The sequence below is a fragment of the Sphaerimonospora cavernae genome (genome assembly GCF_042435035.1).
Taxonomy (GTDB): Bacteria; Actinomycetota; Actinomycetes; order Streptosporangiales; family Streptosporangiaceae; genus Sphaerimonospora; species Sphaerimonospora cavernae.
This window is the reverse complement of sequence record NZ_JBHMQT010000003.1, coordinates 111669-225797: the sequence shown is the minus strand read 5'-3', so window position 1 is coordinate 225797 and position 114129 is coordinate 111669. Positions and strand designations below refer to the sequence as shown.

Annotated in this window: 104 protein-coding genes, 1 tRNA gene, 2 pseudogenes and 2 riboswitches (2 of these 109 running past the window's edge); of the genes and pseudogenes, 55 read left to right on the top strand and 52 right to left on the bottom strand. The window is 67.0% G+C overall.

Features of this window, described 5'->3' with window-relative positions; translation table 11 throughout:
• On the bottom strand, nt 1–958 hold the 5' end (the start) of the coding sequence (gene ileS, locus ACFHYQ_RS01530; protein ID WP_394299222.1) for an isoleucine--tRNA ligase. It extends 2204 nt beyond the left edge of the window; 958 of the gene's 3162 nt are visible here — the first part of the coding sequence; it begins with the start codon at nt 956–958; its stop codon lies off the left edge, out of view.
• Nucleotides 959–1328: 370 nt separating this feature from the next.
• The gene (locus ACFHYQ_RS01525) at nt 1329–1598 is read right to left on the bottom strand and encodes an SHOCT domain-containing protein (RefSeq protein WP_394299221.1); all 270 of its coding nucleotides are present in this window, start codon (nt 1596–1598) and stop codon (nt 1329–1331) included.
• Between the two features lie 120 nt (nt 1599–1718).
• Here ACFHYQ_RS01525 and ACFHYQ_RS01520 point away from each other — a divergent pair, with 120 nt between their 5' ends.
• Nucleotides 1719–2141, top strand: a complete 423-nt coding sequence (locus tag ACFHYQ_RS01520; protein WP_394299220.1) for a CBS domain-containing protein — start codon at nt 1719–1721, stop codon at nt 2139–2141.
• A 75-nt stretch (nt 2142–2216) separates the two neighbouring features.
• Nucleotides 2217–2627 (top strand): DUF2267 domain-containing protein, encoded by a 411-nt coding sequence (locus ACFHYQ_RS01515; protein WP_394299219.1) that lies wholly within the window; start codon nt 2217–2219, stop codon nt 2625–2627.
• Nucleotides 2628–2735: 108 nt separating this feature from the next.
• Here ACFHYQ_RS01515 and ACFHYQ_RS01510 read toward each other — a convergent pair whose 3' ends face one another.
• Nucleotides 2736–3059, bottom strand: coding sequence for a DUF6343 family protein (locus tag ACFHYQ_RS01510; RefSeq protein ID WP_394299218.1), 324 nt, complete (start codon nt 3057–3059; stop codon nt 2736–2738).
• A gap of 178 nt (nt 3060–3237) precedes the next feature.
• Here ACFHYQ_RS01510 and ACFHYQ_RS01505 point away from each other — a divergent pair, with 178 nt between their 5' ends.
• Nucleotides 3238–3816: a histidine phosphatase family protein gene (locus tag ACFHYQ_RS01505; protein ID WP_394299217.1), complete on the top strand. Its 579-nt coding sequence runs from the start codon at nt 3238–3240 to the stop codon at nt 3814–3816.
• Nucleotides 3817–3937: 121 nt separating this feature from the next.
• Here the strand turns inward: ACFHYQ_RS01505 and ACFHYQ_RS01500 are convergent, their stop codons facing one another.
• From ACFHYQ_RS01500 to ACFHYQ_RS01485, 4 genes are all read right to left on the bottom strand, one after another.
• Nucleotides 3938–4681, bottom strand: coding sequence for a CbtA family protein (locus ACFHYQ_RS01500; RefSeq protein WP_394299216.1), 744 nt, complete (start codon nt 4679–4681; stop codon nt 3938–3940).
• A gap of 16 nt (nt 4682–4697) precedes the next feature.
• On the bottom strand, nt 4698–4871 hold the full coding sequence (locus ACFHYQ_RS01495; protein ID WP_394299215.1) for a CbtB domain-containing protein: 174 nt from the start codon (nt 4869–4871) through the stop codon (nt 4698–4700).
• 67 nt (nt 4872–4938) lie between these two features.
• A riboswitch (cobalamin riboswitch) is annotated at nt 4939–5140 on the bottom strand.
• A 57-nt stretch (nt 5141–5197) separates the two neighbouring features.
• The gene (locus tag ACFHYQ_RS01490) at nt 5198–6217 is read right to left on the bottom strand and encodes a ribonucleotide-diphosphate reductase subunit beta (RefSeq protein WP_394299214.1); all 1020 of its coding nucleotides are present in this window, start codon (nt 6215–6217) and stop codon (nt 5198–5200) included.
• A 64-nt stretch (nt 6218–6281) separates the two neighbouring features.
• Nucleotides 6282–8708, bottom strand: coding sequence for a ribonucleoside-diphosphate reductase subunit alpha (locus ACFHYQ_RS01485; protein ID WP_394299213.1), 2427 nt, complete (start codon nt 8706–8708; stop codon nt 6282–6284).
• Between the two features lie 133 nt (nt 8709–8841).
• Nucleotides 8842–9067: riboswitch (cobalamin riboswitch) on the bottom strand.
• 465 nt (nt 9068–9532) lie between these two features.
• Here ACFHYQ_RS01485 and ACFHYQ_RS01480 point away from each other — a divergent pair.
• The gene (locus ACFHYQ_RS01480) at nt 9533–10882 is read left to right on the top strand and encodes a tyrosine-type recombinase/integrase (RefSeq protein WP_394299212.1); all 1350 of its coding nucleotides are present in this window, start codon (nt 9533–9535) and stop codon (nt 10880–10882) included.
• 146 nt (nt 10883–11028) lie between these two features.
• Here the strand turns inward: ACFHYQ_RS01480 and ACFHYQ_RS01475 are convergent, their stop codons facing one another.
• The 4 genes from ACFHYQ_RS01475 to ACFHYQ_RS01460 all read right to left on the bottom strand — a co-directional run bounded on the left by ACFHYQ_RS01475 (nt 11029) and on the right by ACFHYQ_RS01460 (nt 18973).
• Entirely contained in the window at nt 11029–12465 is a 1437-nt protein-coding gene (locus ACFHYQ_RS01475; RefSeq protein ID WP_394299211.1) for an ApeA N-terminal domain 1-containing protein, read from the bottom strand.
• 63 nt (nt 12466–12528) lie between these two features.
• On the bottom strand, nt 12529–14073 hold the full coding sequence (locus tag ACFHYQ_RS01470; protein WP_394299210.1) for a class I SAM-dependent DNA methyltransferase: 1545 nt from the start codon (nt 14071–14073) through the stop codon (nt 12529–12531).
• Nucleotides 14070–15539 carry a restriction endonuclease subunit S gene (locus tag ACFHYQ_RS01465; RefSeq protein WP_394299209.1) on the bottom strand — a complete coding sequence of 490 codons (1470 nt, stop codon included), beginning with the start codon at nt 15537–15539 and terminating at the stop codon, nt 14070–14072. Before ACFHYQ_RS01465 ends, ACFHYQ_RS01470 begins: the two co-directional genes overlap by 4 nt.
• On the bottom strand, nt 15536–18973 hold the full coding sequence (locus ACFHYQ_RS01460) for a DEAD/DEAH box helicase family protein (RefSeq protein ID WP_394299208.1): 3438 nt from the start codon (nt 18971–18973) through the stop codon (nt 15536–15538). The genes ACFHYQ_RS01465 and ACFHYQ_RS01460 overlap by 4 nt, the downstream gene beginning before the upstream one ends.
• A gap of 782 nt (nt 18974–19755) precedes the next feature.
• Here ACFHYQ_RS01460 and ACFHYQ_RS01455 point away from each other — a divergent pair.
• From ACFHYQ_RS01455 to ACFHYQ_RS01410, 10 genes are all read left to right on the top strand, one after another.
• The gene (locus ACFHYQ_RS01455; RefSeq protein WP_394299207.1) at nt 19756–22401 is read left to right on the top strand and encodes a hypothetical protein; all 2646 of its coding nucleotides are present in this window, start codon (nt 19756–19758) and stop codon (nt 22399–22401) included.
• A gap of 409 nt (nt 22402–22810) precedes the next feature.
• Nucleotides 22811–23140 (top strand): hypothetical protein, encoded by a 330-nt coding sequence (locus ACFHYQ_RS01450; RefSeq protein WP_394299206.1) that lies wholly within the window; start codon nt 22811–22813, stop codon nt 23138–23140.
• Nucleotides 23119–23916 carry a hypothetical protein gene (locus ACFHYQ_RS01445; RefSeq protein ID WP_394299205.1) on the top strand — a complete coding sequence of 266 codons (798 nt, stop codon included), beginning with the start codon at nt 23119–23121 and terminating at the stop codon, nt 23914–23916. Before ACFHYQ_RS01450 ends, ACFHYQ_RS01445 begins: the two co-directional genes overlap by 22 nt.
• On the top strand, nt 23913–24599 hold the full coding sequence (locus ACFHYQ_RS01440) for an SAF domain-containing protein (protein ID WP_394299204.1): 687 nt from the start codon (nt 23913–23915) through the stop codon (nt 24597–24599). The genes ACFHYQ_RS01445 and ACFHYQ_RS01440 overlap by 4 nt, the downstream gene beginning before the upstream one ends.
• Entirely contained in the window at nt 24600–25379 is a 780-nt protein-coding gene (locus ACFHYQ_RS01435) for a CpaE/TadZ family protein (protein WP_394299203.1), read from the top strand.
• Nucleotides 25376–26779, top strand: coding sequence for a TadA family conjugal transfer-associated ATPase (locus ACFHYQ_RS01430; protein ID WP_394299202.1), 1404 nt, complete (start codon nt 25376–25378; stop codon nt 26777–26779). Before ACFHYQ_RS01435 ends, ACFHYQ_RS01430 begins: the two co-directional genes overlap by 4 nt.
• Nucleotides 26776–27642, top strand: coding sequence for a type II secretion system F family protein (locus ACFHYQ_RS01425; protein WP_394299201.1), 867 nt, complete (start codon nt 26776–26778; stop codon nt 27640–27642). Before ACFHYQ_RS01430 ends, ACFHYQ_RS01425 begins: the two co-directional genes overlap by 4 nt.
• Nucleotides 27639–28478, top strand: coding sequence for a type II secretion system F family protein (locus ACFHYQ_RS01420; RefSeq protein WP_394299200.1), 840 nt, complete (start codon nt 27639–27641; stop codon nt 28476–28478). Before ACFHYQ_RS01425 ends, ACFHYQ_RS01420 begins: the two co-directional genes overlap by 4 nt.
• 10 nt (nt 28479–28488) lie before the next feature.
• Entirely contained in the window at nt 28489–28701 is a 213-nt protein-coding gene (locus tag ACFHYQ_RS01415) for a hypothetical protein (RefSeq protein WP_394299199.1), read from the top strand.
• On the top strand, nt 28698–29108 hold the full coding sequence (locus ACFHYQ_RS01410; protein WP_394299198.1) for a TadE/TadG family type IV pilus assembly protein: 411 nt from the start codon (nt 28698–28700) through the stop codon (nt 29106–29108). Before ACFHYQ_RS01415 ends, ACFHYQ_RS01410 begins: the two co-directional genes overlap by 4 nt.
• Here ACFHYQ_RS01410 and ACFHYQ_RS01405 read toward each other — a convergent pair.
• Nucleotides 29083–29208 carry a hypothetical protein gene (locus tag ACFHYQ_RS01405; RefSeq protein ID WP_394299666.1) on the bottom strand — a complete coding sequence of 42 codons (126 nt, stop codon included), beginning with the start codon at nt 29206–29208 and terminating at the stop codon, nt 29083–29085. The genes ACFHYQ_RS01410 and ACFHYQ_RS01405 overlap by 26 nt on opposite strands.
• On the opposite strand from ACFHYQ_RS01405, the gene ACFHYQ_RS01400 reads away from it, so the two are divergent.
• From ACFHYQ_RS01400 to ACFHYQ_RS01375, 6 genes are all read left to right on the top strand, one after another.
• Nucleotides 29162–29611: a hypothetical protein gene (locus ACFHYQ_RS01400; protein WP_394299628.1), complete on the top strand. Its 450-nt coding sequence runs from the start codon at nt 29162–29164 to the stop codon at nt 29609–29611. The two genes, ACFHYQ_RS01405 and ACFHYQ_RS01400, sit on opposite strands and share 47 nt — an antisense overlap.
• Nucleotides 29611–30042, top strand: a complete 432-nt coding sequence (locus ACFHYQ_RS01395) for a pilus assembly protein TadG-related protein (protein WP_394299197.1) — start codon at nt 29611–29613, stop codon at nt 30040–30042. Before ACFHYQ_RS01400 ends, ACFHYQ_RS01395 begins: the two co-directional genes overlap by 1 nt.
• Entirely contained in the window at nt 30039–32513 is a 2475-nt protein-coding gene (locus ACFHYQ_RS01390; protein WP_394299196.1) for an AfsR/SARP family transcriptional regulator, read from the top strand. Before ACFHYQ_RS01395 ends, ACFHYQ_RS01390 begins: the two co-directional genes overlap by 4 nt.
• Nucleotides 32514–32545: 32 nt before the next feature.
• Nucleotides 32546–33178 (top strand): PIN domain-containing protein, encoded by a 633-nt coding sequence (locus ACFHYQ_RS01385; RefSeq protein ID WP_394299195.1) that lies wholly within the window; start codon nt 32546–32548, stop codon nt 33176–33178.
• Nucleotides 33179–33454: 276 nt separating this feature from the next.
• A complete protein-coding gene (locus ACFHYQ_RS01380) occupies nt 33455–34096 on the top strand; it encodes a carbonic anhydrase (RefSeq protein ID WP_394299194.1) in 642 nt (213 codons plus the stop codon).
• Nucleotides 34097–34229: 133 nt separating this feature from the next.
• Complete coding sequence (locus ACFHYQ_RS01375) at nt 34230–34361, top strand: hypothetical protein (RefSeq protein WP_394299193.1); 132 nt, start codon at nt 34230–34232, stop codon at nt 34359–34361.
• A gap of 84 nt (nt 34362–34445) precedes the next feature.
• Here the strand turns inward: ACFHYQ_RS01375 and ACFHYQ_RS01370 are convergent, their stop codons facing one another.
• The 10 genes from ACFHYQ_RS01370 to ACFHYQ_RS01325 form a co-directional block, all read right to left on the bottom strand.
• Nucleotides 34446–35423, bottom strand: coding sequence for an L-threonylcarbamoyladenylate synthase (locus ACFHYQ_RS01370; protein ID WP_394299192.1), 978 nt, complete (start codon nt 35421–35423; stop codon nt 34446–34448).
• Between the two features lie 227 nt (nt 35424–35650).
• Nucleotides 35651–36772, bottom strand: a complete 1122-nt coding sequence (locus tag ACFHYQ_RS01365; protein WP_394299191.1) for a hypothetical protein — start codon at nt 36770–36772, stop codon at nt 35651–35653.
• Nucleotides 36773–36775: 3 nt separating this feature from the next.
• Nucleotides 36776–38839, bottom strand: a complete 2064-nt coding sequence (fxlM, locus tag ACFHYQ_RS01360; protein WP_394299190.1) for a methyltransferase, FxLD system — start codon at nt 38837–38839, stop codon at nt 36776–36778.
• 16 nt (nt 38840–38855) lie between these two features.
• On the bottom strand, nt 38856–40115 hold the full coding sequence (locus ACFHYQ_RS01355) for a lanthionine synthetase C family protein (protein ID WP_394299189.1): 1260 nt from the start codon (nt 40113–40115) through the stop codon (nt 38856–38858).
• Entirely contained in the window at nt 40112–43225 is a 3114-nt protein-coding gene (locus ACFHYQ_RS01350; RefSeq protein ID WP_394299188.1) for a lantibiotic dehydratase, read from the bottom strand. The genes ACFHYQ_RS01355 and ACFHYQ_RS01350 overlap by 4 nt, the downstream gene beginning before the upstream one ends.
• A gap of 76 nt (nt 43226–43301) precedes the next feature.
• On the bottom strand, nt 43302–43520 hold the full coding sequence (locus ACFHYQ_RS01345; protein WP_394299187.1) for an FxLD family lanthipeptide: 219 nt from the start codon (nt 43518–43520) through the stop codon (nt 43302–43304).
• Between the two features lie 101 nt (nt 43521–43621).
• Entirely contained in the window at nt 43622–43870 is a 249-nt protein-coding gene (locus tag ACFHYQ_RS01340) for a DUF397 domain-containing protein (protein WP_394299186.1), read from the bottom strand.
• A 94-nt stretch (nt 43871–43964) separates the two neighbouring features.
• Nucleotides 43965–45020 carry a Gfo/Idh/MocA family protein gene (locus tag ACFHYQ_RS01335; RefSeq protein WP_394299185.1) on the bottom strand — a complete coding sequence of 352 codons (1056 nt, stop codon included), beginning with the start codon at nt 45018–45020 and terminating at the stop codon, nt 43965–43967.
• A 107-nt stretch (nt 45021–45127) separates the two neighbouring features.
• Nucleotides 45128–45412: a hypothetical protein gene (locus ACFHYQ_RS01330; protein WP_394299184.1), complete on the bottom strand. Its 285-nt coding sequence runs from the start codon at nt 45410–45412 to the stop codon at nt 45128–45130.
• The gene (locus ACFHYQ_RS01325) at nt 45409–45873 is read right to left on the bottom strand and encodes an ATP-binding protein (RefSeq protein WP_394299183.1); all 465 of its coding nucleotides are present in this window, start codon (nt 45871–45873) and stop codon (nt 45409–45411) included. The genes ACFHYQ_RS01330 and ACFHYQ_RS01325 overlap by 4 nt, the downstream gene beginning before the upstream one ends.
• A 172-nt stretch (nt 45874–46045) precedes the next feature.
• On the opposite strand from ACFHYQ_RS01325, the gene ACFHYQ_RS01320 reads away from it, so the two are divergent.
• From ACFHYQ_RS01320 to ACFHYQ_RS01310, 3 genes are read left to right on the top strand one after another with little or no spacing between them, the layout of a single operon-like run.
• On the top strand, nt 46046–47413 hold the full coding sequence (locus ACFHYQ_RS01320) for an NsdA family TPR-like regulatory protein (protein ID WP_394299182.1): 1368 nt from the start codon (nt 46046–46048) through the stop codon (nt 47411–47413).
• Nucleotides 47410–48285, top strand: a complete 876-nt coding sequence (locus ACFHYQ_RS01315) for a phosphotransferase (protein ID WP_394299181.1) — start codon at nt 47410–47412, stop codon at nt 48283–48285. The genes ACFHYQ_RS01320 and ACFHYQ_RS01315 overlap by 4 nt, the downstream gene beginning before the upstream one ends.
• A 58-nt stretch (nt 48286–48343) precedes the next feature.
• Nucleotides 48344–49735 (top strand): NsdA family TPR-like regulatory protein, encoded by a 1392-nt coding sequence (locus ACFHYQ_RS01310; RefSeq protein ID WP_394299180.1) that lies wholly within the window; start codon nt 48344–48346, stop codon nt 49733–49735.
• On the opposite strand, the gene ACFHYQ_RS01305 is transcribed toward ACFHYQ_RS01310, so the two are convergent.
• From ACFHYQ_RS01305 to ACFHYQ_RS01295, 3 genes are all read right to left on the bottom strand, one after another.
• Nucleotides 49732–50748, bottom strand: a complete 1017-nt coding sequence (locus ACFHYQ_RS01305; protein WP_394299179.1) for an NAD-dependent epimerase/dehydratase family protein — start codon at nt 50746–50748, stop codon at nt 49732–49734. The two genes, ACFHYQ_RS01310 and ACFHYQ_RS01305, sit on opposite strands and share 4 nt — an antisense overlap.
• A gap of 142 nt (nt 50749–50890) precedes the next feature.
• The gene (locus ACFHYQ_RS01300; RefSeq protein ID WP_394299178.1) at nt 50891–51322 is read right to left on the bottom strand and encodes an ASCH domain-containing protein; all 432 of its coding nucleotides are present in this window, start codon (nt 51320–51322) and stop codon (nt 50891–50893) included.
• Nucleotides 51319–53397, bottom strand: a complete 2079-nt coding sequence (locus ACFHYQ_RS01295) for a GNAT family N-acetyltransferase (protein WP_394299177.1) — start codon at nt 53395–53397, stop codon at nt 51319–51321. Before ACFHYQ_RS01295 ends, ACFHYQ_RS01300 begins: the two co-directional genes overlap by 4 nt.
• Before the next feature lie 639 nt (nt 53398–54036).
• On the opposite strand from ACFHYQ_RS01295, the gene ACFHYQ_RS01290 reads away from it, so the two are divergent.
• From ACFHYQ_RS01290 to ACFHYQ_RS01250, 9 genes are all read left to right on the top strand, one after another.
• Complete coding sequence (locus ACFHYQ_RS01290; protein ID WP_394299176.1) at nt 54037–54849, top strand: hypothetical protein; 813 nt, start codon at nt 54037–54039, stop codon at nt 54847–54849.
• 872 nt (nt 54850–55721) lie between these two features.
• A complete protein-coding gene (locus ACFHYQ_RS01285; RefSeq protein WP_394299175.1) occupies nt 55722–56120 on the top strand; it encodes a hypothetical protein in 399 nt (132 codons plus the stop codon).
• Between the two features lie 45 nt (nt 56121–56165).
• The gene (locus tag ACFHYQ_RS01280) at nt 56166–56612 is read left to right on the top strand and encodes a hypothetical protein (protein ID WP_394299174.1); all 447 of its coding nucleotides are present in this window, start codon (nt 56166–56168) and stop codon (nt 56610–56612) included.
• A 64-nt stretch (nt 56613–56676) separates the two neighbouring features.
• The gene (locus ACFHYQ_RS01275) at nt 56677–56985 is read left to right on the top strand and encodes a hypothetical protein (protein WP_394299173.1); all 309 of its coding nucleotides are present in this window, start codon (nt 56677–56679) and stop codon (nt 56983–56985) included.
• A gap of 93 nt (nt 56986–57078) precedes the next feature.
• The gene (locus tag ACFHYQ_RS01270) at nt 57079–58161 is read left to right on the top strand and encodes a DUF4192 domain-containing protein (RefSeq protein ID WP_394299172.1); all 1083 of its coding nucleotides are present in this window, start codon (nt 57079–57081) and stop codon (nt 58159–58161) included.
• 6 nt (nt 58162–58167) lie between these two features.
• A complete protein-coding gene (locus ACFHYQ_RS01265; RefSeq protein ID WP_394299171.1) occupies nt 58168–59742 on the top strand; it encodes an ATP-binding protein in 1575 nt (524 codons plus the stop codon).
• A complete protein-coding gene (locus tag ACFHYQ_RS01260) occupies nt 59729–60040 on the top strand; it encodes a hypothetical protein (RefSeq protein WP_394299170.1) in 312 nt (103 codons plus the stop codon). The genes ACFHYQ_RS01265 and ACFHYQ_RS01260 overlap by 14 nt, the downstream gene beginning before the upstream one ends.
• Nucleotides 60041–60376: 336 nt before the next feature.
• On the top strand, nt 60377–60940 hold the full coding sequence (locus tag ACFHYQ_RS01255) for a hypothetical protein (RefSeq protein WP_394299169.1): 564 nt from the start codon (nt 60377–60379) through the stop codon (nt 60938–60940).
• Between the two features lie 169 nt (nt 60941–61109).
• On the top strand, nt 61110–62135 hold the full coding sequence (locus tag ACFHYQ_RS01250) for a TIGR03299 family phage/plasmid-derived protein (RefSeq protein WP_394299168.1): 1026 nt from the start codon (nt 61110–61112) through the stop codon (nt 62133–62135).
• Nucleotides 62136–62279: 144 nt separating this feature from the next.
• Here the strand turns inward: ACFHYQ_RS01250 and ACFHYQ_RS01245 are convergent, their stop codons facing one another.
• Both ACFHYQ_RS01245 and ACFHYQ_RS01240 read right to left on the bottom strand, forming a co-directional pair.
• Entirely contained in the window at nt 62280–63182 is a 903-nt protein-coding gene (locus tag ACFHYQ_RS01245) for an S-4TM family putative pore-forming effector (protein WP_394299167.1), read from the bottom strand.
• 12 nt (nt 63183–63194) lie between these two features.
• On the bottom strand, nt 63195–64079 hold the full coding sequence (locus ACFHYQ_RS01240) for a nucleotidyltransferase domain-containing protein (protein WP_394299166.1): 885 nt from the start codon (nt 64077–64079) through the stop codon (nt 63195–63197).
• Nucleotides 64080–64720: 641 nt separating this feature from the next.
• On the opposite strand from ACFHYQ_RS01240, the gene ACFHYQ_RS01235 reads away from it, so the two are divergent.
• Nucleotides 64721–65218 carry a hypothetical protein gene (locus ACFHYQ_RS01235; RefSeq protein ID WP_394299165.1) on the top strand — a complete coding sequence of 166 codons (498 nt, stop codon included), beginning with the start codon at nt 64721–64723 and terminating at the stop codon, nt 65216–65218.
• Between the two features lie 626 nt (nt 65219–65844).
• Here the strand turns inward: ACFHYQ_RS01235 and ACFHYQ_RS01230 are convergent.
• The 7 genes from ACFHYQ_RS01230 to ACFHYQ_RS01200 are packed head-to-tail and all read right to left on the bottom strand — an operon-like array spanning nt 65845 to nt 76219.
• Complete coding sequence (locus ACFHYQ_RS01230) at nt 65845–67278, bottom strand: C40 family peptidase (protein ID WP_394299164.1); 1434 nt, start codon at nt 67276–67278, stop codon at nt 65845–65847.
• Nucleotides 67275–68180: a replication-relaxation family protein gene (locus tag ACFHYQ_RS01225; protein WP_394299163.1), complete on the bottom strand. Its 906-nt coding sequence runs from the start codon at nt 68178–68180 to the stop codon at nt 67275–67277. The genes ACFHYQ_RS01230 and ACFHYQ_RS01225 overlap by 4 nt, the downstream gene beginning before the upstream one ends.
• Before the next feature lie 11 nt (nt 68181–68191).
• Nucleotides 68192–70585 carry a type IV secretory system conjugative DNA transfer family protein gene (locus ACFHYQ_RS01220; protein WP_394299162.1) on the bottom strand — a complete coding sequence of 798 codons (2394 nt, stop codon included), beginning with the start codon at nt 70583–70585 and terminating at the stop codon, nt 68192–68194.
• Nucleotides 70582–72342 carry a VirB4 family type IV secretion system protein gene (locus tag ACFHYQ_RS01215; protein ID WP_394299161.1) on the bottom strand — a complete coding sequence of 587 codons (1761 nt, stop codon included), beginning with the start codon at nt 72340–72342 and terminating at the stop codon, nt 70582–70584. The genes ACFHYQ_RS01220 and ACFHYQ_RS01215 overlap by 4 nt, the downstream gene beginning before the upstream one ends.
• The gene (locus tag ACFHYQ_RS01210) at nt 72339–73277 is read right to left on the bottom strand and encodes a PrgI family protein (protein WP_394299160.1); all 939 of its coding nucleotides are present in this window, start codon (nt 73275–73277) and stop codon (nt 72339–72341) included. Before ACFHYQ_RS01210 ends, ACFHYQ_RS01215 begins: the two co-directional genes overlap by 4 nt.
• Nucleotides 73274–74803, bottom strand: a complete 1530-nt coding sequence (locus ACFHYQ_RS01205) for a TrbL/VirB6 family protein (protein ID WP_394299159.1) — start codon at nt 74801–74803, stop codon at nt 73274–73276. The genes ACFHYQ_RS01210 and ACFHYQ_RS01205 overlap by 4 nt, the downstream gene beginning before the upstream one ends.
• A gap of 48 nt (nt 74804–74851) precedes the next feature.
• Nucleotides 74852–76219: a hypothetical protein gene (locus ACFHYQ_RS01200; protein WP_394299158.1), complete on the bottom strand. Its 1368-nt coding sequence runs from the start codon at nt 76217–76219 to the stop codon at nt 74852–74854.
• Nucleotides 76220–76590: 371 nt separating this feature from the next.
• On the opposite strand from ACFHYQ_RS01200, the gene ACFHYQ_RS01195 reads away from it, so the two are divergent.
• From ACFHYQ_RS01195 to ACFHYQ_RS01185, 3 genes are all read left to right on the top strand, one after another.
• Nucleotides 76591–77601, top strand: a complete 1011-nt coding sequence (locus ACFHYQ_RS01195) for a DNA-methyltransferase (RefSeq protein ID WP_394299157.1) — start codon at nt 76591–76593, stop codon at nt 77599–77601.
• A 5-nt stretch (nt 77602–77606) separates the two neighbouring features.
• On the top strand, nt 77607–77825 hold the full coding sequence (locus ACFHYQ_RS01190; protein ID WP_394299627.1) for a helix-turn-helix domain-containing protein: 219 nt from the start codon (nt 77607–77609) through the stop codon (nt 77823–77825).
• 904 nt (nt 77826–78729) lie between these two features.
• Nucleotides 78730–79470 carry a cysteine--tRNA ligase gene (locus tag ACFHYQ_RS01185; protein WP_394299156.1) on the top strand — a complete coding sequence of 247 codons (741 nt, stop codon included), beginning with the start codon at nt 78730–78732 and terminating at the stop codon, nt 79468–79470.
• A gap of 103 nt (nt 79471–79573) precedes the next feature.
• On the opposite strand, the gene meaB is transcribed toward ACFHYQ_RS01185, so the two are convergent.
• From meaB to ACFHYQ_RS01155, 6 genes are all read right to left on the bottom strand, one after another.
• On the bottom strand, nt 79574–80521 hold the full coding sequence (meaB, locus tag ACFHYQ_RS01180; protein WP_394299155.1) for a methylmalonyl Co-A mutase-associated GTPase MeaB: 948 nt from the start codon (nt 80519–80521) through the stop codon (nt 79574–79576).
• Between the two features lie 183 nt (nt 80522–80704).
• Nucleotides 80705–81190, bottom strand: coding sequence for an inorganic diphosphatase (locus tag ACFHYQ_RS01175; RefSeq protein WP_394299154.1), 486 nt, complete (start codon nt 81188–81190; stop codon nt 80705–80707).
• 181 nt (nt 81191–81371) lie between these two features.
• On the bottom strand, nt 81372–81743 hold the full coding sequence (gene crcB / locus ACFHYQ_RS01170) for a fluoride efflux transporter CrcB (RefSeq protein ID WP_394299153.1): 372 nt from the start codon (nt 81741–81743) through the stop codon (nt 81372–81374).
• Nucleotides 81740–82150: a fluoride efflux transporter FluC gene (locus ACFHYQ_RS01165; RefSeq protein WP_394299152.1), complete on the bottom strand. Its 411-nt coding sequence runs from the start codon at nt 82148–82150 to the stop codon at nt 81740–81742. Before ACFHYQ_RS01165 ends, crcB begins: the two co-directional genes overlap by 4 nt.
• 298 nt (nt 82151–82448) lie before the next feature.
• A complete protein-coding gene (locus ACFHYQ_RS01160; RefSeq protein WP_394299151.1) occupies nt 82449–82871 on the bottom strand; it encodes a universal stress protein in 423 nt (140 codons plus the stop codon).
• A 134-nt stretch (nt 82872–83005) separates the two neighbouring features.
• Nucleotides 83006–84190: a cation:proton antiporter gene (locus tag ACFHYQ_RS01155; protein ID WP_394299150.1), complete on the bottom strand. Its 1185-nt coding sequence runs from the start codon at nt 84188–84190 to the stop codon at nt 83006–83008.
• 359 nt (nt 84191–84549) lie between these two features.
• On the opposite strand from ACFHYQ_RS01155, the gene ACFHYQ_RS01150 reads away from it, so the two are divergent.
• Genes ACFHYQ_RS01150 through ACFHYQ_RS01140 form a run of 3 tightly spaced genes read left to right on the top strand, consistent with a single transcriptional unit; the run spans nt 84550 to nt 87252 of the window.
• Nucleotides 84550–86286, top strand: a complete 1737-nt coding sequence (locus ACFHYQ_RS01150; RefSeq protein ID WP_394299149.1) for a dynamin family protein — start codon at nt 84550–84552, stop codon at nt 86284–86286.
• A 26-nt stretch (nt 86287–86312) separates the two neighbouring features.
• Complete coding sequence (locus ACFHYQ_RS01145) at nt 86313–86666, top strand: DUF190 domain-containing protein (protein ID WP_394299148.1); 354 nt, start codon at nt 86313–86315, stop codon at nt 86664–86666.
• A gap of 13 nt (nt 86667–86679) precedes the next feature.
• Nucleotides 86680–87252, top strand: a complete 573-nt coding sequence (locus tag ACFHYQ_RS01140; protein WP_394299147.1) for a phosphatase PAP2 family protein — start codon at nt 86680–86682, stop codon at nt 87250–87252.
• A gap of 30 nt (nt 87253–87282) precedes the next feature.
• Here the strand turns inward: ACFHYQ_RS01140 and ACFHYQ_RS01135 are convergent, their stop codons facing one another.
• Nucleotides 87283–88638: a hypothetical protein gene (locus ACFHYQ_RS01135; protein ID WP_394299146.1), complete on the bottom strand. Its 1356-nt coding sequence runs from the start codon at nt 88636–88638 to the stop codon at nt 87283–87285.
• Nucleotides 88639–89418: 780 nt separating this feature from the next.
• Between ACFHYQ_RS01135 and ACFHYQ_RS01130 the strand changes: the two genes are divergently transcribed.
• The 3 genes from ACFHYQ_RS01130 to ACFHYQ_RS01120 all read left to right on the top strand — a co-directional run bounded on the left by ACFHYQ_RS01130 (nt 89419) and on the right by ACFHYQ_RS01120 (nt 91872).
• A complete protein-coding gene (locus ACFHYQ_RS01130) occupies nt 89419–89733 on the top strand; it encodes a hypothetical protein (RefSeq protein ID WP_394299145.1) in 315 nt (104 codons plus the stop codon).
• A gap of 119 nt (nt 89734–89852) precedes the next feature.
• Nucleotides 89853–91526 (top strand): energy-dependent translational throttle protein EttA, encoded by a 1674-nt coding sequence (gene ettA, locus ACFHYQ_RS01125; RefSeq protein ID WP_394299144.1) that lies wholly within the window; start codon nt 89853–89855, stop codon nt 91524–91526.
• Between the two features lie 10 nt (nt 91527–91536).
• On the top strand, nt 91537–91872 hold the full coding sequence (locus tag ACFHYQ_RS01120; protein ID WP_394299143.1) for a hypothetical protein: 336 nt from the start codon (nt 91537–91539) through the stop codon (nt 91870–91872).
• 33 nt (nt 91873–91905) lie between these two features.
• Here the strand turns inward: ACFHYQ_RS01120 and ACFHYQ_RS01115 are convergent, their stop codons facing one another.
• From ACFHYQ_RS01115 to ACFHYQ_RS01100, 4 genes are all read right to left on the bottom strand, one after another.
• Nucleotides 91906–92448: a hypothetical protein gene (locus tag ACFHYQ_RS01115; protein ID WP_394299142.1), complete on the bottom strand. Its 543-nt coding sequence runs from the start codon at nt 92446–92448 to the stop codon at nt 91906–91908.
• A complete protein-coding gene (locus tag ACFHYQ_RS01110; RefSeq protein WP_394299141.1) occupies nt 92445–92729 on the bottom strand; it encodes a DUF211 domain-containing protein in 285 nt (94 codons plus the stop codon). The genes ACFHYQ_RS01115 and ACFHYQ_RS01110 overlap by 4 nt, the downstream gene beginning before the upstream one ends.
• 54 nt (nt 92730–92783) lie before the next feature.
• Nucleotides 92784–93041, bottom strand: a complete 258-nt coding sequence (locus ACFHYQ_RS01105; RefSeq protein ID WP_394299140.1) for a Chromate resistance protein ChrB — start codon at nt 93039–93041, stop codon at nt 92784–92786.
• A gap of 94 nt (nt 93042–93135) precedes the next feature.
• Entirely contained in the window at nt 93136–93447 is a 312-nt protein-coding gene (locus ACFHYQ_RS01100) for a hypothetical protein (protein ID WP_394299139.1), read from the bottom strand.
• A 202-nt stretch (nt 93448–93649) separates the two neighbouring features.
• Between ACFHYQ_RS01100 and ACFHYQ_RS01095 the strand changes: the two genes are divergently transcribed.
• From ACFHYQ_RS01095 to ACFHYQ_RS01075, 5 genes are all read left to right on the top strand, one after another.
• Nucleotides 93650–93787 (top strand): hypothetical protein, encoded by a 138-nt coding sequence (locus ACFHYQ_RS01095; RefSeq protein WP_394299138.1) that lies wholly within the window; start codon nt 93650–93652, stop codon nt 93785–93787.
• Nucleotides 93788–93975: 188 nt separating this feature from the next.
• A complete protein-coding gene (locus ACFHYQ_RS01090; RefSeq protein WP_394299137.1) occupies nt 93976–94518 on the top strand; it encodes an NUDIX domain-containing protein in 543 nt (180 codons plus the stop codon).
• 110 nt (nt 94519–94628) lie between these two features.
• The gene (locus ACFHYQ_RS01085; RefSeq protein ID WP_394299136.1) at nt 94629–94838 is read left to right on the top strand and encodes a hypothetical protein; all 210 of its coding nucleotides are present in this window, start codon (nt 94629–94631) and stop codon (nt 94836–94838) included.
• A gap of 221 nt (nt 94839–95059) precedes the next feature.
• A complete protein-coding gene (locus ACFHYQ_RS01080; protein ID WP_394299135.1) occupies nt 95060–95791 on the top strand; it encodes a sulfite exporter TauE/SafE family protein in 732 nt (243 codons plus the stop codon).
• Nucleotides 95792–95873: 82 nt separating this feature from the next.
• The gene (locus ACFHYQ_RS01075) at nt 95874–96197 is read left to right on the top strand and encodes a PepSY domain-containing protein (RefSeq protein ID WP_394299134.1); all 324 of its coding nucleotides are present in this window, start codon (nt 95874–95876) and stop codon (nt 96195–96197) included.
• A 196-nt stretch (nt 96198–96393) separates the two neighbouring features.
• Here ACFHYQ_RS01075 and ACFHYQ_RS01070 read toward each other — a convergent pair.
• Nucleotides 96394–96705 (bottom strand): annotated as a pseudogene (locus ACFHYQ_RS01070) (hypothetical protein); the annotation flags it as partial.
• Between the two features lie 536 nt (nt 96706–97241).
• Nucleotides 97242–97874, bottom strand: coding sequence for a DedA family protein (locus tag ACFHYQ_RS01065; RefSeq protein WP_394299133.1), 633 nt, complete (start codon nt 97872–97874; stop codon nt 97242–97244).
• A gap of 322 nt (nt 97875–98196) precedes the next feature.
• Here ACFHYQ_RS01065 and eno point away from each other — a divergent pair, with 322 nt between their 5' ends.
• Together eno and ACFHYQ_RS01055 are read left to right on the top strand one after the other, a co-directional pair.
• Nucleotides 98197–99495, top strand: a complete 1299-nt coding sequence (gene eno / locus ACFHYQ_RS01060; protein WP_394299132.1) for a phosphopyruvate hydratase — start codon at nt 98197–98199, stop codon at nt 99493–99495.
• 663 nt (nt 99496–100158) lie between these two features.
• Nucleotides 100159–101502 carry a PP2C family protein-serine/threonine phosphatase gene (locus ACFHYQ_RS01055; RefSeq protein ID WP_394299131.1) on the top strand — a complete coding sequence of 448 codons (1344 nt, stop codon included), beginning with the start codon at nt 100159–100161 and terminating at the stop codon, nt 101500–101502.
• A 197-nt stretch (nt 101503–101699) separates the two neighbouring features.
• On the opposite strand, the gene ACFHYQ_RS01050 is transcribed toward ACFHYQ_RS01055, so the two are convergent.
• A tRNA-Ile gene (locus tag ACFHYQ_RS01050) sits at nt 101700–101776 on the bottom strand.
• Between the two features lie 286 nt (nt 101777–102062).
• Between ACFHYQ_RS01050 and ACFHYQ_RS01045 the strand changes: the two genes are divergently transcribed.
• From ACFHYQ_RS01045 to ACFHYQ_RS01035, 3 genes are read left to right on the top strand one after another with little or no spacing between them, the layout of a single operon-like run.
• Nucleotides 102063–102458 (top strand): TraR/DksA family transcriptional regulator, encoded by a 396-nt coding sequence (locus ACFHYQ_RS01045; protein ID WP_204010476.1) that lies wholly within the window; start codon nt 102063–102065, stop codon nt 102456–102458.
• Nucleotides 102422–103003 carry a signal peptidase II gene (lspA, locus tag ACFHYQ_RS01040; RefSeq protein WP_394299130.1) on the top strand — a complete coding sequence of 194 codons (582 nt, stop codon included), beginning with the start codon at nt 102422–102424 and terminating at the stop codon, nt 103001–103003. Before ACFHYQ_RS01045 ends, lspA begins: the two co-directional genes overlap by 37 nt.
• On the top strand, nt 102996–103925 hold the full coding sequence (locus ACFHYQ_RS01035) for an RluA family pseudouridine synthase (protein WP_394299129.1): 930 nt from the start codon (nt 102996–102998) through the stop codon (nt 103923–103925). Before lspA ends, ACFHYQ_RS01035 begins: the two co-directional genes overlap by 8 nt.
• On the opposite strand, the gene ACFHYQ_RS01030 is transcribed toward ACFHYQ_RS01035, so the two are convergent.
• The 3 genes from ACFHYQ_RS01030 to ACFHYQ_RS01020 form a co-directional block, all read right to left on the bottom strand.
• A complete protein-coding gene (locus tag ACFHYQ_RS01030) occupies nt 103909–105165 on the bottom strand; it encodes a serine/threonine-protein kinase (protein WP_394299128.1) in 1257 nt (418 codons plus the stop codon). The two genes, ACFHYQ_RS01035 and ACFHYQ_RS01030, sit on opposite strands and share 17 nt — an antisense overlap.
• 52 nt (nt 105166–105217) lie before the next feature.
• Nucleotides 105218–106864 (bottom strand): serine/threonine-protein kinase, encoded by a 1647-nt coding sequence (locus tag ACFHYQ_RS01025; RefSeq protein ID WP_394299127.1) that lies wholly within the window; start codon nt 106862–106864, stop codon nt 105218–105220.
• Between the two features lie 131 nt (nt 106865–106995).
• Nucleotides 106996–109476 carry a serine/threonine-protein kinase gene (locus ACFHYQ_RS01020; RefSeq protein WP_394299126.1) on the bottom strand — a complete coding sequence of 827 codons (2481 nt, stop codon included), beginning with the start codon at nt 109474–109476 and terminating at the stop codon, nt 106996–106998.
• 297 nt (nt 109477–109773) lie between these two features.
• Here ACFHYQ_RS01020 and ACFHYQ_RS01015 point away from each other — a divergent pair, with 297 nt between their 5' ends.
• The 3 genes and pseudogenes from ACFHYQ_RS01015 (at nt 109774) to ACFHYQ_RS01005 (ending at nt 112170) form a co-directional block, all read left to right on the top strand.
• Complete coding sequence (locus tag ACFHYQ_RS01015; protein ID WP_394299125.1) at nt 109774–110760, top strand: chorismate mutase; 987 nt, start codon at nt 109774–109776, stop codon at nt 110758–110760.
• A 69-nt stretch (nt 110761–110829) separates the two neighbouring features.
• Nucleotides 110830–111596: pseudogene (locus tag ACFHYQ_RS01010) on the top strand (PHP domain-containing protein); the annotation flags it as partial.
• Nucleotides 111505–112170 (top strand): hypothetical protein, encoded by a 666-nt coding sequence (locus tag ACFHYQ_RS01005; RefSeq protein ID WP_394299665.1) that lies wholly within the window; start codon nt 111505–111507, stop codon nt 112168–112170. The pseudogene ACFHYQ_RS01010 and the gene ACFHYQ_RS01005, both read left to right, overlap by 92 nt.
• Here ACFHYQ_RS01005 and ACFHYQ_RS01000 read toward each other — a convergent pair.
• Nucleotides 112133–114129 carry the 3' portion of a transglycosylase domain-containing protein gene (locus tag ACFHYQ_RS01000; RefSeq protein WP_394299124.1) on the bottom strand. It continues 652 nt past the right edge of the window, so the window shows 1997 of its 2649 coding nt (coding positions 653–2649); the start codon falls outside the window, past its right edge — the gene reads right to left on this strand; its stop codon occupies nt 112133–112135. The genes ACFHYQ_RS01005 and ACFHYQ_RS01000 overlap by 38 nt on opposite strands.

Here is a 114129-nt window from a genome sequence, read left to right as displayed (position 1 = left end):
TGACGTACGTGCCGAGCACGACGTAGTGGGCGTCCTCGATGTCGACCAGGTCGAACGGCCGGGAGTAGGTCGTGTGCTCCAGTTCGGCGCCGGAGAAGGTCGCCAGCACCTCGGCGTCCTCGCCGAGGACCCGCGTGAGCAGCGGCTCGGCCACCACCAGCACCTCGTCGCCGTGCCTGGCCGCGACGTAGGCGACGTCGGGGTGTACGGCGACGGCGGTGTTGGACACCAGGGTCCAGGGGGTGGTGGTCCAGATCAGCAGCGACGCGCCCAGCTCGGCCAGCGGGCCGGACGTGGCCGGCATGCGGACGAACACCGAGGGACTGGACACGGTCTCGTACCCGCCCGGCTGGCCCAGCTCGTGGTCGGACAGTCCGGTGCCGCAGCGCGGGCAGTAGGGCGTGATCCGGTGGTCGCGGAACAGCAGCCCCTTGTCCCAGATGACCTTGAGCGACCACCAGACGGCCTCCACGTACCGGGGGTCCATGGTGCGGTAGGCCTGGGACATGTCGACCCAGTAGCCCATCCGCTCGGTCATCTCCTCGAACGCGTCCACGTGCCGCAGCACCGACTCGCGGCACTTCGCGTTGAACTCGGCGATGCCGTACGCCTCGATCTCGGGCTTGCCGGACAGGCCCAGTTCCTTTTCGACGGCGACCTCGACCGGCAGGCCGTGGCAGTCCCACCCCGCCTTGCGGGGGACGTGGTAGCCGCGCATCGACTTGTAGCGGGGGAAGACGTCCTTGAAGACGCGGGCCTCGATGTGGTGGACGCCCGGCATGCCGTTGGCGGTGGGCGGGCCCTCGTAGAACACCCAGGACGGGCCGTCGGCGTTCTGCTCCAGCGAGCGCTCGAACACCTTCCCGTCCCGCCAGCGGTCGAGCACCTCGCGTTCCAGGGCCGGCAGGTCCACCTGCGCGGGCAGCGAGCGGAAACGAGGGGAAGAGTGGGAAGACATCGTCGGGCGGAACCTCCACGCGTGGTGATGACATGGCGCGAAGGGACGAAGCCGTCAGCGGCTCCGCGGTACCACCCTTCTTGACGCCCTGACACCCCTGAAGTTTCCGGCACTCCTGAAGTTTCCGGACGTCCTCTCGTTTCGGTCCTGCTGCCGGTTCTACTCGGCCGCCGTGTCAGCGGCCTTTCTTCCGGCGGCTCCGGGGTGATGTTCCCACCGCGACCCGCCCCGGGCTCACACCGTCCCCGGGTCGCTCGAGCGAGTGGATGCGGAGGTACTCGTCCCCATCGACGCCGTGCAGACTATGACGATAACGCAGACCGGGCGCCAGGACTTCCTGATATCGGCCCCGAGGATCTGTGGGGGCCGCCTACTGGAGGCGGCGGAGCAGCGCCTGCTTGGCCGTACTGAACTCCTCGTCGGTGAGCACGCCTGATCGGTGCAGCTCGCCGAGGTCGGACAGGCGCCGGATGAGAACGTCGTGATCGTCATGATCGTCGGCGGCGATCGCCTCGAGCGGCACCATCAGCTCTCCCAGAACCTTACGCAGCTCGTGGACGTCCTTCCCGCTGCCCGGCACGATCCGCAGGTGCTCACCGTCGAACGTCCAAGATCCGTCCGAGACGAAGATCTCCGCCATGCCGCCAGCCTAAGTCATGACGGCTCCGTCGAAGTTTCTCGCCCAGGCACGAAACAACCGGTGGGCAGCGTTAGGGCCGCTTGTAGGTGGGTAAGCGGCAACGGGGCAGGAGATAAGAAAATGGCACAAAAGGTACGCGAAGTGATGACCCCTGCGCCGGTCACCGTTCCCAGAGATGCCAGCATCGTGCAAGCGGCGAGGCTCATGCGCGAGCACAACATCGGTGACGTGCTGGTGACCGAAGACGACAGACTCTGCGGCGTGATCACCGATCGGGACATCGTGGTGCGCGCCGTCGCCGACTCCCGCGACCTGACCGCGACATCGGTGGCGGCGGTCTGCAGCAGTTCCGGCCTGGCCACGGTGACACCCGACCAGGACACCACCCAGGCATTGGGGCTCATGCGTGACAAGGCCATCCGCCGGGTCCCCGTCGTCGAGGAGGGACGGCCTGTGGGCGTCATCTCACTCGGCGATGTCGCACTGGAGCGAGATCCGTCTTCGGCGCTGTCGGACATCAGCGCCGCCCGGCCCAATACCTGAGTCCCCCTCCAGGCATGGCCACCCGCCGGTGTTCGCTCCGGCAGCCGTGGAAGGCGCAGCGAAAAGGAGGAGACGATGCGACACGACGAGTTCATCGGACAGGTTCAGTCACGGGCCAAGCTGGCCGGCCGGGGTCAGGCCGAGCGGGCCAGCCGGGCCACCTTGGAGACGCTCGGCGAGCGTGTGCCCGAAGGGCTCGCGGGCAACCTCGCCGCGCAACTGCCCACCGAGATCGGCGAGCATCTGCGGCGTACGGAGATCGAGGGAGGCCTCGGCACGGGAGAGCCCTTCGGACGGGACGAGTTCATCCACCGAGTGGCCGACCGAGCGGGTGTCGAGGAGCCTCAGGCGGTCTACCTGGCACGCGTGGTGCTCGAGGTCACGGGCGAGGCGACGCAGGGAGCCCTGATGGACAAGGTGCGCGACAGTCTCCCGGAGGACCTCAGGCCGCTCGTCACCTCCGGTAGCCGGGGTTCCATGGGGTGATGCCCAGGTCGGCGGCGGAACGCCGCCGGCCTGAAGGCGGGGCGTCGCGGTCAGCGGTAGGAGGCCTGCTTCGCATCGGCCTTGGCCTCCCGACCCCGGAGGCGGTGGTCATTCGAAGAGGGAATGCCCGTCGCCTCGCCGGGCGCGGCGGCGGATCACCACCACCAGGTCGACGACAGCGATGAGCGCGAGTCCGGCCAGGCCGATCGCGAGTACGGTCAGTCCGGCCGCTACCGCCAGTGCCGCGAAGAGTACGCACACGACCAACCCGAAGGCCGCCAGTGCGATCCGCAGATTGAGCGCGCTGCGCGGCGGTTCGCTCGTGGGTGAGAACACCGACCAGAACCTGTCACGGGCAGACCCGCGGTCCTGGTGAACGTCCCGCGGCCTGGCGCCGCTCCCGAGTCGGCTGCCTCCATGCGTTTTTCCCATGTCGTCCTCCCTTCCTTCCTCGCCCCCTACCCCGAACCGTTCGATGACGGACACGTGACCCTCACCGGTGGCGCGCCCGAGACGACCGGCTACTCTGCCCGCGTCGCTGATCGCACGGCTGGCCGGTCATCGCTTCCTCCGCCATGATCGGACTTGACGGAAGGGAGGTTCTGCTTTCGTGACCGCCAGAGTCATTCTCATCACGCACGCGGAGACCGCCGCCATGCTCACGGCCCGGTTTCCCGATGACGATTCCCTGACCACGCGGGGACGCGAAGCCGCGATCGCCGCATCCCGGGCGCTGCCGGCCATCGATGGCGGCTGTGCGGGCCCCGAGAGAAGCTGCATGCAAACGGCGACGGCCCTCGGCCTCGAGGTTGTCCCGGAACCGGAGCTGCGAGACCTCGACGTGGGGGATTGGCGCGGCCGACGACTCGAAGAGATCGAGGCCGAGCAACCGGCGGAGCTACTCAGTTGGTTGACCGACTCCCGGGCCGCGCCGCACGGCGGCGAGTCGATCTGTCAACTCATCGACCGGGTGGCCGAGTGGCTCGAGTCAGGTGCGGAAGGACGCTCTCGCATCGTGGTGGTCACACACCAGGCCGTCGTACGGGCCGCGGTCCTTCATGCGCTCGGCGCGCCGCCGTCCGTGTTCTGGCGGATCGACGCCCGCCCCCTCTCGCACACCCGGCTCTCCCGGCACGGTGGGCGCTGGCGGCTGACCGAGACGGGGCACCTCCTGGGCGTCGACGCCTGAACCGGTAGGGGCTCGACCGCGGCACCCGTCCGGGTCTGACGCCACCCCGCAGGGGGCGCCAGACCCGGAACGGCAGGACCGGGCTCATCGAACCAGCCGGGGCCTCATCACGCCGGCATGGTCAGACGGCTGCGGGAGCCGGACGTCTGGCCGCACCCGTGCCGGTGAACAACCGCTCGGCGAGGGGCCCGAACAGCAACCCCAGCGTTGCCCACGTGGTGGCCTGGATGGCCAGGGACGCCAACCGGAACCGCCACAGCACGTCGGCGGAGAAGTCCGCGGGGACCTCATCGATCGATGGCATCACCAGGTAGATGACCATGACGATGACGACGAAGACTCCGACTGCGGTGAGACCGGCGTTCCATCCGCCCAGCCGGGCTACCAGCCGCCGCCCGGCGTACCCGGCCAGGCCGGCCGCGAGCAGACTCAAAACGATCAGCGTGAAGTAGAGCCCCGTGCGAGCACCGATGGTGTCGGGGTCGCCCACCGCCGGTGGACTGGGAGGGTACTTGAGGAACGGGACGACGTACACGGTCACGAACCCGGCCAGTGCCACGAGGGCCGAGGTCACATAGGGTCGGTGGGAACCGATCCGGCCATGGGCGAGGGCGAAGGCGATCGAGAACAGACCGCCGAATGCCACGCCGAATACGGCGAGGGCAGTGATCAGGCCGAAGGTCTCCTGAACGGTGCGGGAGACGAGTTCCGGCTCGGATGCCTCGCCGGCGGCCGCGGCCTTGGCCTCCTCGAACGAAATGGCCAGGGCCACCTGGGGTTCACCGAGGAACCACGCGACGACATAGGCCAGTGCGGCGGCGGCCAGGCCGACGAGCATGCCGCGGATCAACAACGATCGCATCATCAGTGGCTCTCGATCGTCAGTGGCAGGGGAACCCGAGCAGGTGCCGCCCGTCGTGGACGAACTCGTGCACTGCTTCACCGCTGATGATGGAGACGGCCCCCTGCTCGGCCCCGACGAAGTAGATCAGGATGAGACCGAGCACCGCGGTGAACACCGCCCAGGGAACGATCTCACGCATCGGGATGCGCAACGAAACAGGCTGGGCTGAAGGAACGGCTACATTGGCCACGGTTTCTCCTCTCGGGGTCGCACGCCCCGACGATGGAGGACAACGGGTCAGTTTCCTGACTCCCGGGTCGACGCGCCTTCCGACCTTCCCGCTACTCAGCCGTGATCATTCTGAAAGGCGCTTACCGGTTACAGTGGCGGGACCGTCCTGGAATCACACCAGGTTCCTGCACACCGTTGCCTCTGTCTTGACTTGTCTCAATGAGATTCCCCTGTCCCGCCCGTCACGTCAAGCGGGACATAAGGGGCAGGGTGTCTGTTCGTTCCGCTGGACGGCGACGACCTGGGTCAGAAGTCGGCGTCGAAGCTGACCGTGCCGGTCACGCCTACCTGATATGCCGACACCCGCCGCTCGAAGAAGTTCGACAGCTCCTGGACGTCCTGCAACTCCATGAAGGCGAAGGGGTTCTTCGCCCCGTACAGCGGTGCGATGTCCAACTGGGCCAGCCGGCGATCGGCGACGTGCTCCAGGTAGGCCCGCATGTCGGCGATCGGCATGCCGGGCACTCCGCCGCCGAGCAGGTCCTCGGCGAACTGGACCTCGCATTCCACCGCCTCGGCGAGCATCTCGCGGACCTGGTCGGCCATTTCCTCGTCGAACAGCCCAGGCTCCTCCTGGCGGACCGTTTCCACCACGTCGAACGCGAAGGCCATGTGTACGGACTCGTCGCGGAACACCCAGTTGGTCCCCGAGGCGAGACCGTTGAGCAGGCCACGCGAGCGCAGGAAGTACACGTAGGCGAACGCCCCGTAGAAGAACAGGCCTTCGATGCACGCGGCGAAGCAGATCAGGTTGAGCAGGAAGGCCCGCCGGTCCTCCCGGGTGCGCAGCTCGCGCAGCTCGAAGATCGAGTCGATCCAGCGGAAACAGAAATCGGCCTTGCGCCGGATGGACGGGATGGTCTCGAACGCCGCGAACGCCGCGAACCGCTCATCCTCGTCGGGCACGTACGTGTCCAGCAGGTTCAGGTAGAACTGGACGTGGACAGCCTCCTCGAACAGCTGCCGGGACAGGTAGAGGCGGGCCTCGGGGGCGTTGATGTGCTGGTAGAGGTTGAGCACCAGATTGTTGGCCACGATCGTGTCACCGGTGGCGAAGAAGGCGACCAGGCGACTGACCAGGTGTCGTTCGGCGGGGGAGAGCCGATCCAGGTCCTTGAGGTCGGAGTGCAGGTCCACCTCCTCCACCGTCCAGGTGTTCTTGATCGCGTCCCGGAACCGGTCGAAGAAGTGCGGGTAGCGCATCGGCCGCAGGGTGAGGCTCATTCCCGGGTCGAGCAGCATCAGCGTCTCAGGGGCAGTGGTCATGACTCTCGCCTTTCGAGTAGTGCTTGGGGGTTCGGGGAGACGCGCGGCTTTCCTGTGGGCCTGCTCACTGACATGCTTCGCACGACTCCGGGTTCTCCAGCGAGCAGGCGAGCGCCTCCTCGGCCGTCGCCGTCTTCTTCCCGGAGACCGTCTGCGTCTTCTGCGCGGTGAGGGACACCGTGGCCTGCTGGATCCGGGTAGCGGGACGGGACCGCAGGTAGTAGGTGGTCTTCAGGCCGCTCTTCCATGCGTACAGGTACATCGAGGAGAGCTTGTCGATGGTCGGCGCGCTCATGAACAGGTTGAGCGACTGGCTCTGGTCGATGTACGGCGCCCGCGCGGCGGCCATGTCGATCAGTGCTCGCTGCGGCAGCTCCCAGGCTGTGCGGAACAGCTCGCGCAGCTCCGCCGGGAGTTCCCCGATGCCCTGGACCGAGCCCTCGGCCCGCTTGATGGCGGATCTGATGTCCTCGTTCCACAGGCCGCGCGCCTTCAACTCCGCTACCAGCGCGCTGTTGATCTGGAGGAACTCACCGCTGAGGGTCTCGCGCTTGAAGAGGTTGGACACCTGCGGCTCGACGCACTCGTAGCACCCGGCGATGGACGCGATGGTCGCGGTGGGCGCGATCGCGATGAGCAGTGAGTTGCGCAGCCCGTGCTCGGCGATCCGCTCGCGTAGCGTCGTCCAGCGCTCGTTCTGACTGCCGGTGACCTTCCACAGGTCAGGCTGCAGGAGTCCGCCGGCGGCCCGGGTCTGCCGGTAGGCCGGATGAGGGCCGGACCTCGCGGCCAGGTCGGCCGAGGTCTCCAACGCCGTCAGGTAGATCTCCTCGGCGATGAGGGCGGAAAGCTCCTTCGCCCGGGGGGAGTCGAACGGCATCCGAAACGCGAAGAAGACGTCCTGCAGGCCCATGACGCCGAGGCCGACCGGACGCCATCGGGGATTGCCGGCCGCAGCTTGCGGGCTCGGGTAGTAGTTGACGTCGATGACGCGGTCCAGGAAGGTGACCGCGGTGCGCACGGTGGCGCGCAACCGCTCCCAGTCCATCTCGCTTCCGGTCAGGTGCGCGGCGAGGTTGACCGAGCCGAGGTTGCACACGGCGGTCTCGGCGTCACTGGACACCTCGAGGATCTCGGTGCACAGGTTGGACAGATGTACCACGTTGCCGGGCTCGGCGGTCTGGTTGCACAGCCGGTTGGACGCGTCTTTGAAGGCCATCCAGCCGTTGCCGGTCTGGGCCAGCGTGCGCATCATCCTGGCGTACAGGTCCCTGGCCCTGACCTGACGGACGTATCGGCCGGCGTCCTCGGCGGCGCGGTAGACGGCGTCGAAGTCCTCTCCCCACAGGTCGGGCAGCTCCGGGACCTCGTTCGGGTCGAACAGCGACCACATCGCGTCGGCTTCGACCCGGTGCATGAACTCGTCCGGGATCCAGTTGGCGAGGTTGAGGTTGTGGGTGCGGCGGGCGTCCTCGCCGGTGTTGTCGCGCAGTTCGAGGAACTCCTCGATGTCGGGGTGCCAGGTCTCCAGGTAGACGCAGGCCGCACCCTTGCGGCGGCCGCCCTGGTTGACGGCGGCCACCGACGCGTCGAGGGTGCGCAGCCACGGCACGATGCCGTTGGAGTGCCCATTGGTGCCCCGGATGAGCGCCCCCCGTGAACGCACCCGCGACCAGGAGATGCCGATCCCCCCGGCGAACTTCGACAGCTGCGCCACCTGGGCGTACCGCTCGTAGATCGAGCCCAGCTCGTCGCGGGGGGAGTCGACCAGATAGCAGGAGGACATCTGGGTGTGCCGGGTCCCGGAATTGAACAGCGTCGGCGAGCTGGGAAGGTAGGCCAGCGAGGACATCAGCCGGTAGAACCCGATGGCCTCGGCCGGCGTGGTCGCCAGGCCGCACGCGACGCGCAGCAGCCAGTACTGCGGGGTCTCCAGTACCAGCCGGGTGGAGGGATGCCGCAGCAGGTAACGGTCGTACACCGTGCGCAGGCCGAAATATTCGAACCGCAGGTCGCCCCCGGGGTCGATCGCATCGTCGAGCTTGCGGGCGTTCGCGGTCACGAATTCGGCTGTGGCGTCGCCGATCAGTCCCTGCGCGTGCCCGAGCCGGATCGCCTGGCTGAACGAGGCCACTCCCTGGCCGCGGACCTCCTTGTCGATGTACCCGGCCAGTAGCCTGGCGGCCAGGCGCGAGTACTGCGGCTCCTCGCCGATCATCTCCGCCGCGGTCTGGATCGACAGCCGATCCAGCTCGGCGGTCGTGGCCCCGTCGTACAGGCCGCTGATCGTCTTGGTCGCCACGCGGAGCGGATCCACGTCAGACAGATCGTCGGCCCAGCGCTCCACAGCCCGGACGATCTTGTTGACGTCGACCGGCTCGCTCGTCCCGTTGCGCTTGCGTACGTGCATTTGCACTCGTCGCGGCATCGGCACCTGCCGCTCGGCATCCGCTGACGAAATCCCGCCCGGCGGCACCCCGGTGACCGTCACAGCTCTCTCCTCGCGAACTCGATCCAACAGGACCGAGACAGCGCGGGGAGGCATGCCGGCGAGCTCGCGAAAACGGCTGCGCCAGAGCCATCGGCCGTCCCGCGCGGCCTCCGACCAGCCGCACACCCACTCATCGGTGCGCGGCACGCTGGCAGGTCTTCGGACTCGTGGGCGGTGCGGCCGGGTTGCCGCGTGTGCCTACTGGTTGTCGCTTCCCAGATCGCTCGTAGGCCGGATCCAGTGCGTGTGACAACGGTCGTTCCCACTCACCGCTGCGGGGCAGTCCCGGACTCGCACCGGGTTCCCTCTTGCCTCGGCCGTCCTGGATGGACGGACGAACCAGCTGCACCAGCCACCATATATAGGGGACTGGGAAAAGTCACACCCAACATGTCGGGGCACAGTGGTCACATGCCCTTTGCGTGCCAGGCAAGAACGGCCTTTCCCAGAGAGAGCCGGGGCGTAGGGCGAGAAGTGGGTGCAGCCCGCGATCAAGAGCACCGAGAAGACTCTCTCGAACTCGTCGGCGCCCGCTGCCGCCGGTGAGCGCGACGGTCAACTCACGGTCAAAAGATCAAGAAGCCGTTCGGATCCGGGCACTGAACTGATGCTTCACGGTGGGGCTACCTGGACTCGAACCAGGGACCTCTTCCTTATCAGGGACCAGGACGCGTGTATTCGCACCCGTGGTGAGGACGCAATCAGTGGGTAAACTTCCAGGTGAGAGGCATGATCGGATGCCCTGGAGTGACCATCCGTCACCGGGGCTGACGCTCAGTCTCACGGTCAAATGACGGTCAAACGATCAAGGAGGTGATCGCCGGTTGGGCTACTCCCGTAAGCGGGTCGGCCGCAACGGCAAGCCGAGGTACACCGCCTACTACTTCGACATCAAGGGGATGGAGAAGTCCGCGGGTACCTTCTCGAACAAGAAGGACGCCGACGCGGCCTGGCAGAAGGCCGAGGCCAGGGTGTCCGAGGGCCGAGTGGGTGATCCGAAGCGAGGGCGCCAGCCGTTCGAGCGCTACGTGCTCGACGTATGGCTGCCGAACCACGAGATGGAGGCGACCACCCGTCAGAAGTACACCTACGCCGTCCACAGACACCTGGTCCCGGAGTTCGGCAACCTCAGGATGATCGACATCCTTCCTGAGCACGTACGCCAGTGGGTGGCCACCATGAAGAGGAACGGCATCTCCCCGGTGACCATCAAGAGCAACATGGTCATCCTCAGCGCCATCTTCACGACCGCACTTCACGACCAGGTGACCTACCTGCACCCCTGCAAGGGTGTGAAGACGCCGCCCGTCGTTCCGAAGCCGCTGACCATCATCACGCCGGAACAGTTCAACACCCTGTACATGGGGCTCCCGGACAGCGACAGCCAGTTGCTGGTGGAGACCGCGATCGAGACCGGCCTGCGCTGGGGCGAGCTGACCGAGCTACGCGTCAAAGACCTCGACGTCCCCTCCCGGATCCTCACCGTCAGCCGCGCAGTCGTCGAGGTCAACCCGAAGTTCCACCCGCAGGGCGAACGGTTCCTGGTGAAGCCGTACCCGAAGGACAAGGAGTTCCGCCGCTTCAAGCTGACGGCCCAGATCGTCATGAAGCTGCAAGCTCACGCCAAGGCCGAGAAGTTGGGCCGCAACGACCTGTTCTTCAGGTGGCATCACGACCCCACGCCGAGGAAGCGCGTGCGTGTGGTCCCCGACCCTGACAAGCTCGGATACACCGAGCCGAACGCCGCCGGCCGGTCCTACAAGCATGGAACCTGCACCGCCTACACCAACGGCAGGTGCCGCTGCGAGCACTGCCGTGCCGCGTACGCCATCTATCGGGCCGAACGACGGGCGCTTGGCAAGGACGACCCGCGGCAGCCCCGGAACCGCGACACTGACGGCCACATCCCTGCCGACTGGTTCCGACGCCAGGTCTGGCAGAAAGCTCTCGCTGAAGCGGAGCTGGAGAGCAGAGTACGGATCCACGACCTCCGCCACGCCCATGCCTCATGGCTGCTATCCGGCGGGGCGGACCTTCAGGTCGTAAAGGAACGACTCGGCCACGCGTCCATCAAGACCACCGAGAAGTACCTGCATACCCTTGACGACGCGGACGAGACAGCACTGGACGCGTTCACCAAGATCCGCAACCGCAGCGGACGCCGATCGTCCTGATACGACATGCGGCTCGCTCCGGTACCGCCACACCGGAGCGAGCCCGGCTCACCATCGGTAATGGATCAACCGAATCGTCTCGCCGCATCCGCCGGATCTCCCCGGCCAGGCATAACCCCGCCGGCTCATCGACGGACTATCTGTTCCTAGCGCCCGCGCGGCAAGCTTTCAAATCCGCGAGTAATGGTTGACGTGCGCCAACCGAATCGAAGCCGCCTTTCCATTACAGTCCTTAGTTCTTCCGAATTAAATCCTAGTTCATATAGAAATAGGGATTCCAGAAGATGCAGGAGAATCGCCTCGCCGACTTGGGCAGCTCTATGATCTGTGGCAAGATCATGTACTTCCGGTAGGCCATGACTTACTTGATTGCGCAGCTTGGCGACTCGGCTTGCCCAATCTTCTGGAAGATCCAGTCCTGTCATGCCAGCTTCAACGCGCTCCGACAGCCTAGCGAGACGATCTTCAAGAGAAGGCTCATAGGACGTGGCGATCAGCTTCTTGATTCGCGCCCGTCGTTTTGCGTTCAAGCATGCAATGCCGCGGAGTGCATTGTCTACATCCTCGGATATTTCTTGATATTCAACGGCGCGCTCGGATTGGGCGTCGGGGTGGAGTAGGCGATCTACTGCCTCGATAATAGTGACGGCGGTAAGGAACCTCGGCACCGGCCACCGATACTGTCTATTAATCAAGGCGATCCACTGATCAATAATATACCTCCAACGAGTAACGACGGAAAAAGCCTGCCCACCAAGCTCTTCCCAACGATAATCGCCAAGCTGAAACAACAGCTGCTCGGCGGTTATTTCACTTGAATCTTCGCGAGACTTCAGGTTTCCGAACCATAAGCGAAGCCAATTGGGGCGCCCTTGCTCGCGCGCAGCAGCTTCCCAGCGATCATCACTGACAAAGAAACTCTCGATTGGCGCGATGGATGTGATCGCTAGCGACATTAATATTTCGAGAGGAAGGGTGTACTCCCTCAAGAAATCCCTGATGTCTACAGAAGAGCTCAGCTTCACTACGAACTTGCACTGAGTCGTTAGAGTCGCATCACCGTTTTGTGGCCAAAGAATCGAATCGTCTGAGATGGTCAGTGTCCCGCCCGGGATCGAGGTAGTTCGCGAAGGCGGTTCGGTATATGTGAGCGACTTTGGGTGGAGCCGCTTCTCTTCGAATTCATATGAAAATGCAGACCAATTCGCCCATTCGCGTTGACCTCGCAGCCTAACTTCGGCATTGGAAACCACGAGGTCCTCGCCATCTAGCAATAGCCCTTCGAGGGCAAACCATGGGCGAAGCGTTATGTCGGCATGAGGAGTAAATCCCGACTTAGCCTTGCCGACCCTGCAATCAATAAGAGTAACTTCTGTGCCGAAGACATTCCCATGCAATATTGGGATGTCTTCGAGTGGTTCGAGCATTAGCGATGCGCGATCAGCGGGCTGAAATGGGTTTCGATGCAGGCGTGCTACTATACGGCCGTCGTCTGTAATTTCGCAGGTTCCGGGAACCTTGTCCGCCTTTGCTCCGGGCATCCACCACTCGGCAGGGGCCACTTCACCTTCTTTGAGGCTCATAGAGCTCCTCCATCACACTCTAAATTAAGCAGCATAAACTTCTTCGAAACGACCCTGCGCACTCTAATTATCTGCGCTTAACTCGTTGATGACAGCTTCGATCTGTGCTAGCGCGGATTGCAAGTCTTGGGCAATCGAGCGTGCGATCTCTTGCGCCGAGAGCTGCGCGGTTGCATTCTCATCGCTAGCCGGTGACCATGTGATGTCGAGATTGACTTTCTCTCGCTCGACTAGCTCCTCGTATGAGAACGGCTTGAAACGCTCGGTCTGTGTCCGCTCGTCTCGCGGCTTCCCGGGCATGTAGCAGTCGACGAAGTCCTGCAGGTGCTCGCGGCGCAGTGGCCGTTGCTTAAGTGTGAAGTTCTCGCCGGTTCGGAAGTCGTACACCCACAGTTTGGACGTCCATGGCGTTTCTGATGGACGCTTGCGGTCGAAGAAGAGGACGTTAGCCTTAACCCCGCCGGCATAAAAGATGCCGGTTGGCAGACGGAGTAGCGTGTGGACGTCGTACTCCTTCAGGAGTCTGCGCCGGATCGTTTCGCCGGCACCCCCCTCAAAGAGCACATTGTCGGGGAGGACGACGGCAGCGCGACCGTCAATCTTCATCAGCTTGGCGATGTGCTGCAAGAAGTTGAGTTGCTTGTTCTTCGTCGTGACCCAGAAGTCGCGGCCGGAGTAGACAGCCTCGTCCTTGACCACCTTCCCGTCCTCGCCCAGGACTGTGATCGCCGATTTTTGGCCGAACGGCGGATTGGCCAGTACGAGTGATGCCCGGACCTTTGGCTCGCTGAGTAGAGCGTCACCGACCTCGATGATCTCCTCGTTGCCGCTCGGAACCACCCCGTGGGTGAGCATGTTCATGGCCGCGAGGCGCGCCGTGCCCCGCACCAACTCCACTCCGTGGAACGCCTGGCCATGGATGATCCGGTTGCGTTGGTCGGGGTTGAGCGACTCCATCGGATATTCACGGCGCAGGTACTCGTTGGCCAGCAGCAGGAAGCCGCCAGTGCCACAGGCCGGATCGACGATGGTGTCCTCCGGCGTGGGCTGCACACAATCGATCATGGCGCGGATCAGCGGACGCGGCGTGAAGTACTGCCCCGCGCCCGACTTGACGTCACTCGCGCTGCGCGACAGTAGCTCTTCGTAGGCGTCACCCTTGACGTCCACGCCTTCCTTGGACCACTGAGTCTTGCCGATCAGGTCCTTGATGAGCCGCTCCAGTAGCCCGGTCGCCTGGATCTTATTCTGGGCGCCGAGGAAGATGAGCTTGAACGTGCCAGGGCGCTTGCCGAGGTCCTCCAGCACGTGCTCGTAGTACTTCTTGAGCTCCTCACCCTTCTTGCTCGCGAGAGTGTCCCAATCGATGCCGACAGGCAGGACCCGATTCGGCTTGCCCTTGCGCGCAAGCTTCTTCTCCTGCTCGTCCATCATCTTCAGGAACAGCAGGTACGTGAGCTGCTCGACGTAGTCGATCGCAGGCACGCCCGCGTCCCGGAGCACGTCGCAGTAGCTCCACAGCTTGTCCACAAGCGAACGTGTGAGCGCTGCCGTCTCGCGCGACTCGGTGTCCGGCATCTCCGCCGGCTCTTCGGTGAGCGTAGTCACGCGGTCAACCCCTCTTGCTGGAACAAGTCTTCCTGTTTACCTGTATGGCTGGCGCCCACCGTAGTCGACGGCACCGACAGGGGCTCGGCGCCTGTAAAGCCGTCTCCTCCGGCATCCTTCTGTGCCAGATCACCCGCCCCCCTACGGCTTGCGCGAGCCGTACGGCGTGGCCGTTTGGCTCGGAGAGCTTCACGTTGAGTCTGGATTCGCTTCAACAGCTCCGCCACGGGCTCTTCGGTCGGGTCCCGATGCACCAGTCGGCCGCTGAACGCGTCGGCGAGCAGTCTGCTCCGAAGCGCTTTAGCGCGTTCCTCTACACGTCGGATTTGCGAGGCAAGGAGACCAACATCAGCGAGCTTCCTTGCGACTTGCTTCACGATCTCGCGCTGCTCTTCGAGTGGTGGTACAGGGAACTCCACGGACTTGAATCGACTGGCTGACAGGTGGGCGATGTTGGTCGTGATCCGGGTCTCCTGCATGAAGCGACCCGCGTGCATGTGGCGCCGGAAGACGAGCAGCGCCCATTCCGGATCGACTTCGGGCCCTGCTCGGAACCGTAGAAGACTGTTGGTAAAGGCGACATCCTTAGGCTCGCCTCGGTACATCGCGGGACGGCCCAGATATTCAGGGCTCTGCCCCTCGTTAAGGAGGATGTCTCCTTCGGTAAGCCGGAAACGATCGAAGATGTCTGGGGGGAAGTCCATCTCCATCAGGTCCGACGTGTCGATGCGGTCTTCGAAGACGTTGGCGACCCGCAAGTAGGGGCGCATGTTGGGGCCCGAGTGCCAGTCAGGATGACGTTGACGCCCGAGATCTACCTCGCCGGCTTCACCAACAGTGATCCATTTCCAATCTAGATCTCCCGCAACGGAAACCGCATCGATAATGATCTTTTTGGCGAGCTCTCTGATCTTCTTCTGGCTGGATTTGATGGCCTGGGCCAAGACATCGAGGCGTGAGAAGTGATCTTTTAAGTTGGCAACTATTCGCTGCTGCTCGGCTAACGGTGGAAGCGGAACAGGAAGACGCCGCAGTCGCTCTTGAGGGAGGTGCTTGATCGTAGTGCCTGTCGCAAAGTCAAGCAGTACCCCCTCGTCGCTCAGCCATTCTAGAAGAAACCTCAGATAATCAGGAGAGATTCCACCGAGGGGTCGAACCTGGTGTAGCGCCTTTTGGAAGAACATCTCTGTGCCATCATCAGTCCAGATCGCGCAGCGTCCGATCTCCCCACCCTCGCAGACAAGGAGATCACCTGATCTCAACCGGAATATCTCCTCCTCTTCTGGAGGGATGTCCATCATGAGGACATTGTCGAGATCGATATTGCCCCATTGGACGTTCAAGTTGCGCAGGTATGGCTTGAGATGCTTGCCGGTACCCTTTTTTCGATCAAGCATCTTGCCCAGGGTGGTGTCGGCAATATCGCCGAGAGTTGCATGTGCCCAGCCAGGGGGAAGGTTGGTCATGCAGTGAGTTCCCTTGTCAGCTCGCCGAGGATGGTCGCAGCGCGGGCGCCGAAGGCATCGTAGAAGCCATCCTCGCCTCCGCGCAGGTCGAACGGTGCGTATTCGAGGACGTCATCGGCGATCTCGGCGCTGTTCACGACGATCTCGCACAGCCGGTCCAGGAACCAGCGCTGGATTGGGGAGAAGGGGCCTTCTGCGGCCTCGTGCCTGGCGAGCCAGGTGGCGTACCGCTCCTCGACGATACTCCGGAACGGGCGCAACTCGGAGTCGAGTTGCAGTTCGTACCGGAGGATGGAGACAAGATCGGTGGGCTTGGCCTCGTGCTTCGGCGCCGTGACACGCACGCCGGATTCCTCGTAGCACTGCCATAGGTGGACGATGTTTCCAACGAGCGGGATCCGCTCAACTCGACGCGCCAGCTCGCTCACTTCGGCCCAGGAGATCCGCGCCGTGCCGCTCCCCTGTAGCGCCTGCATCAGTGCGATGGAGTCGCGATGCTGGTGAAGGTGGGTACGGAAAGACTCCACCGCCAGGTGCGCGATCTGCTCGCGAGGTACCTCCTCCGCGTGCGTGGTCTCGTCGCGGCTGAGGTCGTCGATCAGTTGGTCGTGCTGGTGACGGATATCGATGATCCGGTCGCGAAGCTCAGGATTCTCTGCCAGTGGCCGGGCGGCATCCCGAAGTCGCTCGGCCACCGCTTCCTCTCCACCCTGATCTGCGGCCTGGGTCAGCCCCTGGGTGTCCACAGCGGCGGCGAGACGCCGTACGAGGTCCCGCAGGCTCGTGCCCTGGCCGACGTGGGCGAGCTCGTCTCGCTCGGCATCGGTGATCTGGCGGTCGAGGGCGTCCAGTCGAGAGGCCAGCGTCGCGGTCTGGTCCTCGTCCAGGGAGAGCTTGGCCGCCCGTGAGAGCAACTGCCGGAGGCTGAGCCGGTTCTGTGGGTCGCGGTTGAGCGGGGTGGCCTGGCACAGGGGGTGGTCGGTGACCCCGACCGCATCTACGATGACGAAGCGATCCTTGGCCCGGACACCTTTATCAGGGGTGACGGCCTGGAAGTCGTCGGCATCGATGGTGCGGCAGCCGCGGCCCTTCATCTGCTCGAAGTAGACGGCGCTCTTCACGCTGCGCATGAAGAACACGCACTCCAGGGGCTTGACGTCGGTCCCAGTGGCGATCATGTCGACGGTCACCGCGATCCGCAGCTCCGGACTGGTCCGTAAGCGCTGCAGCAGGTCCTTCGGATTGTCACCGGCCAGCTTCGACTTGTAGGTGATCTTCGCACAGAAGTCGTTGCCCTTGCCGAACACGTCGCGCACGATCTGCACGATGTCGTCGGCATGGGAGTCGTCCTGGGCGAAGATGAGCGTCTTGGGGACCGACTCGGTGTAGTTCGGGAACATCTGGGCCAGGACCCGGTCCCGGTAGGTCTCGATCACTGTACGGATCTGGTCCTTGGCGACCACCGAACGGCCGATTTCCTGGGCCGTGTAGGTGTAGTCCTCCTCCAGTTCCTCGTACCACTGCATGCGAGTGCGGCGGTCGCGCTTGGGAACGACGGTCCGGCTGCCATCCTCGTCGAGCGCGGGGATCGTCGAGCCGCTCTCTCCGATCTTCGTCTTGATCCGGAACACCGCGAAGTCGACATTGACACGGTCGGCGACCGACTGCTCGTAGGTGTACTCGCTGACCGGTTCACCGAAGAAGGCGAGAGACTGCGCGGTGGGGGTAGCGGTCAGGCCGACGATGGGAGCGTCGAAGTACTGGAGAACCGCCCGCCACCGGCCGAAGATCGACCGGTGGCATTCGTCGACGACGATCAGATCGAAGGTCTCGGGCGGCAGGTCCTTGTTGTAGACGGCGTCCATCGGGCGCGGTGGCTCGAAGTCGTCCACATCGTGATCGTCGGCATCCCCGGCCGGCAGCGGCTGGCCGGTCAGCGCGCGGTAGAGCCGCTGAATCGTGGTCACCACCACGCTGGCCGATGACAGCACGGTGCCGCCCGACAGCCGCTGGACGTTGTAGTCCTCACCGAGGGTCTGTCCGCTGGCGGTGACGTAGCGGGCGAACTCGGCAGCCGCTTGGTCGCCCAGGTTGTTCCGGTCCACCAGGAACAGGACCCGCTTGGCTTCGCCGTACTTGAAGAGCCGGTAGGCGAGTGTGACCGCGGTGAAGGTCTTCCCCGCGCCGGTTGCCATCTGGACCTGGGCCCGCTGGCGGTTCTGCTTGAGGTGACGTTCGATCCCCTTGATCGCGTCGGTCTGAGCAGGGCGTAGGCCATCGGTGTCAAGGTCGGGCATGGCGCGGAGCCGGGCCCGGAAAGTGGGGGCTTCGGGCTTCTCCTCGGCCTCGGTCATCCACCGCGCAATGGTCTCGGGGCGGTGGAAGGAGAACACCTCCCGCGACCGTGCCTCTGGATCGAGAGTGCACGTGAAGCGCGTCTCGATGCCGGTGCTCTCGTAGCGGAACGGCAACGGCTCATCTCGCCGCCAGACCGCCATCCGGTAATCGCCGGGAATAGCGGCAGCGTAGTCGCCGGACTGCCACTCGACACCGGTCAGCGGCGTTCCTTCGCGCTTGGCTTCGATGACGCCCACGATCTTGTGATCGACGTACAGAACGTAGTCGGCACGCTTACGACCGATGGGGAACTCCCGGACAGCCACACCGCGTCCAGCACCAAGGTCGAGAGACGCCAGGTCCTGTACGACCCAGCCAGCCTCAGTGAGCATCTGGTCGATGTTGCGCCGGGTCTGGGCCTCGGTGAGCGGCGCACCCTGGCGAGCCCGTTGCGCGATGGCCTCTCGTGTCGTCGGGCGAACCCTCACCGGCGTGGCGGTCTTGCGCTCGAACTCCGACTTGAGGGTGCCGAGCTGCGCTTCCAGAGCTTGGACCTGGGCCGCGACTGCATCCCGCTCGGCCCGGGCGCGGGCGAGTTCCTCCTCGGCCGCTCGCTTGGCTACCGCCTCGGCCTGTTCCCGGGTTCGGGTGCCGTCCAGCACAAGCTTGGCCTCGACCAGGTCGGTCTTGAGGCGTTCCAGCTCTGCCAGGAGGTCAGCGTTGGTGATGGACGTCGGAGGCGTGGGGGGCACGAAGGCGGCGAGCTCTCGCTGCCCTGTGATTGCTCGATGCAGCAGCAGACCGAGCTGGAAGCAGCGTTCGAGACACCGCAGGGCTGTGGGTACGTGAGCGGCGTGAGCATGCACGGCCGCGTTGCCCGACCGTCGGATCTCATGGAAGGCGTTCGCCACGTTGGGCGTGATGACATCAGCGCGGCTCAGGGCGTTGATGCGATCCACCAAGTCGTGGCCGGCCACCGGGATCCCCGTGGCCCGGACCATGACGGCTGTGAGCACTTCGATGAACTGGCGGCACTTGACGAGAGCGCCGTTGGGATCGGTGAAGACGATTGCTTCCGCGCCCGCTCCATAGACCACCAGGAGCGGTTCGTGTTGAAGCAGGAAGCCGAAGTTCGCTGAGTGGTCTGCAAGACCGCGGACGCGTGGATCGTCTCCCACCCTCGGTCCTTCCGTCCCTTACCTCGATCGCCACTGATCAGTCTGCACGATGACGTGGGCGACTTTCGTGACATACGGGTCATCTCAGGCCGTCCGCTTCGGGCACAATCTGATCACGAATTCCCTGCGAAGCCCAACCCCGGTCGGGCATGCCAAAACCTCGATGCGATCGGCGTTACGTCCTTCGATGGGGAAACGTTCTACTCGGGAACACGCGGCCAGAACGCCACCGCAACAGAGAGTGCAGCGGACCTCGAGGGAACCGAAGAGCCCGGTACGGCAGAGAACCTGCTGGCGGACGAACGTGCGAGATCGCCGGCATCTGCATCGGATGCAAGCGGATGGCCAGACTGATGCGCGCTGCGGGCCTGTCCGGGGTGAGCAGGCGCACCGGCTGCCGCACCACGGTCTTTGATCGGCTGTAGCGGACGACGGGACCCAAGCAGCTGTCGTCCTCTTCGGCCGATGATCGGATCTTCCTTCTAAGCGCGCCGGGCATACGGCCTGTGGCAACCGACGCCCTGACGGGCCATCCATTAGGCCGACGAGAACCAGCGCGGCCGTCGAGACGGCAGACTGGGTGGGTGAGCGATGTTCCCGCGCGCCGACGGCCGATTAATCATCCCAAACCTGCGCTCAGGACGGTCCGTGAGCTGTACGGGAGTGCTCTTTGGTGCGGCTTCGACGGGTGCCGTGAGCCGTTGTACCGGCCAAGTGAACAGGCGGGCTGCCGCATCCTGAACAGCGAGATCGCGCACGTTCACGCGCGCAGCGAGGGCGGCCCGCGGTGGGATCCGCACATGTCGGCCAAGGAGAACGCGAGCGTCGACAACCTGATCGTAATGTGTCAGGCACACGCCAAGGAGATCGACGACGCCCCCGAGTCTTACCCGGCCGACCTGCTACGGGAATGGAAACGCCGCCAGGTGCAGCAGTGCGATGCGGCGGCTGCGGCCCCGGCCGCATTGAACGATGCCGAGGCTGCGGAGGTCATCAATGTGTCGTTCGGTCTCGACCAGATGGTTGAGGCGGTCGCCACCGTGGTGCCGTTCTCGGCCCGGTCCCGGACGCGAGGCGACGCACTGGAGCTCGCTGCTCGCCAGTCCCTTGCGCGGCGTCGGATTCGGCTGGCGCCTGTGCCTGAGCTCCGGAAGGACGCGCTGCTCGGGTGGATGGCCGAGCACCCGCCGCCGGCGGTGGTCGTCCCGGAGGGCCAGGTGCGGGTGCTCGTCGCGCCTATGGGGGCAGGGAAGAGCGAGCAGGCGTCCCGCTGGTGGGACGAGGGCCTTGAGGTCGCCGCCGATGACGAACAGGTGGAGATCCCGGTGTGGCTGGAAGCCCGCACCCTCGGCTCCAGCCTAGAATCGGTGGTCACCAACGCGATCGGCGGGGATCCGTGGCGGCCGTGCCGGGTGGTCCTTGATGACCTGACCTGGCTGCCGCCCGCAACCGCGACCCGCCTGTTGGATGAGGCGCGGCAACTCGTCGTGGTTTGGCCGCGGATGCGGATCCTGGCTACCTGTCGGCCCGGCCTGCAAATCGACCAGAGCGAGCGCGTCGACGTCGCCCCCTGGCCGACCGATCACGGAGCGGAGCTGATTCGGCAGATCCTCCAAGACGAGGTTCCTCCTGGATTGTGGACGCGGGAGGTTGATGATCTGCTGACCAGTCCGCTGCTCACGCTCGCCCTGGCGGCCCGCCTGGCCAGCGGTCGCTCAGCGAGGGTGTCGCCGACCCGGTTGCTGTCGGAGATGGCCGCGACCATCATCGACCGGGAACGGCCACAGATCAGTGCGGAGACTTGGAACCTGTTCGCGTTGCTGGCCGCTCGTGTTATCGCCACACAGGCCGGGATCCCGGTCAGTGCTCTGGGCGTCGCCACGCCTCAAATCTGGCCGCTCACCGATAGCGGCCTGGTCGTGGCCGATGACAATGGCCTGCGGTTCGCGCTGCCGGTCTTCGAACAGCATTTCGGTGCCGAAGCCCTGCGTAAAGGCATCGTCGCGGTGGAGGAGGCGGCGTCCGCAGCGTCCTTCCCGCTGTGGAGGTACGCGATCGCTTACACCGTCACGACCAGCGATCGGCAGGCCGCCGACGCCTGGATGCTCAAGCTGGCGCGCATCAACCCCGCCGCCGCGTCCTGGGTCCTCGACGAGACCGTCCGCACCGCCAGTCCGGCGCGGGCGTGGGACGCCGCCTCAACAACCTGGGTGCCCGCCCCCGGGCGGCAGGACGAGACGGATCCGGCAGTGCGTGTCGGCCGGTGGCTGCGTGACGCTCTCGAAGCCTTTCTGGACGGGTTTGGTGCTTGTCGTCCCCAACTCGCTCGCCACCATGACGGCCAATTGGTCCAGTGGGGGGCGCGGCTTATTGGTGACGGCATGATCCTCACCGAGGCGCGCAACACGGTCACGCCCGACCTCGTTCCCGTAGCCCTCGAACCGTATGAGAGCGCGCGAGCCGACGGCTGGTACAGGTCGACACAGTTCGAGGTCCCGGCGGGGGATCTCGGCCGTTGGCAGTGGGCCCGCGACCGCATCCGACACCCGCTCGCTCCCCTGTTGCGTCAGCGGCGCCTGCCCCTCCCCGATGGCTCCCCGCTGGAGGCCGAGCGCCTATGGCTCCTCGCCCAGCACATAATGCGGCTCCAGCATCACCGCCGCCCGCCCACCGTCATTTCCGCCGCCGACCTCCGGAACGCCACGGACAAGATGATGGAACGGGTGAACCTCTCCGTCCGCTCCACGTGGATGAGCGGAAGCGTTCGCTTGGACTCCGATGACATCCGTTGGATCCACGCCCGCCTCGACACCATCACCACCGACCACTTGGAATCCCCGCGACCTCTGCCGGATCGGGCGGGCTTTGGTAAGTGGCGGTGGCGCGAGTACTCACCCGAACTGACCCTCACCATCCTCACCGACGTGTTCCGCGATGCCCTCGTCGGCTACCGTGACCTTGTCGACGCCAACTTCCCGCAGTTCGGTGCAGCACTCGGCCGGTACAGCACCCTCCCCCTCCGTGTCGAAGGCCACGTCATCATGGAGGACGAGGGCGGGCCCGGCGACCACGACTCGCTCTACTACACACTCAAGCCCGACCCTGGCGCTTCGACCGCGACACCCCGCGTCGACCTCACCCTCGCCTCCGCACCCCAGTCGTTGCGCGATGAAGCCTCTGCCGCCCTGTTCCGGCACCGCCGCGCGGCGTTCTACCAGCCCACCGACCAGCTAGCCTCGCTTCCGACCGGATTGGACCAGCCCGCCACCGCCATCGCATACCGGTGGCTCATCGACGACCTAACCAACGTTGGATGGTGGACCGGTCCTATACCCGCCTACGGCTGAACTCCCCACAGCAGTTGGGGTAGGTGCCGTAGGCAACCTGGCGCTCCATATTCTTCGTTGGCCCTGCATCAGGTCGCACCCACAGAACCTTGATATCTCCTTTGCCGCATGCTTAAGCTACTGTACGCAATCATTTAATTGCGAAGAGTAAAGGCGCGAGTTCATGGTGATGCGCTCGCCGGGCAGCCGGCTATGGGGAGGCGCTGCCTGTCTGGCGGTGGCTCTCGCCGTCGCAGCCTGCCAGGCAGGGGATGGCTCCGTCCTGCCGCCTCGCCCCGCTTCAGGGACTCCAACTCCGGTTGTTGTCCAGCCGTCAGCCGTCAGGCCTCACGACGCCGTTGTAAATACCTACGTTGAGTACTGGAAGGTTCTTTCCGCCGCTGGCAGATCTTCTCCGGAAGAGGCCCGCGTGTTGCTCAAGCCGTATGTCCAGGGCACCTATCTTGATCATCTCGTTGGCGGCATTCGCCAGATGACCGAACAGGGCCAGGAGCCGTACGGCGAGGTAGTCCCACGGGTGAAGGAGGTGCGTATCGGTGAAAAGCGTGCGGAGGTCACCGACTGCCAGGACACGTCCGGGGCGGGGATGGCCGATCGGCGCACTCATCAGCTCATCCCCGGTACGACCAAGCAGGCGACGGCGAACGTCACGGCCGCGCTGGAGCAGTCGTCAGATGGGCGGTGGCGTCTCACGGGTCTGAGCATCGGGGAGGCGGCATGCACGCCGCCCTCACGCTGAGCCCGCTGCTCGTGGCCTTCGTCGTCGGAGGCCACACGCCTTCCGACGACGACCACGGCGCCCACCCGTGGGGAGACAGCTGGGTTGTCTATAGCCGCTATCAGCAAGAGCGGCCCAGTCAGCCTTCGGACGACAACAGCAGCAGTGATGGAAGCCTGACCAACTGCCATACGATCGGCGGCGCGAACGGGATCAGCTATCTCCAGTGCGACAAGGGGCCCGACGGTCAGCGGAACGTTTTCCAGGGAGTCACTCCTGCGGATCCGGCCACCCCTGCCGTAACCCCTGAGATGCTGCTCCAGGAGGCGCTCCGGCAACTCAAGCCCCCTGCCCCGCGGGTTGCCACCGCCCCGCCGCTTGGCAAGGACGGCCTGGTCGGTCTCCCGCACTTCTTCTGGCTGGAAAGAGACCAGTGGCACCCGATCAGCAAGAGGGTCACCGCCGGGCCGGTCTGGGCCGAGGCCGTCGCGACCCCGACGAAACTGGTCGTCCGTCCAGGCGCCGGCCAAGCCACGCTCGCCTGTGAAGGTCCGGGGACCCCGTACGACCCGTCGAAGCCTGCAAGCGGACAGAAGAGCGACTGCTCATACCTGTTCACCCGCTCCAGCGCGGGTATGCGCGGCTCGCACTACCGGGTGAGCGTCACCGTCGTCTGGACGGCCACCTGGACCGGGTCCGGCGGCGCGGGCGGAACGCTCACCCCCAGAACGACCTCCATGACCTTCCCGCTGAGGATCGCCGAAGGCCAGGCGTTGATCAAGAGGAGTCATCGATGATCCGCAAGTCCGTGCCTGCCCCTCCTCAGCGCGCCGGCGACGGCGTGGTTCCGCCGGCCCAGCTGCCGAATCTTCCGGCACAACCGAGACAGCGTCGCCGAGGTTGGTTGCTCCTTGGCGTGCTCGTCGTCGCCGGCGGCGGAGTGCTCGGCTACCACACGGTCAACGGCCTCACTGATCGCGTACCGGTCCTCGTGGTCACCCGCGATGTGCCACTCGGCCAGGAACTGACGGCGCACGACGTCACCACAACGTTGGTGGGCGTCGACGACCTCGTCGCGACTGTCCCCGCTCGCGAGCTTCGGCGCGTGATCGGGATGCGAGCAGCCGTCGACCTCGTGGGGGGCATGCTCGTGCAGCCCAAGCTGCTCACCGACCGCCTCACCCCGCTGGGCGGTCAGCAGCTTGTCCCCGTGGCGGTGAAGCCGAGCCGGTTGCCGGCCCGTGGACTACGCCCGGGAGACTCGGTTCTCGTCGTCGCCGCTCCGGACGGCCAGGCCGTACCGACGACCAAAGCGGCTGCCACACCGCGGATCGAAGCCGTCGTCGATCAGGTGAAAGGGCCAGACACCGACGGCTTGATGGTGGTCGATCTCATCGTCAACGGCACGGAGGGCGCCGACCTCGCGGCCCGGGCCGCCGAGGGTCCGGTCGCCATGGTTCTCAACCCGAGGAGGACCTGAATGGCGATCTACACGCTGATGAGCCCGGGCGGCTCGCCGGGCATCACCACCACCGCTCTGGCCATCACCTACGCCTGGGGAGGCCGAACTCTCCTCGCGGAGTGTGACCCGAAGGGCGGCAGCGTCATTCAGGGGTTCCTCACGGGCCAAATCGAAGGCATGCCGGGCAACCTGCTGGATTTCGCGCTGGCGATCGCCCACGATCCTGACCCCGGAGTGCTGTGGAAGTACGTCGTCTCGCTTGACCAGGACGTTCTGGCGTGGCTTCTGCTGCCTGGCATCAGGGATCCACGTCACTCGGTCCAACTGGAGGCCGCATGGGACGCGATCGCGAGTGTGCTCAAGACAGCGACCAACGGCGTCGTCGACGTGGTGCTCGATGTGGGCCGGATCGGCGGTCCCGACGCCCCGATGCGGCTGATCGCAGCCTCGGACCTGGCCCTGATGTTGATACGTCCTTCTCTGCGCCAGGTTGCGGACGCTCGGCCCCGACTCGACGCGCTCGGCCGTCACGTGGGCGCCGAAGTTCCGGTCGCGATCTGTCTCATCGGTGAGGGGGACTACACCGCCAAGCAGATCAGCGAGGCACTGTACGGCTTGCCCGTCATCGGGGCGATCCCGTGGGATCCGAAGTCGGCCGCGGTTCTGTCCGATGGCAAGCGGGCCGGGCCCTCCTTCAACCGAGCACCGCTGATACGCGGAGCCACTGACCTTGCACTGACGATGCGCAGCCATCTCGGCAAGCTGCAGGAGGCTGGCGACGAGGCGGTGTCGCGATGAGCGCATGGCCACCGAGCGGCGCCTGGCCTCCCCGCCCTACCAATGACTCGGGCGATCCCGTGTTGCTCCCTCGTACGGCAGGTCCCGTCGACGAGCTCGACGACAAAGCGTTTCGGAAAGCGGTGGTCGACGTCACCGCGTCAATCGCCGACGATCTGAAGGACACGGAGGATCGGGATGCGGCACGGCAGGTGATCCAGGCTCGGGTGCATCAGTGGACCCACGATCGGCTGTCCGAGGGCGACGCCGTAAGCTTCGCGACCCAACGCCGGCTCGTGCAGGCTGTCCTGGACGAACGATTCGAACTCGGCGTGCTCACGACGTACGTCAGAGACAGCCGGGTCGAAAGCATCGACATCAACGGCTGCGACGAGGTCTGGGTCACCTACAGCGACGGCACATGTGAGCGTGGGCCGGCCGTGGCCAGCACCGACGACGAGCTGATCAAGATGATCCAGATGTGGGCGCTGCACAAGAGCTACAACCCCCGCGAATTCTCCGCCGCCAATCCCTTGCTCAACACCGCGCTGAAACCGGGGGACGGAGACGACGGCGTGGGCGTACGGCTCAGCGCCACCATGACCGTCACTCCCCGGCCGTGTGCGAGCATCCGCTGCCACCGCCTGGTCGACGTCACCCTCGACGACCTGTTCAAGCTCGGCACGATCAACCGTAGCCTGCGTGCCTTCCTGCGCGCCGCCGTGCTGGCACGGCTGAACATCGTGATCACGGGCGGCACGGCCGCCGGCAAAACGACCATGCTGCGGGCCCTCGCCTCCGTCATCGATCCGGCCGAGCGCCTCGCCACCCTCGAGTCCGACTACGAACTGTTCCTGGACAAGCTCAAGCATCGCCACCAGAACGTGATCGCCTTCCAGGCCCGCCAGGCCAACTCCGAAGGCGCCGGGGCGGTCACCCTCAACGACCTGATCCCGCACTCCCTGCGCAAGAACATCAAGCGGATCTTCATCGGCGAGGTGCGCTCTGACGAGATCATCCCGATGTTCGAGGCGATGAATACGGGTCATCCCGGTTCCATGTGCACGATCCACGCCGACGGCACCGAGGAGATCTTCAACCGGATCGTCATGCTGTGGACCCGTGGCGTGGGTGCCCAGACCCCACCCGCCGTCATCCATTTGAACACTGGGGAGACCATCGACCTGGTCGTACACCTGCGCATGGATCCGTCGACGAACAGCCGCTTCGTCTCCGAGGTCCTTGAGGTCATGCCGCCGGCCGACAGCGAGACGCCCAGTCGCAACCACGTTTTCAGCCCCACCGGGCCAGGAGGTCGCGCCATCCCGAACGTCACGCCCCAGTGCCTGCCCAGGTTGAAAGCCGCAGGGTTCGACCCTGCGCTCCTCGACCCCTATGCCGCGATATGGGAGGTCCGGTGAACACGCCTGCCCTGCTCATCGGACTGAGTGTCTCGGCCGTGCAGGCCGGAGCCGTCTGCATCGCCATCGGTGTCGGCGGCCGGGGAGCGAGTGATCCAGTACGCCCGCCTGCCCGGTGGTTGACCGTGCGCATGTTCCTGATCTCACGGCAGCGGCTCATCCTGGGCTCCATCGCCGCTGCGGTCGCCGTCCTCGGAGTGACCGGGTGGCCCGTCGCCGCATGTGCCACAGCGGCTGCCGTACTCGCCCTGCCGCGCGTGCTGACCGGACGCATCGCCGCGCAGCAGATCCGCAAGCTTGAGGCACTGGAGCTGTGGACTCGTCGTCTCGCCGATCTGCTCGTGGCTGGACGGGCACTGGAGCAGGCCTTGGAGCAGAGTGCCGCCCGCAACGTCCCGCCCGCGATCGCAGGCCCGGTGTCGTCGCTCGTGCGTCGGCTCCGCGTGGCCCGCATGCCCACGGAGGAGGCACTCCGGCTTTTCGCAGACGAACTGGACGATCCCGTCGGGGACCGAATCGCCGCCGCCCTCATCCTGGTGGCACGGAGACGGGGCAAGGGAGCCAGCGCCGTACTGCACCAGCTGGCCGAGTTGGTCGCCAGGGATGTGGCCGATCGCCGGGAGGTAGAAGCCGCTCGGGCCGAGCACCGAACGACCGTGCGTTGGATCATCGGCATCGTCGTCGCCTTCACCGCGGTAGCGGTCATCCAGGGGTCCTACGCCGCCCCCTTCGGGACGCCGGTCGGGCAGGCCGTGCTGGCGGCCGTGGCCACCTTCTACGGGGCGGCGCTGTGCTGGTTGCACCGCCTCGGCCGCGTCGCTGTCGGCCACCGTTTTCTCGCAGATCACGGGAGTGGGCGATGAATCTTCCGGCTGTGACGGCAGGAGCGCTGGTCGGCCTCGGGCTGATCATTGTCGCGGCAGAGCTCTTCCCTGCTCCTCCGCGCCTGGACGCCGCTCTCGCACGACTCGACGGAGTTCGCCGTCCTGGGCTCAGCCGTCGGCTCACCGCGCGCATGGCGCGTTTTCCCGTACCGTGCGACGACCTCGCGCTCCTCGGGATCAGCGTTGAGCGCTTCACCGTTCAGCGCGTCGCTTTTCTGCTGTTCGGACTGCTCCTGCCGCTCCCGCTGAGCCTGCTGTGCGCGGTGGCCGGCCTTCCCCTGCCCTGGGCGGTGCCAACCGGGGCAGGCGTGCTGTTCGGAGTGTTGTTCGCTCTGCTGCCCGACTACGCCGCTCGCAGGCAGGCGCGTGAACGCCGCCAGGAGTTCCGCACCGCCCTGGCCACCTATCTCGACATGGTCGCGCTGGAGCGGGCCGCCGGGGCGGGCCCTACCCAGGCGCTCCAGACGCCGGCAGAGGTGTGCACGGGCTGGGTGTTCGGCCGGATCGCCCAGGTCCTGGAGCACGCCAGGCGCGCGGGCGAGCAACCCTGGCGGGGCCTCGCCGTACTGGGGGAGCAGGTGGGCATCCCGGACCTCTCCGAGCTTGCGGACATCGCCGAGGACGCCGGTACCGAGGGGGTCCAGGTGCTGTCCACGCTGCTGGCCAAGGCCCAGTCCATGCGCACCACCGCACTGACCGATGCCAGGGCGCGGGCCAACAGCCGCACCGGCGAGATGCCCATCGCCATCGGCATCTCGGTGTTCGGATTCCTGGTGCTCGTCTGCTTTCCTGCCGTCTACCGGATCATGAGCTGAGGAGATCGACATGTCCAAGCTGCTGCCGCCGGAGGTTGCTCCCTGGCTCGCCCTCAGCGGACTCCTCCGAAACAGGCTCGACCAACTGCGCAAGGATCCGGAGAAGGGCGCGATGTCCGCCGAGGCGATGATCATAATTGCCGCGCTCGTCCTCGTAGCAATCACGGTCATGGGCATCGTGACAGCGAAGATCATCGACAAGGCCAACTCGATCAAACTGTGAGTCGATGCGGCGTGCCCAGAGTCAACGATGAGCGAGGAATCATCAGCGCAGAAGTCGTGATCGCACTGCCCGTCGTCATGGTCACGATCCTCGCCTGCATGCAGCTGTGCCTGCTGTTCTTCGCCCAGTCGGTCGCGCTCGCCGCTGCTCAGGAAGGCGTCCGCGCCGCCCGGGCTGACGGCGCTTCCCGTACGGCAGGCGCGGCCGTCGCCAGGAGATACGCGGAGCGGACCGCCGGAGGCTTCCTCCACGCCATCAGCGCCTCCAGCGGAGGGGATGCGACGACCGTCCGGGTGACCGTACGGGGCCGCTCGCTCTCCCTGGTCCCTTTCCTCCCGTCGATTCAGGTGACCGAGGAAGCCGCAGGAGCGGTTGAGCGCTTCACGAGCCCTGGACGGACCTCATGACGGAACGCGGCAGTGCCACCGTGGAGGCGATGCTCGCCATCACGGCCATCGTCTTGGTCGTCCTGCTCGCCATCGCCGGTGGCAGGATCACGGTCGCCACAGCGGCAGTGGAGGCCGCGGCACGTGACGCGGCTCGCCAGGCATCCATCGCACGATCTGCCGCCGAAGCCGAAGCGAGAGCCACTGCGAGCGCGCGCGATTCCCTGAGCAGCCGAGGCGTCAGGTGCACCTCTGTGAGCGTCCAGGTGAACACCGCAGGCTTCGGCCGGTTGGTAGGAAGGCCAGCCGCGGTCACGGCGACCGTCTCGTGCTCCGTGCCTCTCGATGACGTGGCATTCCCCGGTCTCCCCGGAAGCGTCGTGAGGCGGGCCTCCTTCACCAGCCCCCTGGACCCTTACCGAGGAAGAACTCTCGGGTTCGCGAATTCTGAAGGCCCTTCGACGGTGACCCGGAGCACGAGGTTGGGGCTCGACCCCACGACACTGATGGCAAGGGAGGCGTGATGCGCCCTCTCCTCTCCGGCGATGCCGAGCGCGGATCAATAACGCCGTACGCCCTCATCTTCATCACAGTCCTCATGCTCTTCGTCGGCCTGGCTGTGGATGGTGGAGCCAAGCTGCGGGCGGGTTGGGAAGCCGTGGGCATCGCCGAGGAAGCGGCCCGCGCCGGTGCAGGGCAGATCGATCGAGCTGCCGCATACGAGGGTCAAGATTTCGTCGTCGATCGCGGCGCAGCCGTACGAGCAGCTCGGGCATACCTGTCGGCTACTGGCCAGAACGGAACCGTAGGGATCGACGGCCCGAACTCGATCCGAGTGCGGGTCACGGTCACCAAGCCGACGTGGCTGCTCTCCCTCGTTGGAATCTCCTCGGTGTCGATGACCGCCACCGCCACCGCTGATCTTGTCTCCGGCGTCGAAAGGCCCAGCCGATGACACTTTCCCGTCTGCCACGCGCACTCGCTGCCACGATTGTGCTCATCGGCACTGTTGCCGGCTTCCCCGTCGTCTTCTATCGGTTCGCTGGCTCACCTCTTCCCGATCACATTCCCAACCTGCAAGAAGTCCTCGACAGGCTGACCGCTCGTGATGACGGCACACTGTTCATCGCCGTTCTGGAGTTCCTCGCCTGGGGAGCATGGGCGCTCTTCTCAACCTCGGTGATTGTCGAGATCGGAGCGCGGGTCGCTGGCCGGCGATTCGAGCCCCGGCTACCCGGTCTGCGTACGCTGCAACGCCTGGCGGCCTACCTCGTGGCTTCTGCCTCACTCGTTGCCGTTGCGCCGGCCGCGATGGCCGCCGTGGACGCTGCTCCACCTCCCGTGATCGCTATGGCGCCGGTGCACGCTCTCGGCGAAGTCGTAGCTGACAAACCAGTGCCAGCCCATGAGCAGGTCTACAGCGTGCGGCAGGGAGACAGCCTCTGGAAAATCGCCGACCGTAAGCTGGGCAGCCCAGGCCGGTGGCAGAAGATCTGGAAGCTCAATGCCGGATCCGCCCAGCCGGGAGGACACAGGTTCACCAACCCGGGCGTTATCCGCCCAGGTTGGAAGCTTCGACTCCCAGAGCAGGCCAGGAAGGCCGAGCGGGAAGAGCCTCCCGCCGTCAGGAGCACTGCCGAGCCCGTCAGGAACGCGGCTCCCGCGGCCGCTTCGCCCGCACAGACACCAGTCGCCGAGCGGGAGCACCACAGCGTAGTTGAGTTGAGCTCGGGATCCTTGGTTGCGCTGGGTTATGCGGCAGGCATCAGCACGGCCTACCTCTCCAATCGGCTGCGCCGCCGCCGTCGTCATGTCCCGCCGTCGATAGCGGAACCCGTGGAGATCACGCCCGAGCCGAAGCCGGACCCGGCGGTTGAGGAGTTGCGACGTGCTCATCTACGGAGCTTCACAGAGCGGGGAGAAAAGCCTCCCTCGGATGCTGAACTGCTTCAGGAGGCGCAGTCGATTGATGCGCCAGAAGATCTCGCCGTCGGGAGACGCGCTGACGGATCGGCGGTAGAGATCAGACTCGCCAGTCCAGGCCTTGGCTTGATCGGCGATGGCGCTCACGATGTCGCCCGCTACCTCATCCTCGAAGTGCTCCGTCAATCGAGCAACTTCCGGGCCGAGGTCGTGGTGTGTGGCGAACTGGCGGAAAGCCTGCTCGGAGTTCCGGCCGACGAACTTTGTCGGCTTGCGGCCTCTTTCCCAGGGCTGGTCATCACAAGCACGGCGGACGGCGCTCTCAAGCACTTCGAGCAGACTTTCTTCACCCGGACGCGGATGCTACTCGAACGCGAGGCATCGGACATCGAGGAACTGCGAGAGCAGGACCCTGGAGAGGTTCTACCGACCGTTGTCCTGGTCGCAGAGGTCGACGACGAGGTCTTCGACCGGGTGTCAGCGCCCCTGGTCTCTCGCACGACAGCGGGAGTCGGAGCGCTGCTCTTGGGCGAGTGGCCCAGCGGCACGACCTGCGAGCTCAGTGGCGATCACCATGTCGTCCACGTCACGGGCCGCCTCGCCGCAGCGATGGCCGGCGCCCAGCTCTTCCACGTCACCGAATGCGAGGCCGCGGCCCACCTGAAAGAGCTGCTGCCAGCAGAGGACGTGGGCGTTACGGAGGAGCCTTCGTCCAGCAAGCCAGCGCCGGCCTCCTGGGATGGTCCGCAGTTGGTTCGCCTGTCTATCCTCGGCCCACTCACCGTTCACGTAAGCGGCCGGTCCGAACCGCTCGAACTGGGCTGGCTGCAGCTCAACGCGCTCGTCTACCTTGCGCTCCATGACGACGGCGTGACACGCGAGCGGCTCACGACCGCCCTGTGGCCCGACGACACGGGCAAGGACGTGCACAACACCCTGCGCCACCTTCGTAATGCTCTGGTCACCGCATCCGGCTACGAGAATCGCGATCGGAAGAGAGCACCCTTCATCAACGCATCCACGACCCAGGAGGGCGCAACCTACCGCATCGACCCAGCGCTGGTAAGCATCGATCTATGGGATTACCAGGCCGCTCTGGATGAGGTCAGAGCGGTGTCCGAGCCCACAGCCAAACTGGCAGCTCTCACGAAGGCCGCCGAGTTGTGCGGAGGGGAGCTCGCGCAAGGTTTGGAGACCGAGTGGATCGAGGAACACCGCTACCCGCTGACCCGGTCGCAAGCCGATCTTCTGACCCAGCTCGCTGAGCATCACGCCGAGGAGGACCCCGAACAGGCATTGGAGGCCCTCGAAAGGGCCCGCGCGCTGGACCCCGATGCTGAGGAGACATACCTCCGAATCGCCCGCCTTCAGCTACGCCTCAAACGCAGGGATGAGGCTCGCCGCACGGTAGAGCTGCTCCGGCAGCGCCTCAGCGGATTGGGAGCTCCTTTGAGCGCGAGGACCGAGAAGCTCCTCAGCACGCTGTTCACTCAGGAAGCTTAGACGTCGTCAGACCGACATGGAAAGATCAGGGCATGCCGGTCAAGTTACCGCCCGGCGGGAACCGGGAGAACGCGCTCAAAGCGCTGCAGGACGTGTATTCGCGTGTGAGTGAAGTACGCAGGTCAGGCACCTTGGACTTGCACTCTCAGCAGTTCCACGCTGCTTATCTCAACTGGGTGGACAACGCGGTCTACATCCTGCGGCACCACATCAGTGCCGAAGATCTGGACCAGCTTGTTCTGACCAGGCGGTATTGGACCTTGCAAGCGATGAACGGCTCCTCGCTGCCCCCCGACCGGATGAGGGAGCTCATCGCCACAGAACTGGAGGATCGAGAGATTGGTCTTGGCTTAGCTGCTCAGCGCCTCGCCGAGCAGATCGAGCGCTGGTCGCGTTCAGGCGTCTTCGTGGTGCCTGATACCAGCTTCTTCATCCACCATGACGACAAGGTTGAAGACCTCGACCTCGCCGGCCTCCTTCAGCTCCGAGACGAGCCAATTCACCTGCTGGTGCCCATGGTCGTGGTTGACGAGCTGGACGATCTCAAACAGTCCAAAGACAGGCATACGCGGTGGAGAGCACGGCACACCTTGGCTGTGCTCGACCGGCTACTGTCCAACCGACACAGGCCGCGGAACTCCGGCCCGAGGACTATTCACCCCTGAACACCGGCGGTATTCCACGGGGACAGGTCACCGTCGAAGTCGTCGTCGATTCGCGAGGTCATGTACGTCTTCCCATCAACGATGACGAAATCGTCGACCAGGCCGTCTCCATCAAAGTGCTGGCAGGCCGTCCCGTTACCCTGATCACCTTCGACACCGGCCAGTCGATGCGGGCCCGGGCTGCAGGACTTCGCTGTAAGAAGATCGAACAGCTGCCAGACAGCTGAGCGAGGCCCGGCAGCGCGACTGCCGGGGGGCTTGGCCTAGGCTGCGGTCGTGACCGAGATCAAGTCCCTGACTCCCACGGAAGCCTTCGAACTGCTGCTCGCCGGTAACCAGCGCTTCGTTACGGGCGCCCCGCAGCACCCGAACCAGAACGCGACACGCCGCGCCGAGATCGCACCGCGCCAGCGCCCGTTCGCCGTCCTGTTCGGGTGCTCCGACTCCCGGTTGGCCGCAGAGATCATCTTCGATCGTGGCCTGGGTGACCTGTTCGTGGTGCGCACCGCGGGCCATGTGATGGGCATGGAGGTGCTGGGGAGCATCGAGTACGGGGTGGACCTGCTGGACTGCCCGCTGGTGGTGGTCCTCGGCCATGACTCGTGCGGCGCGGTGAGCGCCGCGCGCGCCGCGCTGGAGGACGGGATGGTGCCGGCCGGGTACGTCCGGGACGTAGTCGAGCGGGTGACGCCCAGCGTGCTCGCGGCGCGGGCCGCAGGTCGCGTGAAGGCCGACGAGATCCTGGCTGAGCACATAAGGCACACGGTTGACCTGCTATTGGACCGCTCTCGGGTGCTCGCCGAACGGGTCGACGCCGGTCAGGTCGCCGTCGTGGGCCTGTGCTACCGCCTGGCCGACGGCAGCGCCCAGGTGGTAGCAGCCCGCGGCCTCGAAGTCACCGCCGACTCCGCAGCGTGACCGAAGCTCCGCCAGCCGTTGCACAGCCCATGTCACACCGCGCATGGCCCCCGGAGCCGGTCACGCTCCCTATCCCGTACCTCACGCCGGCCTGGCCCTCGCCGCAGACTGCGAGAGGTGCCACGGGGCAACCATGATCACTGACGAACTGCGCCTGGTCTGCCAGACCGGTGAGCGCCCAGCCGAACCCGTCACGAATCCACCCGGCACCCGCGTCCGGGAGCAGCCAGGGCACGCCACCAATCCCTGGCAGACCCGGTCATGACGGTTATTCAGGGCGGGCACGACCTTCGTGCATTTGGGACCCGGTGGGCGCTCCGGCAGGAACATCGAACGGCGTCGGTGCCGGTCACTCGGAGGCCCGGGGCCCCGCAGCGCGGCGGAGCCGGTTGGCGATCGCGAGTCCCAGCCCCTCCTCCACCGGCAAGGACGCGACGATGAGGTCGCACCCCCGCTGGTCGAGCTCGCGCAGGAACCCGTACAGCCCGCGCGCGTAGGCGGCCATCGAGCCGGGCACCGCCACCACGGCGTGCGCCTTCACCGGAGCGTCGGCGAAGGAGGGGGGAAGAAAGACGCCCACCTGGTGCCCTAGCTCCTGCGCGAGCTCCGCTTCGGCGACGACCTTCTCGGGCTCGACGAGGACGACCCGCGCACGCGGCGCGTAGTGTGATGGATGCTGGCCCGGCACCCGAACGCGGCTCGTCGCGTGGACCGCAAGCGGGCACCCCAGCACCGCTTCGAGGTCCTCGCGCGTCACCCCGCCGGGCCGAAGGACGCTCGGGATCTCGCCCGTGACGTCGACGATGGTCGACTCGACGCCGACCTCGCAGGGGCCGCCGTCCAGCACGAAGTCGACGGCGTCGCCGAGCTCCGCACGGACGTGGTTCGCCGTTGTGGGGCTGACCGAGCCGAAGCGGTTGGCGGACGGGGCCGTGATGCCGCCGCCGAAGGCCGACAGCAGCGCGAGTGCGAAAGGGTGGTCGGGCACGCGCACGGCCACCGTCTCCAGGCCACCGGTCGCCTCGAGGGGCACCCGGCGACCGCGACGCAGGACCAGCGTGAGCGGCCCCGGCCAGAAGCGTTCGGCCAGCAGGCGTGCCGTCGCGGGCACGTCCTCGACCCAGTCGCCCAGGTGCTCCGCACCGCCGATGTGGACGATCAGGGGGTGGGAGGGCGGGCGCCCCTTGACCTGGAAGATGCGCGTGACGGCGGCGGGGTCCTCGGCGTTGGCGCCCAGGCCGTAGACGGTTTCGGTTGGGAAGGCCACCAGGCCTCCGGCGCGCAGCACCCCGGCCGCCTTCTCGATGTCACTGGTTCTTGCCGTCACCCTCGCAATCCTCTCACTGTTCCGCTCTCCACATTCCGTGGTCTGCTCGGCGCATGACGAGGAACCAGGGCCGACGACACCGCGTGAGCCCGGACGCACGAAAGCCGCGGAGAAGCGAAGTCGGGGAAGGGGTAGCACGGCAGGTCAAGGGGCCGTGCGGGCGGAGAAGGTGCGACAGTCGTGGTTTCGTGCCGTCCGGCAGGTCGTCTTCGCCGTGCACCGCCGCGTCAGGCTCTCTCAGCCCCCTTGGGGGCCGCCCCCAGCGTACGAGTGATCACCGTGTCGCTCATATCCAGTGCAGCCGACAGCTTCGCCATCAGACGCTCCGGGAGTCGCCGCCGGCCGAGCGCGCTGGCTTGAAGCACGCGCGTGAGGGCGGTCGCCTGCTCCGATTCCAGTAAGGCCGCGCACCCGGGATGGTCGAGCAGCTCCCGTGCGGCGTAGCCGTCCGCGGACGCTACAGCCCCCGTGATCAAGGTGACGGCTACGGCGCGCCCTTCCGATCGCCCGACTCCCCCAGCGGCGTCGATAACCGATAGGCCCAGCCGGGTTCGGAACACGACCAGGCCGGACGTGGTCTGGTCAATCCGTCGGTAGCGGTTGAGCATCACGTCCAGGGCCTCGCCCTGGGTCCGTCTGGGCTCGCAGAGCGCGGCCAGGCAAGCGGTGACTGCGTCCTCCCAGGGCTCGCCAGGCTCGGTGCCCGCCAGCAGGGCGCGGGCGGTGCCTACGTCATCGGCGGTTGCGTGCGCAATGACGGCGACCTGGCGGCCGTCGAGCATACGCTGTCCGATGCCGTTTCGGTGGCGGAGGTGGTTGAGGGCGTCCTGCCAGCGGCCTGCGGTCGTCAAGGCGCGGGTGCCGTCGGCGAGGTGGACGGTCCACAGCCACCGCAGGACTTCTCGGTGATCACCGTCGGTGGGGGTGAGCTCGGAGGCGGGCACCTGTATCCCCTCGATCACGGTGTCGGTGCGCGCGGCGAGGGCCTCGTACAAGCTGTCGAGGAGGCGGAACGCCGTGTCGCCGTCGCCGGCGCGGATGTGCAGGCGGGCGAGGTTGACGAGGGGTTCGAGGGCGTGCTGGGCGGCCCGCCCCGTCAGGGGGCGGGCGCGCAGGTAGAGGTCGGCGTGCCGGTGACACCACTCCCGTGCCAGGTCGGGCAGGTCGAGGTCGCTGGCCAGCAGCGCGGCCTGGTTGAACACGGCCGACGCGGTGGTCTGGTCGTCGTCCCGGTCGGCGGTGCGGGCCAGTTCGCACAGGCGGCTCACCCGGGCGTCGAGCGGGGCGCAGGCGGGGCGGGGCCGGGCGACGACGGGGAACCGCGCGAACGACGCCGGGGTGGGCTCCACCGGTTACTCCCAGATCACGAGGATCGGGTGGTGGGAACGGGGCAGGACGAACCGTCCGTTGCCGGGGTCCGCATCGGGCGGGGCGTCGGGCAGCTCGAACCGCGCCGTGCGGTCGCGGTGTTCCTGGTCCCAGGTGCGGATCTCGGCTGCGACGTTCTCGGCGAGGTCGTGCCCTCCGGGGCCATGGCCGACCACGCCGACCTCGTAGAGCTTCCCGCCGTCTTGTGCTGCGGGGCGTACGGTGAGGTAGGCCAGGTCACCGCCGCTGGTGGTCGCCATGGAACCCCAGGGGAACATGGCCGTCACCTTGCGGGTCTCAGCATCGGCTTGGACGTTCATCCGCATGAGCGGGTTGTCCAGACGCAGGCACAGCCACAGCTCCATCCATTCGAACGGCACGTTCGGCGGGAAGAGCACTCCGGTCCATGCCTCGTGACGCTCGGTGTCGAGCACCCCGGCCAGCGCGGAGGGGTCGACCGCCTGGTCCTTGTGGACCTGCAGAGTCACGTCCTGCTCCGGGGTCAGGGTGACGACGCGGCGGGCGTCGTCACCGATGCCGCGTAGCGGCATGAACACGGCGAGCTTGCTGTCGATGCCGCGCCAGCCGTTGTCGTCGCGTTCGAAGGCGATGCTGCGGGAGTTCGTGCCGCGCAGGCGCAGTGGTACGACCAGGCGACCGCCGGGGGCGAGTTGCTCCAGCCAGGCAGTGGGGGTCTCCCAAGCCCCGACGGTCGCGATGATCCGATCGTAGGGAGCGCCGTCTGCGTGGCCGAGGGCACCGTCGCCGAGGAGCACGCCGACGTTGCCGACGCCGGCGGCGGCCAGGTGCTCGCGCGCCCCGTCGACCAGGTCGTCGTCGACGTCGATCGTGGTGACGTGCCCGGTCGGCCCGACGATCGTGCCCATCAGTGCGGCGTTGTATCCGGTGCCCGCCCCGGCTTCGAGGATCCGCTGGCCGGGCAGCGGGTCAAGTTGCTCAAGCATCGCCGCGACCATCCACGGCTGGGAGGCCGCGCTGATCGACGCGCCGGAGACGTCGTGCTTGGTGTAGACGGGGGTGTCGGCGTACGCCGACGCGATTGAGACGCCAGGAACGAACAGGTGCCGGGGCACCGTCCGGAACGCGGTCTCGACAGCGGAGCTGCGGATGACACCGCCGTCACGGAGTCGGTCCGTCATGGCGTCGCGCAGTTTCTCGGGAGAGGCGGCGGGCTGATCGGTGATTGTCATGGGCGGGACCTTAGTCGTCGTGGACGGGTTTTGACCTGGGAAAACGCGATTACGTGCGGGGGTGAACACGGTCTGGACGGCGAGCGTGGCGATGGCCGACTGGTCGGGCACCGGCAGGCCCGCCCGGTTGGCGTGGAAGATCACGTGGTGGGCGAGGATCGCGCGCAGGCCGCGCTGTAGCCGCCCGTGCTGGGCAAGGTCGGCCAGGGATTGTCCGGCCTTCTCGAACGCGGCCACCCACCCAGCGGAGAGTGGAGGCAGGGAGCGAGCATCGGCGGTCAGCAGACGGCGCATCGCCGCCTGCAGGCCTGCATCCCGCTCCGGAGGCCAGGCGGGGTTGGCAGGGTCGGCAGGACGGTGCTCGGCGACCTGCGCCCACACGTCCCCGGCCTCGTACCAGTCGAGTCCGGCGGCGCGCATCATCGCGGCGCACAGCAGGATGCTGGTCTCCCGCTGACCGGGCGCGGCCGTACCGGGCTGGGTGGCATGGCTCTGGACGGCACGGTTCAGCAGGTGGCGACTGTCGTGGTGGAACAGCTCGTGCGCGATGTCCATGCTCTGCGGGCCGCCGAAGGCGCGCGTCTCGGGTTCGTAGATGCCGGGAACCCAACCGACGATGCGACCCTCGGTGGCCAGCTTGTCCAGGAGATCGCCGATCACGCTCGTGTCGCCGCTCATGGCGTACCGCAGCCGCCACACGCCCTTCTTCCGGATGTACCACCAGGAGCGCAGGAGGCCGCTGCCGTGGGCGGCGGTCAGGGCGGGAAGGAGTTCCGCAGCCGCGACTTCGTAGGCGGTGGCGGGGTCGGTGAACTCGATGTTGCACTGACACCACATGCGTTGTGGTCCCCTTTCAGGTAATGAGCAGGCAGGTGTCCCAACCGGTGACGGGGCCTGTCACTGACGCTGCGGACGCGGTCGCGAGGGCGATCCCGGTGGCGCCTTCGAGCAGGGCGGGGCCGGCCGATGCCAGGAGCCGGTCGGCAGCCTTCGCAGGGTCGGTGCCGGGCGGGTGGATGACCTCCAGCAGGTGCAGGGCGGCGGCGCGCAGCCGTACGGCCATGCACGGGGCGGCGTCAGCCGCCGCGCGGATGGCGATGTGAGCGAACCCGGCGTGGCCGTGGCACAGCGAGGCGTCGGTGGCCGTGGCGAGGTGGGCGCGATCGGTGACCGCGTGGACGAGGGCGTCTTCGGCGGCATGACGGCGTGCGGTGTCGCCGAGCGCGAGGGCGGCGAGCTGCTGGGTGCGGGCCAATCCCGCCGTGCCGTAGCACCACGACGGTCGGCGGGGCGAGGTCGCCTTGATCTGCCCGGCGTTCAGCTGAGGGCGGGTGACGAAGTAGGGCCAGCCGTTGCGGGTGCGCCACTGGTCGAGCCAGGCGAGGATTCGGCCGATCGCCTCATGGTGGCCGTTCACGGTGACGCCGTGCAGTACGGCGAGCGCCAGCAGGGCCAGGGGGCCGCCGATACCGTGGGCCATCCCGTTGTTGGCATGACCGCCCGGCATGCGGGATTCGGCGAGACCGGAGGGCCCGCAGGCCGCCCACCAGCCGGGCAACGTCTCCCCGTCCAGGGCCAGCGGTTCGGTCAGGCGTACCAGGTAGGTCAGGACGGCGCGGACCGCCTGCCCGTCCGGGTCGCGGCGCAGCAGGTAGGAGCCGAGTCCGGCCAGGCCGCGGATCGTGTCGAACTCGGCCAGCGCGGGCTGGCTGCCCGTGTCGATGCGGGCGTTCGCCGCTTCCACTCGGGCCAGTGTGTCGGCGGTGATCTGACGGTCCAGGGCGTCCAGCGCCCGGCGATAGGAGCCGGCCTGGTGATCGGCGGCACACGCCACGGCGTGGGCGATGGCGGGTGCCCCGTAGTACAGGTGGCTGTCCGGGCCGCCCGTGACTTTCGCCCAGGTCGCCGAGCACAGCCAGGCGTGGGCGTGGTCCCAGGGTGCCGCCCCGCGGGCGGCGAGCTCGATGTGCAGCAGGGCGATGCCCGGCGCGCCGTGGGCGAGGGATTGCGTCCACCACGGTTTCGAGGCGGGCAGGCCGGGGGCGTCGGGGTGGGCGAGCCGGTCGGCGACCGCCACGGCCAGTTTCACGGCGTCATCCTCGAGTGTGCTCACGGTCGTCCCCCGGAGGTGCGGGCCTTCCACGCCAGCGCGGCGGATCGGGCGAGGTACAGGCCGATGGCTTCGTCGTCGAAGTCGATGCCGCACGCACGGACGAAGTTGACGTGCATGAGGGAGCCGAGGACGTCATCCACGGCGACGCCCTGGGTGTCGGGGCCGGGCAGGTGGGTCCGGTACGCGGCCAAGGCCCGGGCGCGAGGTTCCCATGCCTCGGCGATCTGCGTGCCGCCGGGGGCGGCACGCAGGGCCGCCCAGTCGTCACGGGGGTCAGCGATGTCGACGGCTTCGGTGAACACCGGGCGGGGAACCCGCGCGGGGGCCTTCGCGGGAATGTGGTCGATGAGCCAGTGCATGCCCGCCGCGGTGCTGCCGGTGAACGCCTCCGCGATCGCGACGGTGTGGGCGGCCACGAGCGCCTGCCGGTGCGGGCGCGCCGGCAGCCGGAGTTGGGTGAGCACAGCACGGGAGTCGGTGGCGAACACGCGCTCGGCGGCGGCCATCGCCTCCCCCGCCCCCCACCGGCCGATCTCGGGGTAGGAGCTGGGGTAGATCAATTCGCGCAGCAGGCCGTCCCGGCGCAGTTGCTCGGCCCAGGTGCTCACCGTGCGCGCGACCGGACCGAAGGTGTCGGCGTCGGGCAGGGCGATGCGCAGACGCAGGTGCTGGGCGGGATCGCGGTAACGGACGAACCACCAGAAGGGGCCGCCGAGCTGATCAAGCAGGCCGGGCAGGTAGTCCGCGAGGATGACGTCCTGGCGGTGAATGTCGCCGTACAGGCTGGCGAGCAGCACCCGTGAGGCGGCAGGAGCCAGGCCACCCGAGCGGCCGACGACCCGCGCCGGGGTAGGTGTGGGCAAGCGCGGCCAGGGCGGTGGTGCCGTCGCCGTCAGCGGCACGATGACCTCGTGCGCTCGGCCGTCGCACCAGCCGGCCGTCTCGGGTGCCGGGGCTTCGGTCAGGACAGCATGCGGGGCCCCGCCCAGGTGGGCGCGCAGCAGCACCCGGTGCCCGCTCTGGTCCAGATCCAGGGGCAGCCGCCGGTCTCCGTCCACCAGATGCACGAGGCGCGGCAGCCGCCGACGCTCCCGCCAGGCCGTGAAGGCAGCGTCCCACACGGTCCAGGGCTCGGTCCGGCCGGGCAAGTCGGCCGCCGTCAGCCGCCAGCGGGCCGCAGCCAAGATCGTACGGCCGTAGCGCACCCGTGGGAGGTACGGCAGGCGCACGGCGGCGCCCCAGTTGAACACGCTGACCTGGGCGTACTGGGCTCGGCTGAGTTCGGTCAGGAACCGGGCCAGCGGCGGTGTGTGGGTACGGAGATTCAGCGCATGAGTCGCCGCCGCTTCCAGACGTTTCCCATGAGCCGGGGCCGCGAGGTACAGGCGGCGGCCGTCGCAGCCCACCGCCAGGTCCTCGACCGTCAGGACCTGCCCTCCCGTAACGCGGTGCTCGGCCAGGCTGATCACGATCGGAAGGGTCTGCACAGCGCGAGTCACGTGCGAGGTCGCCGGGTCCAACGGCGGGAAGGACAACTGCGCCGCCACAGTGTCGCTGTCGCCATCCGGCACCCGCGCCAGGGCCTCCGCCAGTGCGGCCCGCTCCCCTGGGGGCAGGACACTCAGGAAACGACCGGTCAGCACGCCAGCGGCACGCGAGACGGTCAGGACCTCCAGGCGGAACTCGCCGCGGTGCAGCGCGTCCAGGTCAGTGGCGTGGATACGTACGCCGAGCTCCAGATGTGACGGTGGCCGCATCTGCTCGGGTCCCAGCTGCAAGGCCGTGATCAGCGCCTCGTCGATGACGATCTCGTCGCGGCCATCCAGCGCCGCGCCTTGGGCCAGCGCCAGCAGCACCTCGTCGCGTGCGGACATCGCCGATCGCCGCTCGGGGGTCACGGTGCCCGGGTACCCGTCCGGCCAGCCGACGCCGCTGTCGTCGACCACGTCCAGCAGCGGCACCAGCGAGCCGATGCCGTACCGCTCGTAGAACCGCTGGTGGTAGGACTTCCAGGCGGGGGAGCCCACCGGGTAGGCGCTCAGCCGGGTCAGGGCCAGCGCGGCACGCTCGACCTCGCGGGCGACCTCATCGGGCAGCATGGCGGACGCGTCCAGCCTCAGATCCACCGCGAGCGGGTGCTGCCGGGTTCGGGCCAGGCGACGCATCCGCTGAGCCAGGTCCGCGCGAACGGTACGGCCCTCACTCGCCGGTGACCGGTTGTGCTGCTGCAGCAGTGCATGGATGTCCTTCAGCGCTTGGACCAGGCTCGTCTGCTCGTACGCCGACGTGCCCGCCGCCTCCAGTTGCTCCACCAGGTGTCCGAGGGCGTCGGGTTCGGTGCTGGGCGCGTGCACGCTGGTGATCAACGCACCGCGTGCGATCAGCCCGGTGAGCATCCCGGTGACCGCCGCCGGTGCGGCGTCGGGAAATTCGGCGTGGAGTTTCGCGGCCAGGTCCTCCAGACGGATCGGAGCTCGGGCCGCGTTCACGGCGGCAGCCACGGCCGGCGTGTGGCGCAGCGAGATCTCCGCCGCACCCATCCCGCGGTCATGTGGCTGTGGCTGGTAGGGCACGATCAGGCGATCGCCTCGCACGATGAGCGTGTTGTTGGCCACCACGGGCAGCCGGGCCAGCAGGTCGGGACAGTCCTCCACCTGGGCGATCACAGCGGCAAGCCACTCCGCGCCCGCCCGGGCAACAGCCTGATGCCGCACTCCCCAGCGAAGCTGCGGACCGGCTCCGAACGATGCGGTGGTGACCCCGGCGAGCAGCCCGAACGGGGTGGCGCGTCCCGCCATACGTTGCAGGTATCGGGCCACAGACAGAACCGCACGCCGGGTCTCGCGGACCTCCGGGTTCGCAGCCGTGCAGAGTACCCGCACCTGCTGGGACAGCACCGGGCTGGCGTGGTCCAGGGCCTCCGCGATGTCGTCGTTCGCCCAGACTCGCCGCAGCCAGTCCACCCAGGACGCGACATGGGCGGAGGTGGACTCGGCCAGATCGGGCCACGGCAACACAGTAGGCGGGGGGTGCGCGGCGGCGCGGATGAGCGCGGTGCCGCAGGACCGGAACCCGGCTGGCAGGACAGGCGAGCGCACGTGCACCTCCATGATGAGACGGTGAGGATGGCGGCCGGCGCCACCGCAGGTCGCCCTGCGGCGGCGCCGACCGTGGGGACGTGAATGGTCAGGCAGCGCCGGTGACGCACGCGCCGCAGGTGCTGGTGCAGCCGTCGTCGGTCACGTTGACCAGTCCGGCCGGATCGGCGACCTCCGCCACGGTGACGTCGAGGTCGAACGGGCTACGGGTGGCCGAACCCTGGTACGGGCTCAGGGTGGGGGACTGCCCCGGGAAGAAGGGGCTGAGCGTGGGTGCCCCAACAGGCACTCCGTTGATGATGGACATGATGTCCTCCCTGTAGAGACTCCCCGAACCGCCCCGGCCCGGGGTCGTGCCAGTGGCCGGCATCCGGAGTCGGAGCCCGCCACACCCGTCCTCACCAGCAACTACACCGGCAGGGACGGAGTCTCAGCGTTCGCAGCCAGCCGCTCACGGGTGAACTCGCCGCCCTGGGCGCCGACGATGAAGGCATCCCACTCGACGGGTGTGAACACCAGGGCGGGACCGTCAGGGTTCTTGCTGTCCCGCACAGCCACACGGCCGTCATTGAGCACTGCAGCTTCAACGCAGGCGCAGTTGTTGGCACTGCGGCTGCTCTTCCGCCATGTGGCCCCGGGGAAGTCGGTCGCGAGCACGTTCCTCTCCTTGTCTTCGTAGGGGTTCTCTTTCGGAGTAGCCCGAGGGGGCATTCGGGTCCGGTCGTCACAACCCGCCCCATGACGGTCAAGTTCACGTCGGCCTGAAAGCCACTGGCTGCGCCGAACGCAGGCTGGCCGAAGGAAGAACGTGGTCGGTCGGCGTCACGCAGGCGCCGGTGCGAGCCGCGGTGATGACGGCCTCGGTCACTGCGATGGTGGCAGCGCCTTGGCGCAGGGTGGCGATGTCACTCGACAGGCCGAGCAGGGCGCCTCGGAAGGCTTCGTGCTGGCCACGGAACGGATCGGCAACCGGCACCTCGTAGCTCGTCACCTTCTCTGGGAGATACGAGGTGGGATCGGCGGTCCGGGCGACGTCGTCCAACCCATCGTGGGCGTAGTGAATGATCGTATGCGTCAACGCATCGGCTACCACGCAGCCCCGGTCAGTGTGTGCGATGACGACCCGTTCCTTGCGCGGAGAGATCCGGTTGACCTGGATGTCGGCGTTCTCACCCCCGCTGAGACGCAGGAGAGCCACGGCATGGTCCTCGTGACCGCCCCCGCTCACACGAGCGACGTTGGCGGCGACGGAGGTGACATGGCTACCCGTAAGCCACATGGCCAGGTCGACGTCGTGAATGGCCATCTGGGCGACCACGCCGACGCCTGGGGAGTGATCACCAAGGCGGTCGTAGCGACGGGTCGCCACCTGATAGACGCTGCCGAAGCCCCCGCCCCGTAGACGTAGGCCAAGCTCCTTTACCACCGGGTTGTGCCGCTCGCTCTGTGCGACGGCCCCGAGCAGTCCGGCGTTGTCGAAGGCTTCGGCAAGCCGCATGGCCGCCGGCAGCGACGGCGCGATAGGCCCTTCGATGAGAGCGGGTACTCCTGCCACCGCCAATGCGCGCCCCACCTGCTCGCGTTCGGGGATCGGAGTGGCGACGACGCAGTAGTCCAGCTCCAGTTCCAGGAGATCCTCTGCACTGGCTGCCACGTGAACGCTGTCGAAGGCGGCACGCCGTACCGGATCAGGGTCGGCTACCGCGACCAGGGCGACACCGTCGAGTGAACGCAGGACAGCCGTATGAATGTGTCCCGCCCGTCCGAGGCCGATGACCGCTGCTCTGAGTGGTTTTGTCACTGCCATACCGCCGACTCCTGGAGTTGAAGTGCTGGTCTTGAACCACAAGGGGACCGATGGGCGCGACGACGTGGAGCGCCACGGGGGAAGCGGCTCCACGTCGTCGCGCCGGCCTACCGGCCGATCTCAGCGAGGACACGCTCGACACGATCGGCCGCAGCGGCGAGATCACCCACGGGAGCGATCCGCTGGGGCCAAGGGAAGAAGAAGCACCACTCGCCGTCCCCGTCGATCGCAGTGATCACGCTCTCGGTAAGGACCGGTGCAGCAAGGTTGACCACGTGCAGGCAGGGTGTGCGATTCTCCCCGGTGCGTACCCGAGCGGAGAACCGACGGTTCTTCAGTTCAGCGGCCAGCTCCTGGAGCCATGAGGCCGCTTTTTCCGGGTCTGTCGTCATATCGAATCTCCTGAGGTTTCTGGGGCAGGAGCCTGACGATTCAGGGGGATCGCGAACCAGACGGCCTTCCCGTACCTGTCCCGCCTGGTCGAATAGGCAACGTTGTGCCGGTAGCCGCAGCGGCCTCCCGACAGTTCGAAGACGATGCTCAGCCCCCGGCCATGCTCTTCTTCGGCGCTGGCCACGCGCATGACCGGATTTATGGTGCCGCCGTCGATGACCTCCACGTAAAGCTCGTCCTGCTCGGACCGCAGCACGAGCTCGAAGGGCGTCTCCCCGTAGAGGACCGCGTTGCCGGTCAGTTCGCTCACCATGAGAACGGCGTCGCTCACGAGTTCTGGGTGGACGCCCAGCGCCGTCAGCGCTCCGCTGGTCAGCTGTCGTGCCTGGGCCGCCGCCCGAGCGTCCTTACGCAAAGGCCAGGCGGCAATGTTGGCCGACCGCTGACGGACTAAAGTCACCACAACCGCCTCCCTCGCTGCTTCGTGGCGGTCTCCAACGTTGTCGCGGATCGACTACCTCCGGTAGCGAGAGGGCGCCGCGTCGCAGTGCGGCGGATTCGCACCGGAAGTGCGGCAAGTTCACACCCATGAGGCACCACTCTGACCGCGCTTTCTGTCCTACCGTCGGTATATGCCTGGTCACGACGTGGAATGCGCGAGGAGGATCCAAACGGAAAATTCGGGCAGAACCCCGAACCTGATTGCAGAGGAGATCCGCGCCTGCTGTGGCTACTCGCCCCTCAAAGCACACCGGCTGGCCAGAGGGTGGACCCTTGCGAAGGCCATCGAGACGTTTCACGACATGTGCACACGTGAAGGTTTGGGCGCACGCGGCCTGACCGTTCGATCATGGATCGAGTGGGAGGGCGAGCATCTCCCCAGCCCCGACTACCAGGACCTCCTCTGCCGGCTGTTTCTCACCGGCCCGGTTCAGTTGGGATTCGCACGCGCATACGGGCCGACCGAGGAGCCCGTCCGTCGCCGGACCGGCGACCAGGCCCTCATCATGGAGGTGGCCCGCGAATCGCTCACGCACGCGGCTTCAGCACAGTTGAGCGATGTCAGCACTGTGACGTTGGAACACCTCGACGCCGAGATCCGCCGAGTCGCAAGCGAATACGTCTACGCCGATCCTCTGCCGCTCTTCCACCGGATGCTCTGGTTACGCGGCGAGATCTTCAGGCTCCTTGATGGGCGCGTTCGCCCTGCTCAAGCCGCTCAACTCATGCTGCTGGCCGGTCAGGTCTGCGGCCTGCTCGCCAACGCGAGCCTGGACATGGGAAACCAGACCGCGGCGACGACGCAGGCGAGAGCGGCGTGGACCTATGCGTCGATTATCGATCATCATGCGCTACGGGCCTGGGTTCGCGGCCTGCAGGCAATGATCGCCTACTGGAACGGCGCCCCCGAAGCTGCCGTTGACCTTGCCCGCGATGGCCAGCGCTTCGCGCGGAGCCGTACGGCGTTTGCCCGTCTCGCCAGCATCGAGGCACTGGCCTCTGCGGCGATGGGTGCGGAGGCTGAAACCCTTCGGGCCATCGGCAGTGCCTGGGATCGCAAGAACGACTACGACGAGATCCACGACGACATCGGGGGCGAATTCCGCTTCGACATGGCCAAGCATTCTTATCTGGCCGCCGGTGCGCATGTGCATCTACGCCGCCCTGACGCCGCGATCACCTACGCCGATCAGGCGATCTCCCTTTATCGATCAGGGGAGCCGCACCTCCGCGCCTACGGGAATGAGGCGATCGCCTACTCGGACCTGACCGTGGGGCATCTGCTGAAGGGGGATCTAGAAGCTGCTACCACCGTGGTGACCAACATCGTCAGCCTTCCTGAGCGCCAGCGCATCGACGGCCTCGTCCAGCGCCTGCTCAGCGTGCGTCGCTGGGTGGCGTCCGAGCCGCGCTTCCGGGGGTGCCCCCAGGCACGGGCACTCGTCGAGCGCATCGAGGAGTTCCGCGCCCTGAGCCCCGTGCAGGAGCTGCTGCGGTGAACACCGTCGTACCGTTGGGGGACGGCATCCTGCTCGAACTCTGCCGCATGGCGGGGATGGACTGCCGTGATGCCCGACTCATTCGTGTATGTGCCAACGCCGTCTTCCATCTCCCACGTGCCACTGCTGTCGTTCGCGTCGCCTCGGCGGAGATGGCGGCCAAGGCGCGCCGGGCAGTCCGCATGGCTCACTGGCTGGAAAGCATCGGTTTTCCGGCGGTGCGCGTTCATCCGGCTACCCCGGAGGCTGTCGTAGTGGAGGGTGTGGTAGCCACGTTCTGGGAGTACCTTCCGCAGCCGCGCCACGCACCACCCGTCGTCCGGCTCGCGTCACTCCTGCGGCGCCTGCACGAGGAGTCGCCGCCCTTCCCGCTGCCACCATGGGATCCGGTTGCGGATGCCCGCAGCAATCTCCTGTTGGCCACCGGAACGCTGCAGGACAGCGATCGGGAATTCTTACTGGACTGGTGCGACCGCCTGGATGGAGAGCTGCCCGCGAACCAGTACAGCCTGCCGTACGGACTCATTCACGGCGACGCGTGGGCGGGCAACCTGCTCTGGAGCGGCAGGGAGGTCGTACTTTGTGACCTCGATCAGATGTGCCATGGCCCTCTCGAATGGGACCTGGTTCCGACGGTGGTGAACGGACTGCGCTTCGGTCATCCCACGGCGGAGGAGTTCCTCGGGGCGTACGGCTTCGACGCCAGGGCCGCGGAAGGGTTCCCGCTCCTCCGCCAGGTCAGGGAGCTGACCATGCTGACCGGGGCTCTGCCCGCCCTGTCGAGCCGACCGTCCATCGCGCGTGAGATCAGCAGGAGGATCAGCAACCTGCGTGATTCGAGTGGTTCGGGCGAGTGGACCCCCTACGAGTAGCTGCGGCTTCGCAATCCGTGACGTACCGTTGGAGTGGACCTTGCTTGGGAGGCCCGAAATGGCCAAGCCTGGACACCATGTGGAGTGCGCCCAGCGCATTCGCATGCGTCGGCTCCTGGAGGAAGCCGATCCTCCACCGATAGGCGTGATCAACGCGATCGCAGCCGAGATCAGGCAGTGTTGTGGACACCACCCGCTCAAATGCTTCCGGCTGGCGAACGGGTGGAGCAGCGCGGAGAAGGCCGTTCAGGCGCTGCACCAGATGTGTCAAGAGCAGGGGCTTGGCGCCAGGGGGCTGACCAAGAGATCATGGCTTGACTGGGAGAGCGGCCATCGGCCTGGCGTGGACTACCTCGACCTGCTGTGCCGCCTCTTCCGGACCGGCCCGGTGGAGCTCGGCTTCGCCACCGATTACTCGCCGGGCGTGAAGACTCCGGTCCCCACGACGGAACGGGAACTGATCATGAGCGCCGCCGGCGAATCCAGCGATCACGTCGCCGAAATCGAGGCCGCGTCCATCGGTCCGAACGCTCTGGACCAGCTCAGCGACGACGTCATCCGGCTCGCCCGTGCCTACGTGCATGCCGCACCGCTTCCCCTCTTCGGAGAGCTGACCCGGACCCGCAACCGCGCGTACCGCCTCTTGGACCGCACCCGAAATCCCGGGCAGCAGCGTGATCTGTACCTGGCTGCCGGGCAGATCTGCGGGCTACTGGGCAGTGCCAGCTTCGATCTGGGCTACCCGTACGCCGCAGCGGAGCAGGCGAGGGCGGCTCGCGTGTACGGAGAGGTCATCGGCCACAACGAGCTGTCGGCATGGGCCGACGGCTTGCTGGCGTGCGTGGAGTTCTGGGCAGGCCGTCCCGCACAGGCGCTTCGGCTGGTCGAACGAGGGCTGGAGATCGCTCCTCCCGGTACGACGCGGGTACGACTGCTCAGCATCGGCAGCCGGGCATCCGCCCTTCTCGGCGATGTCGACGGCACTCGCAATGCGATCCTCGCGGCACACGACGCAAGGGGACCTAGAGGGGAGCTCCACGACGAGGTGGGTGGGGAGTTCGGCTTCGACGAGGCCCGGCAGGCCTTCTGCGCCGGATCCGCCTACCTGAGTGCGGGTATGGCGCCGGAAGCGGAGACAGAGTGCGAACGGGCACTCACCCTTTATCGAGCCGTTCCTGCTGACCAGCGGTGGTACGCCGCGGAGGCGAGCGCGTCCGTCGACCTGGCCGCTGCCCGCCTCCTTGCCGGCGACATCGACGGCGCTGCCGATGCGCTGTCTCCTGTGTTCGCGCTCCGGCCGGACAGACGCGTCGAAGGCCTGGTGAAGCGCGTGGGACAGGTCCGCTCGTCATTGGCCTCGATCCCATCCAGGCAGGCAGGCGTTCTCATGGAGAAGATCGAGGACTTCACGACGGAGACGGCGACTCGGGCTCTACCGGCCACCTTCTAACGGCGATCCCATAGTTCGAGAAGTTCGCGTTCCCTCTCGGGAGACAGCCCGTGATGGGCTTGACGGTCGTAGGCGAGTGGCCCTCCGCTCTCCCTGAGCCAGGCGTATGTGTCCCGAACCGTCTCTTCGATCGGCCGGCAGGTCAAGCCTGCTGCCGTCGCCTTCGCGGAGTCGACCGCCCATGTCCCCGCAGGAGTGCGCCACAGCGGGATCGCCGTCCACTGTCGCTCTTTCTGCTCGACCAGGAACTCATCGTTTACCCAGGTCAACTCGGCGTCGGAACCGGTGACGGCTCGGCACGCATTGAGCAGCCCACCAAAGGTGGTGTGCTCCTTCGGCGTGGTGAGGTTGAAGGTGCCCGTGATTCCCTTTTCGAGGCAGTTCAGCGTGAAGGCCGTGAGGTCACGGATGTCGATGGGCTGGATCGGCTTCCCGGCATCACCAGGAGCAAGGACTCTGCCGCCCCGGGTGATCCGCGTCAGCCACCATGTCAATCGGCCGACGTTCTCCATCGGTCCCAGGATCACCCCCGGACGAAGGATCGTGACCTGCCCTTCGAACGCCTCCTGAACGGCACGCTCACAGCCGGCCTTGTAGGCGCCGTACTGCGCGGCAGTCCAGTTCGCCTCGTCCTCCGCGGTACCAGGCGTGTCCGGCGCACACTCGTAGGTCTCGCTGTCTTCGCTGACGGGCTCGGCCGGCCAACCTGGATAGACGGAGACGGTGGAGAGGAAGACGTACGCCCTCGCTCTGCTGGACAGGAGCCGCACGGAGTTGCCCACGATCTGGGGAACGTAGCCGCTGGTGTCCACCACCCAGTCCCACTCGCGACCGTCGACGAGCGAGAGAAGATCAGCGGCGTTCTCCCGGTCTCCCCGAACGGCCTCGACGCCAGGCACGTCCTGACCCGTCCGGCCGCGGTTGAACGTCGTCACCTGGTGCCCGAGCGCGGCGGCCTGCTCGACAAGCGCCCTGCCCACGAACCGCGTCCCACCGAGCACCAGCAGTCTCATGCCTCTGATCATCGCTCAAGCACATCGCGACGTCGACCGTCTCGGCCCTGCCTGCTGCCATCCAATCAGGTCAAAGCCCCCTTCTAGCTTCACCAAGAGAAATCATCTTCAGGGTGAACCGATGTGTTTGGTGGACTGGAATTCAGACCGGAACCAAATCTCGAATACTGGCTGGGTCAGTTGCGGCCACGTAGCGAAAACTCTGCGGCGGGTGGAAAGGACCGTCTTGACGCAGGTGATGCAGTGGCAGCGGCGCGTCAAGGGAACCCACCTGGGTCAAGGTGAGTAGATATGCCCAGCTACTTCCATCCAGGTAGGCATCAAATTCGGTGCGCGAAAGACCGAAGGTCTGGTGGTGGGTCTGCCATGCTTCGTCAGGATCACAGATGTGAACCGCGCGCAATCGGGCGGTGCCGACGATGGCCATGGTGGGAGCGCTGGCATAGAGGATGATTGGTGTCCCCGGTTTCGCGTTGACCGGGCGACGGCGAATCTCCGTGGTCTTGCCACCTGACAGGATTGCGTTCGCAAAGCGTGGTCGCAGGGATAGGAGTAGAGTTCGTTGGGTTGTCACTGCGCTCGACCTTCCTTATAGACTGCGGCGAATAATTCAGCAGGGATTAGGAGCGGTCCTCGTGGGGGTATCGCGCGAACGCCATGTAGGTCGGCGAGTTGCCGAAGGTGGTCACGTGATACCCGATGCGGGAAGATTTCCGTGTTGGTGAAACGCAAAGCCTGAGCACGGCCATCATGCGCCGCTCGTTCGATAGTCTTCTTATCCCATACGCCCAAGTGGCGGAATCGCGTATGCAGCTCGTCGGGAGTTCCGCTGACCACTGAGTCGAGTTGTGAGCACGCGATAACGGCTGCAGGGTAGGGGCTGCTGCCACCCCCTTGACTCATGTACCACAGCAGGCGTGCCGGCGCTTCGATCTGGGGGCCGCGGGGGCTCCGGTAGTAGACGTGTTCCCTGTTCAGTCCCAAAGCGTCGTTACGTGGGAGGAGGCTGGTGGGCACGCCCAGCAGGTCGATGGAGAAGACCTGCTTGATGGGGATTAGGTAGGTGGGGAGCTCGCTATCGGTGATCTTCGTTGGCCACCAGATGCGTTCGAGTTCAGCAGCGGCAACGGCAGGCATACTGGATCTTAACGAGGCCGGTTCCGGAAGTCCTGCACGCCTCGCCGCAAGGACAGCACGATGCTCGACATCTGGAGCGGGGCCGCAGACATCCAGAGCATATGCATAGAGATCGGCGTCGACGTTGCGGAAGCCATCGTTGACCGCTGCCAGGCGGGTATGCGGCTGTAGGTAAGGGTCGGTGATCCGGACGATCGCGGCGCCGACGAAGCGGGCTTGTTGGCGAAGCCGGAACAGCAACTGATGTGCCAGGGTATCTGCCAGCGGATCGTTGACAACACGTAGCACGGGCACGCGTAGCACGCCGTTCGAATGCACCGTGGCGAAGGTCGCCACGAGATTTCCTGTCGGACCGTAGATCCCAATGCGATCCTGCCCGGCTACTGCGAGATCCCGGGACATCTTCAAGAAGTCCCGGGGACGCTCACCTTCCGTCTTGTTGGCGAGCGGGGCAAGGTCCTCCTCTTGTCCACTACCGACGAGTCGTTCGGCGAAGCTCGTGTCGAGCAAGGCAGCGGGGCGGTAGGCATGGGCTCGGACGAGCTCGTCCAGATGAAGCAGGACGTCTACTGGGCGCAGTACTCGTAGCCCGAGCTTTTCGGCCGCCGGTCCCAGGATCCGAGCCAGGTCGGCATCCCGGGTCACGAGTACATTCAGGTCTGCGGCTATGGCTTCGGCCACGTGCTTCAGATCCAGCTGGTCCTGGTCGGTGGTGGGATATGTGGAGTGTTTCTGCTGGGCTTCTGCCACCAGATAACGGGCCACCTCCCTGACACGCTTGCCATTTGTTCGGACAGAAGTAAAGGGCTGGGCTTGCCTCGTGCACTCGCCCCGAAGTTTCCCTTCCATGTTATCAATCTCTTGGTCGAGGGCTGCGGTGCGAACCAGTTCCAGCCGGTCAACGACATGATTTGCGACGAGCGCCAAGGACTCCGTGCGGTCGGCGCGACTGGTCTCAACGAAGTCGCGCAGCACATTGATGTCGATCGCGGCGCGTACAAGAACCGTTTCGGCGTCGCGGGTGAACAGATTCGGATGGTGGTGATCGCGCCACCAGTTGACCAGGATGTGCCCTTCATGACTGCGCCCGGGTCGCTCAGAGACCTGGGTGAATCCCAGCTTGATCCACATTTCACCTAGGCGGTAGTCGTGCCGGCAACGTGCAGAGATACCGAGGTGGTCGGCATGCCGCTCGCTGATCCACTCCACGAGCATCCGGGCAATGCCTCGTTTCCTTAGCTGGGGATGCACGCAGAGATGGTTGAGCCGCACTCGTCTTCGCGCTAGGTCATACAAGGCATAGCCGACAACCTCCTCGCCCAAGCAGGCGAGCAGCAGAGTGCCCTTTGACGCCGCTTGGTGATACCCAGCGAAGGGCATATGTCCGAGCGTCGCTCGAGCACGGTTCCCGAGTTGGATGGCAGCCTCGATGAGAGCGGTATCGTGCGGCATCGCGAGTGTGAGATGGATCGGGGCTTCTGCTTGTGCGGGCGTGGCACGGTCCAGGGGCATGGTCGCAGTGTGCCCGAATAAGTGTGACCTTGAAACAAGTCGCACGCACCGATGCACGATCTCATACGGCCGACCTGAGCGCGGTGACTCGCGTCTCTGGATGCGAGGATCCATAACTGCCACCGAGAAGCCACTTGTCCCATAGTGACCGTTTTGTTCCCCTTCGTCAATTTTGACAAAGATCAACTCCACCAGGAGCCGATACCCTTCCCGGTAGCTCTCCAAGTATCCCTCCGTTTTCCCCTCCCGATTAATTGGGCCCCCCAGGCAAGACATATCCGCTGGTGAGGGCGTCGAGGCGGGCCCGCAACTGGCCCCGACTCGATAGCAAGCTAGGACTCTCATAAAGGGAGGGTGTGAAGGCTGAGCCTATCAAGTTCACTGTCGTACCTGATAAATAGGCGGCCTATGAATTAAGTGCCAGCAGATAACCAGTTGCTACTCGAATCTCCCCGTCGACATTTCCAAGGTTGTACCAGCCGCCCCGGCTCTTCCCTTCTTTGAATGTTATCCGCAGGTCGGTAAAGTTGATAAGAATAGAGCCAACTTCATTGAATCGATCTTCGTTTCGCGGTTCAATTGGATTGACCAAGAAAACGGCGGCACACATCGTGTGCCGTAGAGCATCGGAGAGCGATCATGCAGAACGGGGTTCCGGGTAAGTGCGTTCCTTCGAACGTTCCGGGTGAGAAGCTCACGCCTGAGGACATGGCGCGTGTGACGCCGGACGATTGGGCGGAGATTCAGCGGCTCGCACGGGGCTACTGCCGTACGGTGGACGCCACGAGGTCACGGAAGCGTATGGACGGAAGCGCGACCATCGTTAAGCAGGGGCACGCTCCTTATGGCACGGATGACGTGTCTGACGACGTCATGCAGGATGCCGTTCTTCTGTTCGCGCAGCGTTTGCGGGACATCATCGCGTCGTGTGCGAGGGCATCTGAAAGCACGGTCGACACGCCCGCGTGGGTCTATGTTCGGCGCGACGGTGGCGAGATGACCATTACGCGGGCAACGCTTCAGCGGTGGGCGGTTCGGGATGCTGCCGCACGCAACGGCTACCGGATCGACGTTCCGGCGGATCAGATAGACGCCACGCCCGGGGCTCAGCTCATGCGCGGTGTTCCGCGCGCGGAGACGGTCACGGGGGCCGCTGTGGCGTTCTGTGTCGCCCAGAACAGCGCTGAGATGTTCCGTGCCGCATTCGGTGACGGGAGGGACTTCCCCATCCTGCGCAACGCTCTCCGTATCGCGGCTGAGGCTGAAGACCTCGGACGCGCGGGCGTTCTGGCCAAGACTGCCCAAGCCCGGCATGGAGGCGCGTACGGCTCTCGCCGGAACGTGATTCGGGTGCGTGACGCTGGACGGGCGGAGTGGCGGGAACTGTCGGAGCGTCTTGACGACGTCAGGGGCACGATGGCTCACGTTGGTACCCACAGCGCGGAGGACTGACGAAAGCTCGGGAGAGGGCCCTAGAGAGCGTTCTAGGGCCCTTTCTCATGCCCGCGAGAATGCGCCTGTCACCCCACCTGAGAAGCTAAAGAATCTTGCGAGGTGCGGACGTTTGGACCGCTACGTGTCCCGTATTTAGGTGAGAGCGGAATCCGCCGGTACGCGTCTGACGCGTACCGGCGCGTTACCCGCTCTCGCATGCCGTTCAGCAGCGTTATCGCTGCGCTATGGAACGGCTACGGTGACCGGAACGATCGGCCGTCGGCGCGACGCGGAAACGCTGAAAGAACGTTGCCGCGTGCGGACGGTCGGGCGGTTCCGGTCACCGTATTTAAGTGAGAGCGGAAATCGCCGGTACGCGTGTCACGCGTCCGGTGCGATATCCGCTCTGACGTGCTGTTTCGCGACGGGTGTTGCCGTGTCGCGGACGGCTATGGGGCTGGAACGGTCGACTGTCCGCATGTCGCGCGGTGACGTTGAAAAATGTTGCCGCGTGCGGACGGTCGGGCGGTTCCGGTCACCGTATTTAAGTGAGAGCGAAATCCGCCGGTACGCGCCTGACGAGTCCGGCGCGATGCCCGCTCTCGCATGCCGTTCTACGGGGTGAATCGTCACGCCGCAGAACGGCAACCGGTGGTCGGAACGGTCAAACCGTCGAAGTGCGGCGCGCGCGGCAATGCTGCGGAAATTGTTGCCGCGTGCGGACGGTCGGGCCGTTCCGGCCACCGTATTTAAGTGAGAGCGATTCGCGCCGCGAGAGCGTCGGTTAAACCACGCTCCGCCGGACGCGCGGAACGCCGCTGTCCTGATTCCCGCACATCCGTACGGACGCAGGTCGCCCGAACGGGCATCCGTACGAAGGGGGAAATCTTGTGGAGGTGAATGCCGCCGGCCCGCCCGGCTGGGCTGTGGGGGACCTGACGGTCTCCAGCGGTGGCCGGGTGATGCAGGTGATCGCGTTGGGTGAGGTCCGCCCGGATGCCGCGACTCTGGTATGCGCCGTCGATCCCGGCGGCGTACGTGAGTACGTGACGATGCTGGCACTCACCCCGATGCCGGAGTGCGCCGAGGTGATCACCTGTCTCGGCTGCCTGGCCAGCACCCATCTGTGGATCGACGCCACGCACACCAACCGGACATCCGGGGCGCGCGTGCGGTTGATCCGCTGCTCACGCTGCTTCATCTCGGCCCTGGATTTCCGGGACTGCGAGATCCACACGGTCAGCCCGACCGTGCGACCGCATCATCTGGCCCGCCGTCGCCCCTGGTGACGGCCGCCATTCCATTCCATCTTTCCGAGTCTCTTTGGAGTCGCCATGGCGATGACGCATGCCCCGACGCATGCCCTGACCCTGCCGCCGGGGTGGATCATCAGCTCCCGGCTGGTGCCCGCGTGGCAGATCGACCATGATCACCTTTTGGAGGTGGAGGCCGCGGGGCGAACCGATGAGGGCCGGATCCGCTGGCGGTACCGGCTGTCGCGCCGCCGCCGCACGATCTTCACCGCCTCCGACGTCTGCTCGGGCGTCGGCGCGGTCCTCACGCCCGATGAGCTGATCGACGCCGCCCGGACGGTCCTGCGCTTCCTGACGGTGCAACCGGGTGACACCGACGCCGACTATTTCGACTCCTACACGGCGACCCAGGCCGATTGGCGTGACCAGTACGCCGAGGAACTGTCGATCTACGCCATGGACGAGTGGTGCGGCTACTGCGGCGGCGACCACGCCTCACCCGGGTGTCTGACGCGTGACGCGGCGTGATCCCGGCTCCGGCCTTGGGGGTGGCCGGTATTCGGTATGCCGCGCTGACCGGCTTTGAGAAGGGGTGATCACTGTGGGGCGCTGGTTCGGGTTCTGGCACGGCGGTAGCGGGTACGGCCCGCCGGAGCCGGATGATCTGGAGGAGTTCTCTTCCCTGGCCGAGGCCCGCAGCAAGCTGCTCGACCGGTACCACTACGGGCACTGGCAGCGTTCGCGGTTCGCGTTCACCGGCCGTGAGGTCGCCGAGGTGCTCACCCCGTGCGTGGGGGAGGACTGCGAGATCATGCTGTACGGCGCCCGCGACGGGCTGGACTACCCCGATCGGCGGATCTTCCTGGGACCGCGCGGCGGCGTCCGCGTTGAGCGCTGCTGACCCGTACTTCCTTTACAGCTTTTCGTTCTGTTCTTGTTCGTTCGCCCCCGGCGGCAGATCCGCCGGGGGCTTTGTCATGTCTGGAGGACATCCATGACCGCTCGCCTGGATCACACCGTACGGCTGAGCCGCCCGGCGGACTTCATCGCGATCGTGCCCTACATGCTGGGATTCCATCCGGAGCGCAGCATCGTCGCCCTGGCCTTCGAACCCGACCGAGACCCAGGCTCCGGGGTGCGGGGGCTGCGCGTCAGCGTGCGGTTCGACCTGCCGGAGGATTCGGAGGACAGCCCGGAGATGGCCCAGCATGTCGCCGAGTTGCTCACCCGCAACGACATCGGGCGCGTGCTGCTGATCGGGTACGGGCCCGGGTGGCACGTCACACCGGTGATGGACGCCGTGCGCGGCACGCTGACCGATTCCGACATCGAGGTGATCGACGCGCTACGCGTCGAGGAGGGGCGCTACTGGTCGTACCTGTGCCCCGATCCCGAATGCTGCCCGCCGTACGGCATGGCCTATGACCCGACGAACAACCCGGCCGCCGCGGCGGCGGTGTTCGCCGGATACGTCGCCCGGCCCGACCGCGCGGCGCTGGTGGCCACACTCACCCCAGCGGGCGGGCAAGACCGCCAGCAGGTGACGGCCGCGACCCGGGCCGCCTGCACACAAGTCCGTGCCACGCTCGCCCGGGGTGGGGGCCAGGGCTGGTATCAGGAGGGCCTCACGCAGGTCGACGCCGCGCTCGACACGGTCAAGCAGGGGCAGGACCTGCCCCCGGACATGGTCGCGTGGCTGGGCGTGCTGCTGACCTCGATTATCGTCCGGGACGGGGCGTTGACCTTCGTCGGCCGGTACGACGACGACACGCACATCAGGCTGTGGACGGAGGTGACCTGCCGGGTTGAGCCGGAGTTCGCCGCCGCCCCGGCCGCGCTGCTGGCGTTCGTCGCCATGCGCACCGGTGACGGGCCGCTGGCCCGCGTCGCGGTCGAGCGCTCGTTGTCTGCGGACGGTGACTATCGGCTCGCCCGGCTGGTCCAGCTCGCCCTGAACCATGGGCTACCGCCGGAGGTGACCTCCGGCATCGACTACGCAGGGATGGCCGAGGAGATCGGCGCTCAGGCAGCGCAGTATCCGGCGGGGACGCGGCCGGTGCTGCCGGAGGGGTGGTGACCGGGGTTGACGACGGGGTACGCGTCCACCCGGTCGACGGCGCTGGTCGGCATCGATGCCCGCGTGGTGGACATCGAGGCCGACGCCGTACCCGGCGGGGCGGAACTGCATCTGGTCGGCCTGCCCGAACTGTCGGTCTGGCCGGCCCGTGCCCGGATCCGCTCAGCGATCTTCAACAGCGGTGCGGCATGGCCGGAGGCCAAGGTCACCGTCAGCGTGAGCCCGGCGATCCCGCCGGTCTACGACGCGGCGGCTGATCTCGCGCTGGCCCTGGCCACGCTGGCCGCCTCAGGGGTGGTCCCGCCCGAGCGGATCGCCGGACGGGTGTTCCTCGGGGAACTGGCGCTGGACGGCGGGATCTGCCCCATCAGGGGCGTCCTGCCCGCCGTCCGCGCCGCCGTGACGGCAGGAATCAGAACGGTGGTGGTGCCCGCCGGTTGCGCGCCGGAAGCGGCGCAGGTGCCCGGGGCGGTGGTGATCCCCGTGACCAGGCTGGGCGAGGTGATCGACCGGCTGCGGAGCGGGACGCTCGACGCCTACCGCTACCGGCCGCCAGAACTGCCTGACCTGGCCGAACCGCCTGACCTGTCCGGGTCGCCCGAGCTGCCCGGGACGTCGGGACTGGCAGCCCTGCCGCCATCTCCGCCGTCAGCACCCGGAGTGGACCTGGCTGACGTTCCCGGCAACGAGGCCGCCCGCCGCGCGCTGGAGGTGTGCGCGGCGGGCGGGCACCACCTGTTCCTGATCGGCGACGGCCCGGCCACGATGCTCGCCGAACGCCTGCCCGGCATCCTCCCGCCCCTGAGCGTGGAGGCCGCCCGGGAGGTCGCCGAGATCTACTCACTGGCCGGACGATCCGACAGCGCGCCGGGAGCCAGGGCGCCGATCTTTTCGCCGCACCACACGTCCACACCCGCGGCGATCTTCGGCAGCGTGGCCGCGAACCGCCCAGGCGCGGTCACGCTCGCCCACCGCGGCGTGCTCCACCTGGCCGACGCGCCCGAGTTCGCCCGCCCAACGCTGGACGGGCTGAGCCGGCCCATGGACACCGGAGAGGTACGCGTCACCGGACTCGGCCGCACCGTCCGGTATCCGGCGCGGTTCACCCTCGTGCTCGACGCCCGCCGCTGCCCCTGCCCGCAAGCACAGGCGTGCACGTGCAGACCCGTGGACAGACGCCGCTACCTGGCGCGTCTGGCCCTGCTCCTGCCACGCGTCGCCGTACGCGCCCCGGTCGAGTGGGAGAACCGCGATGGGGGAGCTGGCGAGTCGAGCGCGGCGGTAGCCGCCCGGGTGGTCGCGGCCCGGGTACGGGCGGCGCACCGGCTGGCGGAAACGCCTTGGCGGACGAACACCGAGGTTCCCGCGCTGGAACTGCGCACCAGCTTCGCCGCCGAGCCGGAGGCCGTCGAACTGCTCCGGTCCGCTGTGAACACCGGGCTGCTGACGGTCGAGGGGTTTCCCCGGCTGCTGCGAGTGGCCTGGACGCTGGCGGACCTGCGCGGAGCGAACCGACCCGACGTCGACGACGCGGCGGGCGCCCTGGAGCTGTGGAAGGGGGCCGACGGTGAAGGCCGGTGACCGTGTCCTGGTCCGGCCCTCCTTCCACATTCCGGTACGGCCCTGGTGGTCAGAGCCGCACACGTCGCCGTTCTACTACCCGGGAACGGTCGCCGAGGTCAACGAGCAGCGCGGATACGCTCGCGTGGAACTGGACGAATCGCTCTACCCAGCACCCTGGGAAAGCCGCGTCCAGATGTTCCGCATCGGCGACATTCACGGTCACGCATGCGGCTGCCCGGAATGCTCAAAACCCGGCCGGGACATCTACCGTTTCCGCGCCGACCAAGAACGGATGCTCAACGAAGAGCAGTCATAAAGCCAGCTGTTTCCGATAACGGTTCGGCAGGTTCCGCGCCGCACCGCGGTACCTGCCGAACCCGATGCCACGCACGCTGCCGTTCGGGCTGTCCATGCTGCTCACGAACATGCGCGGTTTCGTGGACTTGGACGTTCGGGCCTTCCTGCCTCCCGTATTTAGATGTGAGCGGCAAACGACGGCAGACAGCGTGATCGCGACCTGCCCGCAATTCACGTCACCTTTTCTCCGGTCAATCATCGCGGCGCGTCCAGCACGGGAGGATGCGGTATCCGCGAGCGAGACCGGCCCGATTTTGAACTAATCAATCAACTCAATGTGAAAGGAGATCTGCCTATGAATGAATGGGAGGTCGACGAGCTGGTGTTCGAAGTCGCCGAGCACCTGGAGGGCTTCACGCCGCTGGTGCGGCCCGGCCATCCGGCCTACCTGATGGGACCGGCCGGCGTCCGGCTCGTCGTGCACCCGATCTGGAACCAGCAGGGCCGCATCAGGGTGCTCGGCGTCTACCCCGACGGAAGCCGGGGCATGCTCCTCAACCTGCGGCGGCACGAGATCACCGTGACGGCCGCCCGCGGAGCCAAGTTCGTCGCCAAAAGGATCGAGCGCCGCCTGTTGCCCGACTACCGGCGAGACCTGGTCGCCTGCTGTGAACGGCTGGCCGCCCGGTCGGCCGAGAACGGCACCCGGGCCGAGTTCGCCGAAACCCTGATGACCCTGCTGCCAGACGCGACGCTCACCGAGAAAGAACGCGAAACCGTCATCCGCTGGCGACTCGGCAACACCATCGGCACGTTCACCCTGCGCGGCGACACCACCACCAGCACGATCGAGATCCGCGACGCCGACCGCGAACTCACCGAACGCATGGCCTACGCCGTACAGCACCGCGCCACCTGACCAGCACCCGAAACACCGGGACCGGCACCCGAACTCCCGGGGCGGAACGCTGCGAGACCGGAACAGATCCGGCCACGTTCCGCCCAGCATGCGACACCCACGTAACGACACCGACGGCACCGGCCTACGGCCGGTGCCTTTCCCATTTCCACCGAATCGGAGAAGGACCATGTCCAAGGAAACTCTGGAGTGGCTGAACGCCAACACGCTGATCGGATTCACCGACAGGCGGGGCACGGCCTGGCACTACCGCGCGAGCATGCAGGGGGAGGAGCCGAACCACTACTCCGGCCCGATCCCGGTTGATGACGTCAAGCGGCGGCTGTTCAACTGGGAGGCGCTGTCCAGCCCGGTCTATGTCGAGGACCCGCGCGGCGGGCTCGCCCAGGTGCCCGGCAGGCAGGCGATCGTGCGGAGCGACAACGGCCACGTCATGGGCATCTTCTCCGACGGGTACGAGCCGCATCCCTACGTCGAGTGGCTGATCAACACCATCTCCCGACTCCTGGACTCCGACCTGTCGATCGGCTCGGCCGGGCTGCTGAAGAACGGGGCGGTCGCCTGGGTGTCGGTCGAGGTCCCCGAGAACGTGGTCACGCCCGAGGGCGTCGAGTTCCGCCCCCACCTGTTCGGCGCGACGTCCTTCGACGGATCATTGGCCACCACGTTCAAACGGGCGGTGACCAGCATCGTGTGCGACAACACGATGGCCGCCGGCCTCGCCGAACGCGGACAACAGGTCAAGATCAAGCACTCACGGCACTCACGGCTGCGCCTCGCCGAAGCCCGCGACGCGCTGAACATCGTCTACGCGCTGGCCGATGAGTTCTCCACGGCCGTACGCGAGCTGTGCCGGGTTGAGGTCTCTCGGCGGCAGTGGAACAAGTTCCTGGACGCCCACGTCCCGATGCCCGACGAGCGAGGCCGTAGCCGCACCATGGCCGAGCACAAGCGCGACACCCTGACCAAACTCTGGGACCACGACCACCGGGTGGCTCCCTGGAGCGGCACGGCCTGGGGCGTCGTCCAAGCGGTGAACACCTTCACCCATCACGAGCAGAACGTACGCGGCGCCGAACGAGCCGAACGCAACATGCTCCGCGCCGTCACCGGAGCCATCGACGACCTCGACCAAGGCACCCTGATCACCCTGTCCAAGATCTTGGACCGACCACTCAGCGTCGCCGCAGCCTGATCTCGCACGTTGGAACCGTACGGCTCCCGCTGACTAAAGCAGCGGGAGCCGTACCTTGAGCGGTTCATGAAGGACCTGCGCCCACCAGACCATCAGGAACCCGAGTCAGGGTCAGCAATAGGTACGACAATAGCCGAACCGAGGTCAACACACCCGACCATGTCGGACAGCCTCCTCAATCATGTGCTCAGCGCTTTCCTGCATCAGGGCCTCATTGTGGCTGCGGCGTATGTTGTCGAGCCAGTCCGGAACGTGCGCATTGCTCTGCCGGATGCTCAAGATGCGGTCCTGCACCGCACGGCAATCGTCGACTGTTACGGCAGTTGCGTCCTTCAACCCTCGACTCCATAGATCGAGCACCTTCGCCTCCGTCTTGGCCTTCATGTCTCCGCTGTCTCGGTTTGCTTGAACCATCTCGACGAGTTCGCGCACTGGCCCAAGGAAAGGGATCAGGACTGCGGTCAGAGCATCGGCTGCCGAGAGTCGGGCTACCAGAGCAACGGTCACGCCAGCCACGACCAGAAAGACCACGGAACCGGTCAGGCCTGCGGCGTAGAGTCGGTGCATTGACGAACCCCACCCCAGGTTGCTCCGCTGACAGATCAGAACATCCAACGGACGGACCACATTGCGGGTGTCCGGGTACCAGTCCTTCGTTCGGTTCCCGCGATACCGGGCAGCGGACTCGGCGATGACAGACGGTGACGGGTGGTCGGCGGCGAAGTTGTTCCACGGGAGGCCGAAGACGTGGGTGTCGAACTCCTCCTGCACATAAGCCGCCTCACGACGGCGACGCTTCTCTCTACCGCTAGCCATGATCGACCAGAGGAAAGTTATCGCACCACCAATTGTCCCAACCACCAGACGAAGGTCCGGGAGCGTAAGGGCAAGGGCGACGGTTGCGATGGCAAGCACAACCACGGTTGCGACCCGGGCATCATGGATACGCTTCGCATCGGTGTAGAGGCGGGACTGCGCCGCGAGGAGTCGCCGTGAGTAGTCCGTGTTCTGTGCGATCGCGATAGGCGTCGGCTGACCACTTGCCATGTATTCCTCTACTTAAGAGCTGGGGTCACAGTACGGGAATCCGGTGCCCCAGATAGCGCGCAGGGCCTGGTTCATGTCCCACCTCTTCGACTCGCCGGCCAGCCAGGCCTCGTAGGCTGCATCGAGGTGCTTCTTCAAGGAGCGCAGTCGGGTTATTGCCATAAGCCGGTTCGACTCGCCAGAGCAGGCGGTGATGCGGGAAACCAACTTTGTCGGATCGTTCATGGCTGCGAGGCCGGTACTGATCATGCTCCCGACGATGGTTCGAAGCGCGCTGAGTGCCCAGATGCTGGCGTTGTTCTTGCCGTACTCCGCGCACCGCATCTCAAGGTAGAAGGACGAGATCGGTACTGCGTGTTCGTACTTCCACGCCTTGAGCAGCCGGGCGATCTCCCGGACGTCGCCAGTGTGCTTACGGTCCATCTCGGCCACGAACTTGTTGTGCGCTTGAGGTGCGGCCTCCCGCCATTCGCCGCCGGAAGCCGGAATTAGCACCACTCGGTTCTCATCGCTGTCTCCATGCAGCAGATACGCCGGGGTGATCTCGTAGTTCGTCACGAATCCCGTAAACTGCAAGGTCACCGTGGGTCGTGCCAAAAACACCTTGTTGGCTTCCCACAGTTCGCGCTTCAGTACGTCGCGCAACTTGTCGAGGATTGTGTTCGACGAGTTCGGCTTGTCTTCGAAGTGGATGCGGGCCATGTAGTCGACGTCGCTATACGGAGTGACCGCGGTGCCGTGCTGGAATGACCCGCTCTGGAAGAACGACATCAGGCGGAACTCTGAGCTCAAGATGTCGTGAATCCGCTGCCGGTAACGGCGAACCTCGGCCTTCTCCCAGTCCTTCGGAGCGCGGTCGGCCAGATACTGGTCGACCGCTTCCCACAGTGCAGTCAACGCCTCACCTCCCCTGTCGCAAGAACTCTAAGGGTCCCAGCCGACAAAGCCGACGCAACCGACATCTCCGACCATGAGTCAGGAGGGGCGAACGGCGCCGATGAACTGGAGTTCTCGGCAGGGGACACTGGATCAGGCCTCAACCCGTACAGCGGCGCTGCCGGTGGCGGAGCGTGGATCAGGCCCCGCCGACGTGGTGGATCGTGTGGGGGTTCGTGGGGCTGCCAGCGGAGAAGATCAGGTCACCGGACATGATCTGTGACCTGGGGAGCATGAATGAGTCCCGGTGTTCCGCTGCACGGACGTGGCCGTCTATCAGGCTCCGCTGCCACCTACCGTGGCTTGCTGGCGGCCGTTCCCGGACCCCCAGGCACCAGCACACATTGCGCTTACAGTAGCCGCGCACAGCGCTAATCCCCTCGTAGTGGATCCCTCTCACGTGCTGGGAGATGCGGCGAGCTTGGCGTCTGTCGAGGACGATGACTTCGAGCTCCCCACACGCCAGGCCCTACCCGCAGACATATGGGCATGAAAGCATATGCGGTGCAGGGACCGGCAACGGAATGCCGAGGCGTGGAAGCCCCTGACCTGACGCCTCATACGGCAGTATCAGGCACGTTGGCGGACGCTCGGAGGGCGCGATGAACGACGAGACGGAAAGCTTGCTCTACGAGGTTGTTGAGCGGCTGGAAAAGAGCATCATCGCGCGCGACTGCCCCGCCATCGTCGTCTTGAGCGGTGCGCGCAAGCTCGTGCTCAGCGACTATGACTACCTCCGTGACGAGCCGACCGCCGCCGCCTTCGAGACGCGGGCTGCCGCCAAAGCCCACGAGATCGACGCGGCCCGCTGGGTGCTTGCCGTACCGCAGGTATGGGTGTTCATGCCGCCAAGCACCGTGGCCATGCGAGCAGTGTCGAACCATCCCCTGAGGGAAGGCGAGCAGGAGGCCATCGCCTGGATGAGCTGCGACCGGGACGACGGCGTGGACTACGGGCGGGTTCCGTACGCGCGCCGCCCAAGCGGGGAGCCGGTTTTCGATGACCCGGAAGTGTTCACCGTGGGAGTCCTGCCGCATGAGGCGATGCCGGGTTTCACCCTGCTTCAGGCATATCTCGCGAATGAGGAGAGCCCTAAGTAAGTAAGTAAGGAGGGCCGGCTCGCGAACGAACCGACCCCCGACCTACCTCATCGAAATCGACCAAGAAAACGGTGAGAGCGGTCATCAGAGAGCCTACGCTCACGCGGGGCCAGACAACAACGAAACCGGGACGCTCGGCGTATCAGCTGGTGGATCTCATCATCCACCTACTCGCTCGTTGCTTGGATGTTGGCTTCCTGATCCGGCTCACGGGCAGAGGCGGCCCAGGCGGTAAGGGCCGCAGACAGCGCATCGCAGTCGTCGGGTGTGAGGGGCGCACGCGGGAGAAGGTAGAGCAGGCCTCTGAGCCCGCCGACAAGATCGACTGGCAAGGGCCGTGCGCGCACCTTCGGCGTGTTCGTGTTCACGATTAAGGTCACTCTCCGGGCTTGGCTGGCATGCCGTGGTCCTACGACGGCGGCCAGGGCTCCTCTGAATGGGTTTCAACCTTGGGGCGATACGTCCGCTATGTCGGATTCAACTGGGGCTCGCCAGCCTGTGCCGATGGGTCCAAGCGGACGACGTTGTGAGCCGATGTCGGCAGTGAGGAAGAAGGGAAGACTCAGCCGGGACGGATAGCTCCGATGAGCTCTCGTTCTCGGCTGGGGTTACTGGCCCATGCGCCGTCACGTCCTCGACGCGGTTGCCCGTGGCCGGGTGAACCCAACCACCGGCCGCCCGCTCCGGTAGGACGCGACCGTGATCGGCCCGCATCGAGTGCACCGGGCCTCGACCATCTTGCCGTCGCCCACGACGATCCCGACATGGCCCGGCCGGCCCGACGAACTACCCGGTCCGCTGTTGAAGAACACCAGATCGCCGGGCTGCTCCTGGCCAACCGGAACGCGGACGCCGAACGGCCACTGCTCGAACGTGGTCCGGGGGATCCGCACCCCCGCGGCGGCGTACGCCTTCATCACCAGACCCGAACAGTCGAAGGAACCCGGGCCCGTCGCGCCCCACCGGTACGGCTTGCCCGTCTGAGCCAGTGCGAACCCCACCGCGTTCGCCACCACTCGGCAGCGCGACGATACGACACGCCCATGTACTCCTCGGACTGCCTCTGTTGCAGAAGTACCTTGCTCAGCATCAGCCGCTTGATCTGCGCAAACGTGGAGAATGAACTCAGCGCCCCCGGCTGGGACGCCGGAGAAGGAGTAGGGCACTCCGCGCATCCCGAGTGCGGCCTGTACGGCTATCGCTCCTCGGCCAGATCCCACGGCGACGCTGGCAGGAGGCGCACCCTTCCTGCCTCCCAACTCGCTGCATAGTTGCTCTTCGGCAGCAGTGACGATCTCCTCGGATTTCCTCCTGACTCCCGAGGAGTCCATGCCACTCCCGTGGGAGCCAAGGTGAGCACCGACGTCTGCGATGATCACCTCCCGAGGAATGTCGAGAGCGACAGCAGCCTGGATGCTCGTACGTACCTCCTCCAGTACTTGCGGGGAGACATCGAGAGGTTGACTGTTCTCATCGTGATCCTGCGATCCCCACAGCAGGCCGACGATCTTCTTGGCCGCAGGTTCATGCTTGGCGTACTCGTCGCGCAGGTCCTCCCTCGGCCGTTGCACGATCGCCGCCGCTTTCGTCAGCGGCATGGTGTCCCAGCCGCGCACTTTGATCAGCCGAGTGAAGAACGCTCGGGCCGCGTATCGGGGGTCGGTCACCTCGGTCCTGGTCCCCCACCCGCTTGCCGGGCGCTGCTGAAAAATCCCGAAGGACGTGCCGCGGCCTCCCACCGCGTCGTTCCTCAGATCGGACTCCTGCAATGCTGTGGCAACGCCGATGACGGCGGCACGCGGCGGAAGCCGCAGGACCTTTGCCGCATCCACCACGGCGCGCGCGTTCGTAGCCTGCTCGCGGTCCAGGCCGACCACGGTGGTCGTTCCTTCCGATGGCCGGCCTCGGGACGAACAAACCGCCGCGACGAGCTTGGTGATGTCAGCCGAGGTCTCCGCCATTTTGGCGCCACCGGTCAAACCGGCGATCAGCGCGATGCTCGACACGATGCCCCCTCCAGCGATCACTGCCTTGGTCCCCAGCCCGGTTTCGAGGATCATTCGCCGTCCTCCATGGGCGGGGTGACCGGCGGGGTGGTGGCCTCCTGGGGCCCGAGGCTGGGCCAATGCGAAGCGAGGACGGCCAGGCGGAGCCGAGGGCCTGCGGTGTCGGAGGGAAGCCACTTCTCTCCGGCGGGCCCGTCGTCCACCGGGCCGACCAGCGCCGACGGGTTGCCGGTGGCGACCGGAACGAAAGCCTGTGCCGGGTGCTGCACGAGCTTGCGCCGGAGGTTGGCCTCACGCCGCTCGCCCTGAACCCAGAAGAGCACGGGGGTGACCACTCGGCTGACCCGGGTGAGGGCCGCATACCCATCGAGTTTCCGTACGACGCGATCGAGGGGTTCGCTGCCGGTGTCGTACTCAAGGAAGAAGTCGATCGTCTGCTCGTCCTGGTGCCAGCGGCCGTACGCATCTGGGCGGACCGTGTCGCCCCACACGGAGGCGCAGCGACTCTCCGCCCACCAGGTGACCAGCTCGGCATTCGCGTATCGCCGAGCGAAGCCCCGAAGTGCGGCACCGAAACCGTTGGTGCCGACGGTGTGGGCGAGCCGCTGGCTGTAGGCGATCGACAGGACGCGGTCCCGGCGGTAGCCGTACGCGCTGAGGTCCACGCCATCCTCGGAGGCGAGCACGGCCGCGCCCGCGGGGCCGACCACGTAGTGGTAGGGCGCGGTTCCCATGCCCGGGGGCAGGTTGGGTCGGAAGCGGTCCAGTACGCCCATGCGGTGCAGGGTGAACAGGCGCCTCCGGGCGGTGTCGTCCGTGTCGAACGCGATCTCAGCGATCTGGGCCGAGGTCAGAACGCGCTGTTCCTGGATCAGTCGCAGGAGCCGACGGTCGCGCATGGTGAGCCTGGCGGCGAGCTGGGCCAGGACCGCAGGGGTGAATCGGACGTTGGGCATCTGGTTCTCCTTCAGTTGCGGAGCCGGGGGTCGTCCCGGCGGGCTTCGGGCGCGGCTGCGGTGGTACGGCCGTGCGCTTTGGCGGCTGCGGCCCTGATGTTCCGCGCGACGTCGTCTGAGGGTTCGGGAAGCGGCCTGGTGCGCATCGTGAATGGAGGGGCTTCGGTGGATCGCGACATGAGCCGGACGGCGGCCTGGAAGGCGCTCAGATTGGCCAGGTCGTGAGCACGCAGGTAAGGGGTGAAGTGGTGCTCGGCCTCTCGGGCGTCTTGCGGCGACAGCGAGAAGTAGATCTTGTTGCGCGCGTCCGAAGAGACGGCCTGGCGAAGATCCCGAGGGAGTTGGGCCAGGTGCTGGTGGGCGATCACCAGGGACAGCCGGTACGCCCGGGCTTCCGCGAGCATGTCGCCGAGCGCGTGCGGCAGGGTGAGGAAGTTGTGCGCCTCGTCAACGTAGAGGGCCGCCGGAGGTCGGGGACGGCCGACCTTGGCCCGGTGGGAGGCGGCCTGCCAGACCTGCGCGAGGACCATGGAGCCGAGCAGGCGGGCGCTGTCCTCGCCGAGCACGCCCTTGGGGAGCCGGACGAGCAGGATCCCACCGTCGAGCACAGCACCGAGATCGAAGGTCGACCGAGCAGAACCGAGCACATCACGGACGAACGGGCGGAGCAGGAAGGCGCGCAGCTTGTTCATGATCGGGCTGGTGACGTGTGCCCGGGCCGAGTCGGACAGGCTCTCGTACCACTGCCAGAAGCCGAGCAGCAGCGGATCCCGCACGCCGGCCACGAGACGACGCCGGTATTCGGCGTCGATGAGCAGGGTGGGAACGTCCGCGAGGGTCCCGCCGTGGGCGGCGAGCGTCAGCGCACAGCCGCGAAGGATGTCATCGGTACGCGGTCCCCAATAGTCCGCGTAGATCTTGTGGAAGATGCCGACGAGGTTGTCCACGCCGCTTTCGAGGTCGGCACCGCCGAGGACGTTGAGCGACGGGCGGGCGTGGCGGTCGTCGGGATCGATCAGGACGACCTTGTCGGCGACGGACTCGGGGATCAGACCCAACAGGTCGCTGATCAGGTCGCCCTTGGCCTCGATCACGACCGTTCCGCGTCCTGCCTGAATATCAGACAGGATCATCTGCGCGAGCAGGGTCGACTTGCCGGTGCCGTTGGGGCCCAGGACGTGTACGTGGTGGAAGGAGTCGGCCACGCGGAGGGCGACCGGTCGTTCATGCCCGGAATCTGAGAAGCCGAGGGTCTTGACGTGTGCTCCGCCGTACGCGATCTGCGGCGAGGGCGGGACGGTGTTGGCTCCGGCGCGCTGGAGGCCGGGAACCGCCACATCGAGCGGAAGGTGAGCGAGTGCCGCGAGCTCCGGTACTGATAGCAGGAAGCCTCTTCCCATGCGCCGTCCGGCGAGATGGGCAGCGGGCATGACCAGGAGCTGCCGTTCCAGCCGGTTGTGCCCGGAGTAGAGTGCGAATGCCGACGCGATGGCGTGCGCCCGTCCTCGAATCGCGTTACGGCGCGCCGCGTTGGCGACCTTCATCGCCTTGGCGTCGGCCCTGGTGGGGTCATCGGCCTGTACGGCGTACCGGACCGCCACGACATAGCGCGGCTGGAGGGCCTTGTCCCTGACAGCGCGTGCCTCCGCGGATTCCTCCAGATAGGCAGCCCGATCCGCTGCGTGCTGAAGGCGCTGAGGAGGGATGCGTGAGTGCGATGGTCCTGGGGTCAGGACGTCAAGAGCGGCTCGTACCAGCCACGCCGGTCCACTCTTGAGCTTGAGTGCGAGGCGTCGGCCGGTCGCCGGCCGGGCGAGGATCTGTACGGCGGCGTGCTGCCAGGTCGGCATCCCGATAGCCGCTCCCACCAGCGCCCGGATCGGGTCCATCCCGTGGTCGTGCCGGATAGGGAGTTGCTCACTGCGGGCGACCCTGAACTGTCCACCATGCGAACGGCCGGTGAGCGGCACGGGCGGCGCAGCCTCCTGGACCGAGGTGCGAGCGGACGGCCAGGCGGCTTCGATGGCGTGCTCCACCAGATGCTGAGGGATCACACCGGGTACCCAGAGCCGGATCTTCAGGCCGTCAGAGCTGAAGACGTATTCGAAGACCAGGTGGGGCTGCCCGAAAAGGAGCCGCTTCCAGGACGGCCGGAGCAGGCCGATGAGGTTGCCCCAGAGGGCCTCGGCACCGGGCATGTCCGCGACCGGTGGGGCGAGGATCTCCACGCAGCGAGCACCGCGGGCCAGTTTCTGGTGGCGCAGTCGCACCAGGGCCTGTCCGAGCACCAGTTGCGCCACGTCCAGGCTGACGAAGAGCGCGATCAGGTGCCACACGTGGGCCTCGATCCAGGCGTACGCCATGTCCAGTACGGCGGACGGGTCGGAGATGAGGTCGTCGATCACAGGTAGGTCTCCTCGTCGTTGTCGATCTGGGCCAGCTCGTGAGGTGAGGAAGTGACGAGGTCGTGCTCGCGCTGACTCGCGATCACCTGCAGAGGCACCCGCTGCGCGCCCGCACCGCCCATGAGAAGGCCGGTCCCGCGTTCCGCCGACAGGAGGAGCTGCCGTTCACCATCCGAGAGCTGGAATGCGTCGACGACCTTGTCGATCGCCTGAGGTGCCTGCTTCAGCAGGATCTGGGTCGTGGAGTTGGCGATGATGGCCTGGCCCGTCTCCGAGCTGAGCAGGTCGCCGGTGTCCTGTGTGACGACGGACAGCCCGGCCCAGTGCTTGCGCGCCGCCTTGGCCATGCGCAGGAGGAATCTTGCGCCTTCGGGATCGCGCATGAGCAGCCACGCCTCGTCGACCACGACCAGACGCGGGCGGCGGTCACGGGGATCGGAGACACGGCGCCAGATGGCGTCCAACGTCAGCAGCGTGCCGACCGCCTTCAGTTCCTCGGGCAGGTCACGAAGCGAGAAGACGATCAGGTGAGAGTCGGGCCGGGTGCTGGTGTGGCCGTCGAAGAGCTGGCGGTGGCTTCCGGTGACGTACGGAGCGAGCCCGGCGGCCAGCTCCTTCGCCTTCGGATCGGCGTCATTGGTAAGCACGATTACCAGATCCCGCAAGAGGGGCGGGCGACGGTTCCACGTGCGCGGTTCCAGGGTGATCCCGGCCTTGCGATAGGCAGCCATGATGCCGCGGTCGAGCGCGGCCTTGCTCGCCTTGTCGAGCGGCTCGCCGAGCATGAGGCTGATCAGGGTGTGCAGGAACAGCGCGCGCCGGGTGAGCGGGTCGCTGTCGCGGCGGCTTCTCGGCGGAAGGTCGAAGGGGTTCAGCCGCACCTTGGGCGCGCCGAGATGGATGTAGGCGCCCCCCACAGCTGAGCAGAGCCGGGCGTACTCGTCCTCGGGATCGATGATGGCGACTTCGACCCCCGTGTAGAGGGAGCGAAGGGCCTCGAGCTTCGCGAGATAGGACTTGCCGGCGCCCGACCGGGCGAGGATCACCGAGTTGTGGTTGTCCTGAGCGAAGCGGTCCCAGGCGACCAGAGAGGAACTGGCGGGGTTGGCGCCGTAGAGGACCGCGGTGGGACCGAGTTCGGTGGTGAGGTCTGGGCTGGTGAAGGGGAACGCGGCAGCGAGCGCGGGCGTGTCGAGTGTCCGGCGCTGTGCCACGTTGTCGTAGGCGAGCGGCAGCGTGCTGATCCAGCCCTGTAGCTGCCGGAACGTGAGCTGCCGGGCGTCCAGCAGCAACGAGGCGGCCAGTGCGCGGACATGGGCGCAGGCATCGTCGAGCTCCTGCTCGCTGCCGGCATGAACGGTCAGGTAGATGGCGACACGGAAGAGCTTGGCCTGGCCACGAGCGATCTTCGACATCAACTCCTGGGCGTCCTCGGCAGCGGCCTCCGCTCCTGGGTCCAGGAGCCGCCCGTGCTCCTGATTGGCCCTGAGTCCGGATTCCAGGCGAGCGAGTTGCTTGCGGAGTCGGTCGGCAGCGAGCAGAGAGGGGACGGGCTCGATGTGCACCGAGACGTCGAGTCGGCCGGCGTAGGCCAGCAGCGGCTCAAGCCAGCCCGGGCCGACCTCGCGGGGGAACCCGGTGATGACGAGCGTCGCGCACAGCCCGTCGCCGACGTGCAGGTGACGAGGGCGGACTTCGACCGAGTCGGGGCCGATGCCCGAAGGGGCGGCAGCCGTACGGCGGAGGCGGAACTTCATCGACGGCCTCCCCTGGTGATGACCTCGTTGGGAAGGGCGAGCTCATCCGCCGGCAGGGGCGGCGCCATCGGATCGAAGCAGGAGGCCAGCAGCGCGGTAACCGCCGTCCCGTCCAGGAGGCGTACGGTGAGCCCGCATGCGCCCAGGAGCCGGGCCGCCTCGTCCAGACGTCGGTAAGCTCGGGCCTTGGCCGCGGAGGATCCGCTTGCACCAACGCGTGGCTCGCGGATGACCAGCAGGACTTGCCGCCGGAGGAGCTCGTGACGGGTGGCCAGTTCGGTCAGGAAGGTCGCGTGCTCGCGGGCGGCGTAGGCCAGCGCGGGATGGGGAAGCTGGGGTGCGCTCTCCTTGAGGGTGGCGATCGTTGTGGTGAGGTCGACGCGCTCGGCGCGCACGAGGATCTGCACCGGTCCGGACAGTGAGTTGAGCCAGCGCCCGAAGGCCGCGACCAACCCGTCCTGCTCGTCAGGGGTCCTCAGCGCGAAGCTGACCGTGGAGACTTCGGCCACGGCGACGACTCCGTCCGGGCCGAGGTCGACCAGGCCGTCCCCTGCCACTGAGCGTGTGGGGAGTTTGAGTGGTGCGGGGAGCTGGCCGGGATCGGCTGCCATCCACGCGGGCGGAGGTGGCACATTGTCCAGCGCGGATACCAGGTACTTCGGGGATCGCGTGTGCCGGAGCGCGGCGAGCAGGAAGCGGTCCAGGCTGACGCCGTCGTGGGTGCCGACGGCCAGCAGGATTCCCAGCACCGTGACCGGCAGGGCGATCACCGCGAACGCCGTGAGCGGAATGCGCTCACCGAGGTAGGAGTAGCCCAGATAGAGGATGGCTCCGGTGGCGGCGAGAATGGCCGCCTGCCGAGCGGTGAACCCCCAGACGATCTTGTCGGGCTGCTCGACGTCGGCGGGGATGCGAACGACCTCCGTCCAGCTCATCGTCCGTCACCTCCCCGGTCGCCGCGCGTACGGCGGCGCGATGGAGGTGGGGATGTGCGACAACGCCCTGGGTTCTCCGGCCAGTCGATAGAGCCAGGGACCGGTTTGGTGGGCGGCACGATCGGCCGTACAGCACGGTTGGGGGTCGGCGGAGGTTCGCTCGCCTGGCCCGAGGTCGTTCCGGCGTTCCGCAGCCGGTACATCTGACTCAGGCCTGCCGGGCCCGCGGCGTAGAAGGTCTCCCGGGGATAGCCGTAGACCGGGGTGTTACGAGCGATGGGCTGCTGGGGCCGGGGAGTCGGACGGTACTTCCCCTGGACCGGCGGTGCGGTGGGAGCGTGCTTGGCGACCGCCGGCTCCCAGTCTTCGGCGCGGATCGGCCGACGCGCCGACGTAGGCGCGTGCTTTGCCGGTACGGCACCTGCCGCTGCGGCAGCGCCGGTTACCGCGGTGGCGGCAACGCGGGTGGCAGCCGTGCCGGCAGGGCCCGCAGCCAGGGCGGGGAGGGCCGTGCCGACCAGCTTGCCGGTCGGCATCTGTCGATTCGAGCCGGAGCGGGAACCCTTTCTGAGATGCAGGGCGCTGAGAAGCGGGCTGGTGAGCTTGTAGGCCAGGGCGTACTTGACGATGCGCGCCACGCCGAGCCCGCGGCCTCCGGGAAGGAACATCGCCCGCGACACCCAGGTGGGGATACGGACCAGGATGATCAGCAGGACGAGGGCGAGGAGGAGGTTGTACAGCTGCCCGGTGCCGTACAGGCCAACGGCTTCCCGGCCGTCCTGGTTGAAGAAGACTCGTACGGCTGTGACGAGCGTGAGTGACTGGCAGATCTGGATCAGCAGCAGGCCGGTGAAGACCCGCCACCACAGCCGAGCCAGGCCATCGGTCTGGGGCAAGGCGTGGCAGGCAAGGGCCAGCGGTGCGGCAACTACCAGCAGGGTTGTGAGGGCCACTCGGAGCACGAACGTGATGAGCAGAGCAACGAGCAGCACCACGGCCACCAAGGCGAGCAGGATGTAGAAGATCTCCGAGTTGCCGGGCAGCCAGATGAGGAAGCGGATCGCGGTGGCGGCCCGCCGCGCGTCGAAGCCTTGTCCGAGAAGCGCCTGGGCAAGGGCGTTCGCGGTCTCGATGGCCTTGCTGGTGAGCAGGAAGCTCGCATTGACCGTCAGGAAGGCCAGTACGAGACGAGGCAGGATCTCCTTGATCGCATACCTGGTCTGAACGGTCTCATAGCTCATCGCCAGGATCCCGCCGATGGTGGCGAACAGGACGAACGAGCCGTTCGCGATAATCAACGTGGCGTGCCAGAGGTCCCAGATCCTGCTCTGCTCGTCGATGCTCGGGGTGGCGAGGAGCGTGGTGGCCAGGACGTCGAGCAAGGGCTTGATGGCGTGGGCGGCGAGTTCGGCGAACCATGTGTTGATCTGGCCGATGATCCATCCACCGATGCCGACGCTGATGCCTGTGTCACCGGGAGGAGGCAGCAGCGGTGGCAGTTCGGGGGTGGGCGTCGGGGTGGGCACGGGCTTTGTCCACAAGATGTGGATAAGGAACATGAACGTCATCGCTGATCACTCGCCTACGATGCGCTTGAGGACGTTGACGAAGAGTGGGGCCAGGACTGCCAGGGCGTAGCCGAGGGCGGCGGCCTTGAAGGCGCCTTTCGCTTTCTGGATCTCGCCCGGGTCGCCGCCGGCGACGAGGTAGCGCAAACCGCCGAGGGTGAGCATCAGCGTCGCGAGCGTGGCGAGCAGGCCGATGATCCAGTTACGCAGGTTGGTGAAGACCCTGCCGAGCTGATCCGGGTTGGTCGGTGGAGCGGCTGCTGGCGTGCCGCCGCTCCACGACATCGTCGCGACGTGCAGGCTGTCGTTTTCGGCCAGTGCGGCGACGACGACGGCGACGACGACGACCGCCGTGATGCCGATGACGATCAGCGCGCGCACGATGTGCCGCCGTAGCCGCCTGCGTGATTTCCGCGGCATCTCGGGCTGAGAGACGACGCCGTGCGCGAGGAAGGTTCTCGGCCACCCGATCAGGCCGTAGGGGGTCCGTGCGGAGCCGGTGAGGCTGCCCCAGCCTCCCTTCGTTGTCGTCGTGACAGGTTGCGTATCCGAGCTCCGGCTCCGCACGGAAGTCTTCGGGATTTCCTCCCCCACCTCTCTAGGGGTGACGGAAGAGATCGTTAGGGACGTGGCCGCCTCGACTTCTCCGCTGAGAATTGCCTCGACGAGGATCGGCTCGGAGCGCTGGCGGCGCTTCTTGGCGGCCTCCATGGTCAGACCGAGCTCTTGGGCCACGTCGGTGAGGGTGCGCTTCTCCAGGCGGGTCATGCCGATCAGCTCGGCGTCCACCTCGCTGATGACGCCCTTGGCCACGGCATCGATGAGGACGAGGTCGGGATGCCCCCACGGCGGGGAGGGCGGTGCCGACTCCTGGAGCGGGAAATGACGGGCGGCTCCCGCTTCCGCATTCTCACGCGCGCGCTCGCCGGCCCGCTTGGCCATCGTGCGCAGCCGAGGGAAGACGTTCGGCCGGTCCATGTCCGCCGTACGGACTGCCTCGATGAAGGCGGCCAGGACTTCGGTGTCGATGTCTTCCGGGTCCCCGGCGACATAGCCGCGGCAGATCTTGCCGCTGATACCGCGCAATGCAGGGACGGCAACGCCGACCGCGCCTACCAGCCACTGCGGTCCGTCCTGCCGGGCGCGGCTCAGCAGCGTCCGCCAGACGGCGTCGCGCGTACTGTTCGAGTAGGCGACCGTGGTGAGGAGATCCCTCACCTCGATCAGCGACAGCCGGCGGCGTGGCAGCTCGTGCCCCAGTTTCCTGCCGTCGATGGTGAGTCCGCTGGGGGGACAAGCCAGCATCTGGAAGGCCTGCTCGGCGATGTCCAGGGGCGATCGGTCGATGCCGAGCGCGTCATCGTTGGTGCTCATCGGGTTCTCCACGGGAGAGGAATTCCGCTTTGACGAACCCGGTTTATGACCCGCCTTTGGCATGCCTCCGGCGCCAATTCCTAACGGCCTCCGGCACCCCTCTGGCGTGGTTTCACTACTGGCACCCGCGTGTGGCCGCGCCAGAGCGATGCCAGAGGCCATACCCACATCTACCAGGGAGAACAACCGACGCCAGAGCCCTGCCAGGAGCTCTTGCTGCACTCGAACCGCGTATCTGAGTTCCGCCCCGAACAGAAATGGAAAACAGCAAGAATGACCTGACCTCAAGCCCGCCGGTTTCCGGAACCCGTAATTGCTGGGACTCCCGGAGCGGGACCTCGCACGAGGACTTCCTGCGCACAGGAGGACTCATGACGAGGGCCCCCTACTGGCGCGACGAGCACGCCACCCTGTATCTCGGCGACGCCAGGGAGGTTCTCACCCAGATGCCCGACCGGTCCGTGGATTGCCTGGTCACCAGCCCGCCGTACTACGGGCTCCGGGACTACGGCCCCGGACAGTACGGCCAGGAGCCCACGCCCGAGGACTACGTGGAGAACCTCCGGGCCACCTTCGCCGAGGCCCGGCGCGTGCTGGCCGATGACGGGACCTGCTGGCTGAACCTCGGAGACATCTACGCCGCCAACTCCGACGGCTACGCCCGCGGCGTCAACTACAACCAGCGGCAGCCGATGGTGCGTCCCCGCTCTCGCCTGGTGGTGCCACCGAAGAACCTGCTCGGCATGCCCTGGCGAGTCGCCTTCGCCCTCCAGCAGGACGGCTGGATCCTGCGCAACGCCATCGTCTGGCACAAGCCCAACGCGATGCCCCAGTCTGTCCTCGACCGGCTCTCCACCCGCTACGAGATGATCTTCCTGCTCGTCAAGCAGCGCTTCTACTGGTTCGACCTCGACGCCATCCGCGAGGAGTACACCGGCGACCGCTCACTATCCCGACGCTCCCGGCGCGGCGGGAGGAAGCGCAACGCCATTTCGACGCCCTGGCCCCCGATCGCCAAGGACAGCGCGGCGGGATCAGGCGACACACAGCACGACACGGCGACGCGCGCCAGCGACCAGGCACACGGAACCGTTCAACCATCCGGGCGTAACCCCGGTGATGTCTGGACGATCTCAACACGCCCGTACCGAGGCGCTCACTACGCCCCGTTCCCGGTCGACATCCCCCTCCGCGCCATTGCCGCCGGCTGCCGACCCGGCGGCACAGTTCTCGACCCGTTCGCCGGAGCAGCAACGACTGCTCTCGCCGCCCGGGAGCTCGGCCGACAGTTCATCGGCATCGAGCTCAACATCGACCACTGCGCACTGGCCAAGGCTCGGCTGCTCGCCGCAGGAGCCGCGAGGGGAGGAGAAGCAGAGTGAACCCCATGACCATCGAGGAGGTGCGGGCGCTCCCAGCCGTCGTCCCTCTGCTGACCGCCGCCCGCGCTCTCGGCATCAGCCGCAACACCGCCTACCGCCTCGTCAAACGCGGCGAGTTCCCCTGCCGGATCATCCAGGCAGGTGACACCTACCGGGTGCCCACCATCGAGATCCTCCGCATCCTTTCTCTCGACCTGAACATAGTGAAGGAGCAGCTCGGCTAAACAGCCGGTGCCACCTTGATCGGAGATGAGCCCCAGGGACCTGGGGCGGCCGCCTGGACGGCTACCGCATCGCGTCGTGGTAGCCGTCCAGCAGGACGTTGGCACAACAGGAGACACACCGCTCTTCCCGACGCGCCCGCGGAAACACTGGGCACCATCGAGGGAGATGTGATGCTCTCACTAGCCTCGTGGCTCTTGCTGGCGGGCTGCTGGCTCTCGATGGCGGTATCTGCGGTGGCTGGCCAAGGGGGCACGGGCGAACGGCCCCGCGCCGCACGAACTCGACCAGTACGCCTGCCACCTCCACGACTTTGCCCTGATGGACAAGGCCGACGTGAAGTGGGCCACGACGCCGACGAAGACCGTCGTGTCCGGGTACCTCCAGCGGTTCGTCCTCCAGCAGGGCGGTCGGCGTAACGGGGGTCTTTCGCTCACCCGACGCCAGATGGCCGCGATGCTCATGCCGCTGACCAGAGCGGCAGCGGCAGGCTGTGTGAGGCCGGAGGGCTGCGGAACGACGCGCCGCGTGGCTGCTGGAGGAGGCGTTAGCCGACAGCACGCTCGCCCAGCTGTACGCCCACTGCCACGGGGTTGCGCCTGCGCCACGTAGTAGCCTGAAGTTGAGTCTACGGCGACATCCTCAGCTCCATCCTGAACGCGCGCTAGGCATTTTGGCCTTCGAGGCGTCTGAGGCTCAGCAGAAATTGAGCTGGGTACCCGCTACGAGCCACGAGGCGCCGACATACAGGCCTGGCTTGCCGCTGCCTCGCTGCTCCATGAACGGATCTACTGCGGAACGTCGCCCGCCGTAGCAACCAGATTGCGGGGCCCGTCGTGACCATCTTGATCGCCCTCACACATCTGCGGGCCCGGCTGGCGTCGAGGGTGATAGGAGGCGGAACACATGTTGACTCTGGTTGATACGCGCAGGGGAGACCGGCTTCCGCTGGGCTGGTGCACGGGCCGGCTGGTGCGGCTGTGCGCGTCGCTGCCGTACGTCGAGGCCGAGCTGTCGATCCTTGGACTGCGGATCGCAGTGGTGACCGACCTGCTGAGAAGGGTGCTGGAGGAATTGCACGGACAGCAGGCGATGGTGGCGGTGGCCGCACCCGGCATGACGGAGACGACCCTGAGAGAGCAACTGGAACCCCTGTGGGTCCAGGCCCCTGCCGGCGTCATCGATTCACCCCATGCCGGCGCGGAGGTGCTCGGCGGTCCGATCGACGTGCTTGTCACTTCAGCGGGAGACACATCGGCAGGAACGGGAATCCTGCGACTGACGGTCGGGGCCATGACAGGCCCCTGCGACGGGGACGGCAGCGTGCTGCGAATGCTGGTGCTGCTCCGGCATTACGCCCAGAGCGCGCACCTCGATGAGAAGGATCTCGATGCTGCCGATGAGACACTGTACCGGTGGCGTGAGCTGATCGCCCGCTGGGGTGCCCAAGCCTCGGCGCCGATGCCGCAGGAGGTGGTCTCGCGCGCCTACGCCGCCTGCGACGACGACTTGGATATCCCGGCAGTGCTCGCACTGCTGTCCAGCTTGGAACACGACGACGACATTCGTGAGGGAGCCAAGTTCGAGACGTTCGCGCACCTGGACCGGATATTGGGGCTGGACCTGGCGCGCTTTCTCGGTCACTAACACCACCCGCGCCATCTGCAGGGTGCGCTCCGCGGCCAGGCTCCGGCAGTCCGATCCGATAGCCGTGCTGGAAGCTGTCGGCCGGATGCCGTGACGTCGTCTGTCACATCTCGGGGGTTCCTTCAAAGGCGGCCAGCAGCAGGTCGGCGGCCAGGGACGGAGTGAGGCCGCCGTCGAGGACCTGGCGCTCGACCTCGACCGCGAGGGGCGCCGTCCGTTTCTCTAACCGAGCGAGCAGGCGGTCCCTGGCCAGTGACCAGGTCCACTCGACCTGCTGGCGGCGCCGCCGGGCGGCCAGATCGGTCTCCTCCTGATGGCGGACGATCCGCGCCCACAGCTCGCCCAGTCCGGTGCCGGTGAGCCCGCTGCAGGTCAGCACGGGGGTGTGCGACTGCAGCAGCCGCAGCGCCCCGGCCAACTGCCGGGCGGCGTGGCGGGCGGTCGTCTCGTGCTCGCCGTCGGCCTTGTTGACGGCGATCACGTCGGCCAGCTCCAGCACACCCTTCTTGATGCCCTGGAGCTGGTCACCGGTGGGGGCGAGCGTGAGCAGCAGGAACGTGTCGACCATGTCGGCGACGGCGGTCTCGGACTGGCCGACGCCGACCGTCTCGACGAGGACCACGTCATAGCCCGCGGCCTCCACGATGACCATCGCCTCCCGGGTGGCCCGGGCGACGCCGCCGAGCGTCCCGGCCGTCGGGGACGGCCGGATGAATGCCCGGAGGTCAGCGGTCAGACGGCCCATCTGGATCTTGTCGCCCAGGATGCTGCCGCCGCCCCGCCGCGAGGACGGATCGACCGCGAGCACGGCCACGCGATGCTCGCGCGCGGTCAGATAGGCGCCGAGGGAGCCGATGAGCGTTGACTTGCCGACCCCGGGGGCGCCGGAGATGCCCACCCTGCGCGCCTTGCCGGCGCGCGGAGCGAGCTCGACGAGCAGCCGCTGGGCGACCTCCCGACGGTCAGCCCGGGTGGACTCGACCAGCGTGATCGCCCGTGCGATCCACCGGCGATCGCCGCCGAGCACGCCCGCGAGGTAGTCCTCGACCAATTCGCATCACCGTCGCCTCTGCAACGCCAACCGGGCGGTGTCCGCCGGGCCACACCCGGTGTGCCGCTATCACCGGCGGTTCCCGACGCTCACGGCGTCCGGATTTTGATCGGAACACCTCGCCAGCCGACCGCGCTGGGCCACGCATGACAACCGGTGGCCGTTCGGTGGCCTCAGCTGTCATCAAGGCTGCTGGGCGAACCGGATCAGTGCCTCCTCGACCACGGTCTCGGCTTGCACCCGGGGCTCCCACCCGCGGGTGCTGGTGCTCTTTCCGGGTTCGAGGTCCTTGTAGACCCCGAAGAAGTGGCCGATCTCGTTCAGCACGTGCGGCTGGATATCGGTGATGTCCTTGATATCGACGAAACGATTGTCTGCGGCGGGCACACACAGGATCTTCGCGTCGGGGCCCTTCTCGTCGCGCATCCAGAACACCCCGACCGGGCGTACGGCGATCACGCACCCGGGGAAGGTCTCCACCTCACCCAGGACCATCACATCCAGCGGATCATCGTCTTCAGCGAGTGTGTGGGGCAGGAAGCCGTAGTCATACGGGTAGGCGGTTGCGGTGAACAGCAGCCGGTCCAGGCGGATCTGTTGCCGTTTGGGGTCCATCTCATACTTGTTGCGTGAACCCCGTGGGGTCTCTACCACCATGTCGAAGTGCATAGCAGCCCTCCCGTCATGACGAGCAGGACCCGTTGGCCGTTCGGCAAGCCGATCACGGTAGGCTCCGCGCCGGCCTTGTGACCGTGGGCCTCGTGACCGCGGCGAGATCCACCACCTTTCTTTCATCGTATGGCGGGTGCCATGCCGTACGGCTCAGGCCCGGTTCACCACCTGGTGGCGATCAGGTAAAGAGGCCGGCGACGGCGTGGCCGGCTGTGGCCGCCAGGACGCCGAGGATCAGGCTGCCGATGATGTTGAGTCCCGCTTCCCGGGTCGACCCTTCCTCCAGCAGGCGGACGGTCTCGAAGCTGAAGGTGCTGAAGGTGGTGAGCGCTCCGCAGAAGCCTGTCCCGGCAAGCATGATCACCTCATCGGGCAGTCCCAGGGCGGATTGGGCGCCGAGCAGGAATCCGAGGATGAGCGACCCGGCGAGGTTGACGGTGAGGGTGCCCCAGGGGAAGACGTTGTCGTGGTGCCGCTGGACGAACCGGTCGATCAGGTAGCGGGCGGGCGCGCCGACGGCTCCGCCGAGGAAGACGAGCAGGAGGGTCATGAGGCCGTCCCGGCCGCGGAGTCCCTGCCCTGGCGCGTGGGCAGCCCGGCGATGGTCCGGGCGAGGACGATGCCGGCCCAGACGGCGGCCATCCCACCGATCAGGCTGCCGACCGCATAGACGCCGGTTGGCGTCCACGCCTCGTGTGACAGCAGATCCACGATCTCGGCTGTGAGGGTGGAGAACGTGGTGTAGCCGCCGAGCAAACCAATCCCGAAGAAGGGGCGCACATAACGACCCGGTGGCCAGACCCCCAGGACGAACACCATCAGGGCGCCGAGCGCGAAGCAGCCACTGACGTTGGTGAGGAACGTCGCCCAGGGGAAGACGCCGGGCTCGGCGGGCAGGGCCTGGCCGACCAGGTAGCGGGCCACGCTGCCCAGGCCGCCGCCTGCTGCGATCGTCATGAGGATGTCCCAGGTCCGCTTGCCGGCGGTGGCGGCCCTCCTCTGCTGGGGTGATGTCGATGACGGGAAGGCATCTCGCGCTGGTTGATCAGGCTCGTCGGGGAGATCTACGTTCGGGAAATCTATGTCGGGGTCGGTCGGCAGGCCAGATTCTTGCGGGGACTCGCTCGACGGGTGTCGGCGCATCGATTCTCCTTTCGTGGAACGGGAATTCGGGCAGGTCTTCGTGACCTTCCCAGTGGCGTGGTCGTGATAAGGGCGGGTAGCGTCGGCGGTTGTCGTATCGGATGGTGGTGTGTCACCGGACGATGAGGACGGAGCAGTGGGCGTGCCGGCTGACTTTGTCGGTCGTGCTGCCGAGGAATCGCCCCCAGACTGCGGAGTGCCCGCTGTGTCCGATCGCGATGAGGTCGGCCTGGACGGCGTCGGCTGCCCGGAGGAGTTCCTGGGCGGGGTGACCGACGCGTATCTCCACATCGATCCGCACACCTTGCTCACTCGCGACGGCCTGTGCTCGGTTCAGCCAGCGGGTGCACTCCTGCTGCTCGATCTTGCATTCCTCCTCGACCTCTCCCACGGTCGCGCCGTAGCGGGGCAGGTGGGCCTCGACGGCGACGGCGATCACTTCGGCCGGGTCGGCACGGGCCAGCGTCAGTGCGGCGGCCAGCGCGCGCTGGGCTCCTTGTGAGTCGTCGTAGGCGACGACGATCCGCCGGAACATGGTCTCTCCAATCGCAGATCACAGGGTCACGGGCAGGGCCCGAGATTCAGGTCGCATGGCGACATCTGACCGGGTCGGGCAGGGTCTGAGAGGGGCCTGGGCGGCGATCTCCAGATCCGTGATCTCGAACTGGCTCATCGCGATCTCCTTCGGAACGGCGGGTATTCCCATGAGCGTCCGCGCAAGATCGTCCTGGTTTGCCGGACGGGTTGAGCGGCCGGCGAGAAGAAGCGCTGGGCGATGATGGTGGGGATCACCGCGGTCAGCACGACGACCGACACCAGCACCGAGAACTGGGCCCGGTCGATGATGTGGGCGGTCAGCCCGTAGGTCGCCGAGATCGTGCCGAAGGTGAGCCCGGTGCTCATCAGCAACGTCGTGAACGGCGCGTGCTCGGGGACGAACCGGCGGGCGAGCGGGTAGACCGACGCGGACTTGAACACGAGTTTGGCGAGCAGCAGCACACCGAGCAGGCCGAGGTTGGCCCACACCAGCGGCAGCGAGATGTTCATCCCCGAACGGAGGAAGAAGAACGGCGTGAGCAGCGCGAACGCGACCACCCGGAAGCGTCCCTGGGTGGTCGGGTGCCGCTGGAAGGTCCTCGACACCGCCAGCCCCAGCAGGAACGCCGGCAGTACGGCATGGCTGTTGGCCTTGTCGCCCAGCCACATCAGCATCAGCAGTGCGGCGAAGGCGCCCTTGATCTCGGGTTCGATGACGCGGTTGCCGTACCGGGCGAAAAACCACATCTCCAGCCGTGGCATGACCACGATGAACACCACGGCGGCGGCGATGAATGGGACCAGCCACAGGCTGGGCTGGATGAACAGCGCTGACAAGGCGATTACGGTGCTCAGGTCCGTGACGAACGTGGCACTCATGATCAGTTTGCCGATGGGTGTCGCGTTCAGGCCGGTCTCGACCAGCACGGCGTAGACGACCGCCAGCGAGGTGGTCGACAGGGCGATGCCGCCGATCTGCGCGGCCCGCCAGTCCCAGGCGAAGCCGTACCGGCAGACCAGCATCACCGCGACGAAGGGGGCGGCGAAGGAGAGCACGCCGATGAGCAGGCTGCCGCGCCAGGTGGCACGGAACTCGGCCGGGTCCACCTCTGCCCCGGCCAGGAAAGTCAGCACGACACCGCCGAAGCCCGCGAGAAACGTCAGCCACTCGGGGGTCGCCAGGTGCAGGGTGTTGCCGAGCACCACCCCGAGGACGATCTCGATGATGGCCGCCGACAGGCCGAGCTCGACCGAGATCATGCCGGCGGCCAGGATCGCGACGGCCAACGTCATGGCGACGTACAGCGATGCCTCCACGTCCGCCCTCCTCCGAAACGACAAAAGCTCCCGACGTATCCGTCAGGAGCCATCAGCCGTCAGTGGCGGTTCGGGCGGCGGGGTGAGACATCGTCAGGAAATGCCGTCCGGGCGGGATCCATCGCCGTATCGATCAGTTTACGTGTACGGATTCGCGAATCGTCAATCCCCAAGAGGGCACGATGACCGATTCCGGAGGGAAACGTGCTCGCATGAACGAGTATTCCCAATGCAGCTGATGGCGGGCTACCCTGGAGAACACGAGCACGCGGCGGTGGGGCCCGCCGTCGACCGCGGGGCGTTCCGGCTCCGCCAACGGTCCCTGACCTCGAATATTTGAGGGGGGTCGCGTGCAGACGATGGAACATCCTCAGTCCCTGGTCCGGGCGCTGGAACGGCTTGATGGCCGCCTGCCGGCACCCGCTCGGGAACGCCTGGCCGAACTTAGGCGGCGGCTGCGTGAGGACCGGCTGCGGGTGCTGATCGTGGGCGAGGCCAAGCGCGGCAAGAGTACGGTGGTCAACGCCCTGCTCGGACGGCTGGTGATGCCCACCGGGGTGGTCCCGGTGACCGCGCTGCCGGCCACCGTCACCTTCGGCGAGCCGGACTGCCTCAGCGTCGGCTACCGGGATGGCCGGGTCGAGGAGCGGCCGATAGATGATCTACCCTTGTTCGTCACCGAATCCGCCAACTCCGCCAATCGCCTCGGTGTCACCAGCGTGGTAGTTCGGTTGGACGCACCGTTGCTGGCCCGAGGTGTGGAGATCGTTGACACGCCCGGCGTCGGATCGGTTCATGAGCACAACACCGCACAGGCGGAAAGCGCGCTGGAGACCATGGACGCGGCGGTGTTCGTGCTGACCGCCGACCCACCGGTCTCGGCCAGTGAACGGGAACTCCTGGCCCGGGTGGCGGGCTCATCGGTTCGGACGTTCGTCCTGCTCAACAAGGTCGACTACATGCATCCGGAAGCCTGTGCGGAGGCACTGGCCTTCACCCGGCAGGTGGTGGAGCAGGCCACGGGTGTGCGAATGCGGGTCTACCCGGTCTCGGCCCGGCGGGCGGCCGTCGGCATTGAAACTGCGGGATTCGCCGCGTTCACCGCCGACTTCGCCGACTACCTCCGCCAGCGGCGGGCGACGGACCTGCGCACCTCGATAGCGCTCCAGGCGTGCGGGCTGGTCCGCCACCAGCTGGATGAGATCTACCTCGCCCAGCGGGCGGGGCAGATGCGGGCCGGGGAGGCCGCCGGTCGCCTCACCCGGTTCCATGACCTGCTCAACACCGTGCATCATCATCGGCACGATGCCGTCGACCTCGCCTCCGGTGAAAGCCGGCGGATGCTCGCCGAACTGAATGCCTCCGCCGAGCAGCAGACCCGCACCCTGTCCGATCAGGTTCGCACCGACCTGGAGCGGTACCTGTCCACGGAGCTGTCCGCCGCGGGTGCGGGGGAAATCGAGGAGCAGGGGCGGGAACACGCGGTCACCCTGATCCGTGACGTAGTCGAGCAGTGGCGTGACCAGCAGGGGCGCCGGTTGGAAGGCGGCCTGTCGGCGCTGGACGATCGAGCGGTGACCGATCTCACTCGTAATCTCAACCGGGTGCGAGAATCGGCCCGGCACCTGCTGGATCTGGAACTCGCACTTCCCGACAGCGGGGGTCGTCTGCTGGAGGTCACCCGGTTCTTCTACGACTTCCCCCGCACGACAGGGCAGATCGACCTGCTGGCGGGAACCGTACGGCGTGCCCTGCCCGGGGAGATCGGTCGCCGACGCGCGCGTGAGCATGTGCTGCGCGAGGCGGCCGACCTGGCCTGCTGCCAGGTCGGCCGCTCCCGCGCGGATCTGCAGTACCGGCTGTCCCAAAGCACCCGCCGTCTGGTCTTCACGCTGGAAAACCGGCACGCCGAAGCCGTCGAGCACCTGATCAAGGTGCTCGACCAGGTGGAAAAGGAAGCCGGCGCCACCTCGGCGGAGACGGCGGCAAGACAACAAGCCCTCCGGGAGGAGGCCGCCGAGCTGACCGGACTGACCCAGATGCTGGAAAGCTTCACCGCCGATGCCGCAGATGTCGGGGAAAGGGGCCGGAAGTGAAACAGTACGGCTTTGCCACCAGGCTGTTGATCTTAATCGGGGAGACCGACCAGTACCGGCACCGGCCGCTGTACGCCGAGATCGTGCATCAGGCCCACAAGATGGGCCTGGCGGGGGCGAGCGTCTTCCGTGGCATGGAGGGCTACGGGGCCTCCTCGCTGATCCACACCAGCCGCCTGCTGTCGCTGAGTGAGGATCTGCCGGTCGCCATCGTCATCGTCGACACCCGGGAGAAGATCGATGCCTTCCTTCCTGAACTCGACGAGTTGGTCACCGAGGGCCTGGTCCTCGTCGACGAGGTCGAGGCCCACCACTACATCGACCGACACGAGCACCGGGACCACTCCTCATGGTGGCACCCGTGGCAATCCGCCGGATGACAGGTGGCCCGTCGTGTGGCCTGTCGCGCGCCGACTCGCTGCGTGGGACCACGCCCTCCTGACGGTCGTGGTGAACCGGCGGCGTCCCGATGTGACCCGGCTCGCGCGTCTGGTCACGCTGGTGGGCGAGCCCGCCGTCATGGCCTTTCCCGTCCTGGTCACCTGCGTACGCGGGCGTCGATGGCGTCCAATCGTCGTGTTCACCTCCGGGCTCGCCGTACGGGCCGTGCTGTCTCGGCTGATCGGCCGGGCCCGGCCACCGCAATCCTGGTGGCTGGCCGAGCCGACAGGGCCAAGCCTGCCCTCCCGTCATACCGCGACCGCCACACTGGGCGCACTGCTGCTGGGTGAACAGTTAGGCAGGGGACATGCGGTACAAATCGCCGTCGTCATCGCTGGCAGTGTGGGCGCGAGCCGCATCTATCTGGGGGTGCACTGGCCGACCGACGTGGCCGCGGGAGCCGCCTTTGGCGTCCTGTGGTGGGCCCTGGGCGTGATGGACTTCCGCAACCTCCATCAGCAGCCACAAACCCTGGCACGTCCCTGTATCGAGCGATCTCTCCACACAGAGAGCATCCGCGGGTAGTGGCTCGTAGCCGCGAAGCGATCATGGTAGTCATGACGAGCCCCGTAAGCTGGCGGCCACGGCCGGCGATGTCCCGCAGTAGATCCGTCCATCGAGCAGCGGCGCAGCGGCGAGCCACGCTTGCATGTCCGCGCCGCGCGGCTCGTAGCGCGCAGCCCAACTGGCTTTCCACTGCGCCTCGGACAGCTCGAAGGCCAAGACCCCCAGGTGCGCGTTCAGAACGGCTGCGAGGATGTCGCTGTGCGCGCCGGTCCAGGCCAGCACGTGGCGCAGGCACAGCCCGTGGCTGCCGGCATACAACCGTGCGAACGCGCCGTCGGCCAGCGCCTCCTCCAGGAGCCACGCGGCACGTCGTTCCGCTGCCCTCGCAGCCTCACACAGCCCGCACGCCGCTACCGCTCTGTTCAGCGGCACGAGCATCGCCGCCATCTGGCGCCGGGTGGGCGAAAGACCCCAATTACCCCGGCTACCCTGCTGCGTGACCAGCCGCTGCAGAAGACCAGACACGACGATCTTCGCTGGGGACACGACCCGCCCCAGGTCCGCCTTGTCCATCAGGGAAAGGTCATGCAGGTGGCAGGCGCACAGGTCGAGCTCGTGCTGCGCGGGGCCGTTCCCGTTCGCCCGTGTCCCCTCGGCCAGCCATCGCAGATACCGCCATTCCATGCGCATCCGTGCCCTGCACAGCGGGCAGACGCCGGAGGCGATGTCCTCTCGGAGGAGCTGACACGTCGACTCGCTCAGCGCGCGTTCCTCGACGGTAAATACCTCAGCGTCCACCGCCTGCCGGTAGCCCGCACGGTAGGATGCGTCGGCGTCGGAACCGGCCAGCACATCGAGCGGCTCAGCAGTCTGCCTCAACCGCTTGCAGGCGATTTTCGCCACCAACCGTCCGCTCTTCGCATCGACCCCGTTGAGCAGGGCGAGAGCATGCGGCAGGCACAGCCCTCCGCCCAGGGCATAGGTAACCCGGACCGCAGACTCACCGAGATCGCGGGCGATCTGATCTACTATCGTGGCGGCCGACTGGTCGCCGACCTCGCATACGCGGCACGGCCCGACCCGCCCCTTGATCACACTTGTCAGTCGCTTGCGGGCTTCGAATACGACCCCGCTGTAGAGCCCGGGCAGGATCCACGGGGCTGATGGCGCCGCCACCAGCCTACGCATATGGCCGGGGCAGAACCCCAAAGACGCATGAACGCGGGACAGTATGCGGGGGTCGGTGTGATTTTCGTGGATGAACGCCGAAAGCCACTGGCGTTCGGAGTCCTCCCGGCGGCGGCACGCCAGGCAGCCGTGCGCGGCAAGGGCACGTGCCGTGTCCTCGAGGCCCGGATCGCGATGGGTAGCCGATGCCCCATCCCTCTGATTGATGAGCTTCATGTCAGGCTCCGGATAACCGTCCGATGATGAGGGGTGATCAGTTATTCGGCGGCTAGTAGCGAACGCAGAGGCGTGATCAGCACGGGTGCTTCGGGAGCTGGCAGAAATGACCGCGGGACACAGCCATCGCAGACGGCTGTTGCCGTCAGAGGCGGATAGATGCCCAACCGAAAGGCCACGTACCGCCATGCCAGCACTCATTGCCGACTGTTCGCATCCGGATTCTCCCTACCGTCGACGGTAGGGACCGTTGACGGCCTACGCGTTGCCGTGATTATCGGCGAGCCCCTCCACCTCTCCTTACAATGCCCGTTGGGCTGCGGGGTAACCGCGTCCCACGACCGCACCCAGGCTGGTCGGCGGCCCTTGCCCTCACGACATCTCACGCCAAACCCACTCACCGTGCTCGCTACACGCGGCACCACCACCAGGCAGTTTCTCGCCGAGAGCCAGCAGTCCGCCGGCAAGAGCCGCAGAGCCGTGGACGCCGACGGGCGGCCACTCGCGACGGTCACGCGCAACATAACCAGGGCTCACTCAGGCGCAGATCGGCCCAAGAGCAATGAGATCCCCAGCGTGGGCCCACTGTTGGCCGACCTCGACCTAGCCGGTGCGGTGATCACGATGGACACCCTGCATACCCAGCGCGCGCACGCCCGCTGGCCCCGTATCCTGAAAAAAGGCGCTGGATCCCGCCAGACCGCTGGGAAGCGGTCGATCCGCCCCACATGGCCGATGGTTCCTGCCCTCCGTGCATGACAGGCGAAGGTGGTCATGACCATGGGAACCACAGCAGACACGAACCATTTCAACGCATCGTCACCGAGCGCGCGGGAAGCGGCTCGGCAGCACGCAGTGCTCGCCAAGGTACGCAACACCCGTGGACTGGTCTGCACCCATCTATACGCGCACAGTGACGCGATTCAGCTCGTGACCTACGACGGTGAACACCTCGGGCGGATTCGCCTCGCGGACGCCCACGCTCGCCAGAGTTGGGTCGCCGTACCCGCCGGGCAGGTGATGACCATGGGCCGCTACCACAGCTCCAAGGCCGCGGCCAAAGCCTTGGCACACGCAGCCGGGAAGCCCGTGTGAGCAGCTGACGGTGGATCCGGTGGTGCCAAGGCTGTCGCCACTTCTGTCGCGCGCCATCCGGCTCCACGCCCTGCCCCCGTGCGCGCACTGACGACGAGCGCGGAGAGCGAGGAGCGAACATGCAGTGGATCTATCAGATGAACCGGGTCCGGGTGACCCGCGGGGACAAGGTGATCCTCGACGATGTCACGTTGTCGTTCCTGCCCGGCGCCAAGATCGGCGTGGTGGGCCCGAACGGATCGGGGAAGTCCACCACGCTGAAGGTGATGGGCGGGCTGGAGAAACCCACTGACGGCGAGGCCAGGGCAGCGCCCGGGATCAGCGTCGGCATCCTGCTCCAGGAACCACCGCTGGAGGAGACGACAACCGTGCTGGGCAACATCGAGAAGTCAGTCGCCCAGACGCAGGCGCTGCTGGCACGGTTCTCCGAGCTCACCGCGCGCCTCGCTGAGGAGTGCTCTGACGAACTGCTCGACGAGGTGGGCAGCCTACAGGAGAAGCTGGACCAGGCGGGTGCCTGGGATCTGGACTCCCGGCTTGAGCAGGCGATGGAGGCGCTGCGCTGTCCACCGCCGAACACGTATGTCGGTGACCTGTCCGGGGGCGAGCGCCGCCGCGTGGCGCTGTGCACACTTCTGCTGCGGCAGCCTGACCTGCTGCTGTTGGACGAGCCCACCAATCACCTGGACGCGGAAAGCGTGCAGTGGCTGGAGCAGCACCTGGAGTCCTACCCGGGCACCGTGGTCGCGGTGACCCACGACCGCTACTTCCTGGACAACGTGGCGCAGTGGATCCTGGAACTGGATCGCGGCCACGCCTACCCCTACCAGGGGAACTACTCCACCTATCTGGAGACCAAGCAGGCGCGGCTGACGGTGGAGGGCAAGAAGGACGCCAAGCAACGCAGGCGGTTGCAGCGTGAGCTGGAGTGGGCGCGCTCCGGCGCGAAGGCTCGGCAGGCCAAGTCCCGAGCCCGTTTGGCACGGTATGAGGAGATGGCATCCGAGGCGGAGAAGACTCGCAAACTGAACTTCGAGGAGATCCAGATCCCGCCCGGCCCTCGCCTGGGCAGCCTGGTGATCGAGGCGGACGCGCTGTGCAAGGGATTCGACGGCCGGACGCTGTTCCGGGACCTGTCGTTCTCACTTCCCCGCAACGGGATCGTCGGCATCCTCGGCCCGAACGGCGTCGGCAAGACCACGCTCTTCCAGATCATCACAGGTCAGGAGCACCCCGACTCCGGAAGCCTCCGGATCGGCGAAACTGTCAAGATCTCCTATGTGGACCAGGCCCGGGCCGGCATGGAACCCGACAAGACCGCATGGGAGCTGATCTCTGACGGTCATGCCTTCATCACTGCGGGCCGTGTGGAGGTGCCATCGCGCGCCTACATCGCCGCGTTCGGATTCAAAGGGGCTGATCAGCAGAAGCCCGCACGGCTGTTCTCCGGCGGCGAACGCAACCGGCTCAACCTGGCCCTGACCCTCAAGCAGGGCGGCAACGTGCTGCTGCTGGACGAGCCGACCAACGATCTGGACACCGAAACGCTCGCATCGCTGGAGAACGCGCTGCTGGACTTCCCTGGCTGCGTCGTGGTCACCGCGCACGACCGGTGGTTCCTGGACCGGGTCGTGACCCACATCTTGGCCTGGGAGGGAACCGAGGACGACCCCGCCCGCTGGTTCTGGTTCGAGGGCAACTTCGCCAGCTACGAGAACAACAAGGTGGAGCGGCTGGGAGCCGAGGCGGCACGGCCCCACCGGGCCATCTACCGCAAACTCACCCGAGATTGAGGGGGTCGCGATGTCCAATCCCGATGCCAAGGTGATCCAGGAGGCGGAGCGCACGGTGTACCGGGCGAAACTGCGACTACTGGAAGAACAGGTGCTCGCCACCCTGAACGGACGGTCCGGGCTCGCGCTGGCCCGTCTGTGGGCGCCCTCACCGGTGATTCAGATCGTCACCTGCGACGGCGTGCACCTTGGCCGGGTACGGCGGGAAAGCCACCGCGGCGACCCGGAGCGATGGTTCGCGGTACCACCCGCGCCGCAGTGCCCGCACGGCCCCTACCCGACTGCTAGCCAGGCCGCGCAATCGCTGGTCGGGACTCGTTTCACCGCCCCCACCACATCGGCGTGAGGCAGGCACACGAGATAACTTCCTTACGGGCGTTCACAGGATGCGCAGCTGCAGTCCGACGGCTGTGACGCACACTCCTCCGATCACCAGTGCGCAGCTCCAGCGCAGCCGGGATCCCCCTACCGCTGTGCCGATGCCCGTGCCGAGAACCCCGAGAATCAGCAGGCTGACAGCGAGGGGAAGCCACGAGGGCCCGGGAACGGCCGCGCCGATCAGCAGCGGAATCAGCGCGCCGAAGAAGCTCGCCAGGCCCGCCACCGCCGTGGCCACCCCCGCTTCCCGGATGACCACGCCGCCCAGCCGTGTCGCCGCCAGCCGTCCGGGGGAGGTGAGGTTCAGTTGCCGGGAGGCCCGTGCCAGCTGGCCGCGAAGCTCGGAATATTCGGCGATGTACACGGTGAAGACGGCAGTGACAAGCGCCACGGTGGCAACCCGCAGACCGACCTGGATCTGCGCACGCTGCCCGTTGAGGATGGACGTCGCGGCCAGGATCAGCGCGTTCAAGATGCCATCCGACACGCCCAGGACAAAGGGAAGCAGCAGCTTCTCCGCGCTCCTGCTCGGAAGAAGTCTCATCTGGACCGCTTGATGCCCTCGATGATCCTCGTCCCGGAGACGAGCTGGTCCACGCTGTGGACCATCGCCCCGGTGCCTTCGATCGCCTTGACCAGTCCCGGCCAGTCGATGCCGTCCCCTTCCACGGTCACATCCATGCCAACGGTTTCGATATCGATCTCCGTGACCGTGATGTTCACCGCTTCTACCCCGGTGACCTTCTCCACCTGCACGGCCACGTCGACGATGTCGGGACGCTGGATGCCCTTGTCCACATCCAGAACGATCCTGCGTATCCTCACAAGAACCTCCCCCAAGCCATTGCTCCTGCTCAGGCGTCGGGCCAGGTCAGATGGTCAGCCGCCGTAGCTGTCCTCGCCATAGACACGGGCCGCGAACCCCTCCAGGGCCTCGCCGCACCGCTCCAGCGCGGCGGCAGCCTCGGCCTGCCGTGAGGGAGCGCGCTCCGTGCCTGGGCTGTGCGGGAGCGCCGCAGCGGAGTTCTGCAGGTACACCGCTCCCAGCCTCTTCAGCCGACGCCATACCGTGGCGCGCAGGCGCGTCGGTTCGCTCGGCACCCGGTAGATCAAGACCATCCACATCACGTCGCTCATGCCCTGCAGTGTCCCGCGCACGAACCAGCGATGTGGACGCCATACACCCCTGCCCGTACGCCTTCCACGGAAGGGGCAAGAGGAAACCAGATCGTCAGCCCTTGCGGCAGTGCAGGCGGTACAGCTCACGGCCGGCGATATCCTCGGCCAGCGCGTGCATCCACGTGTCCACCCACACCCGGTACTGAGCGGGCGCACCTGCGCGCAGCCGCAGGCGCGGCGGCATCGGCCGGGGCGCCGCCCACGCGGCGATCCCGGCTTCGGACATCGCGCCAAGCAACTCGCCGACCTCGCTCTCGTCGACATCCACAAGCTCGCACCACGTGGAGGCATGCAGCCCGTTGCCGAACCCCTGCCAGGGCAACCAGTACAGGCGGTCGAACCGCTGCTCACAGGGCTGATACATGGCACACATGAGGACCCCTCTCACAATCGGAGAGCAGGACCCATCGGCCGTCACGGCGCACGGTCGTCTGTCGACCTCGGCGGGATCCACCACCAGCGGGCCAGCCGCTTCTTCCATGCTATGCCGCCAACCACGCGACGTCATGGCCCCGGCGACCGGAGATGTGCAACGCGCGCAGGCGTCACCCCGAGGGCGTTCCAGCGTGGCGGACGTGATCTCGGCGCGCTCCGGCGGCCACCTCGACCTGCTACTCGGTGCGGGGCCGGCCGACGACGCGGCCGTCTCCAGCTGGCTGACGGCGGCCCGTGCCGTTCTGCACCCGGAAACCGGTCCGGCATGAGGCCCGCCGCTCTACGGTGCCACGTAGACTGGGTGGCAGGTGAGGGATCCCACCCGGGCGGGCGATCAAGAGATAGGCACGCCCGAACCGCCGCCGAGCGCTGATGGTTCCTGACATCCAACGGTTCCCGACACTAGGCAGACGTTGCCCGCCTGAGAGGGGCCGATGATCTGTCAGGGAGGCGCGTCATGAACGACGGCATCCTGGTACGGCTGCGCTGCTCTGTGATCGTGTTCCGTGACGGGAAGATCCTCCTGGTACACCGGGACCAGGACGGAACCGACAACTGGGTGCTCCCGGGCGGGGACCCCAGGCCGGGGGAGGGCATGGCCGCCTGCGCCCGACGGGAGGTGCTGGAGGAGACCGGCCTCCACGTCGATCCGGCCCGCTGCGCGTTCGTGTTCGAAGCGATCGACCCCACCGGCACGCAGCGCACCCTTGAGATCGTCTTCCTCGCCACCCGCCCCGTGACGGGAGACCTGCATTCTGTCGAGCCCGGCCTGCTACCCGTCTTCGTTTCTCTCGACTTGCTGGGCAGGTTGCGGCTGCGCCCGCCGATCAGCGGGCACCTGCGGGGGCTGCATGACCGTGATCTTCCACCGACCGTTCCGTTCCTCGGCAACCTGTGGCGCCCGCAGCCCGCTCTCGACATAGGCGCCGGGATCAGTGGCTTTTCGCCGTTCGGCCGATGGTCAGCGGGAGGAAGAGGCCGAGCGCGACGGCTTGAGTAACGAGGGTGAACACGACGACCGTGGTCAGCGAGTAATCGTACAGCGCGCCGATCATCGTGGAGCCGGCCAGCCAGGCCAGCCCGTAGACGGCGGTGAAGATCCCGTAACCGGTGCAGACCACGGTGCTGAGCGGGCTGGGCCTGCTGTTCACGCCATGGCTGTTCGACTCCGCCTTGCTGCTGTCCGGCCTGGTAACCATAGCCTCAATCGTGTTCCTGCTGGCCTTGCTCAAGGCCGGCCACTTCACCGCCACGACCCTGTCGTTTGCCGCCGTGTTCTACCTGGTCTTCGCGGCCGGACTGATCCCTCTGCTCACCTGACACCCAGCGCCCAAGCCACGTGGCCCTCTGCGGCAACATGACGAACAACGCTGGCCGCGCCCGACACGGTGGGACTGCATCTGCCTCAGCCAGTGTCGCCATGGATCATGTACTTCCTGTGGCAGTGGATATTTGGCCGGGGTAGAGGAGGAACGGGAACGGGCATTGGCGCTGCGCGGTCTTTCCCGGTCGCGCGCGGGGGAGGCGGGGAGGCTGTGCCGGTGATCGCGCACCAGGTGCCGACCCTACTCGCGGCGTCGGCCGCCGTGTTCGTGCTGGCCGTGCTCTCCGCCGTGGCGGGCTTCGGCGGCGGGGTACTGCTGCTGCCGGTGTTCACCGCCCTGTTCGGGCTGCGGACGGCGGTACCGATGTTGACCTTGACCCAGTTGTCCAGCAACGGCTCTCGTGCCTGGCTCAACCGCCGTGACCTGCACTGGCCATTGATCGGCTGGTTCGCCCTCGGCGCCGTCCCGTTCGCCATGGCCGGCGGACTGCTGCTGGCCCATGCTCCGCTCGGCCCGCTCAAGCGGCTGCTCGGAGTGTTCCTGATCAGCGTGGTGGTCTGGCGACGGCTCAACCGGTGCCCCCGCAAACCGGCCGATCGGGCTTTCGCCGGTGTCGGTGCCGCCTCGGGGATCGGCTCGGCGCTGCTCGGATCGGTCGGCCCGCTGACCGCCCCGTTCTTCCTCGCCTACGGATTGACCCGCGCCGCGTACATCGGCACCGAGGCGGCAAGCACTCTGACCATGCACCTGTCGAAGATCGCCGCTTACGGCGCCGGGGACCTGCTCACCGTCCGAGTGCTGCTCTACGGCATCGTCCTCACCCCCTCCGCCCTGGCCGGTGGCTGGGTCGGTAAGAAGATCGTGGGGCGGATCAGCGACCGGGTGTTCGTCGTCGTCGTCGAGATCGGCCTGATCGCCGCCGGCGTGCTGTTCCTGATCGGTTTGTGACAGGTCTGGGAGGCGCGGAGGTTTGCCTGATCTTAGCGGCTGCTTAGCGCGTCGCTAGGGCGATTTCGGCGATCCTGGCGCTATGAGAAGAGCAATCGGAATCGCATCTGCGAGCTTCATCGTCATCGCCGTGCTGGCCGGTGGCGGGGGCGCTGCCGTCGCCGCCATCGACACCTCCTCGTCCGCCTCCGTCGCGGTCTCCGCCGAGGACGTGACCATTGGGCAGGCGGTCAAGATCGCTAAGAAGCGCGTTCCCGGTGCTCGTGTGAAGGAGGTCGAGCGGGAACGAGAGCACGGCCAACGCACCTGGAAGGTCGAGCTCCGCAAGGGAAACCAGGAGTACGAGGTCCACGTCTCCGCCTCGACGGGAGAGGTCACCAAATTCGAGAGTGAACCGGAAGACTGATCGGGTGCATGCAGTCCAGCAGCCGCCCAGCGGGCTAATCGCCTGCGGGAAGTAGATATTGTCTACGGCCGCACCACCAGGGGCGCCCGTGTGCGGCGAGCAGGAACCCCAGCCGTGCACGGAGCTCCTTGAGTACCCGCTCCGCGATCAGCTCCTCCCACTCGTTGAGGACCAGGCCCGAGATGAAGTCCGCGCAATCTCGTACGGACAACTTTTGATCGATCGACACTGCCGGGGACAGGCCCTCGATGAAATCGACGTCCGGTCTGTCGAGCTGCCCCAGGAACTGTCGTGCGTACGTCGACAGCGACTCCACGTAGCGACGCCGACCTTCGGCGAACACACTGTCGAAGGCCAGACCCGATTTACTGGAACCGGATAGACCGGTAATGACGATCAGGCTCTCGCGTGGCATCTCCAGGGAGATGTCACGCAGGTTGTGCTCGCGCGCTCCGTGCACCGCGAGATGCTGAGCGGCGCCGGTTCGTTCCCTGGTGTCCGTGGTCATGCGGTCTCATCCGAGTGCTGCGTGTCAGGAGCCGCGGGACGCGCTTTGACGGGGCAAGCGAAAATCACCACAGCCCATCCACCGTGTTCTAGCCGGAACACCGCCCGCGCCGCCGCACCCTCGGCCCACAGCCGATCGGCCTGCCGCATAGCGGCCCGCCGGGCGGCAGGGCCGGTTCCGTGCCGTACCACGCGCTGGATCCGGTCCCCTGCGCCGTTCATGATCTGCCTCCGCCCGGCAAAACTTCGGGCGACATGATCGAGTAACGCCGCTGCGGGGTATCAGACTGCCAACGTTGTGGCCGGTCGATGACGACGACCAGATCTGGTGACCTCGTCAACCCGGAAGCGGCCCTTGTCGGAGGCATCCGGTCCTCCCTGCGTCAATAGCAGGGACCGTCGGCGGCAGTATGCACGCGGTTGGCGGTGGGCCCCTCCACCGTCTGCCACTTTCCAGCCTATGAGCGTCTGGCCCCTCGCGCCATGAGTCTTCGCGGAGAGCGGCCCGCGGGACCGGGGTGGACCGTGACGTGACCGTCAATGGGGTGAGCCTCTGCCCCCAGGCGCACCTGCCCGGCGTCGCCGAAGATGCCATATCACCAGGGCGGTCACCACAATCGCGGCCAGGAGGGCTGCGACTACGCTGCCGGCGATCTTCTCGACCTGCCGGTACGCGGCTCCGGCGAAGTAGCCCAGCAGCGTGTACCCGACTCCCCAGAGCATGCCACCCAGTACGTTGAACAGCAGGAACTGTCGATAGCGCATGTGGGAGATGCCCGCCAGCGCGGGCATCGTGGCGCGGAAGAACGCGAAGAACCGTCCCAGGAACACTCCTGCCGGACCCCATCGGTGAATCAGATTCTGGGCCTGCGCCACACGGTCTTGGTGGCGCCGCAGGGGCCGCGCGGTCACGATTGTTGAGCCGAAGTGGCGGCCGACCTGGTAACCCACGCTGTCTCCGGCGACGGCGGCCAGCACCACGACCAGCCCCAGCCAGTACACCGACACCTTGCCCTGGCCGGCGAGCACGCCTCCCAGAAGGACCGCGGTCTCCCCCGGAAGGACGAACCCCAAGAACAACGCGTCCTCGGCGAACACCAGTGTCGCCACGGCCGCGTAGACCACGGGACCCGACAGGCCCCCGAGCCAGTCAAGCAAGGGATCACCCACGTGTGCTCCAAACTCTCTCGCAGCAACCCGTCTCCTCCTGTTGGGGATCAGGTGCCTGTCTGTCGAGTGATCCCGTGATCTCTCCCTTTCAGAAGGCCGCGGCCGCCGGTCCCCGGCCGCCGAGGAAGGGTGGCTCCGCCGGTGAGCGACCGCTGAAGTACCCCGGATGGGGAAGAAAGCATGGTGGACATGTACGTGATGTCCCCGACAGGAGGATCATCGGCACATTTCAGCAAGGCCACCTGCCGACAAGAACGGCGGTGACAACGGCCGACAGGGGTTGATGGCCGTTCGGCAGCAGCCCCGGCTTGGAGGGGAACCGGTGACCCGTTTCGAGATCATCAATGTGGACGCGTTGGAGATCCTGGACTCCCGCGGTCGCCCCACGCTCTCGGTCCATATCGGCCTCGCCGACGGCTCAACCGGCTGGGCGGGAGTGCCGTCCGGAGCCTCCACCGGCAGCCGTGAGGCGGTCGAGCTGCGTGATCACGAGGACGACAGCCGCTACGGCGGAGCGGGCGTGCTCAAGGCTGTCGGCTCTGTCGAGGGCGAGATCGCCCGCCTGCTGCGGCGCTGCGGTTGGACATCCCTTGCCGAAGTGGACGAGGCCCTCGTCGAGTTGGACGGCACGGACGACAAATCCCGCCTGGGGGCGAACGCGATCGTCGGTGTGTCGATGGCATTGGCCAGAGCACTGGCGGCACGAGAGGGCGGGTTGCTGTACGAGTACCTCGTATCGGAGCAGGTCGCCCCGCGCCTGCCGGTTCCGCATTTCAACGTCCTGAACGGCGGCGTGCACGCGGCCAACCCTCTCGACTTCCAGGAATTCATGATCGCGCCGATGTGCGCCACATCGATGAGCGAGGCCGTACAGATCGGTGCGGAGGTATATGCGGCCCTGCGCCGTCGTCTGGCCGCGGAGGGCCAGACGACCACACTCGGCGACGAGGGCGGCTTCGCACCCCAGCTCACCGACCCTGAAGAGGCCTTGGCACTGCTGGTCACGGCCACCGAGAACGCCGGCTACACCCCCGGCCTGCGCGGCGTGGCGATCGCGCTCGACCCGGCGGCCTCGGAGTTTCGCGAGCCGGATGGGTCCTACCGGGTGGGCCGGGCACGGCTCTCGACATCGGAGCTGATCAAGCGGTACGCGGTCATGATCGAGGACTATCCGATCTGGAGCATCGAGGACGGCCTGGCCGAAGACGACGAAGATGGGTGGCACAGCCTGACCGGCCGGCTCGGCGACCGGATCCAGCTCGTGGGGGACGACAACTTCGTCACCAACCCAAAGATCATCAAATCGGCGATCGAACGAGGCATCGGCAACGCCGCGCTCATCAAGCTCAACCAGATCGGCACGGTCACCGAGACTCTTCAGGCCATCGCGCTGTGCCGGGACGGAGGCTACGCGCAGATGATCTCACATCGATCCGGGGAGACCCACGACGACTTCATCGCCGACCTGGCCGTTGCCGCGGGCTGCGGCCAGATCAAGTCGGGAGCCCCGGCCCGGGGTGAGCGGGTGGCCAAGTACAACCGCCTCCTGGAGATCGCCGCCCACGATCCCCACCTGCCGTTCGGGCTTCCCGGCGTGATCAGTCGCCGCCACGCGTTCTGATCGACCTTCCCGACCGGCAACCGCTTCGGCCTGATTTTAGAGCTCGGTCACGCTGGCTACACCTCGATGAAATGTGCCACACCGACGTAGAATAAGAAGTGCAAGATAGTGCGCGGCGGTGGATCCCGCCGAGGCCGCATCGTGAGCGGCCGACTTGTCGAATGGCCGATGGGTCCTGCTCCTTAGCGGAGGTGGGCCTATGCACGCGAAGTATCGGTAGGTCAGGTGCACCTGCGAGCGCTGCTTCTGGTTGCGTTGGGGCGGCCACGGGAACGGTGGAACACGCCTCGTGAGTCCGTCCAACTCATGAACACGGACGAGACCGAGGTAGACCTGCTACTTGCGGCGCTGCTGGGCGCTCGCATTCCCGCCCGGTCAGCAGGGGTGGGACCGATGGCGGCATGCCCAGCCCGAGGACGTCTCCTATCTGATGGCACCGCGCGAGCTTTCGTATCGGTACCACGTCTCCAAATCAGTCGATGCTCGCGGTCATGCCTTTCACGACGAATAGGCGCTCTCCAGCGGCGAATCAATACCCCGGCCTGATTTCACGGAGGCTTGCTGAGCACCGACAAATAGAAGTACTGCAAGGACATCGTGACGTGGTGGCCCCCTCCCCGTCGGCTGACGGTGAGGGGATGGCGTGATTTGAAGGTGACTGGCGTGGATACTCGGGAGACCATGATGCTGAGTGCAGGCGAGCGAGTGCTGGCCGACCTGCTATCCGCGGCGCGCGTGAGTTGGCCAGACCGGTTGGCGGACCTGGTGATGGACCACGGTGGGCCTCTAGGGGTCCGAGACGCGGTTATATACCTGTCTGACCTGCAGGAACTGGTGTTAGTGCCATTGCCCGCCACGGGTACGAAAACCGGCGGCCCTCTACAAGGTGCTGGAAAGGATGGCAGACACCGGGGAGTGACGCGGATTGAGGGGACCGTGCCAGGGCTGGCGTACCGCGAACTGACCGTGGTGACATCCGAAGAAGACTGTGATGCCACCTACACTGCGGGTCTTGATTCCGCTCGACGAGGGTGCAAAGTGTGGCTGCCGCTACTGGACGCGAACGTCCGTCTAGGGGTGCTGGAGCTATCGTTGGAGCACCTGGATGAGCATGTGCTGCAGCGATGCCAGATGCTGGCCGACGTTGTCGCATTGCTGGTCGTCAACAATGGCACCTACAGCGACACCTTCGCTCGCACGCGTCGGCGTGAGCCCATGCAGCTACGCGCGGAGATGGTGTGGGCGTTCATGCCCGGCAACACCTTCGTCACCAAAGACGTGGCGATCAGCGCCGCCCTTGAGTCGGCCTATCAGGTCGGCGGAGACGCATACGACCTGTCCAGCACAGGTGAGACGGTGCACGTCGCGGTGTTCGACGCCACTGGTCACGACTTGGTGGCCGGACTGGTGGCAGCCGTTGGATTGGCCGCCTCCCGCAATACGCGCCGCGCCGGCGGCACGCTGGCTGACATCGCCACCTTGACCGACAGTGCCATAATCGAGCAGAATTTCGAAGAGCGCTTCATGACCGGCCTGCTGATCAATCTGGACGCGGCCACCGGCCACCTGGAGTGGGTCAACTGTGGGCATCCTCCACCGCTCCTGATCCGCAAAGGCAAGATCAAGGAACTTGCCCGTGTCCCCGAGCGACCAATGGGGCTGCTGGAGGGGACCAGCCCGCAGATCCACCACGAGCACCTGCAACCTGGAGATCGGGTGCTGTGCTACACGGACGGTGTCACCGAAGCCCGCATGTCCGACGGCCAGTTGTTCGGTCTTGATCGCCTGGTCGACACCATCATCCGCACCGCAGTCGCCGGCATGTCCACCGCCGAGGCCTTGCGCCGCCTCATCCACGGCCTGATCAGCGAACAGGGGCGGCTAACCGACGACGCCACCGTTACGGTCCTGGAATGGCGCCCGGACAATCCCGGTGCTCTTATCCGCCCAACGCTCCAAGCCCTACCCAAGACGCGCCCTACCCTCGGCCACACTGGCGGTCAGTAGGAGTGCGGGCCGACCCGCTGACTTGAACCCTGGACTGCCCGCTCAGTCTGCTTAGCGAGTGATCAAGGTGCCCGTGGAAACTCACTTGAACTCGTTGGTGCCCGCTGGTGACGGTGAGCGCCACGGTCAAATGACGGTCAAACGATCAAGAGACCAGATCCGTAGACTTGGGATCCGGCCTCTGAGCTGGGACTTCGTGGTGGGGCTACCTGGACTCGAACCAGGGACCTCTTCCTTATCAGGGAAGCGCTCTAACCGTCTGAGCTATAGCCCCGCTGGACGCCGTCGCGCCATCGTAGCGTACCCGGGGTCGCGGATGTCGCCAGATGAGCGGAGGGGACGCGGGTGGGTAGGACCGGGCACGCCTGGGAATACGTGGGAGGAACATACGGAGATGCCGCGATTGTTGTGCGGGTAGGCGCCCTTCACGGGCGCCGTGTGTCTTCGTGGACGTCCAGGATGACGAGGAGGAACCGGGCCGATGTGTCACCGGTCGCCTCCGAACTGCCCGGACCAGCCCATGTGCTCCATCACCGCTCCTGAATAGAGGGAGGCCCGCAATGGCCACGCGCACGGCGAGAACCGCCACCAGCGAAGACATCTGGTCCGAGGACGAGCTTGCCGAGGTCCGCGAGCGGTTGCTGCATGAGGTCGACGAACTGAACGCCGACATCGCGCGGGCTGAGGCGCAACTGGCGTCGGGGGATGTCAGTCAGGGCGCTGGGGACGATCCCGCTGACGCCGGGGCGAAGACATATGAGCGCGAGCGTGAGATCGCCCTTACCCTGAATGCGCGAGAGTTGCTCGCGCAGAACGAACGGGCGATAGCCCGTGTCGACGCAGGGACCTACGGAGAGTGCGAATCGTGCCACAAGCCGATCGGCAAGGAGCGCCTTCTGGCGTTCCCGAGGGCGACGCTGTGCGTAGCGTGCAAGCAGCGGGAGGAGCGCCGCTGAGTGAGGAATCGCAGAACCGCCCCCCTCGGGCGCGCAGGGTAGCCGTCCTCGCCACCCTGGCGGCGGTGATCTACGCGCTCGATCTGGTGAGTAAGTTCCTGGTGGTGGAATTCCTCGAAGACAAGGAGCCCGTCACCGTCATCCCCGGTGTGCTGGTGCTGAACGTGATCCGCAATCCCGGCGCGGCGTTCAGCATCGGCACCGGAATGACCGTCGTCTTCAGCCTGATAGCCGCTGGCGTGGTATTCGCGATCATTCGTACGGCACGGCGGCTGCGCAGCCTGCCCTGGGCGGTCACGCTCGGTCTGTTGCTCGGCGGGGCCGTGGGCAACCTGACGGACAGGATCTTCCGGGCGCCGGCTCCGCTCCAGGGCCACGTGGTCGACTTCGTCCAGGTGTTCCCCGTGACCCGGTTCCCGGTGTTCAACGTGGCGGACTCGGCGATCGTGTGCGGCGGCATCCTGGCCGTGTTCCTGGCCTGGCGCGGCTACCAGATCGACGGCACCCGGCACAACGAGCAGGAGGTGGAGGAGACCGATGGGTGACCGGCGTAGCCTGCCCGTACCCGACGGCCTGGAGGGCGAGCGTCTCGACGCGGCTCTGGCCCGCCTTTTCGGTTTCTCCCGGACCCGGGCCGCCGAACTGATCGCCTCGGGCGAGGTGCTGCTCGACGGATCCGTCCCGGCGAAGTCCGACCGGGTCCACGCGGGAGCCTGGCTCGATGTGACGATCCCGCCGCCACCCGCCGCCCCGATGCCGGTGGCGGAGCCGGCGCCGGGCATGACGATCATCTATGAGGACGACGACATCGTCGTGGTGAGCAAGCCGATCGGCGTGGCCGCGCATCCGACCGTCGGCTGGACCGGCCCCACCGTGCTCGGCGGTCTGCTGGCCACCGGGCACCGGGTGGCCACGAGCGGGGCGGCCGAGCGACAGGGCATCGTCCACCGGCTCGACGCGAACACGACGGGCGCGATGGTCGTGGCCAAGAGCGAGCACGCCTACTCCCGGCTCAAGCGGGCGTTCAAGGAGCGTACGGTCGACAAGCGCTACCGAGCGCTCGTACAGGGCCACATGGATCCGCTGCGGGGCACCATCGACGCGCCGATCGACCGGCATCCGTCCGGGGACGGCCGGTTCGCCGTCGTGGCCGGAGGCAAGGAGTCGGTCACCCACTACGACACCGTCGAGGCGTTCCGGGCGGCCTCTCTGCTCGACGTCAAGCTGGAGACCGGCCGGACCCACCAGATCCGGGTCCACCTGTCCGCGCTCCGGCATCCCTGCGTCGGCGACTTTCTGTACGGCGCCGACCCCACCCTGGCCGCCAGGCTGGGGGTGGCCAGGCAGTGGCTGCACGCGGCGTCCCTCGCCTTCGAGCATCCGTCGACGGGGGAGTGGATGTCGTTCACCAGCGATTATCCGGCCGATCTGGCCCGCGCACTGGAGATCGTCAACGCCGAGAGCTGATCCTCCTGTCCTCGCCCGGCTCTCCCTTCGGTTGGGTTTCAGACCGGGCGATGGGCTTCGCCGCTGACTTGTCCGCTGGAGGCCGGGCCGTTCTGGTGGCGTAGACCGTCACTGTGGGCGTGCCGACCGAGGATTCGGGCACTTCGGCGGCGTCGGTTCTCGCGGTCACGAATGCCAGTGCGCCCACGGCCAGGCCGACGAGCACGACCAGGGCGGATGCACCGATGGCGGTGTTCCACGGCGAGCGCCGCGCCCGGGGTGGGGCCTGCGGCACGGGGGAGCCGTACCTATAAGTGAGTGTGTCCGGGATGAGCGGGCCGGGAGTGGGCGCGGTGGCCTCGGTGACGGTGTCGGAGCGCGGAGCGCGGCGAGGACCCGGTCGCTGAGCCGGCACGATGGGGCCGGTCGACTGTCCCGTGGCCACGTTGTGCAGGTGCCGCGCGGCCTCCTGCGCCGTCATCCGGTACGCCGGGTCCTTGACGAGCAGGCCGGTGATCACCGGCGCCAGCGGTCCCGCGTGGCGCATCGGGCCGGGGTCCTCGTGCATCACGGCGGCCAGCGTCGCGAGCGCGTGCCCGCGATGGAACGGCGACCGCCCCTCGGCGGCCACGAACATCGTCACGCCGAGCGACCACAGATCCGACGCCCACTCCGTCCGCGTGCCCGCCGCACGCTCCGGGGCGATGAACGCGGGTGTGCCCACCAGCATGCCCGCATGCGTCAGGGGCGAGTCGCCATCCATGGCGGCTATTCCGAAATCGGTCAGTACGGCACGGCCCTCATCGGTGATGAGCACGTTGTCGGGCTTCACGTCACGGTGCAGGACACCGGCGGCATGCGCGGCGCGCAGTGCGGCCAGTACCTGCGCGCCGATCTCGGCCACCCGCTGGGGCGGCAGCGCGCCCTTCTCCCGGATGATCGACCCCAGGGTGCGCGACCGCACCAGCTGTAGCACGATCCAGGGATGGCCGTTCTCCTCGAACGCGTCGTACACCGCGGCGACACCCGGATGGCTCAGCCGTCCGGCGGCCCTCGCCTCCCGGAGTGTCCGTACCATGAAGATTTCCCGGTCCGGCCCGGTCAGCTCGGCCGCCTCCCGGAGTTCCTTGACGGCGACCTCTCGTTCCAGGACCTGGTCGACGGCTCGCCACACGACTCCCATGCCGCCGTGCCCGAGCGGCTCGATCAGGCGGTAGCGCCCCGCCACGACTCGTTCTGAGATCGTCTGCGCATCAGCCATGGACCACGCGCTACCCACGGCATCCGGGGGCTAACTCCCCGCGACGTCCCGGCTATCGCGGGCGGAATGTGTCGGCGAACACCCGGAAGTAGGACAGTCCCGTGGTCCAGCGGGCGTCCGCGACCTGCCAGTAGACGGCGAAGCAGCGGCCGTCGGCCAGCCGGAACCCCCGGTCCAGCACCCGAACCTTGCCAGATCTGTGGGTGGCGGTGAACTCCCAGTCCGCCGCCGGGACTCCGCGATAGCGCAACGGTTCCAGCCTGATCCGCTCGTAGCCGGGCAGCAGGCCTTTCCCGGTCGAGTTCGCCTCGACCAGGGCCAACTGGGCGAACGGATCCTTCTCCTCCCACCGGGTGACGTCGATCAGCAGGTAGTCCGGGTTCCCCGGGCGGCGGAACCACACCCGGGCCGCCTCACGGTCGTACGCCTTCCAGCCGCGCGGGAGCGCCACCGAGAAGCCCAGCGGATCGTGGTGCATCGCCCAGCCCCTGGGCAACGACCTGCTGGGGGTCGGTGAGGGTGTCTGCGAGGGGGCTGGTGAAGGCGGGGGAGTGGTCGCCTCGGTCGGTGGGGGAGCCGTGGGGGGAGACGAGGGCGGCGACGACGCGTCCGCTGAGGCGGAGGGCCCGGCGATCAGTGTGTGGTAGCCGTACCAGCAGCCCGTTCCGAGTCCGGCGACCAGCAGGGGAAGCAGGGCGATCATGATGACGCGGCTCCGGCCGGCACGCCGGACGGTACGGCTGTCGGCCGGGCTCGGCACGGTGCTTCCCGAGCCGCCCGGGGAGCACATCGGGGGCGCCGTAGGGCGAGATGCCGAAGGGGCCGCCGGGCGGGGGTGGACCGTGTGGCCCCCTGCCCGACCGCCCGCCGAAACGGCGCCGAGCATCTCGGCGGTCTCCACCGCGTCGATCCGCCGGGCGGGGTCCTTGTGGAGCAGGCCCATGATGACGGGGGTGAGCGGGCCCGCGCGGCGTGGGGGTTCCGGCTCGTCGTTGATGACGGCGGCCATCGTCGCGATGGGCGTGTTGCGCTCGAAGGGCGGCCTGCCCTCGACCGCCGCGTACAGGGTCGCCCCCAGCGACCACAGGTCCGACTCCGGCGTGGCGGGCAGGCCGTTCAGCCGTTCCGGCGGCAGGAACGCGGGGGTGCCGCTGATGGAGCCCGTCATGGTGAGCGCGGTCTCCCCGGGCAGGGTGGCGATGCCGAAATCCGTCAGCACGACCCGGTTGCCCGCGCTGAGCAGCACGTTCTCCGGCTTGACGTCACGATGCAGCACTCCGGCGGCGTGGGCCGTGCACAGCGCGTCCAGCACCTGCAGGCCGATGGCCGCCACCCGCTCGGGCACCAGCGGCCCGTGCTCGCGCAGCACCTCTCCCAGGGATCGGGCGTTGACGAGCTGCATGACGATCCAGGGCCGCCCGTCCTCCTCGATGACGTCATGGACCACGACGACGTTCGGGTGGTCGATGCGGCCGGCGGCGCGTGCCTCACGGATGGTCCGCAGGTTGAACTCTCTGCGGTCCTCCTCGCTCATGGGGTGACAGAGGACCTCTTTGACGGCCACCGGACGGTCCAGCAGTTCGTCGTGCGCACGCCAGACGACCCCCATGCCGCCGCGGCCGATGGGTTCGAGCAGGTGATATCTGCCTGCCACACGGTGCCCGTCCCGCACGCGGCCCCCCTTCTGGAACTCCTGCATCGTCCCACAATTCGGGCCTACGCAATGCGGGGCCGTACGAGCACGGCACAGAACAGACTGTTGAGGTCTGTTTATTGCATTTTGCCCCTTTTATTCGGGGTCAGTGGCCATCCGACGGACAAGGCGCTGTTTCACTTTGCGGGCTTGAAGGTGGCGGCGATGGTCTCGAAGAGCTTCCTCTTCTCTTTCCAGTCCTTGTCCCGGGTCTTGTAGAGCAGCGCGTAGCCGTTGTTCTTGTCGGTGACGAAGCCGCGATCGATCACACGAGACCGGTACCGGCTGTCGCCGAAGGTGAACTCCCAGTCGGCCGCGGTCTTCCAGTACCCCTTGACCTCCCTGATCTCGATGAGCTTGTAGCCGGGGAAGTTCCGGCTCATGCCCGGCGCGTCGCGCCGCCAGACCTTCAGAGCGTCCGACTCGGGACTGGAGGTGTGGTGGACCTCCAGGTAGGTGTGCTCGTTCCCGCGGAGGCGGACCTCGCCGTTGCCCTGGCCGTCGACGTGCCATCCCTTCGGTAGTGCGAGGGAGAACCCGCTTGGGTGCTTGTACTTGTGCCAGCCCTCGGGGACGTCGGCGGGCTCCGACGCCGCGGGGGTCGGGTTCGCCGTGTCGTCGGGTGTGGGCTCGGGCGAGGGAGACGCCTGGTCGTCTTCCGCGGAGGGGGAGGCCACAGGTGGGGCGACCTCGGCCTTCGGCGACTTCTTGCTCTTGGGCGATGCCTCGGCCGGGGATGACGCCGTGGTCTCCGACGCCGGGCCGAGCGTCTGGGTGGACGAGCGCTCGCCGTCACGCAGCCCCAGGTAGCCCGCCACTCCCGCGATCACCACGAGCACCGGCACCAGCACGAGCGCCACCTTCACGAGGGGCATCGGCCGCCGCTCGACCGGGCGGGTGCTCGCCGGCCACTCCGTACTCGGCTGGGTGGGCACCGCCGCCCCGGCCGGGTCCGGTAGGGCAGGCGCCGGCTCTTTCGCGATGCCGGCATGGACTGGTACGGCCTTCGCCGCCGGGGGCGGCGCCTGCGACCCGGTCTCCGGCATGGGCATGGCCGTACGGCGCGCCTTCCCCGAGCCGGGGGAGGAGTCAGGGGAGGACTTCTTCGCCTCGGGGCCGTCATCGCCTTCGGCGGTTGCGGCTGAGGAGTCAGCCACACCGTTGGAGGCCGATGCGACGTCACGATCGGACGCGGCGTCGGACTTGCCAGGCTTCTCGGCGTCGTCCGTCTCGGCTTTCGGGGGCGCGGCCTTGCCGGAAGGCTTGTCTTCCTGCGCCCTGTCTTCCTGTGCCTCGCCTCTTTGGGGCTTACCGTCGGTGGCCTCGTCGGCGGCCGCCGTACCGGGTTCGGACGTACCGGGCTCCGCCTCGCTCACGGGGAGGCCGTCGGCGCCGAGAGCGGGGAGGGGCGAGGTGATCTCACCCGGGTCTGCCGCGTTCCCTTCGTCCATGCCCGAGCCTGAGAGCGGCTTGCGATCTCCCTGGCTCGGCTTCCCCTTGCCCGAGGGACTCTTGCCCGAGGCCTGCTTGCTCGAAGCCTTTTTGCCCTGGCCCGACGGGGCTGAATCGGGGGCCGGTGCGCCGGAGGCGGAGACCGCCCCGGCCGTGGCGGCTGCCGGGCGGGACGGGCTCTTGGCCGAGGGCGCCTTCCTGGTGGCGGCGGCGCGGTCGTCCTCGACAGGCTGGGGCCGTTTCGCCTCCGCGGCGTACGGCCTGGCCCCGGCGCGAGAGGCGTCGCCACCTGTCGTGCCCGCTTCGGGTGCCGGGGACTTCGTCGCCGTTCCAGCTGGGGCGGCGGGAGCGGCGGGGTGGGCGGCCTGCCGCAGCAGCCGGGTGATCTCGTCGTATCCCGGCCGGTCTTCTGGTTCCTTGGCGAGCAGCCGGGTCAGCACCGGGCCCAGCCGCCCGGCGTGCTTGGGCGGCACCGGCTCCTCGTTGAGCACGGCGTGCATGGTCGCCATGGCCATGCCCTTGTCGTGGGGCGGCCGGCCCTCCACCGCCGCGTACAGTGTGGCCCCCAGGGACCACAGGTCGGACTCGCGCTGGGCGGGCGACCCGCGAAGCCGTTCCGGCGGGATGAAGGCCGGGGTGCCGACGAGCCCGGTGCGGGTCATCGTGGAGTCCGCCTCGATGCGGGCGATCCCGAAGTCCGTCAGCACCACCCGGCCGTCCTCGGCCAGCAGCACGTTCTCCGGCTTGACGTCGCGGTGCAGCACGCCCTGCCGGTGGGCGGCACGCAGGGCGTCGAGGACCTGCAGGCCGATCTCCGCCGTACGCTCCGGGGTGAGCGGGCCGTCCTGCCTGATCACCTGTCCGAGTGACCGGGACGGCACGAGCTGCATGACGATCCAGGGCCGGTCGTCCTCCTCGATCACGTCGTGGACGACGACCACGTTGGGATGGGTGAGCCGACCGGCGGCGCGGGCCTCGCGCATGGTCCGCCGGTTGAGATCGCTCAGCTCGTCGCCCATGGCGCTGTCGAAGCGGACCTCCTTGACCGCGACCTCGCGATCCAGCAGCTCGTCGTGGGCCCGCCACACGACACCCATGCCACCCCGGCCGATCTGCTCCACCAGGTGGTACCGGCCCCCCACGAGCCGGCCTTGCGCTTGCGCCATCTAATCCCCTCCCGGACGGAAGAATCGTCCCACGGATGGCAAAGGGATCAACTCGGGCGAATCGCTACCGATCCACCTATTCCGGCATATGAGACAGAACGCTTCGGGCCCGCCGACGCGGTGCTAAGGTCGGAGACATGGCTCAGTGCTTCACGTTTACGCAGCCGGCTCCGGGAGGGCCGGTCGCGCGATCGTGAGTTAGCGACCATCCGGAGCCGGCTGAAGGCAGAGACGCCCGTCTCTGCCTTTTTGGTTTGACTCAGCCGGCTCGTGGGCCGGCCTGACAGTGGAGGCCATATGTCGAACGCAGCCCAACTCGACCGCCGAGCCGTACGGGGCCGAGCCGTACGAGTGGGAGATCTGGCCATCGGCGATGGCATGCCCGTCGCCGTGATCGGCGGGCAGGACGCCCGATGGCTGAGTTTGCGCGGCCATCATGGCGGGATCCCGGCTGACGAGGTGATCTGCCGGGCTCGGGCGGGCTGGGATGGGCCGCTCCTGGTCGAGCCGTTCTCGGCCGCCGACCTGGACGCGATAGCGCGGCATGCCGACGGAGTGGTGGTCGGCGCGGCATGGATGCAGGACTTCGCCCTGGTCCGGGCGGTGGCGCGGCTCGGCCTGCCGGTGATCGTGCAGCGCGGCCGGGCCGCCACGCTGGAGGAGTGGCTGGCCATCGTGGACTACTGCGTCGCCGAGGGCAACGACCTGGTGGTGCTCTGTGAGAGCGGCAGCCGTACGCCTCTGGAGGGGGTGCCGCTCGACCTCACGCTGATGCGGGCGGCACGGGAACGCTCGGGCCGTCCCGTGATCGCTTCGATCGGAGGCGGGGACGGTGGCGCGGATGACGGCGTGCTCGCAGCCGCGGCGGTGGCGGCCGGAGCGGACGGCCTGCTGCTCGATCCCGGGGCCCCTCCCGCCGTGGTGATCGCGGCGCACGAGGCCGCGACGGTGCTGGCCCCCCTCGTACGGCCCGAGGCGCCCGCCACTCTGGCCGAGGCGAGGGCGGCGATCGACCGGGTCGACGCCGCGCTCGCGACGCTCCTCGAACGCCGGGTGGCACTGGCCGGGACCATTCAACGTCTCAAGCCCGTCGGCGGCTTCCAGGGGCGGGACATGGAGCGTGAGCGACGGCTGGTCGCCGCGATGGCATGCCGCGCGCCCCGGCTGGGCGAGGAGCGGCTCGCACCGGTGATGAACGCCGTGATCGAGGCGGGACTGCGGCTCGCCGAAGCGGAACGCGGGGATGCGCGACTCCGGTCCCATGGGTCCCCGGATCACGCGTAAGCTCTGACGCGCGGGGCGCGCGGCATGCGCCGGGCAGCCCGGAGGGCGGCGTGGCGAGTTGGGGGTCCCATGGGTGATTCGTTTGTTCATCTGCACGTTCACACCGAGTACTCGATGCTGGACGGAGCGGCCCGGCTGAAGCAGATGTTCAAAGTCGTGGGCGAGCTGGGCATGCCCGCGATCGCGATCACCGACCACGGCAACATGCACGGGGCGTACGACTTCTACAAGCAGGCGACCGCCGCCGGGGTGAAGCCGATCCTCGGCATCGAGGCCTACGTGGCGCCCGAGTCGCGGCTGCACAAGAAGCCGGTCCGGTGGGGCGAGCCGCACCAGAAGGGCGACGACGTCTCGGGCAGCGGTCACTACACCCACATGACGATCTGGGCCCGGAACAAAGCGGGCAGCACAACCTGATGAAGCTCTCCTCCCGGGCCTACACCGAGGGCTTCGTACGCAAATGGGCCCGGATGGACGCCGAGATCCTCGCGGAGCACTCCGAGGGCCTGATGGCGACCACCGGCTGTCCTTCCGGCGAGGTGCAGACGCGCCTGCGGCTGGGGCAGTACGACGAGGCGCTCAAGGCGGCCGCGAAGTTCCAGGAGATCTTCGGGAAGGACAACTACTACCTGGAGGTCATGGATCACGGGCTCGACATCGAGCGCCGGGTCCGGGACGGGCTCATCCGGATCAGCAGGTAGCTGGACATCCCGCCGCTGGTCACGAACGACTCGCACTACACCTATGAGTCCGACGCCTCCGGCCACGACGCGCTGCTGTGCATCCAGACCGGCAAGCAGCTCAGCGACACCGACAGGTTCCGGTTCGACGGCACAGTGGGTCATCGAGTCGCTGATCAAGGCGGGGGCGTTCGACTCGCTCGGGCACGTGCGCAAGGGCCTGATCATGGTCCATGAGCAGGCCGTCGACGCGATCATCGACATCAAGAAGAACGAGGCCATCGGCCAGGACTCGCTGTTCGGCGCGGCCGACGGCGGCGAGGACCAGACCTTCGACGTGCAGATCCCGCCGGGGGAGTGGGACAAGACCACGCTGCTGCAGTTCGAACGCGAGATGCTCGGCCTGTACGTCTCGGATCACCCGCTGCTCGGCGTGGAGCACATCCTCGCCTCGGGCGCCGACTGCTCGATCGCCGCCCTCCAGGACGAGAGCCGTCCGGACGGTCAGATCATCACGGTGGGCGGCATCCTGTCGGGCACTCCGCCGGTGGTCGGCCGCCTCAAGGAGGTGCTCACCACCCATCCGGGCACCACCGAGGTTCATCTCCAACTCCGCAACGGGCCGCGCACGACGGTCATGCGCCTTGACGACCGGCTCAGGGTGACGCCCTCACCCGCGCTCATGGGAGACCTCAAGCAGCTCCTCGGCCCCGCCTGTCTGGGTGCCTGACGTCTGGGCGCTTGGCATCCCGGTGCCTGACCCGGCTCCCGTTCTGCTTGGGCTGTTTCCTGGCCTCGGCCGGCTTGGTCTTGACGGGTCTGGTCTTGACGGGCCTGGTCCTGGCCGGCATGGTGCCGGCCGGCCGGGTATGGGCGGGCCGGGTATGGGCGGGCTGGGTGGCTGACCGGCGGCCGCGCACCACCCGGTCGGCCTGCCGTTGAGGCCGCGGTGAGGACCGGCCTGAGCCGGGGGAGGTCCGGCTCGTACCGGAAGCCCTCTGAGCCCCGACCCCCGCGCTGTTCCGCGTCCCATGTGTCCGGGTCTCATGTGTCCGGGTCCCGCGGGTTCGGGCCACCTTGGCGGTCTGTGCTCCGTGAACCGGGACGTTCGTCCGGGCGACAGGGCTCGCCTCGCCGGTCTGCGTGGTGCCGGTCTGGGTCTCCCCGGTCTGGGCGGCGTTGGCCTGCTGCTCGTCGTGCCGTCTCTCGCGGCGCTCGGCCTCCCGCTTGCGCTTCTTCTTCTCCTTCTCGACGAACTCCTTCAGCCCAGGCGTGAAACCGCCACCGAACCGGTCCATGTCGGGCGGGACGAAGTCGTACGCCGGGGTGCCCCGCAGGGCCTGCCGCATCGAGTCCACCCAGATCGGACCGGGCAGGGACGCCCCCTGCACGGCGCCGTAGTAGCGCCCGCCGATGGTCACGCCGGTGAGCGGGTAGCGGTAGGAGCCCCGGATGTCGCCGATGCTGACCGCGGCGGCGAGCGTGGGGGTGTAACCGGCGAACCAGGCGGAGGCGTACCCGTTGTTCGTGCCCGTCTTGCCCGCCTGTGGACGCCCGATGGACTGCCCGCGCATCGTCCCCCTGGTGAAGACCCCGCTCAGCACGTGGTTGACCGCGTCGGCGACCTCGGGTTCGAGCGCGGTCACACAGTCCTGCGGCACCTGCCTGCGACTGCCGTCCTTCCCCACAACCGCGGTGATCGCCACGGGCCGGCAGTAGCGTCCGCGCGCCGCGAACGCCGCGAACGCGGCGGCCACCGTCGTCGGGTCCATCTCGTTGGCGCCGAGGGTGAACGTGGGCACCTCGTGCAGCGGTTGGCCGTCGGCCCGCGCGATTCCGAGCGCCTGTGCGGTCCTGACCACGTTGCACAGGCCGACATGGCGCTCCAACTCCATGAAGAAGATGTTCACCGAGTTCCAGGTGCCCATCTCCAGGCTGAGCGGCCCGCCCCGGCCCTCACCGCCCGCGTTGTGGATCGTCGTCCTGGGGTCGTTGACGGCCTTGCCCGAGCAGTTCCGGTAGCCGCCGGCCGGGACGAAAGCCCCGGGGATCTGGAACCCGTCGCCGAACCGCATGCCCTGCGACAGCGCAGTGGCCAGTGTGAACGCCTTGAACGTCGATCCCGCCTGCAGGCCGAGTCCGCCGCCGTGCGCCTGATCGGCGGCCAGGTTGTAGGTGGTGCGCGGCCCGAGGCTCCGGTTCTTCGGGTTGCGCCCGTACCGCTTGCTGACCGCCATCGCCCGGATGAACCCGGTGCCCGGCTCGATCATGCTCTCGGCGGCCACCTGGGGGTCCCGGGGGCGTACCCGGGCCGAGATGGCCCGCTCGGCCGCCCGCTGCGCCACCGGGTCGACCGTGGTCCACAGCGTGAGCCCGCCCCGCTGGAGGCGCCGCTCGCGCTCGGCACGCGTGCTCCCGAACGCGGGATTGGTCAGCACCTCCTGCTGCACGTACACGCAGAAGAACGGGTAAACGCTCGCTCCGCATCCGCCGGGCTCCGCCCGCATGCGCAGCCCCAGCGGCATGCCCTGTGCCGTTCGCGCGGCACCTTGTCCTATCATCCGCAGTTCGGCCATCCGGCCGAGCACCAGGTTACGCCGGTCGAGCAGTCGCGCCCGCTGCTCTGCGCCGATCGACGGATCGGTGACGTACGGCGCCCGCACCGCTCCGGCGAGCGTGGCCGCCTGGG

Coding starts and splice junctions, on each gene's coding strand:
- ACFHYQ_RS01175 (WP_394299154.1), bottom strand. CDS start 81,190: ATGCACTTCGACATGGTGGTAGAGACCCCACGGGGTTCACGCAACAAG.
- ACFHYQ_RS01135 (WP_394299146.1), bottom strand. CDS start 88,638: ATGAAGCTCATCAATCAGAGGGATGGGGCATCGGCTACCCATCGCGAT.
- ACFHYQ_RS01090 (WP_394299137.1), top strand. CDS start 93,976: ATGAACGACGGCATCCTGGTACGGCTGCGCTGCTCTGTGATCGTGTTC.
- ACFHYQ_RS01305 (WP_394299179.1), bottom strand. CDS start 50,748: ATGAGACTGCTGGTGCTCGGTGGGACGCGGTTCGTGGGCAGGGCGCTT.
- ACFHYQ_RS01105 (WP_394299140.1), bottom strand. CDS start 93,041: ATGAGCGACGTGATGTGGATGGTCTTGATCTACCGGGTGCCGAGCGAA.
- ACFHYQ_RS01200 (WP_394299158.1), bottom strand. CDS start 76,219: ATGAGCACCAACGATGACGCGCTCGGCATCGACCGATCGCCCCTGGAC.
- ACFHYQ_RS01290 (WP_394299176.1), top strand. CDS start 54,037: ATGCAGAACGGGGTTCCGGGTAAGTGCGTTCCTTCGAACGTTCCGGGT.
- ACFHYQ_RS01390 (WP_394299196.1), top strand. CDS start 30,039: ATGACACTTTCCCGTCTGCCACGCGCACTCGCTGCCACGATTGTGCTC.
- ACFHYQ_RS01295 (WP_394299177.1), bottom strand. CDS start 53,397: ATGCCCCTGGACCGTGCCACGCCCGCACAAGCAGAAGCCCCGATCCAT.
- ACFHYQ_RS01440 (WP_394299204.1), top strand. CDS start 23,913: ATGATCCGCAAGTCCGTGCCTGCCCCTCCTCAGCGCGCCGGCGACGGC.
- ACFHYQ_RS01515 (WP_394299219.1), top strand. CDS start 2,217: ATGCGACACGACGAGTTCATCGGACAGGTTCAGTCACGGGCCAAGCTG.
- ACFHYQ_RS01420 (WP_394299200.1), top strand. CDS start 27,639: ATGAATCTTCCGGCTGTGACGGCAGGAGCGCTGGTCGGCCTCGGGCTG.
- ACFHYQ_RS01445 (WP_394299205.1), top strand. CDS start 23,119: ATGCACGCCGCCCTCACGCTGAGCCCGCTGCTCGTGGCCTTCGTCGTC.
- ACFHYQ_RS01160 (WP_394299151.1), bottom strand. CDS start 82,871: ATGTTCCGGCGGATCGTCGTCGCCTACGACGACTCACAAGGAGCCCAG.
- ACFHYQ_RS01075 (WP_394299134.1), top strand. CDS start 95,874: ATGAGAAGAGCAATCGGAATCGCATCTGCGAGCTTCATCGTCATCGCC.
- ACFHYQ_RS01185 (WP_394299156.1), top strand. CDS start 78,730: ATGTTGACTCTGGTTGATACGCGCAGGGGAGACCGGCTTCCGCTGGGC.
- ACFHYQ_RS01345 (WP_394299187.1), bottom strand. CDS start 43,520: ATGTCCATCATCAACGGAGTGCCTGTTGGGGCACCCACGCTCAGCCCC.
- ACFHYQ_RS01215 (WP_394299161.1), bottom strand. CDS start 72,342: ATGAAGTTCCGCCTCCGCCGTACGGCTGCCGCCCCTTCGGGCATCGGC.
- ettA (WP_394299144.1), top strand. CDS start 89,853: ATGCAGTGGATCTATCAGATGAACCGGGTCCGGGTGACCCGCGGGGAC.
- ACFHYQ_RS01385 (WP_394299195.1), top strand. CDS start 32,546: ATGCCGGTCAAGTTACCGCCCGGCGGGAACCGGGAGAACGCGCTCAAA.
- ACFHYQ_RS01475 (WP_394299211.1), bottom strand. CDS start 12,465: ATGAGCCTCAAAGAAGGTGAAGTGGCCCCTGCCGAGTGGTGGATGCCC.
- ACFHYQ_RS01330 (WP_394299184.1), bottom strand. CDS start 45,412: ATGACGACAGACCCGGAAAAAGCGGCCTCATGGCTCCAGGAGCTGGCC.
- ACFHYQ_RS01120 (WP_394299143.1), top strand. CDS start 91,537: ATGTCCAATCCCGATGCCAAGGTGATCCAGGAGGCGGAGCGCACGGTG.
- ACFHYQ_RS01500 (WP_394299216.1), bottom strand. CDS start 4,681: ATGATGCGATCGTTGTTGATCCGCGGCATGCTCGTCGGCCTGGCCGCC.
- ACFHYQ_RS01020 (WP_394299126.1), bottom strand. CDS start 109,476: ATGGCGCAAGCGCAAGGCCGGCTCGTGGGGGGCCGGTACCACCTGGTG.
- ACFHYQ_RS01235 (WP_394299165.1), top strand. CDS start 64,721: ATGAACGACGAGACGGAAAGCTTGCTCTACGAGGTTGTTGAGCGGCTG.
- ACFHYQ_RS01520 (WP_394299220.1), top strand. CDS start 1,719: ATGGCACAAAAGGTACGCGAAGTGATGACCCCTGCGCCGGTCACCGTT.
- ACFHYQ_RS01350 (WP_394299188.1), bottom strand. CDS start 43,225: ATGGAGGTGCACGTGCGCTCGCCTGTCCTGCCAGCCGGGTTCCGGTCC.
- ACFHYQ_RS01375 (WP_394299193.1), top strand. CDS start 34,230: ATGATCACTGACGAACTGCGCCTGGTCTGCCAGACCGGTGAGCGCCCA.
- ACFHYQ_RS01100 (WP_394299139.1), bottom strand. CDS start 93,447: ATGTATCAGCCCTGTGAGCAGCGGTTCGACCGCCTGTACTGGTTGCCC.
- ACFHYQ_RS01150 (WP_394299149.1), top strand. CDS start 84,550: ATGGAACATCCTCAGTCCCTGGTCCGGGCGCTGGAACGGCTTGATGGC.
- ACFHYQ_RS01435 (WP_394299203.1), top strand. CDS start 24,600: ATGGCGATCTACACGCTGATGAGCCCGGGCGGCTCGCCGGGCATCACC.
- ACFHYQ_RS01230 (WP_394299164.1), bottom strand. CDS start 67,278: ATGATCCTCGAAACCGGGCTGGGGACCAAGGCAGTGATCGCTGGAGGG.
- ACFHYQ_RS01005 (WP_394299665.1), top strand. CDS start 111,505: ATGAGTCCGACGCCTCCGGCCACGACGCGCTGCTGTGCATCCAGACCG.
- ACFHYQ_RS01190 (WP_394299627.1), top strand. CDS start 77,607: ATGACCATCGAGGAGGTGCGGGCGCTCCCAGCCGTCGTCCCTCTGCTG.
- ACFHYQ_RS01245 (WP_394299167.1), bottom strand. CDS start 63,182: ATGGCAAGTGGTCAGCCGACGCCTATCGCGATCGCACAGAACACGGAC.
- ACFHYQ_RS01025 (WP_394299127.1), bottom strand. CDS start 106,864: ATGCAGGAGTTCCAGAAGGGGGGCCGCGTGCGGGACGGGCACCGTGTG.
- ACFHYQ_RS01165 (WP_394299152.1), bottom strand. CDS start 82,150: ATGACGATCGCAGCAGGCGGCGGCCTGGGCAGCGTGGCCCGCTACCTG.
- ACFHYQ_RS01415 (WP_394299199.1), top strand. CDS start 28,489: ATGTCCAAGCTGCTGCCGCCGGAGGTTGCTCCCTGGCTCGCCCTCAGC.
- ACFHYQ_RS01035 (WP_394299129.1), top strand. CDS start 102,996: ATGGGTGACCGGCGTAGCCTGCCCGTACCCGACGGCCTGGAGGGCGAG.
- ACFHYQ_RS01130 (WP_394299145.1), top strand. CDS start 89,419: ATGGGAACCACAGCAGACACGAACCATTTCAACGCATCGTCACCGAGC.
- ACFHYQ_RS01465 (WP_394299209.1), bottom strand. CDS start 15,539: ATGACCAACCTTCCCCCTGGCTGGGCACATGCAACTCTCGGCGATATT.
- ACFHYQ_RS01015 (WP_394299125.1), top strand. CDS start 109,774: ATGTCGAACGCAGCCCAACTCGACCGCCGAGCCGTACGGGGCCGAGCC.
- ACFHYQ_RS01320 (WP_394299182.1), top strand. CDS start 46,046: ATGCCTGGTCACGACGTGGAATGCGCGAGGAGGATCCAAACGGAAAAT.
- ACFHYQ_RS01030 (WP_394299128.1), bottom strand. CDS start 105,165: ATGGCTGATGCGCAGACGATCTCAGAACGAGTCGTGGCGGGGCGCTAC.
- ACFHYQ_RS01280 (WP_394299174.1), top strand. CDS start 56,166: ATGGCGATGACGCATGCCCCGACGCATGCCCTGACCCTGCCGCCGGGG.
- fxlM (WP_394299190.1), bottom strand. CDS start 38,839: ATGTGGTGTCAGTGCAACATCGAGTTCACCGACCCCGCCACCGCCTAC.
- ACFHYQ_RS01250 (WP_394299168.1), top strand. CDS start 61,110: ATGTCCAAGGAAACTCTGGAGTGGCTGAACGCCAACACGCTGATCGGA.
- ACFHYQ_RS01430 (WP_394299202.1), top strand. CDS start 25,376: ATGAGCGCATGGCCACCGAGCGGCGCCTGGCCTCCCCGCCCTACCAAT.
- ACFHYQ_RS01210 (WP_394299160.1), bottom strand. CDS start 73,277: ATGAGCTGGACGGAGGTCGTTCGCATCCCCGCCGACGTCGAGCAGCCC.
- ACFHYQ_RS01270 (WP_394299172.1), top strand. CDS start 57,079: ATGACCGCTCGCCTGGATCACACCGTACGGCTGAGCCGCCCGGCGGAC.
- ACFHYQ_RS01045 (WP_204010476.1), top strand. CDS start 102,063: ATGGCCACGCGCACGGCGAGAACCGCCACCAGCGAAGACATCTGGTCC.
- ACFHYQ_RS01310 (WP_394299180.1), top strand. CDS start 48,344: ATGGCCAAGCCTGGACACCATGTGGAGTGCGCCCAGCGCATTCGCATG.
- ACFHYQ_RS01395 (WP_394299197.1), top strand. CDS start 29,611: ATGCGCCCTCTCCTCTCCGGCGATGCCGAGCGCGGATCAATAACGCCG.
- ACFHYQ_RS01490 (WP_394299214.1), bottom strand. CDS start 6,217: ATGACCACTGCCCCTGAGACGCTGATGCTGCTCGACCCGGGAATGAGC.
- ACFHYQ_RS01255 (WP_394299169.1), top strand. CDS start 60,377: ATGAATGAATGGGAGGTCGACGAGCTGGTGTTCGAAGTCGCCGAGCAC.
- ACFHYQ_RS01335 (WP_394299185.1), bottom strand. CDS start 45,020: ATGGCAGTGACAAAACCACTCAGAGCAGCGGTCATCGGCCTCGGACGG.
- crcB (WP_394299153.1), bottom strand. CDS start 81,743: ATGACCCTCCTGCTCGTCTTCCTCGGCGGAGCCGTCGGCGCGCCCGCC.
- ACFHYQ_RS01510 (WP_394299218.1), bottom strand. CDS start 3,059: ATGGGAAAAACGCATGGAGGCAGCCGACTCGGGAGCGGCGCCAGGCCG.
- ACFHYQ_RS01525 (WP_394299221.1), bottom strand. CDS start 1,598: ATGGCGGAGATCTTCGTCTCGGACGGATCTTGGACGTTCGACGGTGAG.
- ACFHYQ_RS01225 (WP_394299163.1), bottom strand. CDS start 68,180: ATGCCCAACGTCCGATTCACCCCTGCGGTCCTGGCCCAGCTCGCCGCC.
- ACFHYQ_RS01115 (WP_394299142.1), bottom strand. CDS start 92,448: ATGAGACTTCTTCCGAGCAGGAGCGCGGAGAAGCTGCTGCTTCCCTTT.
- ACFHYQ_RS01195 (WP_394299157.1), top strand. CDS start 76,591: ATGACGAGGGCCCCCTACTGGCGCGACGAGCACGCCACCCTGTATCTC.